The organism is Lentzea sp. NPDC004789, from assembly GCF_053601075.1.
Genome location: NZ_JBSGBE010000012.1, coordinates 56,018 through 167,445 on the forward strand (window position 1 = coordinate 56,018; position 111,428 = coordinate 167,445).

112 protein-coding genes and 1 pseudogene (2 of these 113 running past the window's edge) are annotated in these 111,428 nt (G+C 68.9%); 53 read left to right on the forward strand and 60 right to left on the reverse strand.

Annotated elements, in window-relative coordinates; all coding sequences use genetic code 11:
* Positions 1-1,872, forward strand: the 3' portion of a protein-coding gene (locus tag ACWEIJ_RS25935; protein WP_449839828.1) for a sacsin N-terminal ATP-binding-like domain-containing protein. It extends 903 nt beyond the left edge of the window; the window shows 1,872 of its 2,775 coding nt (coding positions 904-2,775); its start codon lies off the left edge, out of view; its stop codon occupies positions 1,870-1,872.
* On the opposite strand, the gene ACWEIJ_RS25940 is transcribed toward ACWEIJ_RS25935, so the two are convergent.
* The 3 genes from ACWEIJ_RS25940 to ACWEIJ_RS25950 are packed head-to-tail and all read right to left on the reverse strand — an operon-like array spanning position 1,838 to position 5,049.
* Entirely contained in the window at positions 1,838-3,091 is a 1,254-nt protein-coding gene (locus ACWEIJ_RS25940) for an MFS transporter (protein WP_449839829.1), read from the reverse strand. The genes ACWEIJ_RS25935 and ACWEIJ_RS25940 overlap by 35 nt on opposite strands.
* 58 nt (positions 3,092-3,149) lie before the next feature.
* On the reverse strand, positions 3,150-3,575 hold the full coding sequence (locus ACWEIJ_RS25945) for a MarR family winged helix-turn-helix transcriptional regulator (protein WP_449839830.1): 426 nt from the start codon (positions 3,573-3,575) through the stop codon (positions 3,150-3,152).
* A 40-nt stretch (positions 3,576-3,615) separates the two neighbouring features.
* Positions 3,616-5,049 carry an NCS2 family permease gene (locus ACWEIJ_RS25950; protein WP_449839831.1) on the reverse strand — a complete coding sequence of 478 codons (1,434 nt, stop codon included), beginning with the start codon at positions 5,047-5,049 and terminating at the stop codon, positions 3,616-3,618.
* Positions 5,050-5,065: 16 nt separating this feature from the next.
* On the opposite strand from ACWEIJ_RS25950, the gene ACWEIJ_RS25955 reads away from it, so the two are divergent.
* A complete protein-coding gene (locus ACWEIJ_RS25955; protein WP_449839832.1) occupies positions 5,066-5,329 on the forward strand; it encodes a DUF2530 domain-containing protein in 264 nt (87 codons plus the stop codon).
* A 188-nt stretch (positions 5,330-5,517) separates the two neighbouring features.
* On the opposite strand, the gene ACWEIJ_RS25960 is transcribed toward ACWEIJ_RS25955, so the two are convergent.
* Positions 5,518-6,138 (reverse strand): superoxide dismutase, encoded by a 621-nt coding sequence (locus ACWEIJ_RS25960; protein WP_449839833.1) that lies wholly within the window; start codon positions 6,136-6,138, stop codon positions 5,518-5,520.
* A gap of 91 nt (positions 6,139-6,229) precedes the next feature.
* Between ACWEIJ_RS25960 and ACWEIJ_RS25965 the strand changes: the two genes are divergently transcribed.
* From ACWEIJ_RS25965 to ACWEIJ_RS25980, 4 genes are all read left to right on the forward strand, one after another.
* Positions 6,230-7,882, forward strand: coding sequence for an ABC-F family ATP-binding cassette domain-containing protein (locus tag ACWEIJ_RS25965; protein WP_449839834.1), 1,653 nt, complete (start codon positions 6,230-6,232; stop codon positions 7,880-7,882).
* A complete protein-coding gene (locus ACWEIJ_RS25970) occupies positions 7,879-8,289 on the forward strand; it encodes a hypothetical protein (protein ID WP_030467775.1) in 411 nt (136 codons plus the stop codon). Before ACWEIJ_RS25965 ends, ACWEIJ_RS25970 begins: the two co-directional genes overlap by 4 nt.
* Positions 8,290-8,355: 66 nt before the next feature.
* On the forward strand, positions 8,356-9,588 hold the full coding sequence (locus ACWEIJ_RS25975) for a penicillin-binding transpeptidase domain-containing protein (protein ID WP_449839835.1): 1,233 nt from the start codon (positions 8,356-8,358) through the stop codon (positions 9,586-9,588).
* Positions 9,585-10,469 (forward strand): hypothetical protein, encoded by an 885-nt coding sequence (locus ACWEIJ_RS25980; protein WP_449839836.1) that lies wholly within the window; start codon positions 9,585-9,587, stop codon positions 10,467-10,469. The genes ACWEIJ_RS25975 and ACWEIJ_RS25980 overlap by 4 nt, the downstream gene beginning before the upstream one ends.
* A 3-nt stretch (positions 10,470-10,472) precedes the next feature.
* On the opposite strand, the gene ACWEIJ_RS25985 is transcribed toward ACWEIJ_RS25980, so the two are convergent.
* Positions 10,473-11,969 (reverse strand): glutamate--cysteine ligase, encoded by a 1,497-nt coding sequence (locus ACWEIJ_RS25985; RefSeq protein ID WP_449839837.1) that lies wholly within the window; start codon positions 11,967-11,969, stop codon positions 10,473-10,475.
* Positions 11,970-12,178: 209 nt separating this feature from the next.
* On the opposite strand from ACWEIJ_RS25985, the gene ACWEIJ_RS25990 reads away from it, so the two are divergent.
* Positions 12,179-12,970 (forward strand): TrmH family RNA methyltransferase, encoded by a 792-nt coding sequence (locus tag ACWEIJ_RS25990; protein ID WP_449839838.1) that lies wholly within the window; start codon positions 12,179-12,181, stop codon positions 12,968-12,970.
* 5 nt (positions 12,971-12,975) lie between these two features.
* Here the strand turns inward: ACWEIJ_RS25990 and ACWEIJ_RS25995 are convergent, their stop codons facing one another.
* Together ACWEIJ_RS25995 and ACWEIJ_RS26000 are read right to left on the reverse strand one after the other, a co-directional pair.
* Positions 12,976-13,572: a DUF2537 domain-containing protein gene (locus tag ACWEIJ_RS25995; protein WP_449839839.1), complete on the reverse strand. Its 597-nt coding sequence runs from the start codon at positions 13,570-13,572 to the stop codon at positions 12,976-12,978.
* A 51-nt stretch (positions 13,573-13,623) separates the two neighbouring features.
* Positions 13,624-14,037, reverse strand: a complete 414-nt coding sequence (locus ACWEIJ_RS26000) for a MarR family winged helix-turn-helix transcriptional regulator (protein ID WP_449839840.1) — start codon at positions 14,035-14,037, stop codon at positions 13,624-13,626.
* A gap of 91 nt (positions 14,038-14,128) precedes the next feature.
* Between ACWEIJ_RS26000 and ACWEIJ_RS26005 the strand changes: the two genes are divergently transcribed.
* Positions 14,129-14,557, forward strand: a complete 429-nt coding sequence (locus ACWEIJ_RS26005; RefSeq protein ID WP_449839841.1) for an SgcJ/EcaC family oxidoreductase — start codon at positions 14,129-14,131, stop codon at positions 14,555-14,557.
* A 64-nt stretch (positions 14,558-14,621) separates the two neighbouring features.
* Here the strand turns inward: ACWEIJ_RS26005 and ACWEIJ_RS26010 are convergent, their stop codons facing one another.
* On the reverse strand, positions 14,622-16,472 hold the full coding sequence (locus tag ACWEIJ_RS26010) for an ABC transporter ATP-binding protein (RefSeq protein WP_449839842.1): 1,851 nt from the start codon (positions 16,470-16,472) through the stop codon (positions 14,622-14,624).
* Positions 16,469-18,211: an ABC transporter ATP-binding protein gene (locus ACWEIJ_RS26015; RefSeq protein ID WP_449839843.1), complete on the reverse strand. Its 1,743-nt coding sequence runs from the start codon at positions 18,209-18,211 to the stop codon at positions 16,469-16,471. The genes ACWEIJ_RS26010 and ACWEIJ_RS26015 overlap by 4 nt, the downstream gene beginning before the upstream one ends.
* 157 nt (positions 18,212-18,368) lie before the next feature.
* Between ACWEIJ_RS26015 and ACWEIJ_RS26020 the strand changes: the two genes are divergently transcribed.
* A complete protein-coding gene (locus tag ACWEIJ_RS26020; protein ID WP_449839844.1) occupies positions 18,369-18,593 on the forward strand; it encodes a hypothetical protein in 225 nt (74 codons plus the stop codon).
* Here the strand turns inward: ACWEIJ_RS26020 and ACWEIJ_RS26025 are convergent.
* The 11 genes from ACWEIJ_RS26025 to ACWEIJ_RS26075 form a co-directional block, all read right to left on the reverse strand.
* Complete coding sequence (locus ACWEIJ_RS26025; RefSeq protein WP_449839845.1) at positions 18,583-19,002, reverse strand: hypothetical protein; 420 nt, start codon at positions 19,000-19,002, stop codon at positions 18,583-18,585. The two genes, ACWEIJ_RS26020 and ACWEIJ_RS26025, sit on opposite strands and share 11 nt — an antisense overlap.
* Complete coding sequence (locus ACWEIJ_RS26030; protein ID WP_449839846.1) at positions 18,968-19,396, reverse strand: hypothetical protein; 429 nt, start codon at positions 19,394-19,396, stop codon at positions 18,968-18,970. Before ACWEIJ_RS26030 ends, ACWEIJ_RS26025 begins: the two co-directional genes overlap by 35 nt.
* Positions 19,397-19,441: 45 nt before the next feature.
* Complete coding sequence (locus ACWEIJ_RS26035) at positions 19,442-19,849, reverse strand: hypothetical protein (protein WP_449839847.1); 408 nt, start codon at positions 19,847-19,849, stop codon at positions 19,442-19,444.
* Positions 19,846-20,247: a hypothetical protein gene (locus ACWEIJ_RS26040; protein ID WP_449839848.1), complete on the reverse strand. Its 402-nt coding sequence runs from the start codon at positions 20,245-20,247 to the stop codon at positions 19,846-19,848. Before ACWEIJ_RS26040 ends, ACWEIJ_RS26035 begins: the two co-directional genes overlap by 4 nt.
* Positions 20,248-20,265: 18 nt before the next feature.
* Complete coding sequence (locus ACWEIJ_RS26045; protein ID WP_449839849.1) at positions 20,266-20,742, reverse strand: hypothetical protein; 477 nt, start codon at positions 20,740-20,742, stop codon at positions 20,266-20,268.
* Positions 20,743-20,806: 64 nt separating this feature from the next.
* Entirely contained in the window at positions 20,807-21,070 is a 264-nt protein-coding gene (locus tag ACWEIJ_RS26050; RefSeq protein WP_449839850.1) for a hypothetical protein, read from the reverse strand.
* Positions 21,070-21,480 (reverse strand): hypothetical protein, encoded by a 411-nt coding sequence (locus ACWEIJ_RS26055; RefSeq protein WP_449839851.1) that lies wholly within the window; start codon positions 21,478-21,480, stop codon positions 21,070-21,072. The genes ACWEIJ_RS26050 and ACWEIJ_RS26055 overlap by 1 nt, the downstream gene beginning before the upstream one ends.
* Positions 21,481-21,544: 64 nt before the next feature.
* Positions 21,545-21,853, reverse strand: a complete 309-nt coding sequence (locus ACWEIJ_RS26060; protein ID WP_449839852.1) for a hypothetical protein — start codon at positions 21,851-21,853, stop codon at positions 21,545-21,547.
* Positions 21,854-21,893: 40 nt separating this feature from the next.
* Positions 21,894-22,826 (reverse strand): septation protein SepH, encoded by a 933-nt coding sequence (gene sepH, locus ACWEIJ_RS26065; protein WP_449839853.1) that lies wholly within the window; start codon positions 22,824-22,826, stop codon positions 21,894-21,896.
* Positions 22,827-22,927: 101 nt separating this feature from the next.
* Positions 22,928-24,058: a sensor histidine kinase gene (locus tag ACWEIJ_RS26070; protein ID WP_449839854.1), complete on the reverse strand. Its 1,131-nt coding sequence runs from the start codon at positions 24,056-24,058 to the stop codon at positions 22,928-22,930.
* Complete coding sequence (locus ACWEIJ_RS26075; RefSeq protein ID WP_449839855.1) at positions 24,055-24,714, reverse strand: response regulator transcription factor; 660 nt, start codon at positions 24,712-24,714, stop codon at positions 24,055-24,057. The genes ACWEIJ_RS26070 and ACWEIJ_RS26075 overlap by 4 nt, the downstream gene beginning before the upstream one ends.
* Before the next feature lie 89 nt (positions 24,715-24,803).
* Between ACWEIJ_RS26075 and ACWEIJ_RS26080 the strand changes: the two genes are divergently transcribed.
* From ACWEIJ_RS26080 to ACWEIJ_RS26095, 4 genes are read left to right on the forward strand one after another with little or no spacing between them, the layout of a single operon-like run.
* Positions 24,804-25,304, forward strand: coding sequence for a hypothetical protein (locus ACWEIJ_RS26080; protein ID WP_449839856.1), 501 nt, complete (start codon positions 24,804-24,806; stop codon positions 25,302-25,304).
* Between the two features lie 8 nt (positions 25,305-25,312).
* Positions 25,313-26,353, forward strand: coding sequence for a peptidoglycan-binding protein (locus ACWEIJ_RS26085; protein ID WP_449839857.1), 1,041 nt, complete (start codon positions 25,313-25,315; stop codon positions 26,351-26,353).
* On the forward strand, positions 26,350-27,000 hold the full coding sequence (locus tag ACWEIJ_RS26090) for an ABC transporter ATP-binding protein (RefSeq protein ID WP_449839858.1): 651 nt from the start codon (positions 26,350-26,352) through the stop codon (positions 26,998-27,000). The genes ACWEIJ_RS26085 and ACWEIJ_RS26090 overlap by 4 nt, the downstream gene beginning before the upstream one ends.
* A complete protein-coding gene (locus ACWEIJ_RS26095; RefSeq protein WP_449839859.1) occupies positions 27,000-28,142 on the forward strand; it encodes an ABC transporter permease in 1,143 nt (380 codons plus the stop codon). The genes ACWEIJ_RS26090 and ACWEIJ_RS26095 overlap by 1 nt, the downstream gene beginning before the upstream one ends.
* 60 nt (positions 28,143-28,202) lie before the next feature.
* On the opposite strand, the gene serC is transcribed toward ACWEIJ_RS26095, so the two are convergent.
* The 5 genes from serC to ACWEIJ_RS26120 form a co-directional block, all read right to left on the reverse strand.
* Positions 28,203-29,330, reverse strand: coding sequence for a phosphoserine transaminase (serC, locus tag ACWEIJ_RS26100; protein ID WP_449839860.1), 1,128 nt, complete (start codon positions 29,328-29,330; stop codon positions 28,203-28,205).
* A 112-nt stretch (positions 29,331-29,442) separates the two neighbouring features.
* The gene (locus ACWEIJ_RS26105; RefSeq protein WP_449839861.1) at positions 29,443-30,045 is read right to left on the reverse strand and encodes a response regulator; all 603 of its coding nucleotides are present in this window, start codon (positions 30,043-30,045) and stop codon (positions 29,443-29,445) included.
* Complete coding sequence (locus ACWEIJ_RS26110; protein ID WP_449839862.1) at positions 30,042-31,139, reverse strand: sensor histidine kinase; 1,098 nt, start codon at positions 31,137-31,139, stop codon at positions 30,042-30,044. The genes ACWEIJ_RS26105 and ACWEIJ_RS26110 overlap by 4 nt, the downstream gene beginning before the upstream one ends.
* Entirely contained in the window at positions 31,076-31,888 is an 813-nt protein-coding gene (locus tag ACWEIJ_RS26115; protein WP_449839863.1) for an ABC transporter permease, read from the reverse strand. Before ACWEIJ_RS26115 ends, ACWEIJ_RS26110 begins: the two co-directional genes overlap by 64 nt.
* Complete coding sequence (locus tag ACWEIJ_RS26120) at positions 31,885-32,709, reverse strand: ABC transporter ATP-binding protein (RefSeq protein WP_449839864.1); 825 nt, start codon at positions 32,707-32,709, stop codon at positions 31,885-31,887. The genes ACWEIJ_RS26115 and ACWEIJ_RS26120 overlap by 4 nt, the downstream gene beginning before the upstream one ends.
* Positions 32,710-32,898: 189 nt before the next feature.
* Between ACWEIJ_RS26120 and ACWEIJ_RS26125 the strand changes: the two genes are divergently transcribed.
* From ACWEIJ_RS26125 to ACWEIJ_RS26160, 8 genes are all read left to right on the forward strand, one after another.
* On the forward strand, positions 32,899-33,498 hold the full coding sequence (locus ACWEIJ_RS26125) for an urease subunit gamma (RefSeq protein ID WP_449839865.1): 600 nt from the start codon (positions 32,899-32,901) through the stop codon (positions 33,496-33,498).
* Positions 33,495-35,177, forward strand: a complete 1,683-nt coding sequence (locus ACWEIJ_RS26130) for an urease subunit alpha (RefSeq protein WP_449839866.1) — start codon at positions 33,495-33,497, stop codon at positions 35,175-35,177. Before ACWEIJ_RS26125 ends, ACWEIJ_RS26130 begins: the two co-directional genes overlap by 4 nt.
* Positions 35,174-35,785, forward strand: a complete 612-nt coding sequence (locus ACWEIJ_RS26135) for an urease accessory protein UreF (protein ID WP_449840043.1) — start codon at positions 35,174-35,176, stop codon at positions 35,783-35,785. The genes ACWEIJ_RS26130 and ACWEIJ_RS26135 overlap by 4 nt, the downstream gene beginning before the upstream one ends.
* Positions 35,775-36,410: an urease accessory protein UreG gene (gene ureG, locus ACWEIJ_RS26140; RefSeq protein ID WP_449839867.1), complete on the forward strand. Its 636-nt coding sequence runs from the start codon at positions 35,775-35,777 to the stop codon at positions 36,408-36,410. Before ACWEIJ_RS26135 ends, ureG begins: the two co-directional genes overlap by 11 nt.
* Positions 36,389-37,108, forward strand: coding sequence for an urease accessory protein UreD (locus ACWEIJ_RS26145; protein ID WP_449839868.1), 720 nt, complete (start codon positions 36,389-36,391; stop codon positions 37,106-37,108). Before ureG ends, ACWEIJ_RS26145 begins: the two co-directional genes overlap by 22 nt.
* Positions 37,109-37,263: 155 nt before the next feature.
* Positions 37,264-37,920, forward strand: a complete 657-nt coding sequence (gene pdxH, locus ACWEIJ_RS26150) for a pyridoxamine 5'-phosphate oxidase (RefSeq protein ID WP_355448557.1) — start codon at positions 37,264-37,266, stop codon at positions 37,918-37,920.
* 464 nt (positions 37,921-38,384) lie between these two features.
* Positions 38,385-40,319 carry an asparagine synthase (glutamine-hydrolyzing) gene (asnB, locus tag ACWEIJ_RS26155; protein ID WP_449839869.1) on the forward strand — a complete coding sequence of 645 codons (1,935 nt, stop codon included), beginning with the start codon at positions 38,385-38,387 and terminating at the stop codon, positions 40,317-40,319.
* 66 nt (positions 40,320-40,385) lie between these two features.
* On the forward strand, positions 40,386-41,639 hold the full coding sequence (locus ACWEIJ_RS26160) for an MFS transporter (protein ID WP_449839870.1): 1,254 nt from the start codon (positions 40,386-40,388) through the stop codon (positions 41,637-41,639).
* Here the strand turns inward: ACWEIJ_RS26160 and ACWEIJ_RS26165 are convergent.
* Positions 41,623-42,414 (reverse strand): hypothetical protein, encoded by a 792-nt coding sequence (locus ACWEIJ_RS26165; protein WP_449839871.1) that lies wholly within the window; start codon positions 42,412-42,414, stop codon positions 41,623-41,625. The two genes, ACWEIJ_RS26160 and ACWEIJ_RS26165, sit on opposite strands and share 17 nt — an antisense overlap.
* A gap of 72 nt (positions 42,415-42,486) precedes the next feature.
* On the opposite strand from ACWEIJ_RS26165, the gene ACWEIJ_RS26170 reads away from it, so the two are divergent.
* Complete coding sequence (locus ACWEIJ_RS26170; RefSeq protein WP_449839872.1) at positions 42,487-43,860, forward strand: APC family permease; 1,374 nt, start codon at positions 42,487-42,489, stop codon at positions 43,858-43,860.
* Here ACWEIJ_RS26170 and ACWEIJ_RS26175 read toward each other — a convergent pair.
* Together ACWEIJ_RS26175 and ACWEIJ_RS26180 are read right to left on the reverse strand one after the other, a co-directional pair.
* Entirely contained in the window at positions 43,857-44,576 is a 720-nt protein-coding gene (locus ACWEIJ_RS26175) for an AAA family ATPase (protein WP_449839873.1), read from the reverse strand. The two genes, ACWEIJ_RS26170 and ACWEIJ_RS26175, sit on opposite strands and share 4 nt — an antisense overlap.
* Complete coding sequence (locus ACWEIJ_RS26180; RefSeq protein WP_449839874.1) at positions 44,573-45,349, reverse strand: MBL fold metallo-hydrolase; 777 nt, start codon at positions 45,347-45,349, stop codon at positions 44,573-44,575. Before ACWEIJ_RS26180 ends, ACWEIJ_RS26175 begins: the two co-directional genes overlap by 4 nt.
* A gap of 37 nt (positions 45,350-45,386) precedes the next feature.
* Between ACWEIJ_RS26180 and ACWEIJ_RS26185 the strand changes: the two genes are divergently transcribed.
* Together ACWEIJ_RS26185 and ACWEIJ_RS26190 are read left to right on the forward strand one after the other, a co-directional pair.
* Positions 45,387-46,274 (forward strand): aldose 1-epimerase family protein, encoded by an 888-nt coding sequence (locus ACWEIJ_RS26185; protein WP_449839875.1) that lies wholly within the window; start codon positions 45,387-45,389, stop codon positions 46,272-46,274.
* Between the two features lie 34 nt (positions 46,275-46,308).
* On the forward strand, positions 46,309-47,520 hold the full coding sequence (locus ACWEIJ_RS26190; RefSeq protein ID WP_449839876.1) for an amidohydrolase: 1,212 nt from the start codon (positions 46,309-46,311) through the stop codon (positions 47,518-47,520).
* Here the strand turns inward: ACWEIJ_RS26190 and ACWEIJ_RS26195 are convergent.
* Positions 47,517-48,656, reverse strand: coding sequence for an acyl-CoA dehydrogenase family protein (locus tag ACWEIJ_RS26195; protein ID WP_449839877.1), 1,140 nt, complete (start codon positions 48,654-48,656; stop codon positions 47,517-47,519). The genes ACWEIJ_RS26190 and ACWEIJ_RS26195 overlap by 4 nt on opposite strands.
* Before the next feature lie 82 nt (positions 48,657-48,738).
* Here ACWEIJ_RS26195 and ACWEIJ_RS26200 point away from each other — a divergent pair, with 82 nt between their 5' ends.
* The 4 genes from ACWEIJ_RS26200 (at position 48,739) to ACWEIJ_RS26215 (ending at position 53,117) form a co-directional block, all read left to right on the forward strand.
* Entirely contained in the window at positions 48,739-49,323 is a 585-nt protein-coding gene (locus tag ACWEIJ_RS26200) for a TetR/AcrR family transcriptional regulator (RefSeq protein WP_449839878.1), read from the forward strand.
* Positions 49,320-50,264: a carbohydrate kinase family protein gene (locus tag ACWEIJ_RS26205; RefSeq protein WP_449839879.1), complete on the forward strand. Its 945-nt coding sequence runs from the start codon at positions 49,320-49,322 to the stop codon at positions 50,262-50,264. Before ACWEIJ_RS26200 ends, ACWEIJ_RS26205 begins: the two co-directional genes overlap by 4 nt.
* Before the next feature lie 224 nt (positions 50,265-50,488).
* Complete coding sequence (locus ACWEIJ_RS26210) at positions 50,489-51,802, forward strand: citrate synthase (RefSeq protein WP_449839880.1); 1,314 nt, start codon at positions 50,489-50,491, stop codon at positions 51,800-51,802.
* Between the two features lie 70 nt (positions 51,803-51,872).
* A complete protein-coding gene (locus ACWEIJ_RS26215) occupies positions 51,873-53,117 on the forward strand; it encodes a cryptochrome/photolyase family protein (protein ID WP_449839881.1) in 1,245 nt (414 codons plus the stop codon).
* On the opposite strand, the gene ACWEIJ_RS26220 is transcribed toward ACWEIJ_RS26215, so the two are convergent.
* Both ACWEIJ_RS26220 and ACWEIJ_RS26225 read right to left on the reverse strand, forming a co-directional pair.
* Entirely contained in the window at positions 53,107-54,288 is a 1,182-nt protein-coding gene (locus ACWEIJ_RS26220) for an ABC transporter permease (protein ID WP_449839882.1), read from the reverse strand. The genes ACWEIJ_RS26215 and ACWEIJ_RS26220 overlap by 11 nt on opposite strands.
* The gene (locus ACWEIJ_RS26225; protein WP_449839883.1) at positions 54,285-55,193 is read right to left on the reverse strand and encodes an ABC transporter ATP-binding protein; all 909 of its coding nucleotides are present in this window, start codon (positions 55,191-55,193) and stop codon (positions 54,285-54,287) included. The genes ACWEIJ_RS26220 and ACWEIJ_RS26225 overlap by 4 nt, the downstream gene beginning before the upstream one ends.
* A 129-nt stretch (positions 55,194-55,322) precedes the next feature.
* Between ACWEIJ_RS26225 and ACWEIJ_RS26230 the strand changes: the two genes are divergently transcribed.
* Genes ACWEIJ_RS26230 through ACWEIJ_RS26240 form a run of 3 tightly spaced genes read left to right on the forward strand, consistent with a single transcriptional unit; the run spans position 55,323 to position 57,803 of the window.
* Positions 55,323-55,775: a YbaB/EbfC family nucleoid-associated protein gene (locus ACWEIJ_RS26230; RefSeq protein ID WP_449839884.1), complete on the forward strand. Its 453-nt coding sequence runs from the start codon at positions 55,323-55,325 to the stop codon at positions 55,773-55,775.
* Positions 55,776-55,794: 19 nt separating this feature from the next.
* The gene (locus ACWEIJ_RS26235; protein WP_449839885.1) at positions 55,795-56,106 is read left to right on the forward strand and encodes a type VII secretion target; all 312 of its coding nucleotides are present in this window, start codon (positions 55,795-55,797) and stop codon (positions 56,104-56,106) included.
* Positions 56,103-57,803: a WXG100 family type VII secretion target gene (locus tag ACWEIJ_RS26240; RefSeq protein WP_449839886.1), complete on the forward strand. Its 1,701-nt coding sequence runs from the start codon at positions 56,103-56,105 to the stop codon at positions 57,801-57,803. Before ACWEIJ_RS26235 ends, ACWEIJ_RS26240 begins: the two co-directional genes overlap by 4 nt.
* 75 nt (positions 57,804-57,878) lie before the next feature.
* On the opposite strand, the gene ACWEIJ_RS26245 is transcribed toward ACWEIJ_RS26240, so the two are convergent.
* Positions 57,879-59,264: a glycerol-3-phosphate dehydrogenase/oxidase gene (locus ACWEIJ_RS26245; RefSeq protein WP_449839887.1), complete on the reverse strand. Its 1,386-nt coding sequence runs from the start codon at positions 59,262-59,264 to the stop codon at positions 57,879-57,881.
* Entirely contained in the window at positions 59,261-59,836 is a 576-nt protein-coding gene (locus ACWEIJ_RS26250; protein WP_449839888.1) for a TetR/AcrR family transcriptional regulator, read from the reverse strand. The genes ACWEIJ_RS26245 and ACWEIJ_RS26250 overlap by 4 nt, the downstream gene beginning before the upstream one ends.
* Between ACWEIJ_RS26250 and ACWEIJ_RS26255 the strand changes: the two genes are divergently transcribed.
* Positions 59,835-61,397 (forward strand): FAD-binding oxidoreductase, encoded by a 1,563-nt coding sequence (locus ACWEIJ_RS26255; RefSeq protein WP_449839889.1) that lies wholly within the window; start codon positions 59,835-59,837, stop codon positions 61,395-61,397. The genes ACWEIJ_RS26250 and ACWEIJ_RS26255 overlap by 2 nt on opposite strands.
* Positions 61,398-61,455: 58 nt before the next feature.
* Here the strand turns inward: ACWEIJ_RS26255 and ACWEIJ_RS26260 are convergent, their stop codons facing one another.
* From ACWEIJ_RS26260 to ACWEIJ_RS26270, 3 genes are all read right to left on the reverse strand, one after another.
* On the reverse strand, positions 61,456-62,469 hold the full coding sequence (locus ACWEIJ_RS26260) for an NADP-dependent oxidoreductase (RefSeq protein WP_449839890.1): 1,014 nt from the start codon (positions 62,467-62,469) through the stop codon (positions 61,456-61,458).
* A gap of 82 nt (positions 62,470-62,551) precedes the next feature.
* Positions 62,552-63,265: a GNAT family N-acetyltransferase gene (locus tag ACWEIJ_RS26265; protein WP_449839891.1), complete on the reverse strand. Its 714-nt coding sequence runs from the start codon at positions 63,263-63,265 to the stop codon at positions 62,552-62,554.
* A complete protein-coding gene (locus ACWEIJ_RS26270; RefSeq protein WP_449839892.1) occupies positions 63,266-63,724 on the reverse strand; it encodes a hypothetical protein in 459 nt (152 codons plus the stop codon).
* 95 nt (positions 63,725-63,819) lie between these two features.
* Between ACWEIJ_RS26270 and ACWEIJ_RS26275 the strand changes: the two are divergent.
* Positions 63,820-63,957 (forward strand): annotated as a pseudogene (locus ACWEIJ_RS26275) (helix-turn-helix domain-containing protein); the annotation flags it as partial.
* Between the two features lie 18 nt (positions 63,958-63,975).
* The gene (locus tag ACWEIJ_RS26280) at positions 63,976-64,491 is read left to right on the forward strand and encodes a hypothetical protein (protein WP_449840048.1); all 516 of its coding nucleotides are present in this window, start codon (positions 63,976-63,978) and stop codon (positions 64,489-64,491) included.
* 2 nt (positions 64,492-64,493) lie between these two features.
* Here the strand turns inward: ACWEIJ_RS26280 and ACWEIJ_RS26285 are convergent, their stop codons facing one another.
* From ACWEIJ_RS26285 to ACWEIJ_RS26300, 4 genes are all read right to left on the reverse strand, one after another.
* The gene (locus ACWEIJ_RS26285) at positions 64,494-67,313 is read right to left on the reverse strand and encodes an FtsK/SpoIIIE domain-containing protein (protein ID WP_449839893.1); all 2,820 of its coding nucleotides are present in this window, start codon (positions 67,311-67,313) and stop codon (positions 64,494-64,496) included.
* Positions 67,313-67,564, reverse strand: coding sequence for a hypothetical protein (locus ACWEIJ_RS26290; RefSeq protein ID WP_030467714.1), 252 nt, complete (start codon positions 67,562-67,564; stop codon positions 67,313-67,315). The genes ACWEIJ_RS26285 and ACWEIJ_RS26290 overlap by 1 nt, the downstream gene beginning before the upstream one ends.
* Positions 67,564-67,824: a hypothetical protein gene (locus ACWEIJ_RS26295; RefSeq protein WP_030467713.1), complete on the reverse strand. Its 261-nt coding sequence runs from the start codon at positions 67,822-67,824 to the stop codon at positions 67,564-67,566. The genes ACWEIJ_RS26290 and ACWEIJ_RS26295 overlap by 1 nt, the downstream gene beginning before the upstream one ends.
* Before the next feature lie 241 nt (positions 67,825-68,065).
* Positions 68,066-68,497 (reverse strand): hypothetical protein, encoded by a 432-nt coding sequence (locus ACWEIJ_RS26300; RefSeq protein WP_449839894.1) that lies wholly within the window; start codon positions 68,495-68,497, stop codon positions 68,066-68,068.
* 389 nt (positions 68,498-68,886) lie between these two features.
* On the opposite strand from ACWEIJ_RS26300, the gene ACWEIJ_RS26305 reads away from it, so the two are divergent.
* From ACWEIJ_RS26305 to ACWEIJ_RS26320, 4 genes are read left to right on the forward strand one after another with little or no spacing between them, the layout of a single operon-like run.
* Positions 68,887-69,345 (forward strand): hypothetical protein, encoded by a 459-nt coding sequence (locus ACWEIJ_RS26305; protein WP_449839895.1) that lies wholly within the window; start codon positions 68,887-68,889, stop codon positions 69,343-69,345.
* A gap of 3 nt (positions 69,346-69,348) precedes the next feature.
* Positions 69,349-71,535, forward strand: coding sequence for a glycoside hydrolase domain-containing protein (locus tag ACWEIJ_RS26310; protein ID WP_449839896.1), 2,187 nt, complete (start codon positions 69,349-69,351; stop codon positions 71,533-71,535).
* On the forward strand, positions 71,535-71,921 hold the full coding sequence (locus ACWEIJ_RS26315; protein ID WP_449839897.1) for a hypothetical protein: 387 nt from the start codon (positions 71,535-71,537) through the stop codon (positions 71,919-71,921). The genes ACWEIJ_RS26310 and ACWEIJ_RS26315 overlap by 1 nt, the downstream gene beginning before the upstream one ends.
* 22 nt (positions 71,922-71,943) lie before the next feature.
* Complete coding sequence (locus ACWEIJ_RS26320) at positions 71,944-72,543, forward strand: M15 family metallopeptidase (protein ID WP_449839898.1); 600 nt, start codon at positions 71,944-71,946, stop codon at positions 72,541-72,543.
* On the opposite strand, the gene ACWEIJ_RS26325 is transcribed toward ACWEIJ_RS26320, so the two are convergent.
* From ACWEIJ_RS26325 to ACWEIJ_RS26365, 9 genes are all read right to left on the reverse strand, one after another.
* Positions 72,533-73,015, reverse strand: a complete 483-nt coding sequence (locus tag ACWEIJ_RS26325; RefSeq protein WP_449839899.1) for an alpha/beta hydrolase — start codon at positions 73,013-73,015, stop codon at positions 72,533-72,535. The two genes, ACWEIJ_RS26320 and ACWEIJ_RS26325, sit on opposite strands and share 11 nt — an antisense overlap.
* On the reverse strand, positions 73,016-73,603 hold the full coding sequence (locus ACWEIJ_RS26330) for a DUF4232 domain-containing protein (protein WP_449839900.1): 588 nt from the start codon (positions 73,601-73,603) through the stop codon (positions 73,016-73,018).
* Positions 73,604-73,669: 66 nt separating this feature from the next.
* Positions 73,670-74,257, reverse strand: coding sequence for a dihydrofolate reductase family protein (locus ACWEIJ_RS26335; protein WP_449839901.1), 588 nt, complete (start codon positions 74,255-74,257; stop codon positions 73,670-73,672).
* Positions 74,258-74,326: 69 nt separating this feature from the next.
* Positions 74,327-75,190: a gamma-glutamylcyclotransferase family protein gene (locus ACWEIJ_RS26340; protein ID WP_449839902.1), complete on the reverse strand. Its 864-nt coding sequence runs from the start codon at positions 75,188-75,190 to the stop codon at positions 74,327-74,329.
* A gap of 373 nt (positions 75,191-75,563) precedes the next feature.
* Complete coding sequence (locus tag ACWEIJ_RS26345; protein WP_449839903.1) at positions 75,564-76,514, reverse strand: LysR family transcriptional regulator; 951 nt, start codon at positions 76,512-76,514, stop codon at positions 75,564-75,566.
* A gap of 187 nt (positions 76,515-76,701) precedes the next feature.
* Positions 76,702-77,976, reverse strand: coding sequence for a PhzF family phenazine biosynthesis isomerase (locus ACWEIJ_RS26350; RefSeq protein WP_449839904.1), 1,275 nt, complete (start codon positions 77,974-77,976; stop codon positions 76,702-76,704).
* Between the two features lie 15 nt (positions 77,977-77,991).
* Positions 77,992-79,386 (reverse strand): hypothetical protein, encoded by a 1,395-nt coding sequence (locus ACWEIJ_RS26355; RefSeq protein WP_449839905.1) that lies wholly within the window; start codon positions 79,384-79,386, stop codon positions 77,992-77,994.
* Positions 79,383-81,203 carry a dynamin family protein gene (locus tag ACWEIJ_RS26360; protein WP_449839906.1) on the reverse strand — a complete coding sequence of 607 codons (1,821 nt, stop codon included), beginning with the start codon at positions 81,201-81,203 and terminating at the stop codon, positions 79,383-79,385. Before ACWEIJ_RS26360 ends, ACWEIJ_RS26355 begins: the two co-directional genes overlap by 4 nt.
* Positions 81,204-81,391: 188 nt before the next feature.
* Positions 81,392-82,297, reverse strand: a complete 906-nt coding sequence (locus tag ACWEIJ_RS26365) for an IniB N-terminal domain-containing protein (protein WP_449839907.1) — start codon at positions 82,295-82,297, stop codon at positions 81,392-81,394.
* A 217-nt stretch (positions 82,298-82,514) separates the two neighbouring features.
* Between ACWEIJ_RS26365 and ACWEIJ_RS26370 the strand changes: the two genes are divergently transcribed.
* The 3 genes from ACWEIJ_RS26370 to ACWEIJ_RS26380 all read left to right on the forward strand — a co-directional run bounded on the left by ACWEIJ_RS26370 (position 82,515) and on the right by ACWEIJ_RS26380 (position 88,326).
* Positions 82,515-83,723 (forward strand): Hsp70 family protein, encoded by a 1,209-nt coding sequence (locus ACWEIJ_RS26370; protein ID WP_449839908.1) that lies wholly within the window; start codon positions 82,515-82,517, stop codon positions 83,721-83,723.
* Positions 83,724-83,725: 2 nt separating this feature from the next.
* On the forward strand, positions 83,726-86,041 hold the full coding sequence (locus tag ACWEIJ_RS26375; protein WP_449839909.1) for a LuxR C-terminal-related transcriptional regulator: 2,316 nt from the start codon (positions 83,726-83,728) through the stop codon (positions 86,039-86,041).
* Positions 86,042-86,316: 275 nt separating this feature from the next.
* A complete protein-coding gene (locus ACWEIJ_RS26380) occupies positions 86,317-88,326 on the forward strand; it encodes a diguanylate cyclase domain-containing protein (protein WP_449839910.1) in 2,010 nt (669 codons plus the stop codon).
* Here the strand turns inward: ACWEIJ_RS26380 and ACWEIJ_RS26385 are convergent.
* The 4 genes from ACWEIJ_RS26385 to ACWEIJ_RS26400 all read right to left on the reverse strand — a co-directional run bounded on the left by ACWEIJ_RS26385 (position 88,301) and on the right by ACWEIJ_RS26400 (position 94,838).
* Entirely contained in the window at positions 88,301-88,798 is a 498-nt protein-coding gene (locus ACWEIJ_RS26385; RefSeq protein WP_449839911.1) for a DUF2165 domain-containing protein, read from the reverse strand. The genes ACWEIJ_RS26380 and ACWEIJ_RS26385 overlap by 26 nt on opposite strands.
* A 60-nt stretch (positions 88,799-88,858) precedes the next feature.
* The gene (locus tag ACWEIJ_RS26390) at positions 88,859-92,692 is read right to left on the reverse strand and encodes an nSTAND1 domain-containing NTPase (protein WP_449839912.1); all 3,834 of its coding nucleotides are present in this window, start codon (positions 92,690-92,692) and stop codon (positions 88,859-88,861) included.
* Positions 92,693-92,950: 258 nt separating this feature from the next.
* Positions 92,951-93,850 (reverse strand): LCP family protein, encoded by a 900-nt coding sequence (locus ACWEIJ_RS26395; protein ID WP_449839913.1) that lies wholly within the window; start codon positions 93,848-93,850, stop codon positions 92,951-92,953.
* Positions 93,851-93,896: 46 nt separating this feature from the next.
* Positions 93,897-94,838, reverse strand: a complete 942-nt coding sequence (locus ACWEIJ_RS26400) for a nucleoside hydrolase (RefSeq protein WP_449839914.1) — start codon at positions 94,836-94,838, stop codon at positions 93,897-93,899.
* Between the two features lie 28 nt (positions 94,839-94,866).
* Here ACWEIJ_RS26400 and ACWEIJ_RS26405 point away from each other — a divergent pair, with 28 nt between their 5' ends.
* The 3 genes from ACWEIJ_RS26405 (at position 94,867) to ACWEIJ_RS26415 (ending at position 97,172) form a co-directional block, all read left to right on the forward strand.
* Entirely contained in the window at positions 94,867-95,337 is a 471-nt protein-coding gene (locus tag ACWEIJ_RS26405) for an N-acetyltransferase family protein (protein ID WP_449839915.1), read from the forward strand.
* Between the two features lie 74 nt (positions 95,338-95,411).
* A complete protein-coding gene (locus tag ACWEIJ_RS26410) occupies positions 95,412-96,182 on the forward strand; it encodes an isocitrate lyase/PEP mutase family protein (protein ID WP_449839916.1) in 771 nt (256 codons plus the stop codon).
* Positions 96,183-96,206: 24 nt separating this feature from the next.
* Positions 96,207-97,172, forward strand: coding sequence for an RNA polymerase subunit sigma-70 (locus ACWEIJ_RS26415; RefSeq protein WP_449839917.1), 966 nt, complete (start codon positions 96,207-96,209; stop codon positions 97,170-97,172).
* Here ACWEIJ_RS26415 and ACWEIJ_RS26420 read toward each other — a convergent pair.
* Positions 97,135-97,755, reverse strand: a complete 621-nt coding sequence (locus ACWEIJ_RS26420) for a TetR/AcrR family transcriptional regulator (protein ID WP_449839918.1) — start codon at positions 97,753-97,755, stop codon at positions 97,135-97,137. The genes ACWEIJ_RS26415 and ACWEIJ_RS26420 overlap by 38 nt on opposite strands.
* 94 nt (positions 97,756-97,849) lie before the next feature.
* On the opposite strand from ACWEIJ_RS26420, the gene ACWEIJ_RS26425 reads away from it, so the two are divergent.
* A complete protein-coding gene (locus ACWEIJ_RS26425) occupies positions 97,850-98,605 on the forward strand; it encodes an SDR family oxidoreductase (RefSeq protein WP_449839919.1) in 756 nt (251 codons plus the stop codon).
* An 8-nt stretch (positions 98,606-98,613) separates the two neighbouring features.
* Here the strand turns inward: ACWEIJ_RS26425 and ACWEIJ_RS26430 are convergent, their stop codons facing one another.
* Both ACWEIJ_RS26430 and ACWEIJ_RS26435 read right to left on the reverse strand, forming a co-directional pair.
* Entirely contained in the window at positions 98,614-100,050 is a 1,437-nt protein-coding gene (locus ACWEIJ_RS26430) for a purple acid phosphatase family protein (protein WP_449839920.1), read from the reverse strand.
* 11 nt (positions 100,051-100,061) lie between these two features.
* Positions 100,062-101,633: a purple acid phosphatase family protein gene (locus tag ACWEIJ_RS26435; protein ID WP_449839921.1), complete on the reverse strand. Its 1,572-nt coding sequence runs from the start codon at positions 101,631-101,633 to the stop codon at positions 100,062-100,064.
* A gap of 99 nt (positions 101,634-101,732) precedes the next feature.
* Here ACWEIJ_RS26435 and ACWEIJ_RS26440 point away from each other — a divergent pair, with 99 nt between their 5' ends.
* A complete protein-coding gene (locus tag ACWEIJ_RS26440) occupies positions 101,733-102,233 on the forward strand; it encodes a hypothetical protein (RefSeq protein ID WP_449839922.1) in 501 nt (166 codons plus the stop codon).
* 5 nt (positions 102,234-102,238) lie between these two features.
* Here the strand turns inward: ACWEIJ_RS26440 and ACWEIJ_RS26445 are convergent, their stop codons facing one another.
* Together ACWEIJ_RS26445 and ACWEIJ_RS26450 are read right to left on the reverse strand one after the other, a co-directional pair.
* The gene (locus tag ACWEIJ_RS26445) at positions 102,239-102,619 is read right to left on the reverse strand and encodes a VOC family protein (protein WP_449839923.1); all 381 of its coding nucleotides are present in this window, start codon (positions 102,617-102,619) and stop codon (positions 102,239-102,241) included.
* A gap of 9 nt (positions 102,620-102,628) precedes the next feature.
* Entirely contained in the window at positions 102,629-103,012 is a 384-nt protein-coding gene (locus ACWEIJ_RS26450) for a hypothetical protein (RefSeq protein ID WP_449839924.1), read from the reverse strand.
* A gap of 472 nt (positions 103,013-103,484) precedes the next feature.
* On the opposite strand from ACWEIJ_RS26450, the gene ACWEIJ_RS26455 reads away from it, so the two are divergent.
* Positions 103,485-106,577 carry an NB-ARC domain-containing protein gene (locus ACWEIJ_RS26455; RefSeq protein WP_449839925.1) on the forward strand — a complete coding sequence of 1,031 codons (3,093 nt, stop codon included), beginning with the start codon at positions 103,485-103,487 and terminating at the stop codon, positions 106,575-106,577.
* 69 nt (positions 106,578-106,646) lie between these two features.
* Entirely contained in the window at positions 106,647-107,222 is a 576-nt protein-coding gene (locus ACWEIJ_RS26460) for an NUDIX domain-containing protein (protein WP_449839926.1), read from the forward strand.
* Here ACWEIJ_RS26460 and ACWEIJ_RS26465 read toward each other — a convergent pair.
* Both ACWEIJ_RS26465 and ACWEIJ_RS26470 read right to left on the reverse strand, forming a co-directional pair.
* Positions 107,187-108,362: a tetratricopeptide repeat protein gene (locus ACWEIJ_RS26465; RefSeq protein WP_449839927.1), complete on the reverse strand. Its 1,176-nt coding sequence runs from the start codon at positions 108,360-108,362 to the stop codon at positions 107,187-107,189. The genes ACWEIJ_RS26460 and ACWEIJ_RS26465 overlap by 36 nt on opposite strands.
* A 146-nt stretch (positions 108,363-108,508) precedes the next feature.
* A complete protein-coding gene (locus ACWEIJ_RS26470) occupies positions 108,509-108,877 on the reverse strand; it encodes a helix-turn-helix domain-containing protein (RefSeq protein ID WP_089910391.1) in 369 nt (122 codons plus the stop codon).
* A gap of 153 nt (positions 108,878-109,030) precedes the next feature.
* On the opposite strand from ACWEIJ_RS26470, the gene ACWEIJ_RS26475 reads away from it, so the two are divergent.
* The 5 genes in view from ACWEIJ_RS26475 to ACWEIJ_RS26495 are tightly spaced (each overlapping or abutting the next) and all read left to right on the forward strand, a layout consistent with a single transcriptional unit that may run on beyond the window.
* Positions 109,031-109,312 (forward strand): helix-turn-helix domain-containing protein, encoded by a 282-nt coding sequence (locus tag ACWEIJ_RS26475; RefSeq protein WP_346131805.1) that lies wholly within the window; start codon positions 109,031-109,033, stop codon positions 109,310-109,312.
* A complete protein-coding gene (locus ACWEIJ_RS26480) occupies positions 109,309-109,677 on the forward strand; it encodes a WhiB family transcriptional regulator (protein ID WP_449839928.1) in 369 nt (122 codons plus the stop codon). The genes ACWEIJ_RS26475 and ACWEIJ_RS26480 overlap by 4 nt, the downstream gene beginning before the upstream one ends.
* A complete protein-coding gene (locus ACWEIJ_RS26485; protein WP_449839929.1) occupies positions 109,667-109,996 on the forward strand; it encodes a hypothetical protein in 330 nt (109 codons plus the stop codon). Before ACWEIJ_RS26480 ends, ACWEIJ_RS26485 begins: the two co-directional genes overlap by 11 nt.
* Positions 109,993-110,847, forward strand: coding sequence for a hypothetical protein (locus ACWEIJ_RS26490; protein WP_449839930.1), 855 nt, complete (start codon positions 109,993-109,995; stop codon positions 110,845-110,847). The genes ACWEIJ_RS26485 and ACWEIJ_RS26490 overlap by 4 nt, the downstream gene beginning before the upstream one ends.
* A protein-coding gene (locus ACWEIJ_RS26495) for an FtsK/SpoIIIE domain-containing protein (RefSeq protein WP_449839931.1) crosses the window boundary here: on the forward strand, positions 110,844-111,428 show its 5' portion. 1,569 nt of this gene lie beyond the right edge of the window; the window shows 585 of its 2,154 coding nt (coding positions 1-585); its start codon is at positions 110,844-110,846; the stop codon falls past the right edge of the window. The genes ACWEIJ_RS26490 and ACWEIJ_RS26495 overlap by 4 nt, the downstream gene beginning before the upstream one ends.

Consider the following 111,428-nt stretch of genomic DNA (forward strand, 5'->3'; position numbering starts at 1 on the left):
GTGCTGGACGCCGCCGCCGCTCGGTACCCCGCCCTGGTGGAGCGGGTGCCCGCGGTCGAACGGACCGCGCTGGTGCCGCTGCCCGGCTTCCCGTTGTCCGAAGTGGACGACCGGCTGCGCACCGCGGTGATCCGTGAGCTGCGGGCCGCCGCCTGGCTGCCGCTGGCCTCCGGCGAGTGGATCGCGCCGTCCCGGGCTCGGGTGCTGGACGTGGGTTCCGAGGAGCTCGTCGAGCTGGTCGAGGACGCGCTGCCCGGGCTGCTGGACGCCGAGCTGTCCGCGCCCGTGCACGCGAAGGCGTTGGCCGCGCTGGAAGTTCCGCGCGTGTCGACGGCCGAGGTCGTGGCCGCGCTCTCCGGTGTCTCCGGTGATCCCGGTTGGTGGCGGGACGTCTACGCGGCTTTCGAGCCGTTGGCCGAGGTCGATCCGGATGTCCGGGAGGCCCTGCAGTCGCTGCCGGTGCCGTTGGCCGACGGTCGCACGGTGACCGGGCCGCGGACGACGTTGATCGCCGACGAGCCGCTGCCCGGGCTGCGGGTGGTGCACCCGGACGCGGTGCACCCGTTGCTGGTCCGGCTCGGCGCGGTCGAAGCGGGCGCTGCGGAGCTGCTCGCCGATCCTTCGTTGCGCGAGAGCGTGGCGCGGTCGGTGGAGGACGCCGAGGCCGGCCTTGAGGCCGATGACCTGATCGAGACCGTGCTGCGGTTGGTGGACCGGGCCGCGGTGCGTGCGGGTGAGGAGCCCTGGCTGGGGGCGTTGGCGTTGCCCGACGCGGCCGGTGAGTGGCACCGGGCCGATGAGCTGCTGTTGCCCGACTCGCCGCTCGTGGGCGTGGTCGAGGCGGACGCGTTCCCGTTGCTGTCCAAGGAGATCGCCGAGACGTACCCGCGTGCCGCGCTCGTGGCGGTCGGGGTGGTCGACGGGTTCTCGCTGGTGATCGACGACGAGCCGTCCGGGCCGGATCACGACCTGCCGGACGAGTCCGCGTGGTGGTCGTCCGTGCCGGACGAGCCTGCCCGCGTGGTGGCCGTCCGCGACCTGGATCTCGTCGCCGACTGGCCCGCCGCGTTGCGGTTGCTGGCCGCTGATCCGGTCACCTGGCGGGCGGTCACCGAGCCGGACGGGTACACCGGCTGGTGGATCGCCCGGCACGCCTCGCTGGCCGGGAAGGCGCCGCGGGAGTACCGGCTGGCCGACGCCGCGTTGCTGGACGGGCTCTTCGACGTCGTTCCGGAGCTGGAGCTGCCGGAGCACGTGTTGCGGGCCGCCGGCGTCCGGTCGTCGCTGGAGATCTGGGACGACGACGACGCCGAGTTCGTGCTGGAGCGGTTGGGGGATGCCGACCGGGCCATCGCGGATGCCGTGGTGCTGAGGGCGTACGCGGCTCTGCCGGAGGGGGACTTCGCTCCGCCAGAGCGGGTGCGGGTGTTGTCCGGCGAGGTCGTCGTGGCCGATGACGTCGTGGTGCTCGACCATCCCTGGTTGCTCGGGGTGGTGCCGGCTTCACGGGTGTTGCTCGCCGACGGGTCCGAGGAGCTGGCCGACCTGTTGGATCTGGCGCTCGCCTCGGAGGAGTTCGACGGCTCACCGGATCACGTCGGTGAGGTCGTGCGGTGGCACGACCTCGGTGCGGTCCGGATGGCCTGCGAGCTGCTCGAGGTCGCGCTGCCCGATGGCGTGGTCGTGGTGCACGACGAGCTCGTGGTCGACGGGCAGCGCGTCGAGTGGTGGATGGCCGACGGGGTGCCGCACGCCGCGGACACGCCGGAGGGTCTCGCGCGAGCGCTGGCCTGGGTGACGCAGCGGTGGGAGGACCGGCACGCGTTCGCCGCGCTGATCACCGATCCGACGGCTGCAACTCTGCTGGGCTGAGCTCGGTCTGCCTGCGCAGGCGCGGCTTCGCGATGTCGCCGCGCCGCACCAGGATGATCCACGCGGTCACGGTCACCAGCACGGACACGATGCCGCCGACGATGATCGGTGCACGGCCGTTGATCTCGCCCAGCCAGCCCATCAGCGGGCCGCCCACCGGGTTGCCGCCCAGGAACACGAGCATGTAGATGCCCATCACGCGGCCGCGCATCTCGGGTTCCACGGCGAGCTGGATGGTGGCGTTGGCGGTGGTGTTGAACGTCATCATCGCGATGCCCACCGGGATCATCATGAGGCCGCTCAGGAGCATCGTCGGCATCATCCCGGAGACGATCTCCAGCAGGCCGAAGACCACACCGGCGCCGATGAAGACGGACAGGCGCGGGGTCTTGCGGCGTGCTGCCCAGGCCGCGCCCGCGAAGGTGCCCACCGCGATCAGGGTGGAGAGCAGGCCGTAGGCGTCGGCGTCGCCGCCGAAGACGTTGCGGGCCAGGATCGCGAGGGTCATGTAGAAGTTCATGCCGAAGGTGGCGATGAAGAAGACCAGCAGCATCACGGTCAGCAGGTCGGGGCGGTGCCGCACGTACTTCAGGCCGGAGAGCAGCTGACCTTTTTCACGCGGCACGGGTTCCGAGCGCTGCAGCTGGGAGGTGCGCATCAGCCAGATGCCGAGCACCACGCCCACGAAGCTGATGGCGTTGGCCAGGAAGACCCAGCCGGTGCCGATGGCCACGACGGTCACGCCCGCGATGGCAGGGCCGACGATGCGGGCCAGGTTGAACATCATCGAGTTGATCGCCACGGCGTTGGTCAGCGACTCGCGGCCGACCATCTCGACCACGAACGACTGGCGGACCGGGGTTTCCACGGCGGAGAAGCAGCCGAGCAGGAAGCAGAGCACGAAGACGTGCCAGAGCTGCACGACGCCGGTGACGTCCAGCAGGCCCAGCGCCAGGGCGCAGATGCCCAGCGCGGATTCGAGCCACAGCAGGAGTTTGCGCTTGTCGCCGCGGTCGGCCAGCACGCCGCCCCACATGGAGAGCAGCAGCACCGGGAGGAACTGCAGGGAGGCCGCCACGCCCAGGGCCAGCGAGGAGCCGTTGGTGAGCTCCAGGACCAGCCAGTCCTGGGCCACGCGCTGCATCCACACGCCCACCAGCGAGATGATCTGGCCGCTGGCGTAGAGGCGATAGTTGTAGATGGCTAACGATGCGAGCATTCCGGTACGACGAGGTGGCGAAGTGTCTGCTCCACCACCCGCGTAACCGGCCACGTCGTTACTGCCCCGCCATCCTGTCGATGATCTCGGCGGCCTGGGAGAGCAGGGCCCGTTCGTCGGGCTCCAGCTCCGCCAGCCGCTTGTCCAGCCACGCTTCGCGCGCGGTGATCTCGTCTTCCAGGTACGACAAGCCTTCGCCGGTCAGCTCGACGATGGCTTGACGGCCGTCGGTGGGGTGCGGGCTGCGCGTGGCGAAGCCGAACTCCTCCAGGGCGGCGATCACGCGCGTCATCGACGGCGGCTGCACGCCTTCCTTGGCCGCCAGCTCGCCCGGCGTCAGCGGTCCGCACTTGTGCAGTGTCGAGAGCGCGGACACCTGCGTCAGCGACACTGACGAGTTGGTGCGCTGCGCCCGCAGGCGACGGTTGAGGCGGACCACGGCAAGCCTGAGCTTGCTCGCCAGTCCGTGCTGTTCGGTCGCCACGTAGTTAGCATACCTCACGAAATAGTTTCCTGCCGAAAGGTCAGCCGAGCAGGCTCTGGATCGGGCTCATCGCGAAGTAGACGACGAACGCCGCCGCCACGCCCCACATCAACGGGTGGGTGCCGCGCGCCCGGCCGGTCAGGGCCCTCAGCAGCACGTAGCTGATGAAGCCCGCGCCGATGCCGTTCGCGATCGAGTAGGTGAACGGCATGACGACGATCGTGAGGAACGCGGGCAGGGCGACCGTGAAGTCGCTGAAGTCGATCTCGCGGATCTGCATCATCATCAGCGCGCCGACGATCACCAGCGCGGGGGCGGCCGCCTCGATCGGCACGACCTTGTAGAGCGGCGTGAAGAACATCGCCAGCAGGAACAGCACGCCGGTCACGACGTTCGCGAGGCCCGTCCGCGCGCCCTCCGCGATGCCGGACGCCGACTCGATGTAGACGGTGTTCGACGAGCTGGACGCGGCGCCACCGGCCACGGCGCCGAGGCCCTCGACGAGCAGCGCCTTGCCGACGTTGGGCAGCTGGCCGTCCTTGTCGAGGAGGTCGCCTTCCTTGCCGAGGCCGGTCATCGTGCCGACCGCGTCGAAGAAGTCGGTGAGCACCAGGGTGAAGACCAGGAGGGCCGCGGCCAGCGCCGGGAGCCGGGTCCAGGCGCCGAACGACACCTCACCGAGCAGCGACAGGTCCGGCACGCCGAAGACGTGGTCGGGCAGCGCGGGGTAGCCGAGGTTCCAGCCCTTGGCGTTGACGCCCGCGGACGGGCCTGCCTTGACGATGGCTTCGAGGATGATCGCGAAGATCGCCGTGCTGACGATGCCGATGAGGATCGCGCCCTTGACCTTGCGCGCGAACAGCACGCCGGTGACCACGAGTCCGACCACGAACACCAGCGTCGGCCAGCTCGCGATCGACCCGTTGATGCCCAGCCCGACCGGCACCGTGGTGTTCGCGGCGTCCGGCAACCGGCGGACGAACCCGGCGTCGACCAGGCCGATGAAGGTGATGAACAGGCCGATGCCGACCGCGATCGCGGCCTTGAGCTCGTTCGGGACCGCCCTGAACACCGCGGTCCGCACGCCCGTGAGGACCAGCAGGAGGATGATCAGGCCACTGACCAGGATGAGGCCCATCGCCTCCGGCCAGGACACCTTGGCCGCGACCGAGACGGCCACGAACGAGTTGATGCCGAGGCCCGTCGCCAGTGCGAACGGGTAGTTGGCGATCAGTCCGAAGAGGATGGTCATCACGCCCGCCACCAGCGCGGTCACCGCCGCGACCTGGCCGACCGGGAGGATGTTGCCGAGCACGTCCGGGTGCGCGCCCGGTCCCGTCGGCGCGAAGCTGCCGATGATCAGCGGGTTCAGCACCACGATGTAGGCCATCGTGAAGAAGGTGACGACACCGCCGCGCAGTTCCCGGGCCACGGTCGACCCGCGCTCGGAAATCTTGAAGAACCCGTCCAGCATCTGGTCTCCTAACGATGTGTCCGAACGCGACTCCGCCCCACATCCGCCGTCGTTGCCGCACCGGCTGGCCGATCCCGTGCCGGTCGTGGTGGGTGGTACCGCGCTGTGGTTCCTCGGGTTTCTGGTCGTGCTCGTGGTGGACCGCGCCAACAGCACCCTGCTCTGGACGACCTTGTCCGGCGGTCTGCTCGGGATCATCGGCTACGGAGTGTTCTACTGGCAACGCCGGGCCGCGAGGCGAGGATCACGAACTGCGCAGCAGGGTCTCGAAGACGCCTGAGCCGCCGTCGCGAGTGGACTGATCGGGTGACTTCCCAAGCAAGCGAAGTTAGGCTAACCTAAGTCTCGTCGCTTCGTGGTGGGAGCGGCAGTCAGTTCGGGAACGGACGAGGCCCCCGCTCTGGGCAGAGCGGGGGCCTCGTCGTTTTCAGCGGGCGGGCAGCTTTGTCGGAGCACCCACCGCCGAAGTCAGAGCAGCAGGCCGTTCCGGCCTGCCCGGGCCGCCTCGAAGCGCGCGGACACGTCCTCCCAGTTGACGACGTTCCACAGCGCCGAGATGTAGTCGGCCTTCAGGTTGCGGTACTGCAGGTAGTACGCGTGCTCCCAGATGTCGAACGCGAGCAGCGGCGTGGTCGCGATCGACAGGTTCGAGTGGTGGTCCTTGAGCTGCTGCGTGATCAGCTTCTGACCGATCGGCTCCCACGCGAGGATGCCCCAGCCCGAACCCTGGATCGACGACGCGGCCGCGTTGAGCTGCGCGCGGAACCTGTCGAACGAGCCGAAGTGCTCGTCGATGGCCGCCGCGAGCTCGCCGACGGGCTTGTCGCCGCCGTTCGGGCTGAGGTTCTTCCACCACACCTGGTGCAGCGCGTGGCCGGCCAGGTGGAACGCGAGCGTGGTCTCCAGGCCGACGATGCCGCCGAAGTTCTCCTTGTCGCGGGCTTCCTCGATCTGCTCCAGCGTGTCGTTGGCGCCCTTCACGTACGCCGCGTGGTGCTTGCCGTGGTGCAGCTCGTTGATCTCGCCGATGATCGCCGGCTCCAGGTCGCCGTAGTCGTAGTCGAGATCGGGCAGCACGTACTGGGCCATGACGTCTCCCCAATTGCAATAGATTGGTACTTGCAACTTACTAGCAACAAGGTCGAGTAAACCAGTTGCCGGTGGACGTACCGTCGAAAGCGTGTCCGTGCTGACAGCCAGGAACATTTCGCTGTCGTTCGGTCCGAGGACCGTGATCTCGGAGGTTGATCTCGATGTTTCGCCTGGTGACCGCGTCGGTCTGAGCGCTCCCAACGGCGTCGGCAAGTCGACGTTGCTCCGGCTGCTCGCCGGTGAGCTGGCACCGGAGACCGGTTCGGTCTCGTGCACCGGGACGGTCGCGCACCTGACGCAGGAGACCCTCCACGTCGCCGGGGAGTCGCTGCGGGACCACCTCGCGCGCCGCACCGGCGTCGCCCAGGCCGAGGAGTGGCTGCAACGAGCGGCGGAAGCGCTCGGCGAAGGCGGCGGCGAGGACTACCCGGAGGCGCTCGACCACTGGACCGCCATCGGTGCCGGTGACTTCGCCGAACGCGCCGACGCGGTCTGCGAACGCCTCGGGCTCCCGTCGGACCTGCTCGACGGCCGGGCTCCGGACGAACTGTCCGGCGGTCAGCAGGCACGGCTGCGGCTGGCCGCGGTGCTGCTGACCCGTGCCGACGTGCTGCTGCTCGACGAGCCGACGAACGACCTCGACGCGGCCGGGCTCGACCTGCTGGAGTCCCACGTGCAGGGCCATCCGGGCGCCGTCGTGCTGGTGAGCCACGACCGGGAGTTCCTGGCGCGCACCACGACCGCGATCGCCGAGCTCGACGAGTTCACGCACCGGTTGACGGTGTTCGGCGGCGGCTGGGACGTCTACGTCGAGGAGAAGGCGAACGCGGACCGCCGCGCCCAGGAGGAGTACGAGGCGTACGCGGAGAAGCGCGACTCGCTGGTGCAGCGCAGCCGGCAGGTCAAGGAGTGGTCGCGCAAGGGCGTGCGCCGGGCCACGAGTGCCAAGGCGCGCAACGACGAGCCGGACAAGAACCTCCGCGCGGGCCGCGTGCGCGCCGCGGAGAACCTGACGGCCAAAGCGTCCGTTGTGGACCGTCAGCTGGCCCGGCTGGAGGAGGTCGAGGAACCGCGCGAGGCGTGGCAGCTCCGGCTCACCCTGCCGTCGGCGGGGCGGGGCAGCTCGGTGGCGTTCACGTTGCGGCAGGCCGTGGTCAGCCGCGGCGACGTGACGCTCGGGCCGGTCGACCTCGCCATCGGCGCGGGGGAGCGGTGGCGGATCACGGGTCCGAACGGCAGCGGCAAGTCGACGTTGCTCGGTGCCCTGCTCGGCCGCATCCCGCTGGTGTCCGGTGACCGCTCGATCGGGCCGGGGGTGGCGGTCGGCGAGGTCGACCAGCTGCGGGCCGAGTTCGCCTCCGACGCCTCCGCGTTGCGGATCGTGGCCGGTGCGACGGGCCTGCCGGACGTCGAGGTGCGCACGTTGCTCGCGAAGTTCCGGCTGGGCGCGGACAGCGTGCTGCGGCCGGCGCGGGAGCTGTCGCCGGGGGAACGCACCCGCGCGGGCCTCGCGTTGCTGCAGGCTCGCGGCACGACCTGTTTGGTGCTCGACGAACCTACGAACCACTTGGATCTGCCGGCGATCGAACAGCTGGAGCAGGCGCTGGAGTCGTACGGCGGAACGTTGTTGCTGGTCACCCACGATCGGCGGCTCGCATCGGCCGTGCGGGTGGATCGCGAGATCAACGTGCGCGACCTCCTCACGTTCGCTCGTGTCAAGGGTGGAAGATATGAGGCATGACCACCGAGGAGGACTGGCCGGTCGAACAGACCTGGTCGATGCGCAACACCCACTGGCACGCCTATGTGGAGCACACGTCGCTCGATCACGCTTCCCCTCGGCAGGTCCGGCTTGAGCGCACCCCCGAAGAAGTGCTCACCTCGCCCGCGGAGGTCGCGGCCTGGCTGGAGGTCAACCTCCGCAGCGCGACCCGCCCGGAGGAGACCGGCAAGAAGCGGGTGAAGGACGAGCGCGACTTCACCGACTCGAACCGCGTGCACGCGTCGCTGGCCTCGCGCGGCGAGTCGATCTACACGGGCGTGAAGGGCGAGCTGACGCTGGCGGTCGAGGCCGTCACGCCGGACGAGTGCCGGATCTCCCACGACGGTGCGGACGTCGCGCCGTTGAAGGCGGGCCGCCGCCGCTGAACCCGGACCGGCGCCTGGACGGCGTCGCTACATTGATCCCCAGCTGTTTCTTTCTGGGGGATTTCGATGAAGCGTTTCCTGCCCGTTCTGGGCGCGCTGGTTCTGGTGGCCGCGGTTCTCGCGGTAGTGGTGTGGCAACGGTCGGACACGGTGGCCGCGCCGTTGCGCCCGCCCGGTGACGTCGTGCTGCAGTACGCGGACGGCTCACCGCTGTGGCGCTCGGGCGAACCGGAGACACCGCTGGTCAAGCAGGTGACCAAGGAGCTCGCCACGAGCGCGGCCATGACGGTCGGCCGGCTCCGCGAGATCGGCGGCGCGACCGTCGTGACGACGATCGACCCGAAGGCGCAGTCCGGCGCGCTGGAGGTGATCCACACGGCATCGGCCGGTCAGCCCGCGTCGCTGCGGTACTCGATCACCGCCGTGGACCCCGGCACCGGCGCGGTGAAGGCCTACGCGCCGGGCATCGATCCCGCCACCGACTACGCGGGCGGCGTGCTCAAGGAGCCGGGATCGGCGTTCTTCCCGTTCAACGTCGTCGCCGCACTGCAGAACGGCAAGACGCTCGACAGCACGTACGACGGTCGTTCGCCGCGCGTCTTCGGCCAGGCGTCGATCCACGACCAGGCCGGCTGCGGCGAACGCTGCACGGTGCGCGAGGCGCTGCGGAAGTCGGGCTACGTCGTGATGTACGACCTGGTGGCCAACGACGTCGGCATCAAGCCGGTCGTCACCGCCGCGCGCCAGGCCGGCGTGCCGGAGTCGGTGGACGTCGACGGCACCAAGACGAAGCTCCTCGTCGGCGAAGGCGACGGCACCCCGAACGCGAGCGTGTCGCTCGGCGCGAGCGAGGCGCGGATGCGACCGCTCGACCTCGCTGCGGCCTACGCCACGTTCGCCGCGGAAGGCACGCGGCACAACGCGCACTTCGTCACCCGTGTCACCAACGCCGCCGGCGACCTGGTGTACCAGGCGGTGGATCCCGCCAAGCCCGCGTTCGACCAGGATCCGGCGCGCAGCAAGGACATCGCGAACCAGGTCACCGGCGTGCTGCGCGATGCCGGTGTGTGCGGACCGGACGGCGCGTGCCTGAACGGCGAGTGGCGACCCGGCGGGCTGGACCGGGACCAGGTCTCGCACGCGTGGACGGTCGGGTACACGCCGCGGGCTTCGGTCGCCGTGTTCGTCGGTGGCGATCGGCCTGCCGCGCCCGCTCTCGACAAGGAGGGGCGGACGCTCGTGGGGTCCGGGCTGCCCAACGAGATGTGGCGGGCGATGCAGGAGAAGCTCACGCCGTGACGCGGCGTGCGGTGATCCCAGCGCTGGTCCTGGTCGCTCTCGTCGTCGGGTACGTGGTGTGGCAACGGCCGGCCGCACCGGCTCCGAAACCCTTGGTGCCGAAGGAAGTCGTGCTGCAGTACGCGGACGGCTCCAAGATGTGGAGCAGCACCGGCGGGCTGTCGCGGTCCCAGGTCGTGGAGCGGGTGTTCGCCGAGCTGGGCTCGGCGGGACTGTCGTTCGACTCGCTCAAGGGCACCGGCGGTGTGGTCCGCACGACGATCGACGCGCGGGCGCAGAGCGTTGCCGCCGCGGTCCTGGGCCGGTTGGTCGCTCCGCTGCGGAAGGCCGGTGCGTCGGAGACCGGCCCGGCACGCCTGATCGACGCGTCGGTGACGGTGGTCGATCCCGGCTCGGGCGGCGTGCGGGTGTACCTCCCCGGCTTCAGCGCGGACGACGACCTCGCGGGTGGTGCGCGGCAGGAGGAGCCGCCTGCACCACTCGCCGAGCCGTTCGTCCAGGCCGGCGTGTGGGATGTGCTGAAGGCGCGAGCGACACCGCTCGACGTGAGTGCCGCGTACGCGACCCTTGCCGCGAGAGGTGTCCAGCGCGCGCCGCATTTCCTCTCCCGGGTGACCGCTGCGGACGGTTCGTTGCTGTACGAGGCCGCAGATGCCGGCAAGCCCGTGATGGCTGCGGACGCCGTGGACCGCGTGACCGCGTCGTTGAAGCAGCAGGCCGGCTGCGACGGCGTTGCCTGCGTGCCGGACGCGTCGCCGTGGATGGTCGGCTACACGCCGCGGCTCGCGGTCACCGTGCACGTGGAGAAGGCCGGCGCCGAACCCGACGCCGGCCTTCCCGGGGTGGTGTGGCGGGAGTTCCTGACCGAGCTCGCCGGGTGAGGCTCACCCGACGTGCCACGTGTGCACCGGCTCGCCGCCGTGCATCAGCTCCATGTACCGCTTGAGCATGCCGGACAGCGCCGATTCCCGCGACATGCCGCGTTCCTCAAGCAGTGCAACGGTTTCCCGCTGCCACGACGAGCCGGTGCGGCGGGCGAGGCAGCGTTGTTCGATCACGCCGAGGTAGCGTTCGCGGGCCTCGTCGGAGACGCCGCAGTCGCGCAGGCCCTCGTGCGCCATCGGCAGGAGGCGGCGCAGCACCAGTTCGTCCGGCGGGATCCAGCCGATGCCCGGCCAGTACAGCTGGGCGTTCATGCCGTGCCGTGCGCCGGTGTAGAGGTTCTCCTCGGCCGCCTGGAACGACATCTGCGTCCACAGTGGACGTTCCTGGGCGGTGAGGGCGCGCTGGGTGCCGTAGAAGAAGGCGGCGTTGGCCATCGTGTCGAGCACCGTGGGGCCCGCGGGCAGGACGCGGTTCTCCACGCGCAGGTGCGGTACGCCGTCGACCACGTCGTAGACCGGGCGGTTCCAGCGCCAGATCGTGCCGTTGTGCAGGCGCAGTTCGGAAAGACGAGGCGCGCCACCGGCTTCGAGGGTCTCCAGCGGGTCCTCGTCGTCGGTTTCGGGCAGCAGGCTGGGGAAGTAGCGCACGTTCTCCTCGAACAGGTCGAAGATCGACGTGATCCACCGTTCACCGAACCACACGCGCGGGCGGACGCCCTGGTTCTTCAGCTCGTCCGGGCGGGTGTCGGTGGCCTGCTGGAACAACGGGATGCGGGTCTCGTGCCAGAGCGCCTTGCCCAGCAGGAAGGCCGAGTTCGCGGCGATCGCCACCTGCACCCCGGCCAGGCACTGGGCGGCGTTCCAGTGCGCGGCGAAGTGCGTCGGCTCGACCTGCAGGTGCAGCTGCACCGACGTGCAGGCGGCTTCCGGCAGGATCGACTCCGCGTAGGTGAGGAGTTTCTCCGGTCCTCTGCCCGGCATCGCCGGGCCTTCCATGTGCAGCACCATCTCCTCGCCGCGGGCCGCGAAGATGGTGTCGTTGAGGAGTGCGTACCTCGGGCTCTCGGAGAGCCACTTGCGGTCGAAGTGCCGCTCCCGCAACGTGGGCAGCAGGCCGATCATGGCCAGGTTGGCGCCGACGTCGTTGGCCTTGGCGTCCGCGCTGTCGAGCGACGTGCGCAGTTCCTCTTCCAGGCCAAGCATCTCGCCCCCGGCCAGCTCGCGCGGCGGGACGTTGATCTCCAGGTTCTGCTGTCCCAGTTCGAGCGTGTAGGAGGGATCGTCGATCTTCTCGAGCACCTCCGAGTTCGCCATCGCCGGACGCATGGCGTCGTCGACGAGGTTCAGCTCGATCTCCAGTCCCATCTGCCGACGGGGAAAGGAAAACGTGTCTTCTGCGAGCATCGTCGCCAATGCGTCCAGACTGCGCTGCATCTTCGAGCGGTAACGCTGGCGATCATCTCTGGTGAACGTGCGGCTGGACACTTCGCTTCCCATGCCGCTACCCCTTCGCTCGGCGCCGGTGGGCGCGGGCCAGGCGGAACGCCAAACGTGACACAGCGGAAACCTCCTTTACATCGCCCAAATCGGTGCTCTCTGTCACGTGGAGATAACAACCAGCGATCATCCGCTGGTCGGGCGTGTGCGGTTCCGCCCTCCGGACTACCTCGCCTGTTCCACCTCGGGCCGGATGCGAAACTTCCGGCGTGGCGAAGGTGATCGAGATCAACGACCCGGCGGACCCCCGGCTGGACGACTTCCGGGACCTGTCGACGGCCGATCGCAGGCCGGACCGGCCGGGAGGGCGCGGTCTCGTCATCGCCGAGGGCGTCGTGGTGGTCGAACGTCTGCTGGCTTCGCCGTACCCGGTGCGCGGGCTGCTCGGGGTGCGGCGGCGGATCGAGGCGCTCGACCTCTCTGACCTGGACGTTCCCGCCTACGTGACGTCAGCGGAGGTGATGGCGTCGGTCGTGGGGTTCCACCTGAACCGGGGCGTGCTGGCGGCCGCCGACCGCGCTCCCGCCTGGGACCTCGACGACCTGGCCGACCGCTCGCAGCGCCTGGCCGTCCTGGAGGGCGTGGGCGACCACGAGAACCTGGGCTCGATCTTCCGCAACGCCGCGGCACTGGGCGTGGACGGCGTCGTGCTCGGCCCCGGCTGCAGCGATCCGCTGTACCGGCGCAGCGTGCGGGTCTCGATGGGGCACGTGCTGCGCGTGCCGTTCGCTACCACGGATCAGTGGCCCTCGGCGCTGAACCTGTTGCGGCACAAGGGGTTCACAGTTGCCGCTCTCACGCCGCGCGCGTCCGCGCTCCATCTCGCGGACGCGGGCCTGCGCGGGCGGCGCGTGGCGGTGCTGCTGGGCTCTGAAGGGCCTGGGCTCACCGAGGAGGCCATCGCCGCCGCGGACGTGGCGGTGCGCATCCCCATGTCGTCCGGCGTGGACTCGCTGAACGTCGCCACCGCGGGCGCGGTGGCGTTCTACGCCCTGCTCTGAAACCTCTAAAGCAGGGTGAGGATCAGGACGAGCCACGCGACGAGCACGCCGGTGACCACTCCGTAGGCGACCCACCGCCACACCGGCACCCGGCGCCCCAGCCACACGCTGGGCGCGAGACCACCAACCACCAGGACGTTCGCGACGAGCGCGAGCCAGCGGCTGGTCTCACCGAGGCCGAGCGAGAGCGACACCACGGTCACCGTGACGATGGCGGCGGTGATGAAGCTGACCGTCAGTCCCGTTCCCCACGGGGTCGGCTCCTCGGCCGGCTCGGCGGTCTGCACGGGAGCCTTCGCAGGCGAGTCCGGCGCCTCGACGCTGACCAGCTCACCGCTCACCGGGTCGGTGTAGCTGACCGTGGCGTTCATGACCGCCGCGATCCGGCCCGCGAGCTGCTTGCCGCGCCGTGCCACCAACGCGCTGGCGACCCCGTCCGCGGGCGTCTCGGTGCGCACGACCGCGTCGGCGACCTTGGCCCACTCGTGCAGCGCCTCGGCCAGCTCGGCGCCGAGGGGCAGGCTGTGCGGATCGACCTCGCGCTCACCGGACTCGTCGTTGCCGGCGAGCACGGCCCGGCCGTCCCGGACTCGCAACTCCACGAACCCTCCTAAGGTCTTCCGGAGCCTCGTCGCAGAACCTATCGGACATCGTCAGGGCCGTAGTGCCTCCGTTGCCCGTGCGAAGTAGTCGAACAGCGTCCGCCGCTCCTCCTCGCTGTACCCGGCGAAGAGGTCGCCGAGCTTCTCCCTGGCCGGCGCCAGCGCCTCGGCGAGCTGGGTCGGTTCCCCGCTCGGCTCGACGATCACCTTGCGCCGGTCGTCGGGAGACGGTGTCCGCCGCACGAAACCCGCGGCCTCCAGGCGGTCGATCAGGCGTGTCGTCGGGCCGGTGGTCAGTCCCGTCTGCGCGGACAGCTCGCCGGGGGTCATCGGGCCGTTCAGGTCGAGCAGGTTCAGCGCGTACAGGTCCGTGCCGCCCAGGCCGCACGACCGCGCCGCGTGCAGACCGTGCAGCACCATCGCGCCGACGTAACGCCGGTAGACCTCACTCGCGTCTGTTGACATCCACCCACCCCACTCCTAATCTCTTCCTCAACGAAGAGACTTCCTGAAGGAAGAGACTTCTCCGACGAAGAGAATTTAGCAAGGGGGAACCATGAGTGACGAAGCAGGCGTCCGCGCGTTGTTCGCACAGCTCGTCGAGGCGTGGAACCGAGGAGACGGTGCCGCGTATGGCGAGTGCTTCACCGACGACGCCACCTACGTGGCCTGGTTCGGCACGCTCTACCGCACGGGCAGCGACATCGGGCGGTCGCACCAGGTCCTGTTCGACACCTTCCTCAAGGACACGAAGATGACCATCGAGGGCGATGTCGACGTGCGGTTCTACGGCGAGGACACGGCGGTGCTGACGACCCGCGGCGACGTCGGCAAGAAGCCGGGCAAGAGCGCCAAGGTGCAGACGTTCACGCTCGTCCGGCAGCACGGGGCGTGGAAGATCGCGGCGTTCCAGAACACGAAGCGCCACTCGTTGCTGGAGCGGATCTCGTTCCGGTTCCAGCCGGGCATCCGGCCCGCCGCATGAGATCGGATGGTCGTGAGGTCGCGTTCGCGCCAGATCCCCATTGGCGCGAACGCGACCACAAGGCCTAGGCGAGCGAGTCGCGCCAGGCCGTGTGCAGGGCGGCGAACCGCCCGCGCTCACCGATCAGCTCCTCGGGGGAGCCGTCCTCCACCACAATGCCACCATCCAGGACCAGAACGCGGTCCGCGATCAGGACCGTGGACAGGCGGTGGGCGATGATGAACGCCGTGCGGTCGGCCAGCACCGTCTCCAGAGCGGCCTGCACCGCGCGTTCCGTGGGCACGTCCAGCGACGACGTGGCCTCGTCCAGGACCAGCACGGCGGGGTCGGCGAGGAAGGCCCGCGCGAAGGCCACCATCTGGCGCTGGCCGGCCGACAACCTCCCGCCCCGCTTGCGGACGTCCGTGTCGTAGCCGTCCGGGAGCGCCGCGATGAACTCGTGCGCTCCCACCTCGGCGGCCGCGGCCTCGATCTCGGCACGAGTGGCCGACGGACGGCCCAGGGCGATGTTGTCGGCCACCGAGCCGGAGAACAGGAAGTTCTCCTGGGTGACCATCACCACGGCCCGGCGCAGGTCCGCGTCCGCGATCGACCGCAGGTCCACGCCGTCCAGCAGCACCGAGCCCGACGACGGGTCGTAGAACCGGGACACCAGCTTGGCCAATGTGGTCTTGCCGGCGCCGGTCGCGCCGACCAGCGCCACGGTCTGGCCCGCCGGCACGTCCAATGTGAAGCGCGGCAGCACCTGCCGTGACGTCTTCGGGTACTGGAACTCCACCTCCGCGAAGCGGATGGCGCCACGCGCGTGCGGCAGCGCCACCGGCGAGGACGGTTCCGGGACGGACGGTTCCTCCTCCAGGACGCCGGAGATCTTCTCCAGGGCGGCCGTGGCGGAGGAGTAGGAGTTCGCGAACATCGCCAGCTCGTCGAACGGGTCGTAGAACCGGCGCAGGTACACGGTGAACGCGGTCAGCACACCCAGCGCGAGCGTGCCGTCCGCGACCCGATAGGCGCCCCACGCCAGCACGATGGCCAACGACACGTTGCCGATCATGCGGATCGTGGCGACGAACCTGGCCATGACGCCCAGCGCGTCCACGTTCGCGTCGCGGAACTGGCCGTTGAAGGCCTTCATGATCGTCTCGTTGCGGGGCTGGCGGCGGAACGCCTGCACCGCGCGGATGCCGTTCATGGACTCCACGAACTGGACGATGATCTTGGCGATGGCACCGCGGGTGCCCCGGTAGGCCTCCACCGAGCGGCGGCGGAACCAGCGCCAGATGAAGAACAACGGCACGAAGCCCGCCACCACGACGGTCGCCAGCGGCGGGTCCAGCCACAGCAGGATGATCGCGATGCCCGCCACCGACAGCGCCGCGTTGAAGAGGCTGTCCAGCCCCTCCTCGATGAGGTTCTGCAACGCGTCGACGTCGCTGGTCAGGCGCGAGATGACCTTGCCGGACGTGTAGGACTCGTGGAAGCCGACGGACAGGCGCTGCGCGTGCCGGAAGATCCGCCCGCGCAGGTCCAGCAGCAGGTCCTGGCCCACCCGGCCGGAGATCCGCAGGAACGCCCAGCGCAGGAACGTCGTCACGCCCGCGCAGCCCGCGTAGCCGGCCACGCACCACGCCAGCACCGACGCGTCACCGCGCATCGCGGCCGGGATGCCCTTGTCGATCGCGGCGGCGATCAGCAGCGGCAGCGCGAGGTTCGCGAGGTTGCCGCCGAACACCGCCCCGATCGCGAGCGACGCGCGGCCGACGTGCGGCCGCAGCAACGAGCCCAGGAGCCTGCGGGACCTGGCCTGCAGGCGCAGGCCGGTCGAGTACGAGATCTCGTTGATCTCCTCGGCGGCGACGCCGCGCCACTCCTCCTCCGGCTGGACCTGGTGTTGCACCACGGTCTGGTCGCTCACGACGCCACCTCCTCTTCGACGATCTCCTCGGCGTCCGAACTGGACAGCAGACGCCGGTACTCCTCGTTGGTCTCCAACAACATCCGGTGCGAACCGATCGCGGCGATCTTGCCGTCGACCAGCATCGCGACGCGGTCGGCGAGCTGCACCGTGGACGACCGGTGCGCCACCACGAGCGCCGTCACGCCGTGCAGCACCCTGCGCAGCGCGGCCTCCACCTCGGCCTCGGTGTGCACGTCCAGCGCGGACAGCGGGTCGTCCAGCACCAGCACCGCAGGCCTGCCGACGACCGCGCGGGCCAGGGCGAGGCGTTGCCGCTGACCACCGGACAGCGACAGGCCCTGCTCGCCGATGCGGGTCGCGAGACCCCACGGCAGCGCGTCCACGAACTCCTCCGCCCTGGCCACCCGCAACGCCTCGCGCACCGCCTCCTCGGTGACGTCCGGCACGCCCAGGCCGACGTTCTCGGTGACCGAAGCGGAGAACAGCACCGGTTCCTCGAACGCCGTGCCGACCACCGTCCGCAGGTCCTCCAGCGAGAGGTCCCGCACGTCGACGCCGTCGATCGTGATCCGGCCGCCCGTCACGTCGGCCAGCCGCGGCACGAGCGCGGTCAGCGTCGTCTTGCCGGAACCGGTCGCGCCGACCAGCGCCACGGTCTCGCCGGGACGCAGGTCGAGGTCGATGCCGGACAGCACCTCGCGGCCGTCCTCGAACGCGAACCGCACGCCCTCGAAACGAACGTGCCCGCGCAGCGGCGTGGGCAGCGGCGCGGGCGAGGCGGGGCTGGTGATCGTCACGGGGGAGTCGATGACCTCCCAGTAGCGTTCCAGCGCGGCGGCGGTCTGGTTCGTCTCCGCCAGCAGCCAGCCGATGGAGTCGATCGGCCACCGCAGGTACGCGCTCACCGCGACGGCCGCGACCAGCGTGCCGACCGTGATCGAGCCGTTGATGATGCCGATCGCGCCGACGCCGAGCATGCCCGCGATCGAGAGCTCGGGCAGCACGATCAGCACCGACCACAGCGCGGCCAGGATCGAGACCTTGTTGAGCTCGGTCGCCCGCAGCTCACGTGCCTGCGCCAGGAACCGGTTCGTGAGCTCCGGCCCGCGGCCGAACGCCTTGAGCACCCGGATGCCGAGCACCGACTCCTCGACCGTCGTGGTGAGGTCGCCCTCCTGGTCCTGGGCCTTGCGCGCCACGACCTTGAACTTCGCCTCGAAGAGGTACGAGATGACGATCAACGGCATCGCGCCGCACAACGACACGATGAGCAGCCACGGCGAGAGCGTCGCGATGATGCCCAGCCCGATCAGCACGACCAGGCTGTTCACCACCAGGAAGACCATGCCGAACGCGACGAACCGCCGCACGGTCGTGAGGTCGTTGGTGCCGCGCGATAGCAGCTGACCGGACTGCCACCGGTCGTGGAACGCCACGGGCAGCCGCTGCAGGCGCTGGTAGAGGTCGAACCGCATGCGGGCCTCGACCTCGGCCGCCGGTCGCGCGACCACCTTGCGGCGGATGTAGAAGAGCGCGGCCTCGCCGATGCCGAGCACCAGGACGCCGAGGATGAGCCACGGCAGCGCCGCGGTCTGCTTCTGCTGGATCGGACCGTCGACGATGCGCTGGGTCACCAGCGGGATGCCGAGACCGCACAGCATCGCGAGCAGCGTCGCCGAGAGCACGACAGCCATCCGTGCGCGGTGCGGCCGCACGTACGGCCACAGCCTTCGCAAGGTTCGGATCGTCGAGTTGCGTTGATCGCTCACGCGATGAGCCCCCTCCAGGTCGTCTCCAAAGTACGAAGAACGACCGACGCTCAGCATCCGGTTTTTCTCCCCACCGGAGCCTGCTGTCTCGACTTAGGTCGAGGTCAAGGGCACGATGACCACCATGACGCGGTTTCTGCGAACCGAGCAGACGATGGCGTTTCCACACGGACGGCTCATCGCCTCGCGTGACGGTGCGAACTACGTGCTGGCCCCCGACGGCTGGGACCACCTGGCCGGTCCGCGCCCCCGGCACGCGATGCACGTCTCCCGCGAGGAGGCCGAGGACTGGTGCGAACGCGAGGGCTGGGACCTGAACCTGCTGGACGAGGTGCCCGTCATCTCCTGAACGTGACGAGGCCGACCAGTCCGTAGGCGACGGCGGCGAGCAACGCCTCGGCGTGGTGCCGGTTCGCGAACCACCCGAGGACGGGTTCGTGCACCTTGAAGTAGAGCCCGAGCCCCAGCACGACCGGCCCGAGCAGGATGATCGGCCACACCGGCCGCACCCCGAGGACCCACAGCACCGGCCCGGCCACCACCAGCGACGACACCAGCGCGAGCGGCAGCCCGATCAGCACGAGCAGCAGGAACGTCGACATCGACGTGCTGTCGAGCCACGACTTCAGGAAGCCCGACTCGTACGCCCACGTCCACCCGAGCACCAGCCCCGCCCCGACGGCCATCGACAAGATGACCCGGAACAGCAGCCGGCGTCCTGTCCTACCCGTCCTGCCCGCGGTGCTCTGCTCGGTCACGCCGCCCACCGTAACGAGCGGTCACTTCAGCGGCCAGGGCGTACCCGCCGGCGGCCGCCAGCGCGGCCACGAAGATCCCGCTGTCCTCGGGCAGTTCGAGCCGCACGAACTGCAGGATGAACACGCTGATGAGCAGCAGCAGCGCCGCACCCGTCGTCCCACCGCCGGCGGTCGGCCAGGCCGGCGAGTACCGCACGAGCCGAAGCAGCCCCCACCCCACGACCGCCCACACGAGCACCAGCACCGGCATGACCAGCAGGAACAGCGGGAAGATGCACGCCAACCCGCTGTCCGGCCCGTCGAAGTGGCACACGAGCTGACTCGACGGCTCCAACGACCAGAACCACCCGGCCCCGCACAACGCGCCCACCAATGCCGCCGTCGCCGTCCTCATGCGCCCGATCATGGCGGACCGCCGATGCCATCGGCATGAGGAGAACTACTCGGCGTCCGCACCGCCGAACCCGGTGACCGCACCGGCGATCGCGAAGGCCACCGGCGGCACCAGCAGCAACGCTGCCATCAGACCAGAGCTCCAGACGAGCATCATGAGCAGAACGACCAGGCCGATCCCCAGCGCGACCACCGACCACGGGCGCGGCTCGTGCCGCGCCTGCAGCCACCAGCCGTGCAGCACCGCGGTTCCGGCGAGACCGGCCAGGACGACCAGCGGTTGCCACAGCAGTGCGTACGCCGCGAGGCCGTCGCAGTGCTCGCTGAACCTGTCGTACGGCTTCTCGAACCTGCACGAGCCGGTGGAGGACAGGATCATCCAGACCATCGCGGTCGCCACGACACCCAGCGCACCGGCCGCGGCCCCGGTGAAGGCGCGCACGGAGATGTTCATGCCGTCCTCCTCGACGAGCCGGTGAACAACGCGGCGACCGCATAGGCGGCGCACGCGGTGACCAGGTACCCGGTCCGGAGGAAGTCGCGGACCTGCCCCTGCTGCGGGTCGCTCAGGTAGATGACCGCCAGGACCAGCACGAACCACAACCCGCTGCCGATCCCGGCCGCCCGCCACCCGCGCTCCGCCCGCAGGACCCGGTACCCGGCCCAGACCAGCAGGCCGGCGACGAGCATCCAGATCGAGAAGGTCAGCGGGAGGAGCAGCACCGACGACCGGCCGCAGCCGATGCGGCCGGGCTTGAGGTGGCAGTACTTCGGGAGTGCGTCGAGGGTCAGTGCCCATCCGGTGGCGGCGAGGGCTCCGGCGCACACCCCCACCACAGTGCGCAACAACATGCGCCAAGAACTATCCGATCACCGCAGCGGGTGGGCCGATCTGCACGAACTCTCCACAGCACCTTCACCGCGTGAGCGCCCCTTGAACGACGCGGCGGCCCGGTACGCCACGCACGCCGTGATCACGGAGGCCACCATCATGAAGTTGCGGCCGTATTCGTCCGGAAAGGAGTGACCGTCCGGGAGCAGTCCGTCGAGGTACGCCGCCCTGAACCAGGCCACCGGCACGGTCAGCGCGATCCACAGCCCGCTGCCCAGCCCGATCACCCGCCACCGGTGAGGCAGGCGTCCCCGCCGGAAGCCCACGTGGACCAGCACACCGACGACCAGCAGCCAGAACGAGAAGATCGGCGAGAGCAGCAGCGGATCCGAGTCGTCACAGGTGATCGGGCCCGGCTTGTCGTGGCAGTACCACCTGAGCCCGTTGAGGCTCAGCGCGAATCCGACCCCGGCGACGGCCCCGGCGCCCATCCCCACCGCAGTGCGCGACAACATGCGTCAAGAACTACCCGATCAAGCGCGGATCCAGGGCCGATCCGCGCGGATCTCCACAGCACCTTCACCGCGTGAGCCGCGGCCGATCACGGCGGGTCGCCGGTGACCTCACCACCACCTCCGGCCGCCTTCGCAGCATCCAGCGCAGGACGAGCCCCGCCGCGGTCGTCCAGACGACCAGGAACATCGGCAGCGTCCAGGTGATCGTCAACGCGCACGCCGAACTGTCCGCGGTCGCGCACTCGGCCGGTAACAGCGGTCGCCACGTCAGTCGCAGCCCGAGCCCGGCGATCACGCCCGCCACCAGCCCGAGCAGAGCGCGCTTCATCACGCTCGTGGCCGGCCCACGGCCAGTGCGGCCACCGCGTAGGCGGCGCACGCGGTGACCAGGTACCCGGTCCGGAGGAAGTCGTGGACCTCTTCCTGGTACACCTCACCCAGGTGGTAGGCCCTGAGGTAGAGGACCGCCAGGACCAGCACGAACCACAACCCGCTGCCGGCACCGGCCGCCCACCACCCGCGCTCCGCCCGCAGGACCCGATGTCCGGCGTAGACCAGCACGGCGGCCGCGAGCATCCAGAACGAGAAGGTCAGCGGGTAGAGCAAGACCGACGACTGACCGCAGCCGGTGCGGCCGGGCCTGAGGTAGCAGTACCGCGTGAGTCCCTCGAGGGTCAGAGCCCACCCGATGGCGGCGAGGGCTCCGGCGCACGCCCCCACCACAGTGCGCAACAACATGCGCAAGAGTTACCTGATCAGAGCAGCCCGAGGGGGCGATCTCCACCAACTCTCCACATCACCTTCACCGCGTGAGCACGGCGATCAACGCGTACAAGGCCGCGAAGACCGGGAAGGCGAGATACGGCAGGCCGAGCGCGAAGAAGATCATCGCGACGACGGACATCAGCGTCGCGGGCACGGCGACCCATCCCGCTCGCGACACACCCGCCGAACGCAGGGCGAACCACCCCAGAAACGCGGCGACCGCCGTGAAGACCGGCACGGTCTTCACGGCGGCACCGAGGCAGCCCCAGTCCTCGAACGAGCAGACCGCGCCCGAGGCGATGAGCTCGAACACTCCCCACCAGGCCAGCCCGAGGAGTGCACCCACTCCGGCAGCCAGCGCGACACGGCGTCCCACTGGGCGTCAATCAGCGGTTCGACCGCACGCCCAGTAAAACGTCCTCCCACGAAGGGACGATGGGGTGGTTCTTCTTCCCCCGCTTGGGAGGAGGGTCCTTGCGCACCGGCTGTTCCGCCGCGGGCTCCTGCTCCTTCGCGGGAGCAGCAGGTGGCGGGGCGGGCGCGGGCTCCGGTTCCGGCAGCTTCTCCTGGACCGGCTTCTCGGCCACCGCGGGAGCGGGGGCCGGAGGCGGTGCCTGGGCCGGCACCGGCACGGACACCGGCTCCTCGGCAACGGGTGCGGGCAGCACCGGAGTGGCCTCCAGGGCCTGCCGCGCCAGCTGCGTCACCGGCCGCACCGTGCGCAGAGTCCGGTTCGGGTTCGGGTCCATCAGGTCGACCGCGGCGTCGTCCAGCGCCGTCACCGTGCCGCCCTGCGCACCGGGGTGGAACGCCCAGTGCGCCCGGTTGTCCGAACGCCCCGTCTTCCAGTGCAGCTGCACGATCCAACGGCCGTCGTCACCGCGCCACGAGTCCCACGAGGTGTCGGAGAGGTCGTGCCCGCGCAGCCCGAACGAGTGCGCGACGACCTCACCGAGCGTCTGCACGTCGGGGCCGTCCTCGCGGACCGGGTGCGCGCGCTGGGCCAGCTCGGCCGTGCGCGAACGCTCCAGCAGGACCGGGTAGGCGAAGCGCTCGATGCGGTGCGTCGGCATGCCCGCGGCGGCCGCGACCTGCTCGATCGACTCACCGGCGCGGATGCGGGCCTGGATCTCGCGCGGCCGCATCTGGGCCTCGCCCGACTCGATCTGCATCTGGCCCAGGCGGGCCAGATCACCGCGCAGTGCCGCCCGAAGGCGCTCGTCGGCGGGGAGCGTGAAGCGCTCGCCGCGGTTTTCGGGGTCCTCGAGGATGACGGACTTGCCGTCCTCGTCGAGCCCGATGACTCGCAGCGCTCGCATCGTGGCCTCCCTGAATTCGCACCTCGCCAGCAGACAACGTTAGGACAACGAGCCAGCCAGGAGTGGGAGACTCGCCGATATCTCTACGTGATCTTGCCAGTTCACGAGGGCTGTCGCACGCCCGTTTCCGGAAGGTTCACCTGGACCACCAGGCCGCCTCCCCCGTTCGGACGAGCCTTCGCCGACCCCTGATGAGCCCTCGCGACGGACTGCACGATCGACAGACCCAGGCCGGATCCGGTGGTCCCGGTGCGGTCGCGCAGCCGCCGGAACGGTTCGAACAGACCCGGCACGGCCTCCGCCGGCACCGTCGGCCCGGTGTTGGAGACCACGAGCTCCCGATCAAGGCGGACCGACACGGTTCCGCCAGGTTCGTTGTAGAGCAGGGCGTTGCGCAGCAGGTTGCCGACCAGCTGCGCCAGCAGCACGGGATCGCCCTCGACCAGGTACGGCCGCGTCGACACCTCGAAGGTGACCTCCTTCTCGGCCGCCAGTCCCGCACACGACTCGACCTCGTCGTCGATCACCTCGTCCAGCCACACCAGCTCTCGGCTGGCCAGGCCGCGATCACTGCGCGCGAGCAGCAACAACCCGTCGATGAGCTTCTCGCTTCGCTCGTTCGTGTCGAGCAGATGCGCTCCGAGACGGCGCATGTCGTCCGTCGCGTCCGGCGCGGCCAAAGCCACCTCGATCAACGTCCGCTGCACGGCTAGCGGGGTGCGCAGCTCGTGCGAGGCGTTCGCGACGAACCGCTTCTGGCTGTCGAACGACGACGCGAGCCGGTCGAGCATGCCGTCGAACGTGTCCGCGAGCTCCTTCAGCTCGTCCGGCGGGCCCTCCAGCTCGATCCGCTGGTCGAGCCGGGTCGCCTCCAGCCGGTGCGCGGTCGTGGTGATCTCGTGCAGCGGCGCCAGCACCCGTCCGGCCACCACCCAGCCGAGCCACACGGCGAGGATCGCCGCGATCACCAGCGCGATGGCGGACTGCCACAGCAGCCTGCTCAGCACGTCCGACTGGACCTGCTCACCGGTGATGACCATCGTGTCCGCGGGCAGTTCGGTGACCGTCAGCATCTCGCTCGTCGTGTACGGCAGCGCCCGTCCCACGGCGACCCCGCCGACGGCCGGCCGGAACCACTCGGCGAGCAGGAAGTAGTTGAGCCCGATCAGCGCGACGCCCGCGATCAGGAACACCCCGGCGTACCAGGCCGTCAGCCTGGTCCTCAGCTTCACGAGCCGAACCGGTAGCCGGCACCGGGCACCGTCTCGATGACCTGCGGCGTGCCGAGCTTGCGGCGCAGCGTCATCACCGCCACCCGCACCGCGTTGGTGAACGGGTCGGCGTGCTCGTCCCAGGCCTTCTCCAGCAGCTCCTCGGGGCTCACCACGTTGCCCTCCGCCCGCATCAGCACCTCCAGCACGGCGAACTCCTTCGGGGAGAGCGGCAGGAACCTGCCGTTGCGCGACGCCTGGTGCCGCGGCAGGTCCAGCGTCACCCCGGCCCTCATGAGCACCGGCGGCAGGGCGGGACGAGCCCGGCGGCCCAGCGCCTGCACGCGCGCCACCAGCTCGGCGAACGCGAACGGCTTGGTCAGGTAGTCGTCGGCGCCGAGCCCGAGCCCGGCCACCCGGTCGTCGATCTCGGCCGCCGCGGTCAGCATCAGCACCCGTGCCTCGCCGCCGGTCGCGTGCACCGCCTTGCACACCTCGTCGCCGTGCACGAGCGGCAGGTCGCGGTCCAGCACGACGACGTCGTACGCGTGCACTCCCACCCGTTCCAACGCCGCCTCGCCGTCGTAGCAGACGTCGACCGCCATCGAGAACCTGCGCAGTCCCTCGGCGACCGTGTCCGCGAGCAGCTGTTCGTCCTCGACCACCAGCACGCGCATGCCGCCCATTTTCCGCGCGCCACCGATAAGCGCCGGATAAAGGCTTTCGCTTAACGCCCGCGAATGACGGCCTCCGTAGACCTGTTGCCGTGAAATCCACCATCGCAGTGCTGCTGGCCTTGCTCATGGCGCTCACCGCCTGCGGGTCGAAGGAGCAGCCGAACGACGCCAAGAAGGACGACAAGGGCGATCCGATCAAGCTCGCCCAGTGCATGCGGGAGCACGGCATCAACATGCCGGACCCGAAGGAGGGCAGCAACGGCGGCCTCATCATCGAGGCGTCGCCGGGCGACGGCAACGCCGACACCGGTCCCGCGGACATGGACAAGATGAAGGCCGCGCACGAGGCCTGCAAGCAGTACATGGCCAACGGCGGCGAGTTCAAGCCGCCGTCGCCCGAGGAGCAGGACAAGATGCGCCAGCAGGCGAAGTGCATGCGGGACAAGGGTTACAACTGGCCAGACCCGAAGTTCGAGGGCGGCGGCACGGCGGAGACGATGGAGCTGCCGAACCTCGACGACGACAAGGTCAAGCAGGACATGAAGGACTGCGGCCTGCCCGAGATGCAGATGGGCCGTGCGGTCGGATGAAGCGCGGGGTGAACAGGAAGGTCCTCATCGCCGCACTGGTCGCGGCGGTCGTGCTCGGCACCGGTTCGGTCGTGGTGCTCACCCGGATCGCGGCCGACCAGGCGAGCGCCGCGCCGTTGCAGAACGCCCCGGCGAAGACGGCTCAGGTGAAGAAGACGAACCTGGCCGACCAGCAGTCGGTGACCGGCCAGCTCGGCTACGGCGCGGAACGAGGCCTGGCGTCGCGGAAAAGCGGCACCGTCACCGGGCTGCCGAACCAGGGTGCCGTCATCGAGCAGGGCAAACCGGTGTTCTGGGCGGACGCCAAGCCTGTGCCGCTGTTCTACGGCGCGATGCCGCTCTACCGCGATCTGGAAGCGGGCATGTCGAACGGTCCCGACGTCAAGGAGGTCGAGGAGAACCTCGCCGCCCTGGGGTACAAGGACTTCGGCACCCCGGACGAGAAGTTCACCTCGTACACGGCCTCCGCGCTGAAGAAGTGGCAGAAGGCCAACGGCCTGGAGCAGACCGGAAAACTCGGCCAGGGCGACGTGGTCGTGCAGCCGGGCGCGATCCGCGTCTCGTCGGTGACCGGCCAGCTCGGCGCCCCCGCCGGCGGCGACCTCATGAAGGTCACCGGCACCGAACGCGCGGTCACCGTCGAGCTCGACCAGGCCAAGCAGCGGCTCGCCAAGCAGGGGGAGAAGGTCGAGCTGTCGATCCCCGGCGGCAAGCCCGCCACCGGCACGATCACCGGCATCACCCGCACCGCGGGCGACCCGAACCAGGGCCAGAAGCCGAAGATCATCCTGACCATCTCCGTCGACGACCCGAAGGCCGCGGAAGGCCTCGACAGCGCCAACGTCACGGCGCTCTTCACGGTCTCGAAGAAGGAGAACGTGCTGGCGGTCCCGGTAGGCGCGCTGCTGGCGCTGACCGAGGGCGGCTACGGCGTGGTCACCGAGGACGGCAGGACCGTGAAGGTCACCGTCGGGATCTTCGCCAAGGGCCAGGTCGAGGTGCAGGGCGAGGGCCTGCGCGAGGGCATGAAGGTGGTGACCACCGAGTGATCACCGTCGACCACGCGAGCCGCACGTATCCCGGTGGCGTGCAGGCGTTGCGCGACGTCTCCCTGACCGTCGGGGGCGGCGAGATGCTCGCGATCGTGGGCCCGTCCGGCTCGGGCAAGTCGACGCTGCTGCACCTGATGGGCACGCTCGACAAGCCGACGGCCGGCCGCGTCGAGATCGACGGCAACGACGTGTCCTCCTTGTCGGACAACGCCTTGTCCGCGCTGCGGGCACGCACGATCGGGTTCGTGTTCCAGCAGTTCTTCCTCACCGAGGGACTGTCCGCGATCGAGAACGTGGCCTCCGGCCTCGTCTACGCCGGCGTGCCGCGCTCGAAGCGGCGGGCGATGGCGATGTCCGCTTTGGACAGAGTCGGCCTGCTGCACCGCTCGCTGCACAAGCCGCACGAGCTGTCCGGTGGCGAACGTCAGCGGGTCGCGATCGCGCGGGCCGTGGTGAACACGCCCGGCATCCTGCTGGCCGACGAACCCACCGGGAACCTCGACACGCAGAACGGCGCGGGGGTGCTGGAGCTGCTGGAGAGCCTCAACTCCGACGGCACCACGGTCGTGCTGATCACGCACGACCGGGACATCGCCGCGTGGGCACCGCGCCGCGTCGAGGTGCGCGACGGGGTGATCGTGTGATGGACCTGCTGCGCCTCGGGTTCTTCGGCATGCGGACCCGCCCGGTCCGCGCGGTGCTCTCCGCGCTGGGCATCGCGATCGGCATCGCCGCGGTCGTCGCCGTGGTCGGCATCCCGGCCTCCAGCGCGGCGGCGTTGCAGCAGAAGATGTCCAAGCTGGGCACGAACCTCCTGACCGCGGCGCCCGGCCAGGACTTCTTCGGCCAGGACGCGAAGCTGCCGGAGACGGCGGTGCCGATGGCCAAGCGGATCGGCGCGGTGTCGTCGGCCAGCGCCACCGGCAAGATCTCCGCGAACGTCCGCAAGAACGACCTCGTGCCGTCGAGCGACACGCTCGGGCTGCAGGTGCAGGCCGCCGAGCAGGACCTGCTGAAGGTGCTGAACGCCGAGGTCCGCGAGGGCAGGTGGCTCTCGCCGGGCGAGAAGTCGGTGGTGCTCGGGGGCACCGCGGCAGCGCGCCTGGGGGTGAGCAAGGCAGGTGCGCAGCTGTGGATCGACGGCCAGTGGTTCACCGTGGTCGGCATCCTCGGCCCGCTGCCGCTGTCACCGGAGATCGACCGGTCCGCGTTGATCGGCTGGGACGCGGCGAAGGAGGCGTTCGGGTTCGAGGGCAACGCGGACACCGTCTACGTGCGCACGGCCGAGGACCAGGTCGAGAACGTCCGCAAGCTGCTCGGACCGACGCTGAACCCGCAGAAGGCGACCGAGGTCAAGGTGTCCAGGCCGTCGGAGGCGCTGGAGGCCAAGCAGCTGGTGGAGAGCTCCTACAACGCGTTGTTCCTGGGACTGGGCGGGGTCGCGTTGTTGGTGGGGGGCGTCGGCGTGGCGAACACGATGGTGATCTCGGTGCTGGAACGCCGGAGGGAGATCGGTCTGCGGCGGGCGCTCGGGGCGACCCGGCGGCAGATCAGATGGCAGTTCCTCACCGAGTCGGTGTTGCTGTCGGGCCTCGGCGGGCTGGTCGGCGTGATCGTCGGAGTGGCGGTCACGGCCGGATATTCGATCAGCCAGCAGTGGCCGGCGGCACTGCCCTGGCCCGCCCTGCTCGGGGGAGTGGGCGCGGCCGTGGTCATCGGCGCCATCGCCGGCGTTTACCCGGCGGTGCGGGCGGCACGTCAGTCGCCCACGGAAGCACTCGCCTGAGAACGATGAAGGGAACCTTCCTCCACGTGAGGTGGATGAAGGTTCCCTTCATCGTGGAAATCAGAGCTGGCCGACGACCCAGTCGATGGCCTGCGTGAGGATCGTGACGTCGTCCGGCTCGATGGCCGGGAACATCGCGACCCGCAGCTGGTTCTTGCCGAGCTTGCGGTACGGCTCCACGTCGACGATGCCGTTGGCGCGCAACACCTTCGCCACGGTCGCCGCGTCGACGTCGTCGGTGAAGTTGATCGTGCCGACGACCTGCGAGCGGTGCGCGGGGTTCTCGACGTACGGCGTGGTGTAGGCGGTCTTCTCGGCCCAGCTGTACAGACGGCTGCTGGAGTCCTTGGTGCGGCTCACCGCCCAGTCGAGGCCGCCGTTGCCGTTGATCCAGTCGATCTGGTGCGCCAGCAGGAACAGCGTGGCGACCGACGGCGTGTTGTACGTCTGGTCCTTCGTGGAGTTGTCGAGCGCGGTCGGCAGCGACAGGAACTCCGGCACCCAGCGGTCCTTGAGCTCCTCGACGCGGGCCAGCGCGGCGGGCGACATCAGCGCGAGCCACAGGCCGCCGTCGCTCGCGAACGACTTCTGCGGCGCGAAGTAGTAGACGTCGAAGTCCTCGGCCTTCACCGGCAGACCACCGGCACCGGACGTCGCGTCGATCGCGATCAGCGCACCGTCCGAGCCCTCGGGCCGCACGACGGGCATCGCCACACCGGTCGAGGTCTCGTTGTGCGCCCAGCCGACCAGGTCGGCGCCCTCGGCGTAGAAGAGCTCGGGCGCGGTGCCCGGCTCGGCCTTGGTGACCAGCGAGTCCTTCAGGAACGGCGCGGTCTGCGTGACCTTCGCGAACTTGGAGGAGAACTCACCGTTGGTGAAGTGCTGGGCGGTCTCGCGGACCAGGCCGAAGGACGCCGCGTCCCAGAACGCCGTGGTGCCGCCGTTGCCCAGCACGACCTCGTAGCCGTCGGGGAGCTGGAAGAGCTCGCGCAGTCCGGAACGGACCCGGCCGACGAGGTTCTTGACGGGCTTCTGCCGGTGCGAGGTGCCGAGCAGGGCCGCACCTTCGGACGCGAGAGCTGCGACGGCCTCGGGGCGCACCTTGGACGGCCCGCAGCCGAAGCGGCCGTCGGACGGCTTGAGCTCGGCGGGCAGCACCAACGAGGTCGGATCGGCGGTCTGGGTCATGTGGTCACGCCTCCGGGGCGATGGACGATCTGAACGGACCTGACCGGCGCCGTTGCCGGAGTTCACAGTGTTGCAGGCGGGTAGCGGCAAGGTGACAGCCGGGTGTCGTGGGTCACTGCAGCATGCCTCGATCCAGTGCCGTCGTGACCGCGGCGGTGCGGTCGGACACCCCCAGCTTGTTGAACACCCGCAGCAGGTGAGTCTTCACGGTCGCCTCCGAGATGAACAGCGTCCGCCCGATCTCGACGTTCGACAGACCCTTCGCGACCAGCCGCAACACCTCGGCCTCCCGCGCGGACAGCGGCGGCGTGCGGACCTGCCCGACGACCTTCGCGACCATCGACGGCGCCAGCACGGTCTCCCCGCGCGAGGCCGCGCGGATCGCCGCGATGAGGTCCTCGGTGGTGGAGTCCTTCAGCAGGTAGCCGGATGCGCCGGCCTCGACCGCGCGAAGAATGTCCGAATCGGTCTCGTAGGTGGTGAGCACCAGCACGCGCGGCCCGGTTCCGGCGATCTTCGCGGTCGCCGCGACACCGTCCATTTCGGGCATTCGCAGGTCCATCAGCACGACGTCCGGCTTCAGCAGCGCGGCCTTCTCGATCGCCTCCTGGCCCGACCCGGCGTCACCGACGACTTCGAGGTCGTCGGCCACGAGCATGCCCTTCAGGCCCTGACGCACCACCGGGTGGTCGTCCACCAGCAGAATCCTGATCACAGCGGTACCTCCACCAGCACCGACGCACCCTCGTCGCTCGACAGGGAGAGCGTCCCACCCACCTGTTCCAGCCGGGCCCGCATGCCGCGCAGGCCGAAGCCCTCCGGCGCGTCGTCGAACCCGCGGCCGTCGTCGCGCACCTCCAGCGAGACGCCGTCCTGGTCGAACCTCATCACGACGTCGACCCGGGACGCACCGGAGTGCCGTGCCACGTTGGTCAACGCCTCCTGCGCGGTCCGCAGCAGCACCACCTCGACCGAGGTCGTCAACGGCACGGCGTTCCCGATCACCCGGAACGACGAGGGCAGCGAAACTCCGGAAACCAACCGCCGCAAGGCGTCCTCCAACGTGGAACCGTCCAAAGGGGACGGTGCGTTGGAGGCCACCAGGGCGCGAGCCTCGCGGAGGTTCTCCCGCGCGGTCCGCAGCGCCAGCTCCACGTTCGGTTCCGCGCCCTGCAGCAGCGTGATGATCGACGTGAAGCCCTGCGCGAGCGTGTCGTGGATCTCGGCCGACCACCTGGCCCGCTCGGCCTCGATGGTCAGCGCCTCGATCCGGTCCAGCAGCACACCGCGTTGCTTGTTCTGGTGAGTGATCCTGGTGATCGCCCACCCGAACGCCTGGGAGAACCCGATGATCAGCAACGCCGCGGCGAGCGGCAGCGTCGGCCTCAGCCCGGCCGCGTAGGTGAGGATCTGCGGCGTCAGCACGAGCAGCACCACCGGGACGAACGCCCACCACAGCGGCAGCATCATGTAGACCTGGGACACCAGGCCGAACAACGCGAACGTCGCCGAACCGCTGAACCACACCGCTCCGGCGAACAGCACCAGCGACCCGGCCGCGTGGACGAAGCCGCGCCAGTCGTCCCTGTCCTCCTCGATCAGGCGTTTGCCCCAGGTCCAGAACCAGATCATGTTGAGCACCAGCAGACCCGCTGCCGCCAGGCGGTCGGACAGCGGGTTGCCGTCGAACAGGACGATCACCAGGGCGGTGACCTGGGTGATCACGAAGAGCACGTACCAGGTGATCAGCTGGTTTTTGTTGTCCAGCGGAAGGTGCGCGTCACGAGGATCAGCCCCGCCACCGTCCACGCACCGAGCACCAGCGCGATCCTGCCGAGCTCCCATGATCCCGCCGCCTCCATGACCGCGTAGCCGTCGTCCGGCGCGAACACCGAACGGAAACCCTGACACACCCACTTGAGCGGGAAGAGCGACCCCACGGTGCGCAGCGAGTCCGGCAGCGCCGACTGCATGATGAAGACCCCGGACAGGAACTGCAGCACGATGTACGGGAGGTTCAGCACGCCGGACGCGCTTCGGGTCGAGTTGGAGAGCGCGCTGATGGCCACGCCGAGCAGCGAACACGAGACCACACCGAGCAGGAACACCCACGCGAACGTCAGCCACTTGTCCGCCGTCGCGGGCAGCTCGATGTCGAACCGGACGATCGCCACGACGAGCAGCAGGGCCGCCTCGAACAGGCTCGACACGAAGACCAGGACGACCTTGCCGATGAAGTACGACGGCAACGGCATCGGCGTGCCGCGCAGGCGCTTGAGCGTGCCGTCCTCGCGGTCGGCCACGACGCTGACGCCGAGGCCGACGAACGACGTCGAGATGATGCCCGCGCCGATCATGCTGGCCGCGAACATCTGGCCCTCTGCGGGGTTCTTCACGTACACGGTGCCGAGCAGCAGCATCAGGATGCCGGGCAGTGACACCGTGAAGATGAGGAATTCCTTCTGCCGGAAGAACTCCCGCAGCTCGGTCGCACCCCTCGCGAGACCGATCCGAAGGGTTCCGGGGAGTGCAGCCGTTCTGGCTGTCACGGTGGTCATGCGATCAGCTCCAGGTAGACGTCTTCCAGCGACGGACGGGTGACGGTGAGCTCGGCGAGCTCGCCGTGCCGGGCGAGCTCGGCGATCACCTTGGTGGGCTCGTGCGTGCGGACCTCGCGCCGGCCGCGGTCGTCGGTCCAGCGGACGGTGGCCTCGGCGTGCGCGCGGCCGCCCAGGTTCTGCGGCGTGCCCTCGGCGACGATCCGGCCGCCCGCGAGCACGGCCACGCGGTCGGCGAGCGCCTCTGCCTCGTCCAGGTAGTGCGTGGTCAGCAGGATCGTGGTGCCTTCCGCGGCCAGGTTCTTGATCAGGCCCCAGAACTGGCGGCGCGCCTCCGGGTCGAAGCCCGTGGTCGGCTCGTCCAGGAACACGAGCTCGGGGCGGCCGATGATGCCGAGCGCCACGTCGAGCCTGCGCCGCTGACCGCCGGAGAGCGTGCCGGCGCGGGACTTCGCCTTGTCGGCGAGCCCGACCAGCTCGATCACCTCGCCGGGGTCGCGCGGGTCGGCGTAGTACTGGGCGTAGTGCCGCACGGCCTCGTTGACCGTGAGGTTCGCGGCGTCGTTCGCGCTCTGCAGGACGATGCCGAGCCGTGCGCGCCACGTCCGGTCCGCCTTGGCCGGGTCGACGCCGAGCACGCTCACCTCACCGCCGTCGCGGCCGCGGTGCGCCTCCAGGATCTCGACGGTCGTGGTCTTGCCGGCCCCGTTCGGCCCGAGCACCGCGAAGACCTCGCCCCGTGCGACGTCGAGGTCCACCCCTGCCACCGCCTGGTGGCCCTTGTAGGCCTTGGTCAGGCCCCTCACTCGAATCGCGTTCATGGCACAAATCCTGCGGTTTCGAGGGGGCTCGGCGGGACGACCGCACCGCCGACCCCGGTTGTCAACCGGTCGGTGGACACGCGGGGCCCTTCCGTCCTCTCCTGGAGTACGAAAGCTCCCCGCGTACCGATGTGTTTCGGCGACGTTTCCGCACTGCGAGATCTTGCTTTCGCGTGATAGAACGTCCGGGTGCATCTGACGCCGCATGAACGCGACAAGCTCCTCGTGCACGTCGCCGCCGACGTGGCCCGCCGCCGGTTGGAACGCGGGGTGCTGCTGAACTACCCCGAGGCCGTCGCGCTGATCACCGACCACGTGCTGGAGGGCGCGCGGGACGGCCGCACGGTCAGCGAGCTCATGGAGAGCGGCCGCACCGTGCTGGCGCCCGAGCAGGTCATGCGCGGGGTACCGGAGATGATCGACTCGGTGCAGGTCGAGGGCACGTTCCCGGACGGCACCAAGCTCGTCACCGTGCACCACCCGATCGCGCCGTCCGCCGGCCCGGCGCCGGGCGAGGTCGTCGTCGGCTCCGAACCCGTCGAGCTGAACCCCGGCCGGCCGCGCATCACGATGACCGTGGTGAACGTCGGTGACCGGCCCGTCCAGGTCGGGTCGCACTTCCACTTCGCATCGGTCAACACGGGCCTGGAGTTCGACCGGGAGGCCGCGTTCGGCTACCGGCTGGACGTCCCGGCGGGCACGGCGGTGCGGTTCGAGCCCGGCGTCGAGCGCGAGGTCACGCTGGTTCCGTTGGCAGGCTTGAGGATCGTCCGGGGGTTGCAGCGATGATCGACCGCGAGCGCTACGCCGAACTGCTCGGGCCGACCGCGGGCGACCGCATCCGGCTCGCCGACACCGACCTGTTCATCGAGGTCACCGAGGACCGCTCGCGCGGTGCCGGCTCCGGTGACGAGGTGATCTTCGGCGGCGGCAAGGTGATCCGCGAGTCGATGGGGCAGGGGATCGCGACCCGTGCGGAGGGCGCGCCCGACCTGGTCATCACCGGTGCGGTGATCCTCGACCACTGGGGTGTGGTCAAGGCCGACGTCGGCGTGCGGGACGGCCGGATCGTCGCCATCGGCAAGGCGGGCAACCCGGACACCATGGACGGCGTCCACCCCGCGCTGGTGATCGGGCCGTCGACGGAGATCCTGTCCGGCAACGGGAAGATCCTCACCGCGGGCGGCATCGACTGCCACGTGCACTTCATCTGCCCCCAGATCGTCGACGAGGCGCTCGCGTCGGGGCTCACGACGCTGGTCGGCGGCGGCACCGGCCCGGCGGAGGGCACGAAGGCCACCACGGTCACGCCGGGAGCCTGGTACCTCGACCGGATGCTCACGTCGATGGACCACATGCCGATCAACGTCCTGTTGCTGGGCAAGGGGAACACGGTCTCGGAAGAAGGCCTGCGCGAACAGCTCGCCGGCGGCGCCGGCGGGTTCAAGCTGCACGAGGACTGGGGCACCACGCCCGCCGCGATCGACGCGTGCCTGCGCGTCGCGGACGAGTCCGGGGTGCAGGTCGCGATCCACACGGACACGTTGAACGAGGCCGGGTTCCTGGAGTCCACCGTGGACGCCATCGCCGGCCGGTCGATCAACGCCTACCACTCGGAGGGTGCGGGCGGCGGGCACGCGCCGGACATCATCCGCGTGGTCTCGCTGCCGAACGTGCTGCCGTCGTCGACGAACCCGACGCGCCCGCACACCGTCAACACGCTCGAAGAGCACCTCGACATGCTGATGGTCTGCCACCACCTCAACCCGTCGGTGCCGGAGGACCTGGCGTTCGCGGAGTCGCGGATCCGGCCGACCACCATCGCCGCCGAGGACCTGCTGCACGACCTGGGCGCGATCTCGATGATCTCGTCGGACTCGCAGGCGATGGGCCGGGTCGGCGAGGTGATCATCCGGACCTGGCAGACCGCGCACGTGATGCAGTCCCGTCGTTCGATGGACTCGAACCTGCGGGCGCAGCGGTACGTCGCGAAGTACACGATCAACCCCGCGATCGCGCACGGCATCGCGTCCGAGGTCGGCTCGGTCGAGGTCGGCAAGCTCGCCGATCTCGTGTTGTGGGAGCCCAAGTTCTTCGGCGTGCGGCCCTCGGTGGTGCTGAAGGGCGGGTTCATCGCGTGGGGCGCGATGGGTGACGCCAACGCCTCGATCCCGACGCCGCAACCGGTGTGGGCGCGGCCGATGTTCGGTGCGACCGCCGGTGCGGCCTCGTCGGTGTTCTTCGTTGCGCCGGAAGCGATCGAGGCCGGAATCGCCGATCGGTACGCGCGGCGCGTGCGGCCGGTGTCGTCCACGCGATCGGTGACGAAGGCGGACATGATCCTGAACGACGCGATGCCGGACGTGCGCGTCGACCCGGACAGCTTCGCCGTGCACGTCGACGGTTCGCTGGTGGAGCCGTCGCCGGTGGCGGAACTGCCGATGGCGCAGAGGTACTTCCTGTTCTGATGCTGACCGCGCTGATCCTCGCCGACTCCCGCTTCCCCGGCGGCGGCCACGTGCACTCCGGCGGCCTGGAAGAGGCGGCCGCGCGCGGGTTGGTGCGGGACGAGCCGACGCTGGAGTCGTTCCTGCACGGGCGTTTGCACACTGCGGGGTTGCTGGCGGCCGGTTTCGCGGCCGCGGCGGCCCGCGGTGAGGACCTGGCCGTGCTGGACGCGGAACTGGACGCGCGGACGCCGTCGCCCGCCCAGCGGGAGGCGTCGCGGGCGCAGGGACGCGGCATGCTGCGGGCGGCCCGGCGGGCGTGGCCGTCCGCGCGGCTGTCGTCGCTGCCGCCGTCCCCGCATCAGCCGCTGGTGATCGGCGTGCTGGTCGACGAGCCGTACGAAGCGGCTTTGACCTGCGCTTATCTTGCCGTGAGCGGGCCCGCGTCGGCCGCTGTGCGGTTGCTGGGACTGGACCCGTTCGGGGTCAACGCGATCGTGGCTTCGCTTGAAGTCGAGGAAGTCGCCGCGCGGGCGTGCAAGGAACTGCCCGCACTCGGTTCACCTGCCTTGGATCTCCTGGCCGAGGCACATGTTCGTCGCGAAGGGGTGCGTCTCTTTGGGAGCTAACCACGGGCCAGACCCGCACGACCACCACCACGGCGCCGCGCCGCGCATCGGCATCGGCGGCCCGGTGGGCAGCGGCAAGACCGCCCTGACCGCCGCTCTGTGCCGCGCGCTGGGGTCGCAACTGTCGTTGGCGGTCGTCACCAACGACATCTACACGACCGAGGACGCGGACTTCCTGCGGCGGGCGGGCGTGCTCGACCCGGCGCGCATCGAGGCCGTGCAGACCGGTTGCTGCCCGCACACCGCGATCCGCGACGACATCACCGCCAATCTGGACGCCGTCGAGCGCCTTGAGCACCGGTTCACGGACCTGGACCTGGTGATCATCGAAAGCGGCGGCGACAACCTGACCGCGGTGTTCTCCCGCGGCCTCGTCGACAAGCAGATCTTCGTCGTGGACGTGGCCGGCGGCGACAAGGTGCCGCGCAAGGGCGGCCCCGGCGTGACGACCGCGGACCTGCTGGTGATCAACAAGATCGACCTGGCGCCGTTCGTCGGCGCCGACATGGACGTGATGATCTCCGACGCGCACCGGATGCGCGGTGAGCTGCCGGTCATCGCGCAGTCGCTGGTGGAGACGCCCGAGGCGCCCGAGGTCGCCAAGTGGGTGCTGGCGCAGCTGTGAAGGCCTCCGCGCGGTTGGTGGTGGCGTTGGACTCGCACGGCAACAGCGTCGTGCGGGTCCTGCGCTCGCAGTCGCCCCTGACGCTGGTGCCCGCGCGCCGGGTGGGTCCGGTGGCGCTGGTGCACCTCGTCAGCTCCGTGACGTCCCCGCTCGGTGGAGACTCGCTTGAGCTGACCGTCGAAGTGGGCCCTGGAGCCTCACTTGATCTACGCGGAGTGGCCGCGACCCTGATGCTGCCCGGTCCGACCGGTTTGCCGTCTTCTTCCTCCGTGCGGTTCTCGGTGGAGGGCTCCGTCCGGTACCTGCCGGAGCCGACGGTGGTGACCCGGCGCGCCCATCACACGGCGGTGGTGGAGGCCGAATTGGACGGTCACGCAGAGTTGTCGTTGCGGGAGGTGCTGGTGCTCGGCCGCACGGGCGAGACGTCCGGTGTTCTGTCGACGTCAACGCGCGCAACCCGTTGCGGCAAGCCGTTGTTGCACCAACAGCTCGTGGTCGGCTCACCGGCGGTCGACTCGTCCGCCGCGGGACTGGCGGGAAAACGGGTCGTGGGCACGTCGTTGATGTTGGACGCGGTCGATCGCGGCGCGGATGGCGGTGAGTGGTGGAACGTCGTCCCGTTGGCAGCGGGCGGATCTCTCGCTACCGCACTGGGTGATGACGTGGTCACGGTCACACGTGTGCTTGACGCCATCTGACTCGATCACGGTCTCGATCCAGAACAGTTCTTTGTACGGACAGTCACCGTTCAGGTGGTGGTCATCACCACGCAGGCGGTTTCGCCATTCGTGCGCCGTGCGTATGGTCGCGGGTCCAGGGACCACGAGTTCTGCCGCTGCTTGGAGGTTCGCCGATGACGGAGACCACGAACATCGCACTGCCGGCGATGCGCGTGTCGTACGAGCAGGGCTCGCTGAGCGAGTCGGAGCTTTCCGCCACCTGGCACGAACAGCTCCAGCTGTGGCTGGACGAAGCGACCCGTGCCGGCCTGCCCGAGCCCAACGCGATGGTGCTCGCGACCACCGACACCAAGGGCCGCCCGTCCTCACGCACGGTGCTGGCCAAGGGGTTGGACCAGCGAGGCCTGGTGTTCTTCACCAACTACACGTCCAACAAGTCGCACGACCTGATGGCCACCCGGTACGCGTCGGCGACCTTCCCGTGGTTCGCGATGCAGCGCCAGGCGCACGTGCGCGGGACCGTCGAGAAGGTCGGGCCCGTGGAGACCGCCGAGTACTGGAACTCGCGGCCGCGCGGCTCGCAGATCGGTGCCTGGGCGTCGCCGCAGTCTCGCGTGGTGACCGGGCGGTCTACTTTGGATTCCGCGCTGCACAAGATCGAGCGGCAGTTCGCCGACACCGAGAAGATTCCCGTGCCGCCGCACTGGGGTGGGTGGCGGATTCGGCCTGAGGAGGTCGAGTTCTGGCAGGGGCGGCGGGATCGGATGCACGACCGGCTGCGGTTCCGGCTTGGGCGGGACGGGTGGCAGGTGGAGCGAGTAGCTCCGTAGGGCGTTTGTTCGGTTGGGGCGTCTCCGGTGGGCGGGGGCGCCCCGTTTTTTGTTCGTTTTTGACGGGTGTTGGTTGCGTCATCGCCGCTTCGCGACGATTGCGATTGCCCCGATCGCCTTGCGTGCGTGGTTGCGCCGGTTCGGCCGGCGGTCATTACCGCGGCTTCGCGCACGGCCATTGACCGCGCGTATCAACCGGACCCGTGCCCGCCGCCGTCGTGCCTGCCGTGCCCGCCCCCTGGCCTGCCGCCCTCGCACCCCGGACGCGCCTCTCGTTCGCAGTCCGTCCGCCACCGCGCCCGAGCCCGCCGGCCGGTGTGCCGACACGCCGTCCCGAGCGGCGCTGTGGCGGAGTCGGCGGAACCTGACCTGGGGCTCGCGCGTCCTCGGGTTGGGCGGGTGTCCGTTTTGCGCACGGGCATACTGGGATTTCAGCAACGGCTAGCTACGAGGTGCGATTTCACGTGTGCGGAGTGCTCGGACTCATCTGTTCCACCGAAGCCGCCGCGAGCGCCGCGCGGGGGTCTGTGGCCGCTGCACTGCGCTGCCAGCGGCATCGGGGGCCCGACGAGCAGGACACGTGGGCCGATGCCGAGGTGGTCTACGGGTTCAACCGGCTCGGGTTCATCGACCTGGAGCACAGCCACCAGCCGTTGGTGTGGGGGCCGCCGGAGAACCCCACTCGGTACACGTTGAACTTCAACGGCGAGATCTACAACTACAAGGAGCTGCGGGCCGAGCTCGCGATCCGCCACAGCGCGCGCTTCAAGACCGAGGGTGACGGCGAGTCCATCGTCGCCGGGTACCACTACCACGGTGCCGACTGGGTCAAGCGGCTGCGGGGCATGTTCGCGTTCATGATCTGGGACGCGGAGGAGCGGGTCGTCTTCGGTGCGCGGGATCCGTTCGGCATCAAGCCCCTGTTCTGGGCGGCCGGGTCCGGCGGGGTGGCGTTCTCGTCGGAGAAGAAGAGCCTGCTGCAGCTGACCGGGGTGCTCGGGATCAGCCAGGAGCTCGACCAGACCGCGTTGCAGCACTACCTGGTGCTGCAGTACGTGCCGGAGCCCGAGTCCCTGCACAAGGCGATCCGGCGGGTGGAGTCCGGGACGTCGTTCAAGGTCTCGCCCGGCGGGCCGGTGCTGTTCAACCGGTACTTCAAGCCGGTGTTCGCGCCGCGGCCGGTCAACAGCGAGCACGAGGCCGAGGCGTTGCACGAGCGGATCGCCGAGGTCATGCGGGACTCGGTGGCCAAGCACATGATCTCGGACCCGGACGTCACGGTCGGCGCGTTCCTGTCCGGTGGCATCGACTCGACGGCCACGGCGACGCTGGCCAAGCTGCACAACCCCAACCTCATCGCGTTCACCAGCGGGTTCGACCGCGAGGGGTACTCCGAGGTGGACGTGGCCGCGGAGACGGCCGCGGCGATCGGGGTGCGGCACGTGGTGCGGACCGTGTCGCCCGACGAGATGATGGAAGAGCTGCCGCTGATCATCTGGTACCTCGACGACCCGGTGGCGGACCCGGCGTTGGTGCCGTTGTGGTTCATCGCGCGGGAGGCGCGCAAGTACGTCAAGGCCGTGCTGTCCGGCGAGGGTGCGGACGAGCTGTTCGGCGGGTACGTGATCTACCACGAGCCGCTTTCGTTGTCCCCCTTCGAGAAGGTGCCCGGCGGCGTCCGGAAGCTGATGGGCGCGGTGTCGAAGTCCATTCCGGAAGGCGTGCGGGGCAAGGACTTGCTGCGGCGCGGCTCGCTCAGGCTGGAGGAGCGGTACTACGGCAACGCGCGCAACTTCAGCGACGCGCAGGTGCGGGCCGTGTTCCCCGGTTACGTCGAGGGCATCGGCTTCCAGGACGTCACGGCGCCCTGGTACCGCGAGTCGGAGGGCTGGGACCCGGTCGCGCGCATGCAGCACATCGACCTGTTCACCTGGCTGCGCGGCGACATCCTCGTCAAGGCCGACAAGGTGACCATGGCGAACTCGATCGAGCTGCGGGTGCCGTTCCTCGACCCCGAGGTGTTCAAGGTCGCGGCCGAGGTGCCGCTCGACCAGAAGCTCACCGAGGGGACGACCAAGTACGCGCTGCGCAAGGCGTTGGCGAAGATCATTCCGGCGCACGTGCTCAACCGGCCCAAGCTGGGCTTCCCGGTGCCGATCCGGCACTGGCTGCGCGCCGAGATGTACGACTGGACGCGCGGGATCATCGCCGACTCGCAGACCGGGCACCTGCTCGACAAGAACGCGGTGCTGGAGCTGCTCGCCGAGCACAAGTCCGAGCAGTTCGACCGCAGCCGCCAGCTGTGGTCGGTGCTGTGCTTCATGATCTGGCACGGGATCTTCGTCGAGGGCCGGATCAGCCCGAAGGTGCCGGAGCCGGTCTACCCCGTCCGCCTCTGAAGTGGCGTTGGCGACAGAGTCACGTAAAGGACTTGTTAGTTGTCATAAGCTAACGATGTGGCCACTGTGGGGAGAAGCGCGCGCTCGACGTTCGTGATCGACACTCGACCGTTGAAGATCGTCGCGTATCGCCGGTTGTGGCTGTCCACGATCGTCACGGCGGTGGGCTCCCAGCTCACCGCCGTCGCCGTTCCCAAGCAGGTCTACGACCTCACCGGCTCGTCCGCGTGGGTCGGCATCGCCGCGGGTGTCGCGCTCGTCCCGCTGCTGGTCTTCGGGCTGTGGGGCGGTGCCATCGCGGACACGGTCGACCGGCGCAAGCTGCTGCTCGTCACCAACACCGGCATCGCCGTCTCGTCGGTGCTGCTGTGGGCGCAGGCGGCGCTGAACGTCGGCTCGGTGTGGCTGGTGATCGGGCTGCTCGGTCTGCAGCAGGTGTTCTTCGCGGCCAACGCGCCCGCGCGCTCGGCGTCGATCGCGCGGCTGGTGCCGGCCGAGCTGCTGCCCTCGGCGGGCGCCCTGGGCTCGACGGTCATGCAGTTCGGCGCGGTGCTCGGGCCGTTGCTCGCGGGTGCGCTGATGCCGGTGGTCGGGCTGTCGACGCTGTACCTGGTGGACGCGGTCGCGCTCGTCGTGACGCTCTACGCGGTGTGGAAGCTGCCGTCGATGCCCCCGCTCGACGGCGTGGTGCGGCGCGCGGGGCTCAAGGACGTGCTGGCCGGGTTCGTCTACCTGTGGGCGCAGAAGGTGCTGCTGGCGAGCATGTTGCTGGACATCATCGCGATGGTGTTCGGCATGCCGCGGGCGCTGTTCCCGGAGATGGCCCAGCACACGTTCGGCGACCCGCCCGGCGGTGGGTTCGCGCTGGGCGTGCTGTTCGCGGCGATCCCCGTGGGCGCGGTGCTGTGCGGGCTCACGTCCGGCTGGATCTCGAACATCAAGCGGCACGGTGTCGCGGTGACGCTGGCCGTGGCCGGCTGGGGCGTCGCGATCATGGGCTTCGGCCTGGCCGGGTCGCTGTGGGTCGCGGCGGCGTTCCTGGCGCTCGCGGGAGCCGCGGACATGGTGTCGATGGCGTTCCGCGGCGCGATCCTGCAGTCGGCCGCGACCGACGAGATGCGGGGACGCATGCAGGGCGTCTTCATCGTCGTCGTGGCGGGTGGGCCGCGCATCGCGGACCTGTTGCACGGCACCGGTGGCGCGGCGTTCGGCACCGCCGCGGCGGTGACCGCGGGTGGTGTGCTGGTGATCGTCGCGACCGTGACCATGGTGGTGCTGCTGCCCGCGATCTGGCGCTACCGGGTCAGTTCCGCGGGCTGATCTCGTTCGCGGGCGGCTCGGTGATCCGCACGTCGGAGCCCCAGTCGGTGAACAGCGCCTCGTCGACGATCAGCGCGTTCTTGAACTGCGTGGAGAACTTGATGCGCGTCGGCAGTCCGCTGCCGTCCAGCTCGATCTCTCCCACCGCGTTCGTGACGCCCTGGTCGAGGGCGAGCTTGACCTCGTTGCGCAGGTTCTCGTCGGTGAGCGCGTCGTAGGCCTTCTGGTAGTCGACGGCGATCGAGTACCGGGTGCGCTCGCCGGTCTGCGCGACCAGCTTGAGCTCGCCGCCCGCCCGCACCACGGGCAGGTGGTAGGTGGTGAAGACGGCCTGCTGGTAGATGACGTCGTGGAAGCCGAGCAACGTGTTCGTGAGCTCGTCGTCGTCCTTGCGCACCAGCTTGATCCACGACTTGTCCTGCGGCAGCCCGAACACCGGCGGCAGCTTCACGAACGTGCTGTCGGTCGTGGTCGAGACGAACCGCAGCTCCTCGTCCTTGCCGCCGGTCTGCACCGGCCGCTTGGTGGTCGCGTCGATGCTCGGCACGTCGCCCAGACGTACGGAACCGTTGGCGGGAGCCGTGACGCCGCCCGTGGTCGGTGGTGCGATGGTGAAGCGGTAGGTCTTCTTCTCGTTGACCACTTTGGACACCGCGGCCACCAGGCTCTGCACGTCGGAGAACTGCTTCGGCTGGGCCGGCGGCGGTGCCGACGTGCAGGCGGTGAGCGCGGTCAGGGCCATCGCCGCGCCGAGCAGACTTGCGGTGCGTCTCATGGTTACACCATATGGGTGAGGTGATCGCCTGCACCCGTGGGGACTTGGGCAAAACGGGCACAATCCCGGGACATGGCTGAAGCGACTTCACAAACGGAGCAACCTGAGCTGAAACGGGCGATCGGCCCGAAACTCCTGTTGTTCTTCGTCGTCGGCGACATCCTCGGCACCGGTATCTACGCGCTGGTCGGCAGCGTCGCGAAGAACATCGGCGGCGCGCTCTGGCTGCCGTTCGTGCTCGCGTTCGTGGTGGCCTTCCTGACCGCGTTCAGCTATATCGAGCTCGTGGGCAAGTACCCCAGGGCCGCGGGTGCCGCGCTCTACACGAACAGAGCCTTCAAGCTGCAGTTCCTGACCTTCATGGTCGCCTTCGCCGTGATGTGCTCCGGGCTGACCTCCGCCTCCTCGGCCGCGCTCACGTTCGGCAACACCTACCTGCGCCAGCTGCTCGTGGAGTTCTTCGACATCACGGCCTCCAAGGACGCGTTAGTCTGGACGGCGCTGGCGATCGTCTTCGTCGTCGTCCTCGCGCTGGTCAACTTCCGCGGCGTCTCGGAGTCGGTGAAGGCGAACGTCGTGCTGACGTGCATCGAACTGTCCGGCCTGCTCATCGTGATCGCCATCGGCGCGTACGCCGTCGTGGTCGGCGACGGCGACCCGAGCCGTCTCACCCAGGTCGAGGACCCGCGGGGCACGGGCATCGTGATCGCCATCAGCTCGGCGACCGCGCTGGCGTTCTTCGCGATGGTCGGGTTCGAGGACTCGGTGAACATGGCGGAGGAGTGCCACGACCCGACCAGGATCTTCCCCCGCGCGATCCTCATGGGCATGGGCATCGCCGCGCTGATCTACGTCCTCGTGACGACCACGGCGTCGCTGCTGATCCCCGCGGACGAGCTGGCGAAAGCGGAGACGAACGCGTTGCTCAAGGTCGTGTCGGTGGGTGCGCCGGGCTTCCCGCTGTGGGTCTTCGCGCTGATCGGCCTGCTGGCCGTGATCAACTCGGCGCTCATCAACATGCTGATGGCGAGCCGTCTGCTCTACGGCATGGCGAACGAGCGCATCATCCCCAAGTTCTTCAACACCGTGCACCCGTTGCGGCGCACGCCGTGGATCTCCATCGTGTTCACCACGGGGCTCGCGGTGATCCTGGTGTCGACGGGCACCGTGGCGAAGCTGGGCGGCACGACGTCGTTGCTGCTGCTGATCGTCTTCATGATCGTCAACGTCGCGCTCCTGGTGCTGCGCAAGGAGAAGGTGGAGCACCGGCACTTCCGCGCGCCGACGTGGGCACCGGTGCTGGGCGCGCTCTGCTGCGCCTACCTGGTGCTGCCGTGGACGTCCGGACGGCCGTGGAGCGACTACACGACCGCGGGCTGGCTGCTGCTCGCCGGTCTCGTGCTCTGGGGCATCAACCGCCTGGCGCACGGCAGCGGTGGCCGTTAGTCCAGCAGGTGCCTCAGGAACCGGTCGGGCTCGCTCAGGAAGTTCCTGGTGAGCGCGACCGGTTCCGCCGCGTCGTAGGCGACCTCGTCGATGACGCCGTCGGTGATCTCCAGGATCTGCGCGCCCGGTGCCGCGAGCAGGATCGGCGAGTGCGTGGCGATGACGAACTGCGAACCCTCGTCGACGAGCTCCTGCATGCGCCGCAGCACGACCAGGCATCCCCGCACCGACAGCGCGGCCTCCGGCTCGTCCAGGACGTAGAGGCCGCGACCGCCGAACCGGTGTGTCATCAGGTCGATGAAGCTCTCACCGTGCGACCGCTCGTGCAACGACTTCCCGCCGTACGACGCGTGGATCCCGCCGCCGATCCGGTCGATCTCGGTGGCGACGTTGTAGAACGACTCGGCGCGCAGGAAGTAGCCGGTTCTCGGCTTCTTGACGCCCCAGCTCAGGATCAGGTGGTCGCCCAGCGACGACTCGGTGGCCTTCGTCGCGAAGCGGAACGACTGCGAGCCGCCCTCCGCGTTGAACCCGGCCGCCACCGCGATCGCCTCGACGAGCGTCGACTTGCCCGCGCCGTTGTCCCCGACCAGGAACGTGACGGGCCGGCGCAGTTCGAGCGGGTTGCGGACCAGGTGCCGCACGACCGGGAGCGTGAACGGGTACCGGTGGGTGTCCGCGGCCCGGTCGACGCGGATCTGGCGGATGAACGTCACGCGAGCCTGGCGAGCTCGACCGGGTCGTGGGCGCAGAACACCTCGGCCTCGCCGCTCGCCTTGAGCTCCCGCAACCGTTCCACATTGGACAGTCGCTGCTCGCGGATCGTCTCGGTCTGCCTGGCGGTGAGCTTCAGTGCGAAGATGTTGCTCGGCGGCGTCTCGACCTCGCCGCGGTAGAAGTAGGCGTCGCCGGCGTGCAGCAACCAGCCGTCGTCGGACTTCACCGCGATGCCGGTGTGGCCGCGGGTGTGGCCGATGAGCGGCACCATCAGGATGTCGTCGGGCAGGCCCGGGACGTCCTTCACCGCCTCGAACCCGAACCAGTCCTCGCCCTCGGCCTTGTGCGTCTGGAACGTGACGCCCTCGCGCTGCGCCTTCGGGTACCGCGCCCGCTCCTTGGCGTTGCGCGGGTTGGTCGCGCTCTCCAGCTCCGTGTCCAGCACGTGCACCGTGGCGTTCGGGAAGTCCCGCAGCCCGCCCGCGTGGTCCAGGTCGAGGTGGGTGAGCAGGACGTGCCGCACGTCCTCCGCGCCGTAACCGCGCTTCTCGACCTGGAAGATCGCGGTCTCGTTGATGTCGAGCAACGGCTTGAGCAGCGCGCGGCTGAGGCCGTCGATCGTCCCCTTGGGGTTGGTCACCTCGTGCGTGCCGAAGCCGGTGTCGACCAGGACGAGGCCCTGGTCGGTCTCGATCAGCAGGCAGTGCGCCACGATGCCGCCCGCCACCATCGGAGGGCGCATGGTCGCGCAGTTGAGGTGATGAACCTTCATGGGGAATCCTTCCGTTGGCCCCGTAGGCTGCAGCCTCATGTTGGGGATCTCGTACGAGGGTGCCACCGCCGTGATCACGACTGTAGGCGCGGGCCTGCGGTCTTTCGAGGTGGACGGCGTTCCGTATGTGGAGACGTTCGGCGCGGACGAGAAGCCGCCGATGAGCGCCGGTGCGGTGCTGGTGCCGTGGCCGAACCGCACGGCAGGGGCGTCCTGGGTGCTGGACGGGGTGGTCCAGCAGCTGGAGGTGACCGAACCCGCTCGCGGGAACGCCATCCACGGGCTGGTCCGGCGGCGGCCGTGGTCGGTGCTGGAGCACACCGGGTCGTTGGTCTCGCTGCAGACGACCATCGAGCCTCAGCCGGGGTGGCCCGCGGCTTTGTACGTCACCGTGTCGTACGCCCTGGACGACAACGGGCTGACGGTCACGCACGGCGTCAAGAACGTCGGGGACGTCGCCACGCCGTTCGGGGTGGGCACGCACCCGTACCCGCGGGCCGGGAACGCCTCGACCGACTCGTGCACGCTGACGCTGGCGGCGACGACCGTGCTGCCGCTGGACACCGCGCGGATGGTGCCTTCAGGGGCGGCGACGCCGGTGGAGGGGACCGAGCTCGACTTCCGCGAGGGACGGTCGTTGGACGGGGTCCAGCTGGACACGCCGTTCGGCGGCTGCGAGCCCGCCGCGGACGGCCTGGTCCACCACTTCCTGGAGGCCGAGGACGGCGGGGTCGAGGTCTGGGCGGACCCCGCGTTCCGCTGGGTGCAGGTGTACACGCCGGACAACTACCCCGGCCGCGGCCGTGCGGTGGCGATCGAGCCGATGACCTGCCCGCCGGACGCGTTGAACTCCGGCATCGACCTGATCCGGGTGGCTCCAGGTGAGTCGTGGGGCGCCCGGTGGGGGATCAAGCCGCTCTCGTAGCGAAACGCCCGCGCAACCGTTAGCGTTGCTAACCATGAACATCGCGATCACCGGGGGCTACGTCGTGCCCGTCGACGGGGACCCCGTCGAGGGAGGCACTGTCCTGATCCAGGACGGGAAGATCGTCGCGGTTGGCGCCGACGTCGACATCCCGGACGGGATCGAGGTCGTCGACGCGGACGGGGCCTGGGTGCTGCCCGGCTTCGTCGAGGCGCACGGGCACATCGGCGTTCACGAGGAGGCCGAGGGCTGGGCCGGCCAGGACACCAACGAGATGACGGATCCGGTCGGCGCGCGGATGCGGGCGCTGGACGCGATCAACCCCGCCGACCTCGGGTTCGGCGACGCGCTCAGCGGTGGCGTCACCACGGCGGTGATCAAGCCGGGGTCGGGCAACCCGATCGGCGGGCAGACGGTGGCCGTGAAGTGCTGGGGGCGGACCGTCGACGAGATGCTCGTCAAGGAACCGGTCAGCGTGAAGAGCGCGCTGGGCGAGAACCCGAAGCGGGTGTACGGCGAGAAGGGGAAGCTGCCGTCCACGCGGCAAGGGGTCGCCGCGGTCATCCGGGACGAGCTGACCAAGACGCAGGACTACGTGGCCCGCAAGGCCGAGGCGGAGAAGGACGGCAAGCCCTTCGACCGCAACAACACCCAGGAGATCCTGGCGAAGGTGCTCAGCGGTGAGCTGCCGTGGTGCCAGCACGCGCACCGGGCGGACGACATCGCCACGGCGATCAGGTTGTCGGAGGAGTTCGGGTACAAGCTGATCATCAACCACGGCACCGAAGGCCACCTGATCGCGGACCTCATCGCGGAGAAGGGGATCCCGGTCATCATCGGGCCGCTGTTCACCTCGCGGTCCAAAGTGGAGGTTCGCAACCGGGGCCTGCGGAACCCGGGAATCCTGGCGCGGGCCGGGGTGGAGCTCGCGATCACCACGGACCACCCGGTGGTGCCGATCCACTTCCTGGTGCACCAGGCCACGCTGGCGGTGAAGGAAGGCCTCGACCCGGAGGTGGCGATCAGGTCGCTCACGGTCAACCCGGCCAGGATCATGGGCCTGGACGACCGGGTGGGCGCGCTGAAGCCCGGCCTCGACGGCGACGTGGTGATCTGGTCAGGTGACCCGCTGGACGTGATGAGCCGGGCCCTGCACGTGTACGTCGAGGGCCGCGAGGTCTACACGTTCGACGAGCGCAAGGGCGAAGGGGTCGTCGCCGACCCCTTCTACCGCGAACAGGCCTAACGCAGGCCGCGGCCGATCACGAGGCGCTGGATCTGGTTGGTGCCCTCGAAGATCTGCAGGACCTTGGCCTCGCGCATGTAGCGCTCCACCGGGAAGTCGCGGGTGTAGCCCGCGCCGCCGAGCACCTGCACGGCGTCGGTCGTCACCTTCATCGCCGCGTCCGTGGCGACGAGCTTGGCGATCGACGCCTGCTGGCGGAACGGTCGGCCGCGGTCGCGCAGCCGGGCCGCGTGGAGGTACGTGGCGCGGGCCGACTCGACGGCGGCCGCCATGTCGGCGAGCAGGAACTCCAGGCCCTGGAACTCGATGATCGGCCGGCCGAACTGGGTGCGCGTCTTGGCGTAGGCGACGGCTTCGTCCAGTGCTGCCTGGGCCAGCCCGACCGCGCAGGCGGCGATGCCGAGCCGGCCGGAGTCCAAAGCGGACAGTGCGATCTTCAGCCCGTCGCCCTCGTTGCCGATCAGGCGGTCCGCCTCGAAGCGGACGTCGTCGAACTGCAGTTGCGCCGTGATGGAACCGGTCAGGCCCATCTTGCGCTCGGGGGTGTCGGCGGTGAGGCCGCGGGTTTCGCCGGGGGCGAGGAAGCAGGAGATGCCCCGGCCGCCGTCCGGGGACGTGCGGGCCATGAGGGTGTAGAAGTCGGCGGCGCCCGCGTGGGTGATCCACGCCTTGGTGCCGTTCACGACGTACTCGGAGCCCTGGCGCACGGCCCGGGTCGACATGGCCGCCGGGTCGGAACCCGCCTGGACCTCGGACAGGGCGTACCCGCCCAGCAGCTCACCCTCCAGCATCTCCGGCAGCCAGCGGTCCTGCTGCTCGCGGGTGCCGAACGTGGCGAGTCCGTAGCACGACATGACGTGGACGGAGAGTCCCACGGCGACCGTCATCCACGCCGAGGCGACCTCTTCGAGGGCCTGCAGGTACACCTCGTAGGGCTGCGCGCCGCCACCGAACTCCTCGGCGTACGGCAGGCCGAGGAGGCCGGCCCTGCCCAGCAGGCGGAACGTCTCGCGGGGGAACTTCTCGTTCTCCTCGGCGTCCGCGGCGTGGGGCTTCAGCTCGTCCCGCGCGATCTCCCTGACCAGCGCGATCAGGTCTTCGGCCTCTTGGGTGGGGAGCAGCCGCTCGGCGGGCATCGTCGACCTCCGGTGTGTACTGGTAGCTGTACTGTAGGACGTACGGCAGTACACCTGCCAGTAAATGTGGCATGGTCGGCACATGACGCGGGCTCTCACGCAGCGGCAGGCCGAGCTGCTCACCCGGTTGGAGGCGTTGTTCCTCACCGAGGGCTTCGGACATCTCACGCTCGACGACATCGCGGGCAGGCTGCACTGCTCGAAGTCGACGCTCTACGCACTCGCCGGCAGCAAGGAGCAGCTGGCCGTCCGGGTCGTCGGCCGGTACTTCAAGGGGGCGGCCGAGCGCATCGAGAAGCGCATCGCGGGCCTTTCCGACGTGCGCAAACGCATCGGCAGCTACCTCGCGGGCGCGGCGGAGGAGCTGTCCAAGGCCTCGGCGGCGTTCATCGCGGACGTCTCCGACTTCCCGCCCACGCGGGCCACCTACGAGCGCAACGCGCGCGCCGCGGCCGAGCGCATCAAGGCGTTCATCCAGGACGGTGTGCAGACGCACGTGTTCCGGGAGGTGCACGCCGCGCTCTTCGCCGAGATGGCCGGGCTGCTCATCGAGAGCATCCAGACCGGAGTTCTCACGAAACGGGCAGGTGTTTCCGACGCCGAGGCGTTCACCGCACTCGGTGAACTGTTGTTGGATGGGCTTCAGAGAGAACGGAGCCAGAAGTGATCGTGGTTGCTGGTGAGGCACTTGTCGACATGGTGCCGGTGGGGGACGACGAGCTCGCCCCGCTCGCGCCGAAGCTGGGCGGCGGGCCGTACAACGTCGCCGTCGCGCTCGGGCGGCTGGACGTGCCGACGAGCTTCCTGTCGCGGGTGTCGAGCGACCACTTCGGCGAGCAGCTGATCAAGCGGCTGCACGCGTCGAACGTGCGCACCGAGCTGGTCCAGCGCGGGCCGGAGAACACGACCCTGGCCGTCGTCGGGCTCGCCGAGGACGGCAGCGCGCGCTACGCGTTCTACGTCGACGGCACGGCCGACCGGCTCGTCGAGGACCCCGGCCCGTTGCCCGCCGACGTTCAGGCCGTGTCGTTCGGCACGCTGTCGCTCGTCCTGGAGCCCGGTGCTTCGGTCTACGAGAAGGTCCTGCGGCGCGAGAGCAAGCGCTTGCTCACCGCGCTCGACCCCAACATCCGGGCCGGGCTCATCGCCGATCCGGGCGCCTACCGGGCGCGGTTCCGGTCGTGGCTGCCCGACGTCGGCCTGCTGAAGGTGTCGGTGGAGGACGCCCAGTGGCTCGCCGAGGGCAGTGACGATCTTCGGGACGTGATCGAGATCGCAAGGACGTGGATTTCACAGGGCCCTGCCGCGGTCGTGCTCACCAGAGGTGGCGAAGGTCTGTCAGTGATCACCGCCACGGGCCAGGTCGACGTGCCGCCGGTGAAGGTGGACGTGGTCGACACGATCGGGGCGGGCGACACCGTGCAAGGTGCCCTGCTCGCGTGGCTGCACGACCACGACGCGTTGAGCGTCGAGAAGGTGCGCGCACTCGGTGACGAGGAATGGGCCGGCGCATTGACCTTCGCGGGTGCTGCGGCCGCGATCACATGTTCCCGCGCAGGCGCCGAACCCCCCTTTGCGAGCGAACTCACCGCTGCGCTGGGTGGATAAAGCCGGGGAACGGACTACCGTGAGGTAGCCGCGCTAGAAACTGGCATTACGGATGTGATGCCGGTCCCATCTCACAGAATCGGTTCACACCGCTGCTGCGAGGCGGGCCTTCCGCCGACTAGCGTGAGTGAACTTAGAAGACTCAGATCCCAACGGGGTGGTCCGAGACGACGGCAGGCCGTGCGACCTGCCGCCACCCCGTCCGAGCGTTGAGAGGGACTTGAATGCCCGACGCGACGACTGCGCCGAACGACACCCAGACCGTCGCGCTGCGCCACGGGGGCGGAGAGCTCGAGATGAAGGTGGTGCCGGCGACTGAAGGCGCCTCCGGCATCGATCTCGGCAAACTGCTGGCGACGACCGGTCTGGTAACCCTGGACACCGGTTTCGTCAACACGGCCTCCTGCTCTTCCGAGATCACCTACATCGACGGTGACGCCGGCATTCTGCGTTACCGCGGGTACCCGATCGAGCAGCTGGCCCAGCGGTCGAACTTCATCGAGGTCAGCTACCTGCTCATCTACGGCGAGCTGCCCACCCAGGCCCAGCTTGACGACTTCTCGCAGAAGATCAGCAGGCACACCCTGCTGCACGAGGACCTCAAGCGCTTCTTCGACGGCTTCCCGCGTGACGCGCACCCGATGCCGGTGCTGTCCTCCGCGGTGTCGGCCCTGTCGACCTTCTACCAGGACTCGCTGTCGCCGTTCGACGCCAACCAGGTCGAGATCTCCACGATCCGCCTCCTGGCCAAGCTGCCGACGATCGCGGCCTACGCCTACAAGAAGTCGATCGGCCAGCCGTTCCTCTACCCGGACAACTCGCTTGGCCTGGTGGAGAACTTCCTGCGGATGACCTTCGGCTTCCCGGCCGAGGCCTACGACCTCGACCCGGACCTGGTCCGCGCGCTCGACCTGCTGTTCATCCTGCACGCCGACCACGAGCAGAACTGCTCCACGTCGACCGTGCGCCTGGTCGGCTCGTCCGAGGCGAACCTCTTCGCGTCCATCTCCGCGGGCATCAACGCCCTGTTCGGCCCGCTGCACGGCGGCGCGAACAGCGCGGTGCTGGAGATGCTCGAGAAGATCAAGGCCGACGGCGGCGACGTGGCGGCGTTCGTCAACAAGGTCAAGAACAAGGAGGACGGCGTCCGCCTGATGGGCTTCGGCCACCGGGTCTACAAGAACTACGACCCGCGTGCCGCGATCATCAAGAAGACGGCCGACGAGATCCTCGGCAAGCTCGGCGCCGACGACCAGCTGCTCGACATCGCGAAGCAGCTGGAGGAGACGGCCCTCGCGGACGACTACTTCATCTCCCGCAAGCTGTACCCGAACGTGGACTTCTACACGGGTCTGATCTACCGGGCGATGGGCTTCCCGACCAAGTTCTTCACCGTGCTGTTCGCGCTCGGCCGGCTCCCCGGCTGGATCGCGCACTGGCGCGAGATGATCAACGACCCGGCCACGAAGATCGGCCGTCCGCGGCAGATCTACACCGGCCCGGCGGAGCGCGACTTCATCGCGATGGAGAACCGCTGAGCCACACCGCTTCACCCGTGCGGGGCGCGCCTGTCATGCAGGCGCGCCCCGCGCGTTTTAGCGTCGAACGGTGAGTTCCCCGCCCTCGCTCGTCTGGTTCCGCCGGGATTTGCGGACATCCGATCATCCCGCCATTCTCGCGGCCGCGGAAAGGTCGCCTCGCGCGCTCGGATTGTTCGTTCTCGACGACCGGTTGCGGAAACCGTCGGGACAGCCGCGAATCGATTTCCTGCACCGGTGTTTGCACGCATTGAACGACGAGCTCGGCGGCCGGCTGATGGTCGTGCGCGGTGACCCGGTGAAGACGGTTCCGCGCATCGCGCGGGAAATCGGTGCCGGGAGCGTCCACATCTCCGCGGACTGCGCTCCGTACGGGCGGCGTCGCGACGAAGCCGTCGAAGAAGCGTTGGGGGACATCGAACTCGTCCGCTCCGGCTCGCCGTACGCCGTCACCCCCGGCCGGGTGCGCAAACAGGACGGAACGCCGTTCAAGGTCTTCACGCCGTTCCGCAACGCCTGGCTGGAGCACGGCTGGCGCGCTCCTGCGGACACGTCGTCGTCCACTCTGGACTGGGTCGAACCGGACCACAGCGTGAAGATCCCTGCGGTAAAGGAGAAACTCCCGGACGCGCGGAAGCTCTGGGAGCGGTTCCGCGACGAACGCCTGCCGGACTACGACACCACCCGCGACCGTCCCGGCCTCGACGCCACGAGCAGGTTGTCGGCGTTCCTGCGGTTCGGCGTGCTGCACCCCAGGACGTTGCTGCAGGACTGCGACGGCACGTTCCGCAGTGAGCTGGCCTGGCGCGAGTTCTACGCCGACGTCCTGTGGCACCGGCCGGAGACCGCGCGGGAGAACTACGACCGCAGGTTCGACCGGATGAAGCACGACGACGACCGGGAGCTGTTCGAGGCCTGGAAGAACGGCCGCACCGGCTATCCGATCGTCGACGCCGGGATGCGGCAGCTGCTGCAGGAAGGCTTCATGCACAACAGGGTGCGCATGATCGTGGCCAGCTTCCTGGTGAAGGACCTGCACCTGCCGTGGTGGTGGGGAGCACGGCACTTCATGCGGCACCTGATCGACGGCGACCTCGCCTCGAACCAGCACAACTGGCAGTGGGTCGCCGGCTGCGGCACGGACGCCGCGCCCTACTTCCGCGTGTTCAACCCGTTGACGCAGGCCAAGAAGTTCGATCCGGACGGCGCGTACGTCCGCCGGTACGCGCCGGATTCGCACACCCTGGAGCCGATCGTCGACCATGCGGTCGAACGCCAGGTGGCGCTCGACCGCTACCAGGCCATCAGAGCTTGAGGGCTTCGCGGAGCTTGACGCGGGCGCCGGTCCGCAGCACGGCGTTCGCGTAGACCTTGCCGCCCAGCCACGTGATCGCCGCGATGGCCGCCAGCGCGAGCACGACGGCCAGCACGACCTGCCAGGTGGTGGCCACGCCCATCGCCATCCGGCCCGGCATCAGGATCGGCGCGAACGGCGGCAGCAGCGACAGCACGGTCACGGTCGGGCCGGACGGGCTGCCGATCATCAGGTTGATGCCGGCCACGAACGCCACGATGATCGTCATGCTGATCGGCGTCAGCACCGACTGCAGCTCCTCCTGGCGCGACACCAGGGACGCGGCCGCGGCGAACACCGTGGCGTACAGGAAGAACCCGAGCAGGTACCACAGGACGCCGGTCAGCAGCGCCGTGCCGCCCAGAGCGCTCACGTCGACCACGTTGAAGGCGGACGACAGCCCGAGCCCGACCGTGGAGATCACCAGCAGCTGCAGCAGGCCGACCGCGCCGAGGCCGATCACCTTGCCCAGCAACAACTGCCACGGTCTCACCGTCGCGAGCAGGATCTCCACGACCCGGCTGGACTTCTCCTCCACCACGCCCTGGGCGACCATCGTGCCGTAGACGAGCAGCGAGTAGTACAGCAGCGCGGCCACGATCAGCCCGATCGCGAGGCGCTGTCCTCGTTGCGGGTCAACGGGTTCCAGCGCGGTGACGGCGACGCTGACGTTCGCGAGGTTCTGCGCGACCTGCTGCGGTGAGATGCCCGCCTCGGCGAGCTGGGCGACGAGGACCTGCTGGCGCAGCACGTCGTTCAGCACCGTCGTGAGGACCTGGTCGCCGGAGCCCTTGACGATCATCTTCAACGCCGGCGGCGCACCGGTCACCAGGGCGTCCAGCGAGCCGTCGCGGACCTGCTGCTCGGCGTTGGTCATCGTCGTGACGTCCCGCGTCTCCACGTCCACGCCGAACGACCTGGCTTTCTCCCGCAACGGATCGGCGAGCTGGGTCGCCTGGCCGGAGAGCCCGACGACGCTGCGCTGCTGGTCGTCGAACAGCACCGACTGCAGCACCACGTACCCGGCCAGCACGGCGATGATCACCGCGGTGCCGATCAGGAACGACCGGGTGCGCACCTTCGTGACGAACTCGCGCCGGGCCACCAACGAGACCGTTCGGGCCGACGTCATGCGCTCCTCGCCTCGGTGGTCACCACGTTGCGGAACAGCTCCGTCAGCGTCGGGCGCTGGCGCGAGAACTCGTGCACGGGGCCGGCGGCGAGGGCGGTCTGCAGGACTGTCTGGTCGTCGACGCCGTCGGCGAGCTCCAGCACGCAGCGCGTCCCGTTCTTCTCGATCACCCGCACACCGTCCAGCGTGACAGTCCAGTCGGTCGTTGGCGACTCAACGACCAGCCGCGGCACCCCGCCGGAGCGGAGCTCGTCCACCGTTCCGCTCGCGACCATGGAACCCGCGCTCACGATGCCGACCCGGTCGCACAGCCGTTCCACCAGGTCGAGCTGGTGGCTGGAGAACACCACCGGCACCCCGGAGGACGCCTTCTCGCGCAGCACGTGGCTCATCACGTCGACCGCCACGGGGTCCAGGCCGGAGAACGGTTCGTCGAGCACCAGGACGTCCGGCTCGTGCACCAGCGCGGCGGCGAGCTGCACCCGCTGCTGGTTGCCGAGGCTCAGCCGCTGCACCTCGTCCGTGCGGCGGTCGCGCAGGCCGAGGCGGGCGATCCAGTTCTCCGCGCTCGTGTGGGCCTCGTTGGTGCTCATGCCGTGCAGCTCGGCCAGGTACACGAGCTGGTCGAGCACCTTCATGCGCGGGTAGAGACCGCGCTCCTCCGGCATGTAGCCGATCCGACGGCGCGTGTCCAGGTCGACGGCTCTGCCGTTCCACCGCACCTCGCCGGAGTCGGCGGCGAGCACGCCCAGCGCTATTCGCATGGTCGTGGTCTTCCCGGCGCCGTTGCTGCCGACGAACCCGAAGAGCTCGCCCGCGCGCACGTCGAAAGACATGTCCCGCAGGGCGACGACCTCCCCGTAGCGCTTGGAGATCCGGTCGATCTCCAGCACCCCCTCAGGCACGGTGCACCCCTTCGTTAGCCCAGATGGCGGTAATCGGACTCAAAGTATCGGTGGGCAGGGAACGAGTGAAACGATACGGGCGTCTACGGCGAATCGAACGAACGACCAATTCACTCAACGGGGGTGACCATGCAGCCCATTGACCCCGATCAGTGGCTCGCGCAGTACGGGGCGAAGATCGAGCAGGCGAAACAGCAGGCCGAGCAGGCCCGCGACCAGCTCGGCGGTGTGGGCGGGAGCGCCAGCTCGCCGGACGGACTGATCACGGTGACCGTCAACGCCACCGGCGTGCTGACCGATCTGCAGATCAAGCCGGAAGCGCGCGGCATGGACCCCAGCGAGATCGCCTCCGCGGTGCTCACCGCCTCGGCCAAGGCCCAGCGGGACGCCTCCGGCCGCGTCGTCCAGATCATGACGGACTTCGTCGGCGACAGCCCGGCACTGGAGTTCGTGAAGGCGCAGATGCCGAACGGATACGCGGGCGACGGAACCGACGAGGAAGAACCGAAGTCGGAGTTGGAGCGCAAGGACACGCGGCCCGACGACGAGTACTTCACCAACCCGCCCGACGTCATGGCCTGAGTGCAGGAGGGGGTAGGCGATGCAGTCAACACACTTCAACATCGATCTCGATGAGCTGAGATCCCACGCCGCGAACGTGGACCGGCTCATGGACCGGATGCGCAAGGCCACCGAGACGTGCGATCCGGGTGCGCTCACCACCCAGGCCTTCGGCGTCTTCCTCGGGTTCCTGGCCCAGAACATCCTCCAGCAGGCCGGACTGTCGCAGGACGGGCTCGGCAAGGCCGCCAACTCGCTGATGGACATGGGCATCGGGCTCAAGGAGACCATCGAGCAGTACGAGCAGGTCGACCTCGACAACATGTTCGGCTTCAAGGGAGGCCGGGGATGACCGCCCCCTCGTCGCAGGCCAAGGGCACCGACCCGCAGCAGCTGATCAACAACATCTCCAACACCTACTCCTCCATCGAGCGGGGAGACTGGGTCAACGCGGGCCTCGGCATCGCGAACACGGCGATGGACATCGTCGGCATGGCCTCGAACCCGCTGAGCGGCTTCCTCTCCGCCGGCTTCAGCTGGGCCATCCAGCACGTCGACTTCCTGCGCGAGCCGTTCGACGTCCTGCTCGGCAGCCCCGAGTCCATCGCCAAGATGGCGCAGTCGTTCCGCTCGGCGGGCCAGCAGGTGCACGGCATCGCCCAGGAGTACGAGAAGATCTGCGTCACGCAGACCCGCGAGTGGCAGGGCATGGCGGCCGACGGCTACCGCGCCGCGGCCAAGAAGCACGCGGGTGGCATGGAGACGTTGTCCAAGGCCGTCAACGGCATCGCCGGTGCGGTCGAGGGCGCGGGCCAGCTCGTCGGCACCGTCCGCAAGATGATCATGGACATGATCGCCCAGGCCGTGTCCGACATGGTCATGAAGATCATCCAGTGGCTCGCGGCGTCGTTCCTGACGTTCGGCGCGGCCATCGCGGGCGCGATCGCGGACATCGTCACGACCGCGGTCAAGTACGCGAAGAAGCTGGCCGACTTCCTGCAGAAGCTCGTCGGCTCCGTGCAGAAGCTGATGAACCTGGTCAAGCAGGTCTCGCAGATCGCGAAGATCGCCGAGCAGGTCATCGACGCGATCTCCTCGATGGCCCACAAGGGCGCCGGTGGTGGCGGCGGTGGCATCAACCGGCCCACCGCCGGTGGCTTCGACGGCCTCCGCAGCGACCAGCAGAACCAGGCGCACGCCGGTGCCGGTGGCACGTTCACCAGCGGCGCCGGTGGCTACACGCAGGGCCACAACAGCGGTGGCGACGGCCTGACCAACGTCCGTCCCGGCTACAGCGGCGGCAACGCCGACGGGTACCAGGGGCCGTACGGGCAGGGTCCTGGCGTTGGCGCCGGTCCGCCCGTCCGTCCCGTGTACACGCCTCCTGCCGCTCAGCACGGCGGTGCGGGTGGCGGTGGCGGCTACGTCCCGCCCGGCACGGGTACCGGTGTGGGCGCTGGTGCCGGTGCGGGGGCTGGTGCGGGTGCGGGGACTGGTCAGGGGCACGGCCGGTGGGTGCCCGGTCACTGGGAGACCGACACGACCACGACCGCGGGTGGCGTGACCAAGCCTCCGTCGATCGGTGCCACGCCGGTCACGACGAACGCGGACTGGTACCGCCCGCCGACGACGACCGACCACAGTGCGTCCCTGACCGCCGCTGGTGGCGGCGGTGGAGGCGGTGGCGGTGCCATCCCGAAGGGCATGGGCGGCGGTGGTGGCGGCGGCATGCCCGCGGGCCTCGGCGGCCCGGCCGGTGGTGGTGGCGCCGGTGCCACGCAGGCGACGCAGTTCGGCGGCGCGGCCGGTGTCATGGCGGCCGGTGGCGCCGCGGGTCACGGTCCTGCCGGTGGCGCGGCCGGCGCTGCTCCGCGCGGCCCCGGTGGCGGTGCCGGTGGTGCGGGCGGCGGCATGATGGGTGGCGCCCCGATGGGTGGTGCCGGTCACCAGCAGGGCGGCGGCAGCAACGAGCACAAGCGGAAGGTGCGGATCGAGGGCGAGGCGCTGGTCGACCCGCCCAAGGCCGCGAAGCCGGTCATCGGCGAGTGAGCTGAGTCCTTGCGCTCGGGGCGTCTGCGGGTACCACCAACACGAAGGTTGGAGGTACCCGCAGGCGCCCCTTCGTCACACGGCGGCCAGCAGCTTCGCGATCTCCGGTGCGGCCTTCTCCCGGTCCGCCGGCACCAGCCCGATCCGGGTGCGCCGATCGAGGATGTCGTCGGCGTCCAGCGCGCCCTCGTGCTGGATCGCGTGCACGACGTCGGCCTCGGTGACACCCGGCGCGATCGGCGTGGTCGGGTGCGGGCGGTCGTCGACGAGGCGGATGTCCTTGGTGCGGCACGGGAGTTGCGTCAGGCCGGTCGCGTTGACCGCGTCGGCCGCCATCTTGCGGTACGTGGTGAGCTTGCCGCCGACGATCGTGATCACGCCGTTCTGGGCCTTGAGGACGGCGTGGTGGCGGGACAGGTCCGCGGTCTGGCCCTCGGCCTCCAGCAGCGGGCGCAGGCCGGCGTAGCTGCCGATGACGTCGGCCCTGGTCAGGTTTCGTTGCAGGACACCGGAAGCGGTGCTGAGCAGGAAGTCCACATCGGACTCCGGAACCGCGGGCACGTCCGGGATCTCGTCGACCGGCTCGTCGGTGAGGCCGAGGTGCACGCGGCCGTTCGCCTGGGGGAGCAGGAGGGCGTAGCGGTTGCGTTCGCCGGGAACCGGGATCGTCAGCGCGGTGCCCGTGATGCCAACGGTTTTCGCGTCCACGACGAGGTGTGAGCCGCGGGACGGGCGCAGGTGCACCGGTGCCAGCGTGCCGGCCCAGACGCCCGTCGCGTTGATCACCGCACGTGCCCTGACGCTGAACGTGGTGCCGGTCAGGGTGTCCTGTGCTTCGGCGCCATCGCCTTGCAGCGTCAGGACCTTCGCGCGGGTGATGATGCGCGCGCCGTGGCCGGCCGCGGTCCTGGCCAGTGCCACGACCAGGCGGGCGTCGTCGACGAGCTGGCCGTCGTAGTTGAGCAGACCGCCGGTGAGGTTCTCCGGGTTCAGGCCGGGGACCAGCGCCAACGCCTCGTGCCTGGGCACCCGGCGAGGACGCGGCAGCACGCTGGCGGGAGTGCCGGCGCTGATGCGCAACGCGTTGCCCGCCTTGAGGCCGGCCATGACGAAGTGGTTCGCGCCCGCGTGCAACGGGAACAGCATCGGCAGCGTGCGGGTGAGGTGCGGTGCCGTCCTGGTCATCAGGATGCCGCGTTCGACCGCGCTCTCGTGGGCCAGCTTCACGTCGCCCTTCGCGAGGTAGCGCAGGCCGCCGTGGACGAGCTTGCTGGACCAGCGGGACGTCCCGAACGCCAGGTCGTGCGCCTCCAGCAGCACGGTCTTCAGGCCGCGTGACGCCGCGTCGAGCGCGACGCCCGTGCCCGTGACGCCGCCGCCGATCACGAGGACGTCGGCGACTTCCTGCTGTGCGGCTTGGAGGTCAGCCAAGCGGCGGGTGGCGTTCAGGGACGTGTTCACGGTCGCAGAGCTCCGTCCAGCTGCTTGGCCAGCTCGTCCAGCAGCGAGGTGAAGTCGAGCCCGGACGTGGCGGGCTTCGTGGAGAGCACCATCGACTGCGTGGTCAGCAGCACCACGCGGGCCTGCGTCTTGGCGTCACCGAACCGGATCGACCCGTCGAGGTGCCCGGCCTCGATCTGGCCCACCAGGAACTGCTCCACCAGCCGTTGCGTGCTGCCGAGGCGTTCGGTGAGGTACGGCAGCATCAGCTCGGCGTCGAGCTGCAGCACCCGTTGCATGAGCGGGTTGCCTGAGAGCGCCTTGATCGCCTCCACGGCCCTGGTGACCAGCTGCTCGCGGGCGTCGCCGCGACGGGCCGTCTGCTCGACCTGCTCCAGCAGCGCGGCGAACTCCCTGGTCATCAACGCGCGGACGAGGTGGTCGACGTCCGGGTAGCGGCGGTACAGGGTCATGCGGCTCACGCCGGCGCGTTTTGCCACGTCGGTGAGGGTGGTGCGACGCACCCCCACCTCGAGAACACACTCACGGGTCGCGTCGAGCAGCGCGTCGTGAGTGTGACGTTGAGACGTCATGTGTAACACTGTAGCAGTGACCAGGGCCAGATGGACCTCCGAAACCACGCCGTTGCCGCCGCATGCGCTGGCCTGGCTGAGTCAGCGCGTCGGCCTGGGCGAGCCGTTCGCCGAGGTGCCGCTGACGGCACCGGAGTCGGCGCTGTCCGCCGACGCGTTCACCGCGCTGGAAGCCGTCTGCACGGTGTCCACCGACGCGCAGGACCGGCTCGCCCGCACCGGTGGGCTCTCGTACCTGGACCTGCTGCGCCATCGAGGCCACGGCACCCCGGCCGTGCCGGACGCCGTCGTGCAGCCCGCTTCTCCGGACGAGGTCGTCGAGGTCCTGAAGATCTGCGTCGAGCACGACGTCGCCGTCGTCCCGTACGGCGGCGGCACGTCCGTGGTGGGCGGCGTGGAAGCCTTGCGCGGCACCAAGTCCGCCGTCGTGGCGCTTGACCTGGCCGGCCTCGGCTCGTTGGTCTCCGTCGACCCGGTGTCCCGCGTTGCCGTGCTGCAGGCCGGGTTGACCGGGCCCGAGGCGGAACGGTTGCTGGGAGACCACGGGTTCACGCTCGGCCACGTGCCGCAGTCGTTCGAACGGGCCACGATCGGCGGGTTCGCGGCCACGCGGTCCGCCGGCCAGGCCTCCTCCGGCTACGGCCGGTTCTCCGACATGGTCGAGTCGGTCAGGGTGGCCACGCCCGTGGGGGAGTGGGTGGTCGGGACCGCGCCGGCCTCGGCCGCCGGGCCTGACCTCAAGCAGCTGGTGCTGGGCAGTGAAGGGCTCTTCGGGGTGATCACCGAGGTGTCCGTGCGGGTGCGGCCCAAGCCGTACGGGCCGCGGTACGAGGGATTCGTCGTGGACGGCTGGGAGGCCGGGGTCGACCTGGTGCGGACCCTGGCCCAGGACGGGGTGCTCGCCGACGTCACCCGACTGTCCGATGAGGACGAGACCGAGGTGGCGCTGGAGCTGGCGGGGGCCAAGGCGTCGACCGTGAAGAAGTACCTGCGGTTTCGTGGGATCAAGCAGCCGTGCCTGGTGATCCTCGGGTGGGAGCACCGGTCCCGGTCGGCCACCATGAGCGCGTTGAGCGGCAGGAAGGTCGTCCGGCTCGGACGGGCCATGGGAGCCGCCTGGGTGCACGGCCGGTTCAACGGACCGCGGCAGCGGGACGCGTTGCTGGACGCCGGCGTGTGCGTCGAGACGCTGGAGACCGCCACGCACTGGTCCCGGGTGTCCGAGCTGCGGGACGAGGTGCGGTCGGCGCTGGCCAGGGAGCTGGGCGACCCGGTGATCATGTGCCACGTCTCGCACGCCTACGAGACCGGTGCCTCGCTGTACTTCACCGTGCTGGTGCCGCGCGATCTCGAAGATCCGGTGGGCCAGTGGCAACGGGCCAAGGTCGCCGCGTCCGATGCCATCTCGCGGCTCGGCACGATCACCCACCACCACGCGGTCGGCCGCGACCACCAACCCTGGCTCGAACGCGAGATCGGTTCGATCGGCATCGACGTCCTGCGAGCCGTGAAGGCCCAGCTCGACCCCACCGGCATCCTGAACCCCGGCAAGCTGCTTTAGGCACGCGGGGACCTTTCGTACTCTCCGAGAGTACGAAAGGTCCCCGCGTGCGGTCAGCTCAGAACTTCACGAGCATCTTGCCGGTGTTGTCGCCGCGCAGCATGCCCAGGAACGCGGACGGGGCCTGGCGCGCGCCGCCCTCGATCACGGTCTCGGAGTACTTCAGCTGGCCGGAGGCGATCCAGGCGCCGACCTCGGTGACGAACTGCTGCTGCAGGTCCTTGTGGTCGCCGACCAGGAGGCCGCGCAGGGTCAGGCGCTTGGCGATGACCTGGACCAGGTTGCGCGGGGCGGCGGGCGGCTCGGTGTCGTTGTACTGGGCGATGGCGCCGCAGATCGCGACCCGGCCGTGGACGTTCAGCGACGAGATGGCGGCTTCGAGGTGCTCGCCACCGACGTTGTCGAAGTAGACGTCGATGCCGTTGGGGGCCGCCGCGGCGAGCTGCTCGGCGACGGGGCCGTCCTTGTAGTTGAACGCGGCGTCGAAGCCGAGCTCCTCGACCAGGTACTTGACCTTCTCGGGGGAGCCGGCCGAGCCGATGACGCGCGAGGCGCCCTTCAGGCGGGCGATCTGGCCCACGAGCTGGCCCACCGCGCCGGCCGCGCCGGAGACGAAGACGACGTCGCCCTCCTTGAACTCGGCGGTGGCCAGGAGGCCCGCGTAGGCGGTGAGACCCGGCATGCCCAGGACGCCGAGGTAGGCGGAGAGCGGAGCGATCGACGGGTCGACCTTCACCGCGTGGGTGGCGGGGACGACGGCGTACTCGCGCCAGCCCAGGCCGTGCAGGACGCTGTCGCCGACCGCGAGGCCGGAGACGCCCTCGCCGACCGCGACGATCTCGCCGACCGCGCCGCCGTCGAGCGGCTGGCCCACCTGGAACGGCGGGACGTAGGACTTCACGTCGTTCATCCGGCTGCGCATGTACGGGTCGACGCTCATGAACACGTTGCGGACCAGGATCTGGCCCTCAGCGGGGGTGGGGATGTCGACCTCGGCGATCTCGAAGGTGTCTTCCGTCGGCCAGCCGTTGGGGCGGGCGGCGAGCCGGACTTCGAGTGCGGTGCTGGTCATGGTCGAACCATCTCCATCCAAGATTTGCGGATCAGTTATCCGGTTCAACAGCCGTCCGTGGAGGAGTGTTCCGGGTTGTGAGCTAGACCGCAGGAAGAAGAGTGGTGACGTCCCGGTACGCGAAGCCGAGTTTGCGGTAAAGCGCGATGGCCGGGGCGTTGTAGTTCTCCACGAAGAGCGCGCACGTGCCGTAGAGGGTGAGCAGCGAGGACGTGACGAATTGGCAGACGCGCCGGCCCAGGCCCCGGCCCACGTGGGACGGGTGGACGGCCACGCCCATCATGAAGCCGACGTCCGCGGACGACCAGGCTTCGGCGGCGGTGGCCACCAGGGTGTCGCCGACGTGCACGCCCGCCCACCGGCGGACGCCTGTTTCGCCTGGCCAGGCCCACGACTCCGGTAAGGCCGCGCGCAACAGCGCCGGGACACCGTCCGTCGCGGACAGCCACTCGGCGTCGTCCGGGAGGTCCAGGGTGCCCGAGCGGTCCATCCAGCCGAACGGCTTGTCCTCCACCCACGGTGTGGGCATCAGGGCGGCGACCTCGTGGGCCAACGGCCGGTCCAGCAGCGGGCGCAGCTCCACACCGCGGCCGTGGGCGGCCAGCAGGGAGGCGACGCCCTCCGCCGGCCCCGACAGCACCAGCCGGCGGCGACGGGTCAACGCGGGCGCGTGCACGGCCACGGCGCCGCGGTGCTCCCAGGCCGCACCGCCTGCCGACAACGCCTGCGCCGCCCACCTGATCAGCGGGTCGGCGGAGGCGTCCTGGACGTCGGCGGTGGTGCGTAAGCGGCGCACTCAGTCCTTCTGCTTGCGGCGCAACAGGGTTCGCTTGGCCAGCGAGTCCTCCAGCGCCTGGTACGCGAGGTCCATCGCCCGGTTGTACTCGCCCTGCGGACGGGGCGGGACGGACTCGTCGGGCAGCGGCGGCGTGACCATCTGCAGCCAGCGCTCGTTCCAGAGCTGTTCGACGGCCTGCTCCCAGTGCAGGGCCGCGCCCATGCGGACGACCCTCTCGCGGTCGCGGACCTCGGCGATCTCCTGCTGGGTGGCCGCGATCCGCTCGGCGAGCTCGGCGCACCGCACCTCGTCCAGCTTGCGCTGGCGGGCCGCCGCGTCCGTGGCGATGGCGATGATCTCCTTGTAGCGCTCAACGGCGGAAACGTTCTCGGGCAACGTCGTGGGCACCTCGATCACCTCCTCGCTCTGACGCTGCGACGGGACCGACTCGAACATGGTCGTCATCATCGGATTCATCGGAACTCCAGTTTGCGGATACCCACTCTGGCGAGGATGGAAATCTCAGGTGCTCGAAGCTCTGCGGTAAACCGGGTTTTGATACCGTCGAGGGGATGTCGAGCACGCTGGTCAAGCGGGCGTACAAATACCGCTTCTATCCCACGAAGCAGCAGCAGTGAAACCTGCTGCGTACCTTCGGATGTGTACGGCTGGTCTACAACAAGGCACTTGAGGCTCGTGCTCATGCGTGGGCTCGTGAGCAGCGCAAGGTGAGCTACGCACAGACGTCGACGATGCTCACGGCTTGGAAGAAGACCGACGAGCTGGCATTTCTCAACGTGGTGTCGTCGGTACCCCTGCAACAGGCGCTCCGGCACCTCCAGGATGCGTTCGCGAGCTTCTTCGTCAAGCGGGCCAATGCTCCGCGATTCAAATCTCGGAAGAAGTCCCGCGCATCGGCGGAGTACACCAGATCGGCTTTCAGCTGGCGGAGCGGGGAGCTCAAACTCGCCAAGATGGATCAGGCGCTTGCCGTCCGATGGTCGCGTCCCCTGCCTCAGGGCGCCGAACCCGGCACCGTCACGGTGTCGCTCGATCCTGGTTGTGGCACTGCGCACGACCGTGACATCAACGCTGCAAAGAACATCCTGGCCGCCGGGCTGGCGGTTGCTGCCTGTGGAGGCGACGTGAGACCGACCCAGCACGAACCGGGGACGCAGTTGCCTGCGAAGCAGGAAACCCGATCCGCGAGGGCCGGAATCCCCTGCCATCAGGCGCGGGGATGAAGTCAACACGCTTCTCCTGTGTCGAACGGGATGATCACCTGCGGTCGCGAGTGCTCGAACCGGTCGAAGAACAGGCCGCGGCGCGGTCGCGGCGACCAGGCCATGACCTGTTCAGGTCCGAGCGACAGCAGCTCCTTGCCCTGGACGTCGAACGCCACCCAGGCGCCGATGTCGTCGTACACACCCGGCGGGAGGCTCGCCTTGAGCCTCGTGACACCGCGCCACCAGCCCAGCACGTGCGTGCGGTTCTCCGGGCCGTGCTTGAGAACCGTGCGCAGGCTGTCCAACCCGGACGCGCGCGTCGCCGGATCCTTCTGCTCCAGCAACGTGTGCGCCGCGTCGACGCCGTAAAGCACCAGGTAGTGCGGTGACGGCGGCGTGTCGGACGTGCCGGTGTTGATCGACTGCAACCGGGCCGCGGTGCGGTCCAGCAGCTCGCGGATGCCGTCGATGCCGATCATCGAGGCGTCGTGGCCGTCCGTGCTCAGGCGTTTCGCCAGGTGCAACACGGACGGCATGGCCTCGTCGACCAGGCACGCCAGCGTGAACGCGGCCTCGTGCGGCTCGTGCTGCCTGCCCAGCGACGCGGCCGCTCCGCCGAGCACGGCGGCCGCGTCCTGGACCACGGAGCCGATGACCGCGATGTTGCGGCCCGGCGTGCGGGCGAACCGCACCCGTGCCGCGCTGCCCGCGACGTCGATCACCTGTCCCAACAGCACGGTAGGCGATGCGTCGCCCGGCCGCAGTTCGAGGAAGTCCGGGAGCGCGTCGAGAAAGGGCACCTTGCTTCCGTCGAAGAGGCCGGGGGCCTCGCCGGGATCGCGGCGCCACAGCTCGTTCTGCAGGAAGTCCATGGTGCCCTTGGACGTCGAGTCCGGCACGCGGCAGATCTCGTTGCCCGGCTTCACCCCGGACTCGTGGTTGATCACCGCGTGCCAGCGCGGCAGCTCCACCGCGGCGTCGTTCTGCGGCTCGGCCAGCACCCGGCGGGCCTTGGGCAGCGCGATGCGGACGGTGAACTGCTCGAAGATCGCCGACTTGCCCCAGAACCCCTCGATGCCCGAGACGTCCTGCGACGACAGCACCAGGTGGATGCCCTGCGAACGACCGCGCCTGGCCACGTCCTCCAGCAGCTGGGTCGCGGCGGCGGTGACCTGGTCGCGTTCGCCGAAGAGGTACTGGAACTCGTCGATCACCGCGACGATCCGCGGCCACCGGCCGTCCGGGTCCTCGGCGCGCAGGTGTTCGAGCTTGGTGACCTCGTGCTGCTTGGCCGCGTCCGCACGCCGGCGCATCTCGTCGGACAGGAACTTCAGCAGCGCGACACCGAACTCGCGGTCGGTGTTGACGTTCACGCCGACCAGGCGCGCGTGCGGCAGCCACGACGGGTCCTTGCGGCCCGGCGCGAACTGCGCGAACGACACGCCCTCCTTGAAGTCCAGCAGGTACAGCTCCAGCTCGTCCGGCGAGTAGCGCGCGCACAACGAGCCGAGCATCGCGTACAGGAAGTTCGTCTTGCCGGAACCGGACGGTCCGCCGATCAACGCGTGCGGCGAGGTGTCGCCCAGGTGCACGCAGACCGGCTCGCCGTCGTCGAACCCAACGGGCGCAACGACTCCGGCCGCCGAGTTCTCGGTCCACGGCCGTTCGGGCAGCAGGTCGCCGAACGTGCTCATGCGCGTCCGGCGTTCCTCGCGCTTCTCCGCGATGGCGGCACACGCGCGCGGCACGAGCGTCCGCGGCAGAGCGGGATCCAGCGTCACCGTCACGTGCTTGCCGGTCATCGTGCAGAACGCCGTGCCGTCGCCGCGCAACGCCACCGTCTCGACCGGCGAGTTGATCGTGATCGGGATGTCCACGATGAACAGCTGCACGCCGCACGCCAACCCGTTGCGCGCCACGCGTTGCAGCTGCTGCTGGTGCTCTTCCTTCAACGCCTTGCGGTTGCCGAACAGCACGGCGATCCGCCACGGCTCGGTCCTGCGTCCCTCACCGCTGACCGAACGCACGGTCAGGTGCCCGTCGACCAGAACCTTGGTGTGCACCTGGCGGATGTGCTCGGACAGCTCGTCCAGCAGCTCGTGCAACCGCGCCGGATCGTGCACGGTCAGCAGGTTGGCGCGGGTCAACGGGTACAGCCCCGGCAACGACCCGGTCAGCTGCCCGACGTCCCACACGTGCACGTGCACGAGACCCGGCTGGAAATGCGACAGCACCCGCAGCAACAGGTTCTCCACCAGCGTGTCCGCGAGCCCGCGACTGTCCGGAGTGGACGAGATGTGCAGGTGCGCCTGGTCCAGCAGCGGCACGGCCACCGGGAACGGCTGGGCCTCCGGCGCGGACGTCACCACGCCCGTGCCGATCCGCCACAGCTCCGGCACGCCCTCGCTGCCGTCGTGCGTGCCCGGCGTGCCGAGCCACGACTCGTGCGGCCACGACGCCGGTCCGGCGGCCACCGACTTCACCAGCGCGGTCAGCTGGTCGGGGCCCGACGACGTCCACTCGTGGTACGACTGCTGCCAGTCGTGCTTGATCTGGGCGAGCCGTTCCGCGAACTGGGCCATCGAGAGCGGCGCCTGCCGCGGGTTCTGCTCGCGCTTCTCGTCGACCACCAGGAACGGGGTCACGTTCGCGAGCGCGGCATCGCGGATCGCCCTGTCGACGCCCATGCCGCGCACCGTGAACTCGAACATGTCCTTCGCGTGCTCGGTGGCGAGCGCCCGGTGCTCGCGCGCCACGGAGCCCAGCGCGGCCGAGACGGCGCGCTGGAACTCCGCGAAGGCTTCCTCGATCCTCCGTCGACGATCGTCCCGCCTGCTCATCACAGCTCCACGGTGAGTCGTTGGATGCGCTCAAGGGTTCCCACCATCAGTTCCAGCTGATCGGGGAATCTTTCCTTGGCACGCACGAACTCCGGTGGAAGCAGCGACTCGTGGTGGTTCTCGCTCGACTCGGCGAGGATCGCGACGGCCTCGTCGAGGCCCTCCTGCGCGGAACGCACACTGCGGTACGACTCACGCAGGATCTCGCTCGCCTGCTCGAGCGCGGCACGAACCTCGGCGATGGATGCCATCAAAGCCTGCTGTTGATGCCCTCGGCCCCGGAAATGCCCGCGCCGAGGTAGTTCTGCAGCTCGCTCACACCGGACACGACCTGGGCGAACTGGGCGTTCGTCGTCTCGACGTCGGCCTGCACGGAGCCCTGCGTGACCGATGTCAGCAGTTGCTGCGCGTCCTCGGCGAGCTCAGCCGCCTGTTGGAGGGCCGACTGGCTTTGGCTCGCCTTGTCGATCGCCTGGGCAATTGCGGCACGGACCTCTTCGATGCTGGCCATGTCGGCTCCCGAACCCTCCCGGAACAGAGCGGTCGTACAACCACCCTCAGTAGAGATTGTGGCGTGATTTTCACAGTTGAGAGCGAAGATCGGCTAACTGGGTGGATGCCTGAATCCACTCGAACGGGCCTTGCTTTAATGATCAGTTAGGCGCGTTCCCGGCCCCTTGACCAACCGTGTAGTAACCCTCACAAGAGCCGCCTACACCCCGTTGTGGACACCTGCCGACCGGCCGGGTGAATCAAGACGGCCTCACGGGTGACTTGTCACGCGGAGTGCCTGCACCGAACGGGTCATCTCCGGCCCACGCCTCGACCAGGACGCGCTCGGCACCGGGCACCAGTCCGCTGATCAACTCGGGCTCGTCGAGCACCGTCCACGCCGTCGGCGGCTCGCAGGCCACCCGCGGCGTCGGGAACCCGTCACCCAGCCCGCGCACGAACGTGCGAACCGCCCGCGCCAGCGCCGCCGACACGTTGTGGGTGGCCCTCTCCGCGCTCGGCTCGGTGATGACGACGGCCCAGCAGCCGGGCTCCTCGTCCGAGCAGTCGCGGGCGTCCACGACCCGTGCACCGGTACGGCTGATGAGCGCGTCGCACGCGGCACGCGCCTGTTGCTCGTCCGCCGCCTCGACCACCACGGTGATCAGCAGCACGAGGTCGTCTTCGTTCATCGCGGTCCGGATTGTCCCTCAGCCGGGCCGCCTGGGTGGCGTCGGCCTCGTTTGGCCGTTCGGGGGTTGCGGGTGAGCCGAGCGTCTGGCTAGCTTGACGAAGCAACTTCATCGCCCGCCGAGTGGGAACCAGCGGCAGGGCATCTTCTGGGGGGAAGATCGATGAGCGCCGTGAAGCGCCTTTTTTCGCATGCGACCGTGAGCCTGTTCGTCGTCGGATCGACGGCTCCTTCGTCTCGTCGTCTGTTGCCGCGCGCCGCCTGACGCCCGCGTGACTCCCTGACCCGGCCGAGGCCTGCCGTGCCTCGCCGAGTCCCACTGCGCGTTGGGCCGGCTCGTGCTGCCCAACGGGATCTGAACCGAGAACTCGTCTCTGGGGGGACCAAAAAATGAGAGCTCTACGACGTCTCACAGCCGGTGCCGGCGCGGTGCTGGTGGCGGCGGCCATGACGGTGGCGGCGCCGTCCGCGGCGTTCGCGACCAAGGACCAGTGCGCGGGTGGCGCCAACGGGTTCGTGGACATCCCGGACAACCTCTCCGGTGTGATCGCGGACAGGAGGAACAACTCCGTCACCGACCTGTACCTGATGTTCGGCGGGGTGCAGGGCAAGAACCGGGGCTGGGCGTACCTGGGCTCCGCTCCCGGCACCAACTTCGGCGGAGACGGCTACCTCGTGTGGATGGACTGGTCCATCAACGGCGGGAGGACGTGGATGCAGTGCGGCCCGTTCAACACGAGGGCGGGGCTGCACAGCATCACCAGCGCGGCCAAGGACACGGACCCGACGTACAGCTTCAGGGCCGGTGCCCTCGTCAACGGTCAGCTCCTGCTGACGAACTGGATCTGAGCCGTGGTCGACGAGAGAGTGCGGGACGCACAGAAGTTCATCAACTCCTACAACGTCTCCGGCATCCCGAAGCTGGAGGAGGACGGCAAGACCAGCTGGTCGGTCATGTTCGCCCTCACGCGCGCGTTGCAGCACGAGCTGCGCATCACGGCGCTGTCCGACACCTTCGGACCGGGAACTCTCGGTGCGCTGCAACAGAACTACCCGGTGATCGACGGCCGCAACACGCACGCCAACATCAACCGCATCATCGGGCACGGCCTGTACTGCAAGGGATATTCCGCCGGCCTGGTGAACGGCACGTACAACAGCGAGATGTCCGCGTCGGTCACCCAGCTCAAGCGCGACATGGGGGTCGGCGGTGTCTTCACGGGCGACGGCGTGACGCCCAAGGTGTTCAAGGCACTGCTCACCATGGACCCGTACGTCCTGATCGACGGCGGCCGCAGCCAGGTCCGCGCGGTGCAGCAGTGGTTGAACGGCAACTACGTCGGGCGACGCGACTTCTTCATCATCCCGTGCGACGGCTACTTCTCGCGGGACGTGCAGAAGGCGCTGCTGCTGGCCATCCAGTTCCAGATCGGCATGGCGGACGGCGTCGCCAACGGCGTTTTCGGCCCTGGCACCAGGAGCGGCATCAGGAACAACCTGCTCTCGGTCGGCTCGTCCGGCACGTGGGTCTCGCTGTTCACCGCCGCAATGATCTTCAACCAGCGCGACGGCGTGGTGTTCGACAGCGTCTACACCTCCGAGCTCGCCGGCGCGGTGCAGGCGTTCCAGCGGTTCGTCGTGCTGCCGGAGACCGGTCAGGGCGACTTCCAGACGTGGGCCTCGCTGCTGGTCTCCACCGGTGACGAGACCCGCAGGGGCACCGCGCTCGACTGCGTCACGCAGATCACCCCCGCCCGTGCCCAGGCGTTACGCGGCGCCGGGTACCAGGTGGTCGGGCGGTACCTGTCGAACGTGCCGAACACCACGCTCAACAAGATGATCCAGCCGGGCGAGCTGAACACCATCGTGTCCAACGGCCTGCGCGTCTTCCCGATCTACCAGACCTTCGGTGGTGAGGCCGCCTACTTCAACCGCGAGCAGGGCATGGCCGACGCGCACGCGGCCATCTGGTGGGCCAAGTACCACGGTTTCAAGCCGGGCACGCGGATCTACTTCGCCGTCGACTACGACGCGCTCGACTACCAGGTGTCCGACAACATCATCCCGCACTTCCGGGGGATCAAGGAGGTCATCGCCGAGCACGGCGGTGGCTACCAGATCGGCATCTACGGTCCGCGCAACGTGTGCAGCCGGGTGCGCGCCGAGGGACTGACCACGGCGAGCTTCGTCTGCGACATGTCGACCGGGTTCTCCGGCAACCTCGGCTTCCCGATGCCGGTGGACTGGGCGTTCGACCAGATCTCCACGATCAGCGTGGGTTCCGGCGACGGGCTGATCGAGATCGACAACGACATCGCGTCCGGCCGCGACCTGGGACAGGTCAGCTTCAACCCGCCGGAGGCACCGGCCGGTGTGGACCGTCCGTTCGACATGAGCATGCGCAACGCCATGCTGCGCGACGTCCAGACGTACCTCGAGTCGATCGACGTGCCGGAGACCGGTGGCCCCGCCGCGGACGTCCTGTGGCCCAACAGCACCACAGACGCGTTCAACGTCATCATGAAGTACGACGGGCTGATCACCGAGCTGGCGCAGACGCTGCGGATGCGCAAGGCGGCGATCCAGTGCCCGCTGCTGTGGGAGTACCGCAAGTTCAACTCGCTCGACACCGCTGCCGACGCGGCGGTGATCGCCGGCGTCGACGGCGACTGCAGCACCGGTCTCGCGCAGATCTTCGCGTGGGTCGCGATCGACGCGCGGAACCAGTGCATCCGCGACGGCATCATCAACGGCGACATCATGAACAAGGACAACAGCGATCACATCAAGGCCGTCTGGAACAAGCTGCACTACGACCCGATCTACAACGTCAGCACGATCCCGCTGGTCCTCATCGAAGCGGCCCGGCTGATCACGCTGCCCCGTCCGCGCCTCGACTGGTTCGAGTACCAGTACCGGGACACCTTGGCCCGCTACAACGGCACCGGTCCGAAGGCCCAGGAGTACGGTCGGCAGCTGATCGGGTTGTTCCGCGTCTTCGAGAAGTACAACGCACCGATTCGAGGCCAGGCACAGTAGTGGACAGCACCAGCACCGAAGAGTCGCCGCGGTGGAAGTCGGTCGTCGGCTGGACCTGCGCCGTCGTGTTGAACGCCGGAGTGGGTTGCGCGGCGGTGATACCTCTCGCGATGTTCGCCTACGTCCTCATGAACACGGTCGGCGACTGGCTCGGCCTGACCGGCCGCGACACGAAGTTCGGCGGGGACGGCGAGTGGACCGAGGTGACGCTGGCGTCGGTGCTGGTGCTGTTCTGCGTCGGGGTGTACTTCGTCGTCAACAAGGTGGTCGCGCTCCTGCTGCCGAAAACGGCGCGAAGGCTGTTGTGGCTCGTCTCCGCAATCAGCGCCATCACTCCGGTCGTCGTGGTGATGATCGCGCCGCAGGTGTGGACCGCGATCAGCTGAAACCGAAGCTCTGGGGGAAGACATGGAACTCAACAACGCAGTTGCTCGACGAACAGTGCTGCGCGCGGGTGCGGGAGTGGCCGCGGTGGCGACCATCGTGCCGTTGCTGGAGACCGCCGCGGTCGCCGCGCCGGTCCAGCCGAAGGCCCGCGGCGTCGAGCACAGCGCCAACGGCTGGGAAATCGAGAACGGCGTGGACGCCGCCGGCCAGATCTGGACCCGCGAGGTGCAGGGCACGGGGTTGAAGGTGCCGTTGCGCATCGGGCTGGCGCAGGTCGTGCTGCACCACGTGATCCGCCGCTACCACTACAACGTCGACACCCTGCGGCCCGGTGAGGTCGTGGGCTTCCTGCCGCACGACCGCAAGCAGCCCGCCTACCAGAGCAACCACGCCTCCGGTACGGCGATCGACATCCGGCCCGGCTCGTACCCGGTCGGCACGAAGGAGCTGTTCGGCTCGCAGCGGGTGGCGATCCGCTCCATCCTCAACGAGTGCCGCGGGCTCGTGGCGTGGGGTGGCGACTTCGCCGTACCGGACGAGGCGCACTTCCAGATCGCGGTGAAGCCCGGTGACAAGCGGCTCGCGAAGCTCGTGGAGTCGCTCGCCGGGTTCAAGTACTAGGCAGGTCGCGGACAAAGGAAAGAATGCGCGTGACAGCGGTGCCGTCGTCGAGGAGTCCGGGCACGATGAACTCCTCGAAGGCGGTGCCGCGAATCCGGTCCGTCCCGGCGCGGGTGTCCGAAATCGGCACGATCTCGTCGTCCGCGCCGTGCAGCCACAACGTGGGCAGGTCGCCCAGCGCCGGCCCGAAGTTGACCTCGTCCATCAGGCCGGCCAGCTCGTCGGACGCGCCGTCCCACATGCCGAGCACCGGCGACACCAGCACGAGCGCCGCGACCCCCGCGTGCGTCTGCGCGTACCGGACCGCGGCCGGCGCGCCGGTGAAGTGTCCAATGAGGACGACCGGCAGGTCGGCGTCCCGCACCACCGCGGCCACGTCCTCGGTCACCACGGCCGGAACTCCCGTGGTGCGCAAGGCAAAGGCGATGCGCTCGCCGTGGGTCAGCACGGCGAGCCATCCTGGTGCGTCCATCTAGGAAGCGTAGAACGCGCTGATCTCGATCCGGCCGCCGGAACACACCGGCCCGAACGTCCACGGCACGGTCAGCGGCACCGTCTCGTCCGGTGGGATGGCCGCGGCCTTCGACGGCTCGGGCTGGCACGGACCATCGACCGGCTCGTCGCCCGACGGCACGACACCCCAGTGCAGGTTCGCGGAGGCCTTGCCGCCGGGCGCCAGCTTCAGCGCGGCGGGACCCGGATCGGCCTTGCGCTCCAGCTTCGTCGGCAGCGCGCCGGACGCGTTCTCCAGCTGGAAACCGCTGTAGCCGTTCAACGTGCACGGCATGGTGCCGGTGTTCGTGACGATGAACTTGCCGTACCGGTTGCCCGCGCCGGCATCGGTCGGTTCGACCTGGCCCTTCAACGCCGACGAGTCGCAGCGCTTCACGACCGGGACGGCGGCCTCCGAGTCGGCGGGGGCGGCGGTGGAACTGGAGGTCGACGTCGGCGGGGTCGACGTCGGCATCGTCTGGGTGCCGGTGTCCGCGGTTCTGCCGCCGCAGGCCGTCGCGGAAGCAAGCACCAGCAGGCCGCAAGCGATCGTCCACCGTCGAGTCATGGGTGCACCTCCTACCACCGAAGGATGTGCCCAAATATCAACTCGGCCACACAACGTGCCGGTAATTCACTCGATGGGCTGGCGATGAGCCGCCTGCCTGGTCTCGTACCTGGTCAGGAGCACGCCGTCGGGAAAGGTCCTGGTCTCCACCAGAGTCAGGTCCACCCAGTTGTCCAGGGCCGTGAAGAACGGCGTGCCGCCGCCCATCAGGACCGGCGCGGTGACCAGCACGTACTCGTCGATCAGCCCGGCCCTCATCGCCGCCGCGGCGAGAGTGGCGCCCCCGATGTCCATGGGCTCGCCGTCCTCGGCCCTGAGCCGGGCGATCTCGGTGACCGCGTCGCCGGTGACCAGGCGGGCGTTCCAGCCGACCGCGCTGATCGTGGAGGAGAACACCACCTTCGGCATGGCCAGCCAGCGGCGGGCGTACTCGATCTGCGCCGGGGTCACACCGGGCTGCTCGGCGGCGGTCGGCCAGTGGGAGCTCATCGTCTCCCACAGCTTGCGCCCGTACAGCGCCAGGCTCGTCGCCGCGACCCGGTCGGACCACCACCCGAACAGCTCGTCGCTCGGCGCGCTCCGGCTGAGTTCGCCGCCGGGCCCGGCGATGTAGCCGTCCAGCGACACGTTCATGGCAAAGGTCAGTTTCCGCACGCCGTCAGCCTCCCGTGAGTCCTGTGTCAGGCATGCAGACCGGCACGGTGCGGAGAAGTCATCGGTCTTTCAGGACTGGGCAGCCGACCTGATGTCCCAGCCGTCGGGCAGCACCGACATGCCCTTCACCGCCGCGGTCCACAGGTACGTCCAGGCGATCCGGCCGTCCGGCAGCACCACGCGCACGCGCCGGTAGTCGTCGCCCTCGTACTCGTCGAGCATCGGCAGGGCCTCCTCGGGCGACCGCAGCCTCAGCACGAAACCGGGCACGCCCAGGCCGGCGCCGGGACGCAGGGCGGGGTAACCCAGGCCCGTGTCGAACAACGTGCCCGGCAGGTGGGTCTCCTCGGCCTCCACGACGTGCGGCTCCATCAGGTGCCAAGCGTTTGCGCCCGGTTGGAGGGTGCCGTAGACGAACAGCAGCTCGGGCCAGTCGTCGGCCGACGGGTCGCCGTGCACCTCGGTCACGTCCAGTCCGTCGGTCACGGCAGGCCTCCCGCCCAGCACGCGGGCGTGTCGCTGCGAGACGTCCGCGCAACGGACCATACGGCCGTTCACGAGCACGGGCATCCGCTTCTTGGAGCCCGCGGTGTAGGCGAGCACGCTGTCGACGACACCGCCGTTGTAGAGCACCACACGGCCCGTGTGCAGGCGTACGAGGCGATAGCGCAATCCGCGGCCCTCACAGCGGTCCAGCACGCGCAGCTGCTCGGGCGTGGCGAACCAGACGGAGTGCTCCTCGACGTGGCCGGGCTCGGCCGCGAGGGTCGCGGGGCGCTGGCCGTCACGCGCGCGCATGCCCGCGGCCCAGACCGCAGAAAGGCCCTCGCACCGTGCGCGCAGCACGACCGCGGGGCCTTCGAGTCCGAGCTCCTCGCGGAGCCAGGTGACCTTGCTGGGGTTGGCGTTCGAGCCGTAGCCGAGCACCGGCATTCGGGCCGCCAGTGGCGGCTCACCACGGTTCGCCAGCCATTGGTCTAGATCGATGTCCTCCGGCTCAACCCGCCAGCCCGACTCCATCCTGAGGTCCGGTCGCACTGGCCAGCCCGTTTCGTCGACGTGGACGAAACAGTGGTCTGGACGTGTGCCCGGATAGGGCTCCGCCGGATGGCTTTCGTCGGTAAACGGTTGGGCCATTGGTCCATTGTGCCAGGGCGAGGGGCCAGATTGCGCCCCCTGATCGTGACCCATCCGATGTCTAAGCGCAGTTCCTAGGGGGTTAGTGAGATCATTCACTTCGCATTCGAGTGACTGACCCGATGTCTAACTGCCGACACTCCGACGAGTCTCAAGCGTGCAGAGGTCCTCAGTTGAACTCGGGATGCGCCTCCGGGTGCGCGTCCCACCACTTGCGGTACTCCGGATTGCGGTCGAGCACCGACCGGTAGGCGTCGGCGGCGCACGCGAACACCTCGTGCGCGCGCCCCGCCACCGGCGAGTCCCGCCGCGTCGCCACGAAGATGTCGGTCATCAACGGCATCCCGCGCAGCCGCCTGATCACGATGCCGTCCCCGGTGCGGGACGGTGCCGCGGCGAACGACACGCAGCCGCCCGCCACCAGGCCGCGGGCCATGCTCGCCTCACCGGTGTGGTGCGTGAGCCGCGGCACGAACCCCGCGTCCGCGCAGGCCTGGAACATCTGCGTGCGGCTGCCGATGTGCTGCTTGGGCGGGGTCACCCAGTCGCGGTCGGCGAGCTGGGCCAGGTCGATCTCCTCCTGGCCGGCCAGCGGGTCGGACTCCGACAGCGCGACGAACGCCGGTTCGGTCACGAGCTTGCGCAGCTCGATGCCCGCCAGGTCACGCGCCTGCATGCCGTCGAAGAACTCGAACAGCGCCACGTGCACCTGGCCCGCTTCGAGCATGTCCACGATCTCCGACGACGACGGCCGCACCTCCGCGCGCACGTCGGCGTTGAGCTGCCGCAGGTTCTCCACGATCTTCGCGAAGTACAGGATCGGGATGCAGCCCAGGAACAGCGGTCCGCACCGGTCGGTCGCCTTCGTGGTGCTGATCAGCTGGGCCATCTCGTCGAGCACGAGCCGTGCCGTACCGAGCACCCGTCTGCCCAGGTCCGTGGGCTCGCACCCGTTGCGCGACCGGTCGAACAGCTGCCCGCCGACCAGTCTCTCGACGGTGCGCAGCTGGGCGCTGAGCGCGGGTTGGGTCAGTCCGAGCCGCGTCGCGGCCCTCGTCACGCTGCCTTCCTCGGCGATGGTGCGAACCGCGCGGAGGTGGCGGAGCTCCAGCTCGGGCATAAAGACCTTGTATCCCCGTTCTGAATGCGCCGCCACCCTTCGATCGGGCCATAGTGGTGGCAGTCATCCGGCCCGGCGCTTGCGGCAGCGTCCGAGGTCCGGCGCGGGAGGGTGCGCACCCCTTCGGCTCGACGCTGCTGCCGCGCACCCTGCGCTCCGCGGCAGCAGCGTCGAGCCCGGTCCCGGGTCAGGGGATCACGACCGCCGCGCCCGTGACGGTCACCCGGCGGTCCTCGCGCGTGGCGTCGACCTCCAGCCGGGACGGCCTGCCCATGTCCTCGCCCTGGCTGATGACGAACCGTTGCGGCCCTTCGAGGTCGCGCAGGTAGCCACCGAACGCGGCGGCGGCAGCGCCCGTCGCGGCGTCCTCCACCACGCCGCCGACCGGGAACGGGTCGCGGGCGTGCACGAGGTCGGCGGACTCGCGCCAGAACAGGTGCACGGTCGTCAGGTCGTGCGCCAGCATCAGGTCGCGCAACGCGTTGAAGTCGTAGTCGAGGTCCGCGAGCTGTTCGCGGGACTTCAGCGGGATCAGCAGGTGCCGCGCGCCGCCGAAGCCGACGTGCACCGGGCCGTCGCCGATCTCCTGGTACCCCAGCGCTTCCAGCGCCTTGCCGACGAGCTCCGGGTCCGCCTCGGACGTGCTGGTCGGCACGCTGGTCAGGCTGGCGGTGCCGGCCGCGGTCTCGATGGTGATCTCACCGGCCGGCGTGTGGAACGTCAGCGACCCGTCCCCGATCCGCTCCGCCAGCGCGACGGACGTGGCGATGGTCGCGTGGCCGCAGAACGGCACCTCCGCCTCGGGGCTGAAGTACCGGACGTCGAACTCGCGCCCGCCCCGCGGCAGCACGAACGCCGTCTCCGAGTAGCCGACCTTCGCGGCGATGACGCGCATCTCGTCGTCGGACAGGCCGGTCGCGTCGAGCACGACACCGGCCGGGTTGCCGCCCGCCGGGTCCTTCGTGAACGCGCTGTAGCGCAGCACGCCCTGGTCGGTCATGCCCTCTCCCACCGTGTAACCGTGCTGGAGCCTGCCGAACACGTACTTGCTGGTGACGTACTTGAACCCGGCCTTCTCCAGCACGCGTCCGGACGCGACGTTCTCGGCCTGATGGCCCGCGAACACACGGGGTTTGAGGGCGAGTGCCTTGTCCCGCAGCACCACGGCGATCCGGCTGGCGAGGCCGCGGCCCCAGTGGTCGGCGTCGACCCAGTAGCCGATCTCCATCTCGTCGGGACGGCGGACGACCAGCTGCCCGATCCCGACGACGACGCCGTCCTCCACCACCGCGTGCAGGCCGAAACCGTGTTCTTCCCAGTGCCGCAACGCCTGTTCGTGCCGTTCGGCCACGTACTCCGGGGTCCAGGGCTTCCCGTCGCCGACGTACCTCGTCATCCGCGGGTCGGTCGCCCAGCGCAGCAGGTGCTCGAAGTGCTCGTCTGCCCAACGCACGAGTTCCATGCGATCCATGGTGCCTCAGCGCAGTTGCGGGAGTAGCCCCTCGCAGGTGCGGACCACGACCTGCGCGGCCCGGCGCTGGTCGTTCGGCGCGTGCACGTCGGCGGCCTGCGCCTGCCACCGCACCAGCGCGTCGAGCAACGCCTCCCGCTGCTCGCGCGGATCGGCCTCGTAGTCGAAACCCAGGCGCGCCAACGGGGTGGTGCCCTCGGCGCCGACCAGCCGCAACGCCTCGGCCTGCAGCTCGGCCGGCAGTTTCGTGCGTCCGGCCTGCAACGCCGCCACGAGCCGCAGCTCGCGGAAGTCGTGCGCGGAGGCGACGACCCGTTCCAGGTCGGCCATCAGCTTGCGGGCGTTCTGCCGCGGCTCCATCCGGAACAGCACGTCCAGCGCCAGCAACGCCGACCGCGCCTTGAGGATCTCGCGGCGTTCGGTGAAGTGGATCGCGATCGAGTCGCGCAGCTCGCCCAGGCCGCTGCGCTGCACGAGCTGGCCGGTGAGCTTGACCTGCGTGTCGAAGCCCTGCCGGATCAGCGCGGTGATCAGCCGGACGCCGAAGATGCCGAACCGTTCGAGCAACGCCTGCCGCACGGCCGGTTCCATCGCGACCGGGAACTGCTCGCCGACGAACCGGTCCGCCGACAGCAGGTGGTCCTCGAGCTCCTCACGGCCGAGCGAGGCCAGCACGCGCAACGCCGCGAACTCGTCCTCCCGCAAGGTCTTCGCGGCCACGGCCAGCAGCCCGGCGACCGAGACCACGTTCTGGCACAACGGTTGCACGGCCACGTCACGGCGGTAGCGGCGGGCGATCTGCTTGGCCGACGACAGCGCGTCGATCCGCCCGGCGCCGATCTCGTCGGCGCGGGCGAGCACCGCGACCGTGTGCACGTTGGACACCCTGGCGATCGGGTGGTCGTTGGCGGCCTGCAGGAACTTCAGGTCGTCGTCCTGCACGTGCCGCATCAGGTACAGCAACGCGTCCGCCTCGCCCAGCACCTGCTCCGGCGTGGCCTCGGCCGGCGTGTCGATCAGCACGACGTCCCGCAACGTCCGCGCGGGCCACTCGACGACGACGCGGTCGGCGCGGTCGAACTGGCCGATCTCGACGTGGTGCCTGCCGCCCCGCCTGCCCACCGCGACCTCGTGCGGGCGGCCGGGTCCGGAGAACACGTGCGCTCGCGGTTCGGTGCCGTTGCGGTACCAGACGAAGGAGTTCAGCGGCGCGAACTCGTCGCCGATCAGCGCGCTGACCACAGTGGACTTGCCGATGCGGGAACGACCGGCGACGGCCACGCGGACCGGTTCGGTGTAGCGCTCGACGTGGGAGCGCAACCAGCCGGTGGCCCGCGGGCTGTCGCGGTAGACGGCCAGTGCCTCCTGCAGCATCGACCAGACGACGCGGTCCAGGGTCACGCGGAGAGCTCCATCGCCGGACCGCCGAGTGCCTGCACCCGCTTGTAGAGCGTGATCAGCTTGTCCAGCTCCTTGCGGCCCTCCCGCAACCGGCGTTCGCGCTCGGTCTGGTCGTCCTGCACCGCGCGCTTGGCGCTGCGGGCCGACTCCAGCAACGTCTCCTGCAGCTCCTCGGCGAGGGTGCTGAAGTGGTTGCGCAGCGAGCGCTGGATGTGCCGGCCGGCGTCGCGGACGTCCTTGGAGAACTTGATGAAGAAGTCGTCCACGTGCCGTTGCGCGGCGGCCTTCGCGGCGGCCTGGCGGCGCTTCAGCCTCTGGTCGCTTTCGTCCAAAATGGACTTACCGCCGAACAGGGCGCCGGCGCCGAGCGAGACCACGTTGATCAGCGGCAGCCCGGCCAGCGAGGTGACCAGGCCGAACATCAGCACACCGCCGTACGAGCCGCGCAGACCGGTGAAGAGCTTCTGCGGCACGGAGAACGGCTCGATCTTCGGCTTGTCCAGCTTGCCGACCGGCTCCAGCAGGTCGTCCGGCAGCACCGAGCCGGGGATCAGGTCCTCGCGGTAGACCGGGAAGTTCTTGGCGACCTTCGCGGCCACCCACTCCGCGCGTTCCATCAGCCAGGCGAAGTTCGTGGTGGCGGCCTCGTTGAGGTTGTCCTCCAGCCACTGCTCGAACTTGTCCCAGCCGATCGCGGGGTCGGCCTCGTCGTAGGTCTTGTCGACCTCGCGCAGGATCTTGCGGGTGCGGTCGCGCAGGTCGTACTCGACGTCGGAGATCAGGTCGGCCATCTCGTCGTTGAGCACGTTCTGCCAACGGGCGGACCGGCGCCGCAGCTCGTCGACCCGTCGCTGGGCCTCCTGCAGCGTCGAGATGGTGGCGGCCGTGTGCGACGAGTCGTGGGCCGTCAGCTCTTCCCGCAACGGCGTGACGAGCTGGCTGATCGCCGACGAGGCCACGACGGCGACGGCACGACGGGCCAGGAGGTCCGCCGACGCCACGATGTCCCGCTGCACGCAGGCCAGCAGCTCGGGGAAACCGGACTCGGTGTTGAGCCGCTGGTCACCGGTCTTGGCCGCGCGCAGGCGCAGCGCCGACGACACCGGGATGAGCTTGGCCGGAATGCCGGCGCGGGCGAGCAGGGCCTTGTTGCGCTCCACGACCGTGCGCCAGGCCGGCACCAGGTCGATCTTGGTGACGACCACGGTGACGTTCGGGCAGGCCTCCATGACCTTCTTGAGCAGCGCCATCTCCGCCGCCGTGAGCTCACCGGTGGCGTCGGAGACCAGCAGCGCGGCGTCGGCCTGCAGCAGCGTCGCGAACGTGCTGGCGGTGTGCGCGGATCGGGTGTCACCCACGCCGGGGGTGTCGATCAGGACCAGCCCGTTGTCGAGCAACGCGCGCGGGATGCCGATCTCGGCGCGCACGACGTGTTGCGAGCGGGCGGTGGTGACCTGCTTGGTCACCTGCTCGATCGGGACCGCGATGCGCTCGGTCGGCGTGTGGAAGATCGACCCGCGGGCGGAGGCGTTGCGGACCAGCGCGGCCGACGGCGTCTCCGCGTGCTGCACGAACGTGGGCACGGTGGTCGTGATGTCGTCGCCGACCGCGCAGACGGGGGCGTTGAGCAGGGCGTTGACCAGCTGGCTCTTGCCCTGCTTGGACTCGCCGACGACGAGAACGCGCAACTTGGGGTCGAGCTGCTGAGCCCGCTTCTCGCGCAGCCGGGCCTCGAGGTCGGGCCTCCGGTGCGTGACGCAGGCGTCGATCGTGTCGTCGAGCACGTCGAGCCAGGGCGGTGCCATCACCTGACTCATAGTGCCGTGTTCACCCCCTTGGGTGAAAGCCTCGAACGCAAGACCGGTTCCGTTCGGGGGAGACGGGGCTGTTCGCGGCGGGCGGTGATGTTGCTCACCGAGCAAACCGCGATGCCGGTTTTGCCTGGTAGACGCCGAACCGGCCCTGTCCACGTGAGACAGGGCCGGTCCGCGATGGGGAGAGTGGCTCAGCCGAGCAGGCCGTGCAGGTCGAGGTCGCCGACCACCGGCGCGTGGTGCGCGACGTCGGTGACGGTGTTGACCACGTTGCCGACGCCGGCGGTGTGGTCGACCAGGCCGGTCGCGGAGTGGGTCACACCGGTGACGGTGTCGACGGCGCCGGTCGCGGCGTGCGTGGCCTGGCCGACGGTGTCGAGGGTCTGGACGCCGACGTGGCCGTCGGTGATGTGGTTCAGGCCCGAGACGTTGAGGGAGCCGATGCCGGCGTCCCCGCCGCCGAGCACGCCCAGGGTGTCGTGGGTCAGGCCGGTCACGCCGCCGAGGTGGCCGAGCACGCCGTCGACGCCGGGAACGGCGTGACCCGCGGTCGCCAGCGTGCCGTCGACCGTGGAGGTCGCGGTGTCGGCCACGTCGAGGGCGGCACCGGTGACCGGGGACGCCGTGTGGTCGAGGACGGAGGTCACGTCGTTGACCGCGGAGAAGTCGCCGCCGAGGCCCACGTTGGACGAGGTGAGCGCGCCGAGGGTCTTGTTGGCGGCCATCAGGTTGAGGCCGTTGCCGTCGACCGCGAGCACGCCGGCGGACGAGGTGTGCAGGTCGCTGAGGTTCACACCCGACGAGGTCAGCTGAGACGTGACCGCCTGCAGCTGGCTGATGGCGCCGAGCGGGCCCTGCGCGAGGAGAGCGTCCGTGGGCAGCTGGAGGTCGAGACCCTCGACGGTGGGCAGACCGTCGACCGCGGGGACCAGGTCGAGGACCAGCGGGATGACCTCCTGCACGTCCACGGCGGTGATGTCGGCCAGGCCGGCCTGCTCCAGCGTGCCCTGAGCGTCGGCGGCGAAAGCGGCCTTGAGAGCCGGGTCGCTGAGAAGGTTGAGCACGAAGTCGTGGAGCGTGCTGGTCGACTCGATCATCTGAGGGACTCTCCTGTTGAAGCACGTATCAATTGGTGTGTGCCGGAAAGCTATGAGAGCGGGCCCGTCCCCGACATCGGGGATCACTCCCAGTAGATCCCCGTTCCCCAATGGGGTGACGCTCGTTGAGCCCCTAGGGGATTAGGGGCGGTGCTTGAGTGCCTCTTGTTCACCCGTGTAGGTACTGGTCGCTGCTGCGAACAGGTGAGGAAGAGACTTGGCGTACGTACTCGGAGTCGATGTCGGGACCACCCGCACGACTGCTGCCGTGTGCCGCCTCGACGGCGCCAGGGAGGCCGAGATCGCCCTGGTCGTGCCGTCGTTTCTGCAGCTCACGGACGCTGGGACGTTCTCGGTGGGCGAGCTCGGCGCCGTCGGGTGGACGGCCACCGGCTTCGCCCGCAGAGTCGGTGACGCGGTGCCGTTCTCGCTGGGCCCGGAGATCTGCCCGGCCGAGGAGCTCACCGCGTTGCTGATCATGTGGGTGATCGGCGAGGTGGTCGCCCGAGAGGGTGAACAGCCCCGTCACGTGGCCGTCAGTCACCCGGCCGGGTGGGGCCCCTATCGCCGCGGGCAGCTCCACGCCGCGCTGCGGGCGGTCGGTGTGCACGACGTGACGCTCGTGCCGGAACCGCTCGCGGCCGCGGAGAACCACGCCGTGCGCTCGCGCGTGCTGCCGGACTCGTCGTTGGCCGTGTTCTCGCTCGGCAGCCACGCGTTCGCCGCGTCGGTCGTGCGGCGCACGCAGGGCCGCACGTTCGAGCTGGGCAACCACGTCGAGGGCATCGACCACCACACCGGCGCGGACTTCGACGACCTGCTGGCCGCACTGGTGCGCGGCCGGCTCGGCAAGGACGGCGTCGTGTCGGTCGCCGAGTGCGAGGCGGCCAAGCGGGCGTTCGGGCCGTCCGTCGTGATCAGCGGCGTCGAGATCACCCGCGACGAGTTCACCGAGGAGATCCGGCCTTCCGTCGACCACCTGGTGAGCACCTTCGTGCGCGCGCTGGGCGCTGTTCAGCCCGATGCGGTGCTGCTCGTCGGCGGCGGCTGCCGGATGCCGATGATCGGCGACGCGCTGTCGGCCGCGGTCGACTGCCGCGTGCTGGCCGAGGCGGCGCCGGAGCTCTCGGTCGCGAAGGGCGCCGCCGTGGCCGCACGGCTGGTCGTCGTGGGTCCAGAAGCCGAGCCCGAACCGTTCGACACCTCCGTGCTGGTCCACACCCGCGAGGCGTCGTTGCGGTTCCCGGTCGGCGAGATCGCCGGTCCGGAGGACGACGAGTTCACCGCGCCGCCGCCCCGCCCGCCGGTGGACGTGTCCCCGCTGGACCTGCCGCCGCCTCGGGTGAAGCGCATGGCGAGCGCGTTGAAGCCCGTCGGGCGGCGGTCCGACAAGTCCCGCAAATTCGACGATGAGGATGGCCGTTGAGCGTGACCACGCGAGCCAGGTTGGTGCTGGACGCTTCCGTGCGAGGTGTGCTCGACCGGATCAACGACGCCGCTGAGGGCACCCGCCTGCGCGTGGTCGTCGCGGCGCCTGGTGGTCACGGCAAGACGGCCGTGCTGGAGGAGATCACCAACTCCGCGGTGCGCGTGGTCGACGACGCGCACCTGCTGGACGACGCCTCCCTGCGCGCCCTGGCCGCGGAACCGCTGCTGGTGCTGGCGTACCGGCCCTGGCCCCGGCGTTCGGTGCTGGCCGAGCTGACCCGTGGCGCGGTGGTCGTGCCGCTGGCGCCGTTCTCCCGCGAGCAGGTCCGCGAGTTCCTGCGCGCGCCCAAGCCCGTGGTGGACTTCGTCTTCGCGCAGACCGGTGGCGTGCCGGCGTTCGTCGAACGGCTCGGGGCGGCGTCCGAGGTGTCGGCCGAGGTGCTGTCGGCGTTCCGGGCGGACCTCGACTGGCTGGACGCGGACCTGCAGAAGTTCCTGCTGGCCGCCGAAGCCGGCGCGGCACAGCGGCTGGATCTCCTGTCGGCCTTGCTGGACAAGGACTTCGACGAGGTCAGCGACATCATCGAGGCCGCGCGGGCCACCGGGATGCTGGCCGAGGACGGCACCCTGCTGCCGTTGGCGCATCGGGCGGTCGGGGCGCTGACGCGTGCCGAGCGGCGGATCGCGGTGCGGCAGAAGCTGGCGCAGCTGCAGCTCGAACGCGGTGGCCCGGTCCTGGAGCTGGTGCGGCCGTTGCTGGACAGCGGCATCGGCGGACCGGTCTTCGCCGCTGCCGCGCGTGAGGCGCTCGCCTCCGATCCCGCGCTCGCCGCCCGGTTGTTCGCGGCTTCCACCGGCGGTGGGGCGCCCTCCGCCGAGACCGCCGCCTCCTGGGCCACGGCCGCCGCGATGTCCGGGGACCTGGACGCGGCCCTGCGCCTGGCCGACCAGGTGATCAGCGCTCCCGACTCGTCGTACCGGCGCACGGCAGCCGAGGTCGCGGCCGTCGCCTTGGCGCACCGGGGCCAGCTGGCCAGGAGCACCGAGCTGTTCCGGTGGGCCGCCACGCCGTACGCGGCCGCGTTCGCCGGGATCGGGCTGATCGGCACCGGGCACCGGTTCGACGAGGCCCCGCCGCAGCCGCCGACGATGCTCGGCGGGGCGGCTTCCCTGATGCTGCAAGGAGTCCGGCAGTCGGTCTCCGGCGCCGAGACCGCCGCACTGTCCACTTTGGTGCGCGCCTCGTCGATGCTCGAACCCGCCGGCGGTGCGGTGCTGCTGCCGGACAGCCCTGCCGCGCTGGCGGCCTTGGTGGCCGTGCACTGCGGCGAGCCCAACGTCGCCGAGTCGGTGCTGGACCGGGCGGTCGAGTCCGCGACCGGTGGTGTGCTGATGTCGGTGCGGCACCGGCTGCTGCAGTCCTGGCTGCACATGTTGCGGGGCAACCTGGCGGTCGCCCGCGAAGGCCTGATGTCGGTGCGCGGAGCGTTCGAGCCGCGCGACTGGATCTTCGCGGTGGCGCTGGAGGTCGGGGTGGCTCGGCGCAACAGCGACCTGGCCACCCTGCGGCGCACGTGGGAGCAGGCCTGCGAGGCCGTGCTCCGGCATCCGGTCGACCTGTTCTCGTTGCTGCCGTTGGGAGAGTTCGCCGCGGCCGCGGCCCGGTTGCGGGACCAGGACCGGCTGGCGCCGCACTTGCGGCAGGCCCTGGGGTTGTTGAAGTCGCTGGGGAATCCGCCGTTGTGGACCACCCAGCTGCACTGGAGCCTGCTGCACGCGGCGATCATCGACGAGAACACCGCCGCGGCCGAGGAACACGCGGCCGCCTTGGCGGTGAACCGGGAGCACTCGCGGTACTGCGGCATCGTCTCGGTCGCCGCCGAGTGCTGGCTCGACGTGGTGGCCGGGAAGGTCGATCCGGACCGGGTCGAGGTGGCTGCCCGCAGCCTGCACGCCGTCGGGCTGTGGTGGGACGCGGCTCGGCTGGCCGGGCAGGCGGCCATCCGGACGGCTGATCGGCAGGCGATGGTCCGGCTGCTCGACTGCGCCCGGTTGTTGCAGGGGCGGCCGGTTTCCGCCCGGCGCGCCGGGGAGAGCGAGCCGGTGGGCGTGGCCGAGGACGCCGGGAAGCTGAGCGACCGCGAGCGGGAGGTGGCCCGGCTGGTCCTGGAGGGGATGACCTACAAGCAGGTCGGGGACCGGTTGTTCATCTCGGCCAAGACCGTCGAGCACCACATGGCCCGGATGCGGCAGCGGCTGGGGAGCACTTCCCGGTCGGATCTGCTGGCTCAGTTGCGGCACATCGTCGGGGCATAGGGCGCGAGCGAGCCGCCCGCCGCACCGAACCCGCCGGTGGGCGCCTGTGCCCCGATCGAAGGCATCTGCGGTGCGCCTTCTCGTGGGAAAATTGCTCCGATTGAGCGAGTAAAGGTTGTGACGCCGCGAGATCGCGGTACGCCCGTTGGGGCGAAGGGCCCCGCCCATCGGGACGGTGTGGTTTGCTGGCGGTAGGCTTCCGCACCGTTGCTCGCCGAGCAGGTCTTAGGTGGATCGATTTGCCGAGCCAGGACGACGCGAGACCGTCACGTCCGATGGGGCGTGACGAACTGGCGCGCGACTGGGCGATCAAGGTCAGTCGTACTGCGTACGTACCGCTGTCGGCGGCGAAGCTGACCGAAGAGCTGCGTGAGCTGTTGAACCTGGTGGCCGAGGCGCTGGCCCAGGACCCGGCCGCGGCCGGTCAGGTGGGGACCAGGCTGGTCGAGATCCACTGCGTCGGTGCGGAGAGCCTGCGGAAGTCGGTCGAGATCCTGGCCGACTTCGTGGCGCAGGAGGGGGCCGACGCGCATCGGGCGGCGCTGGTCATCGGCGCGGTGTCGGCGGCGTACACCGGGGCCATTCAGGCGTTCGTGCTGGAGCAGCAGGAGAGCGTCAGTCAGGCGCTGCTGCGGGCGAACCGCGCGGTGCAGCTGGATCTGCAGGCCAGCGAGGAGCGGTTCGAGGACATCTTCGCGCACTCGTCCACCGGTATCGCGATGGTGAGTCTGGACGGGGAGCTGGAGCGGGCCAACGCGGCACTGTGCACCATCCTCCGCCGGGACGACGTTGCCGGGATGACGCTCACGGATCTCATCGCTCCCGCGGATCTGCCGCTCGTCAACGACGCGCTGGCGGGCCTGAAGTACGGGCGGATGCGGCGGGTCGAGGAGCGGCCCCGGTTGATCGACCGGGACGGTGAGCACTTCCGGGTGTTGCTCGCGGCCACGGTGCAGAAGGACGCGGAGGACAACCCGAAGCACTTCGTCGTGATGATCGACGACGACAGCCAGCTGACGTTGCTCGGCGGGCGGTTGCAGTACCAGTCGTTGCACGACGCGCTGACCGGGCTGCCGAACCGGCAGTACCTGACGACGCGGCTGGAGTCGTTGCTGCACAGCGACATCGAGCACGGCGTGACGCTGTACCACCTCGACCTGGACGCGTTCGCGGTGATCACGGACGGCCTCGGGCGCGAGATCGGTGACAAGGTGCTGAAGCTCGTGGCCGAGCGGCTGTCGGCGGTCTTCTCCAGTGAGAAGGCCATGGTCGCGCGCCTTGAGGGTGACGAGTTCGCGGTGCTCGTGGAGAACGGGCCCGACACGCCGGACGTCGACACGACGATTCGGATGATCGAGCACGAACTGGCCGAACCGGTCTACTTCGGTGATCACGGGGTGGCGGTGTCTGCGACCATCGGGGTGTTGCCGCGGCTGACTCCCGGCGAACACCCGGCCGAGGTGCTCAGGGCGTCGGACATGACGCTTCGGCGGGCCAAGCGAAGTGGGCGGCGGCAGTGGGGGCTGCACGACGCCACGCAGGACAAGCGGGAGCAGGAGGAGTTCGCGCTCGCCGCGGTCATGCCGGGGGCCTGGGAGAGCGGCGAGATCGACGTCGTGTTCAACCCCGTGATGAAGCTCGACGGGTCGGGGCGGATCTGCGTCGAGGCCGAGCTGAACTGGCGGCACCGGGACGTCGGGCTGATCCCGCACGAGAAGTGCGTGTCGATGGCCGAGCACACCGGGTTGATGCTGCCGCTCGGCGAGTGGATGTTGCGCCGGGCTGCCGAGGCGGCCCGCGGGCACGACGAGATTCTGGCGGTGTGCCTGACCGCGGGCATGGCCAACAGCCCGGACCTGGTGCGGGACGTGCGGCGGGTGCTGGCGGACACCGGGCTGCCGGCCGCGCGGTTGTTGCTGGGCTTTCCGGTGCACGTGCTCGCGTCGGAGGACAGCGAGGCCGCCGACAACCTGGACCTGTTGTCGGACATGGGGCTTCACATCGGGGCGCGGGACTTCACCGGGTCCACGGCGGAGATCGAGCTGGTGCGCGAGCTCGGGGTGACGGCCGTGCGGGTGAAGGGGCGTGCTCAGAAGCCCGATGAGCTGGTGTCACACGTGCTCAGCGACCTCGTCGTGTTCGTGCACGAGGCCGGTGGGCTCGTGGTGGTCGACACGATCGAGGACGCTGAGCAGCTGGACTGGTGGACTGAACTCGGCGCCGACGCCGGGGTCGGGCCGGTGTTCTGCGTTGAGCCGACTACGCAGTGGCCCGACGCGGGTTGAGGTGCACGAGGATCAGCGCGAAGCCCGCGATGGTCACCATGCGCAGGGCGGCGGTGATGCCGTTCCAGTCCTTCGACTGCCACATCGCGAACCACTCACCGCCGACGGTGATGAAGCCGCCGAGGAACAACGCCACGATCATCAGCAGACCGGCGGAGGCGAACCTGCGCGCGCTGTCCTCCCGGTCGCGGAGGTACGCGATGGTGCCCGCGGTCAGCAGGACCGCGGAGACGGCCTCCCACGCGATGATCGCGACGTAGACGATCGTGACGACGGCGGGACTGGTGATCGCCCGCCACTTCAGTTCCTTGCCGAACGTCGTGTCCATGGCGAGGACGTGTTTCACGAAGGCCTCGTTGGTGCCGTAGTCCGTGACGTTCCCGAGCACCACGAGAAGCATGTTGAGCGCGATGAACCCCACGGTCACCGCGACAACCGCGCGCAAGCTGCCGACCCGAGCAAGAAGACGCATGGCGCGGACAGTAACCGATGGGGTGCAGCCGGTGAGCCCCTTCTCTCCACTTGAGAATGATCAGCGTTGCGCGCACGGGTCCTGGAACGTCACCTGCGGCATGCGCTCCGCCCACAGCTCAGGTGTGAGCACACCTCGGGTGGCGTTGCAGATCCGGTCGACCTGGTGGCCGACGTCGAGGTCCCACAACCGCACGACCCCGTCGGCGTTGCCGGTGGCGAGCACCCGGCCCTGCGGCGCGAACTGGACGAACGGTTCGGCCGCCCAGTCGCCGGTGATCTGCTGGCCCAGGTCGGCGGGCTCGGCCGGGTCGGTGATGTCCCACAGCCGGAACGTCCGGTCCGCGCTGCTGGTCGCGAGCAACCGGCCGTCCGCGCTGATCGAGAGCGTGCTGATCGTCCCGGTGTGCCCGTGCAGCTCGCTGATCTGCACCGGGTGCTCCAGGTCGCGCACGTCGAAGAAGCGGATCACCCTGTTCTGCCCGGCGATGATCAGCGTCTTGCCGTCCGGGGTGAAGGTCGCCCGGTTCACGATCTGCGGGTCGTCGATCGGCTTGCCGAGCAGCCTCGGCTTCGCCGGATCGCTCACGTCCCACAGGCGGACCGTCCGGTCGCTGCTCGCGGTGGCGAGCGTGCGGCCGTCCGGACTGAACTCCGCGTCGTTGACGTAGCCGTCGTGGCCGGTCAGCGGCTCGCCGATCGGCACCGGCCGGGCGGGGTCGCGCACGTCCCAGAACCGCACCGACTCGTCGTCGTGGCTGGTCAGGAGCACCTGGCCGTCCTGGCGGAACAGCACCACCGCCGCGAACCGGTTCGGCAGCACGAGCGGTTGGCCCAGCGGTCGCGCGTGCGCGGGGTCGGCGATGTCCCACAGCCGCACGGTTCTGTCACCGGCCGCCGTGGCGAGCACCTTGCCGTCCGGCCGGAACGCCGGTGTGCTGATGGTGCGCTCGTGTCCGAGCAGCGGTGGCCCGATCTGCTTCGGGTGACCCAGGTCCGACACGTCCCACAGCCGCACGGTCTTGTCGCTCGAACCGGTGGCGATGAGCTTGCCGTCCGCGCTGAACGCGGGCGTCGGCACGTGCAGGCTGTGGCCGAGCAGCACTGAGCGCGGCAGTGACCACAGCTGTACGGCGTTCTCCAGCGAACCGGTCGCGAGAGCGCTCCCGTCCGGGCTGAAGCCGATCGCGAAGAGGTTGGCGCCGCGTGCCGAGAGCGGCCGGCCGAGCAGGCTCGGTGCCGCCGGGTTGCTGAGGTTCCACAGCCGCACGGTGGCGTCGGCCGAACCCGAGGCGAGCACGAGACCGTCCGGGCTGAACTTCACCGACCACACCGGACCGGTGTGGCCGCCGAGCGGCTGGCCCACCGGGTTCTGCGTGGCGGGGTCCCACAACCGCACGATCTTGTCGTCGGCGCCGCTCGCGAGCAGCTTGCCGTCCGGGCTGAACGCCACGGTGTGGATGCCGGCGGTGTGGCCGGTCATCGGCTTGCCGATCCTCGTCCTGGTGGCGACGTCCCACAGCCGGATCGTCTGGTCGTCCCCGGTGGTGGCGAGGGTCTTGCCGTCCGGGCTGAACGCGAGGGAGCGGACCGCGGCGGTGTGCTCGCGCAGCGGTTCGCCGGAGGGTTTGGGGTTCGCCGGGTCCCGGACGTCCCACAGCCTGGCCGACTTGTCCTCGTTCGCCGCCGCGAGCAGCGTGCCGTCGGGGCTGAACTCCAGCAGGTAGGTGGGGCCGTTGCCGGTCTCGAGCGTCTTGATCGCCTTGGGCGAGCTCGGGTCGGTGACGTCCCAGAACCGGATCGTCGCGTCCTGTCCCGTGGTCGCGAGGACCTTGCCGTTGGGGGAGAAGACCGCGGAGCTCAGCCAGTCCCGGTGGCCGGTGATGACCGCGACCTGCTTGGGACGGCTGCGGTCGCGGACGTCCCAGAGGCGCGCGGTGCGGTCGTAGCTCGCCGTGGCCAGCAGGCTGCCGTCCGGGCTGAACGTCGTCAGGTAGACCGCGCCGGTGTGACCGGCGAGCGGGGTGGCCAGCGGGAGCTGCTGGCTGGCGAGCAGCTTGGCGTTCACGGCCTCGTCGTCCGGGCGCATGCGGTGCGCGACCGCCAGGAACTGCGCCGACAGCGACGGGTCGGACGTGGTGAGCCGGTCGGCCTCCGCGACGACCTGGCGGTACTGGGCGTCGTTGCGCTGCTGCACGGCGATCACCGCCGCGCCCGCCGCGATCAGCGCGAACACCGAGACCAGGGCGACCGCGCTGCGGCGCAGCCAGACGCTCTTTCGGTGCTGGCGCTCCGACGCCCGCACGAACTCCTTCGCGACCGCGGTGACGTTCTGCTGTTGCTGCCGCGCGCCTTCCAGCCGTGCGCCGCGGTAGAGCAACGACGAGTCGCGCTCGGTCGCCGCCCACGTCGTGGCGTCCTCCTCCAGCTTCTGCCGGGCGAGGTTGCCCGCGCGGTCCTCGTCGATCCAGCTGCGCAGCCGCGGCCACGCCTGCAGCAACGCCTCGTGCGTGATCTCGACGCTGCCGGAGTCGACGGTGACCAGGCGGGCGCGGGTGAGGACTTCGAGCGCGCGTTCGGTGGCGGGGAGGTTCTGGCTGGCCTCCAGCAGGTTGTGGCGGCTGGACCGGCGGCGGGTGTCCTGGGTGTCGTCACCGACCCGGACCAGGCGCAGGAGCAGCTGCCGTGCGGCGGCCTTGCCCGGCTCGTCGAGGTCGGCCCAGGCGCGTTCGGCCGTGGCGGCGACGGCGCCCTGGATGCCGCCGGCCGCGCGGTAGCCCGCGATGGTCAGCCGGCCCGCCTGCCTGCGCTGCCAGGTGACCAGCAGGGCGTGGCTGAGCAGCGGGAGCGCACCCGCGTCGTAGGCGTCCTTGCCGCGGCGGTTGTGGGTGCCCAGGTCGCGCAGCATCAGCTCGACCAGGCCCGCTTCGAGCTGCAGGCCCGCGGCCTTGGCCGGGTTCGTCACGGCGTCGCGCAGCTCGGCCGCCGTCATCGCGCCGAGCACCATCTGCCGGTTCTGCAGCGCCTCGGCGAGCTCGGGGAAGTCGAGGCAGCGGGCGTAGAAGTCGGCCCGCACGCCCAGCAGGACCGGCGTCTTCTCCGCCGCCGCGTGCAGGGCCTGCACGAAGATCCGCAGCCGGTTCTCGTCGCCGCCGAGCGTGAACGCCTCCTCGAACTGGTCGACGATCACCACCCGCTCGCCCACCGCGAGCTGCACCTCCTGCGCGAACTCGACGAGCGCCTCCGAGTCGGCGGCGGCCTCCAGCACGGGGATCAGGTCCGGCACCTGCAGCGCCAGCTCCTTCAACGGGTCCGTGCCGGGAGAAATGATGATGGCGTCTTTGCCGATGCGGGGAAGAACACCCGCCTTCATCAAACTCGACTTGCCGGCCCCGGACGCGCCGACGAGCATCGTGATGCCGTTCTCGTCGATTCTGGAGAGAAGGGCGTTCGTCGCCCTTTCCCGGCCGAAGAACCAATTCGCGTCCTGTGGCCCGAATGCGCTCAGGCCCATGTACGGGCAGACCGCGCTGTCCTCCTGGGGAGGCGTTTCCCGGTCGGCGACCGCGTCGGTGACCGGGCTCGCGAGCGCCTCCTCCCAGAGGGTGCGCCACGCGTCGAGGTCGTACAGACCGTCGATCACCGGTTGGGGCTTCCGCTTGCGCGCCTCGCCGACGAGGATCTCGAGGACGGCGCTCAGCCCGCTGAACCGGGCGGGCACGTTGCGCCCCCGCCGCCAGTCGCTGACGCGCTGGGCCGGTACGCGGACCGGTCTGCCCTGTTCGTCCGTACGGCGGGCGCGGGCGACCGACTCCGTGACTCGCTTCAGCGGTGGGTCACCTGCCTCCGCGTAGAGCAGCGCGAAGCGCTCCGCGAAGACGCCACGGGGTCCCAAGGGGCCTCCACCTCGTCCGGACCGGAAAACTACGACCGCCCGTCTGAGCTGCGGTGCACGCACCGGACGGGCCGTCCGCAGCCCACCCTAACGAGGTGGTCTGACAGCCTCGACTCCACGTCCTTTCACGAGACCGGGAGACCGTCACAGTGGTAGTGGCCAACTGGGGTGAAGCTTCCACGGCTGAGGAGTGTTGGGGGTCTCCTCAGCCGTGGCCGTCGCCGTCGCCGAGCGAGTGGCAGGGCGCGGCCTGCTAGGTCAGGCGGTCTTCCACAGCGCGTCCGCCTCCGGTTGCTTGGGCTGGACGCGGTTCGGGTCGGGCAGGTACGTCTCGGTCGGCAGCGTCACGTAGGTGATGCTCTCCGGTTTCAACGCGGTGAGCTTTCCCGCGAGGTCGGACAATTTCGCGATCGACCCGATCTCCTCGTCCGTCACGATCGACCTCGTGAGGATGTCCGCGAGCTGGAACGTTTTCTGCGGGCTCGCCAGCCAATTCTCGTTGGCCAGTTTCTCGCTCAACGCGCGCATGAACAGCTGCTGGTTCTTGATTCGGTTGAGGTCACTTCCGTCACCGATGCTGTAGCGCGTCCGGACGAATGCGAGAGCCTGCGTTCCGTCGAGCTCGACCGGTCCGGCCGGGACGTGCAGCCCGCTCTTCTCGTCGTCGATCGGCTCCGGCACGGTGAGGTCGATGCCGCCGAGCCGGTCGATGACGTCGCGGAAGCCGTTGAAGTCGATCTGGACGAAGTGGTCGATCCGGATGCCGCTCATCTGCTCGACCGTGGCCACCGTGCACGCCGCGCCGCCCGTGGCGAAGGCGCTGTTGAACATGGCGATGGCCGCGGGCGGGTTGGTCCCGCACCGCGGCCTGGGCACCATCGTGTCGCGCGGGATGCTGACGACGCGCGCCTGGTCGCCCGCGGCGTTGAGCTGCACGACCATGGCGGTGTCGGACCGCCCGTCGTCCTTGCCGATCAGCAGGAGGTTGAGCGGGCGGCCGGGCGTCGACGGAGGTCTGGGGTGGGTGATCTCCTTGGCGAGATCGACGGTCTTGAGATTGCTCTCCAGCCGCCAGTAGGAACCCCCGACCACGACGCCCGCCGCGACGGCCACGGCGGCCCCCGAGACCGCGAGCCATCGTTTCAAGTGGACGTTCATACCCCCGACGGTCCCGGCCGTTTGTCCGGATCGCGTCGGTGGTTCGTCATGGTTGTGTCACAGCGTGCCTCAGCTGGGCGAGGAACAGGTCGCTGTCGGCCGTGACGGCGTACCTGGCCTTGGTGCGTTCGGTCGCGATGTCCCGGCCGAAAGGGCTGCCCTCCGCGAGGAACCGCTGGTCGGCGACCAGCGCGCCGCGGGTGTAGCGGCCGGTGAGCTCGATCGCGAACCGGTCCTCGACGTAGGTGGCGAGGTCCGGCTGGAGCATGATCGCCGCGGCGAGCGGGTCGTGCGGGACGAACCCGGCCTTGCCCAGGAAGCTCTCGTAGAAGTCCGCGTAGAACCGGAGGAACCGCCGCGCGTAGTTGTCGTGCGGGAGCGCTTCCAGCCACTCGCCCGGTGCGTGGCTGGCCATCGTGACGTCCAGTCCGACGATCGTGAGGTCCGTGAAGCCCGCCTGGAGCACGAGGTCGGCGGCCTCGGGGTCGTGCCAGAAGTTGGCCTCGGCGTAGCTCGTGATGTTGCCGGGCACGTTGAGCGCGCCGCCCATCACCACGACCTTGTCGAGCAGCTCCGGCAGGCGTGGCTCGATCTGCAACGCCAGTGCGACGTTGGTGAGCGGGCCTATGGCCAGCAGGCTGAGCTGTCCGGGTTCCTCGCGCGCCATGTTCGCCAGCTGCTCGGCCGCGCTCTGCGGCACGTGCGTGGTCGTGGGGTCGTCTCCCGCGTGCCCGCCGAGCCCGTCCTGACCATGCACGCCCTCCGCGGTCATGAGCGGCTGCGCGAGCGGTCTGGCCGCGCCCATGGCCACGGGGACCTGCAGGTTCAGTCGTTCGACGAGCCTGAGCGCGTTGGCCGTGGCGACCTCGACCGGCACGTTGCCGTGCACCGTGCCGATGGCGGCTATTTCGGTGTCCGGGTGCGCGCGGAGGTAGTACAAAGCAAGGGCGTCATCGATGCCGGGGTCCGCGTCGACGATGATCCGCATGCACCCGATCATGCCATTGGGGGATGACATGACAATCCGTCCCGCAGTTCTCCCCGACGCCGCCGCAGTGGCGTCCGTGCACGTCCGGTCCTGGCAGAGCGCCTACCGCGGCGTGATCCCGGACGAGGTGCTCGACAACCTCTCCGTGGACGGCCGCACGGCCATGTGGGAACGCCTCATCCCGGACGGCGGCGTCTGGGTGGCGCTGGTGGACGACGTCGTGGTCGGTTTCGCCTCGGCCGGCCCGTCCCGGGACGACGACGCGCCCTTCGAGCTGTACTCGATCTACTTCCTGCCGTCCGCGTGGGGGAGCGGCCTGGCCGAGTCGTTGGCGCGCGCCGCCCTCGGCGACGAGCCGGACGTGATCGTGTGGGTGCTGGAGGACAACAAGCGGGCTCGCCGCTTCTACGAGCGCCTCGGCTTCACCGCGGACGGCGTCTCGAAGACGCAGACCGAGGGCGACGCCGTCCTGATCGAGCTCCGGTACCGCCGCCGCTAGACCGATTCCTCCTGCCTCCCGGCGAGGTCTACGTCTTCGTGAACGTGCGTCATTCCCGCATGAGGGGTGGTTCGATGTCCGATCTGAAGACGCAGGCCGATCTGCTGCGCAGGCTTCACCACGGGCCGATGCTCGTGCTGCCGAACGCATGGGACGAGGCCAGCGCGGTGCAGGTCGCCGAGGCCGGGTTCCCGGTGGTCGCGACCTCCAGCGCCGCCGTGGCGGAGGTGCTCGGCTTCGGCGACGGGGAGAAGGCGCCGTGGCGGGAGATGTTCGCGGCCGCCGCCCGGATCGCGGCCGCGGTGCCCGTTCCGGTGACCGTGGACGCGGAGGCGGGTTACGGCCTGGAGCCGCACCGGTTGGTGGAGGCGCTGGTGGACGCAGGTGTCGTCGGCTGCAACATCGAGGACACCGATCACCGTGCCGGAGGTCTCGTGGACGCCGAGGCGCAGGCCGAGCGGTTCGCGCAGGTGCGGGCGGCCGCGGACGAGGCAGGGGTGCCGATCGTCGTCAACGCGCGGATCGACGTCTTCCTGCCGTCGAGCGGGATCCGTGACCCGCTGGCCGAGGCGGTCCGGCGCGCCCGCCGCTACCTGGAGGCGGGCGCGGACTGCGTCTACCCGATCGGTGCCGGCGACGACCTGCGGCGACTCGTCGGTGAGGTGCCCGGGCCGGTCAACGGCAACACCACCGACTCGCTGGACCTGGCCGCGCTGGCGGCGCTGGGGGTGGCACGGGTGTCGTACGGCCCTCGCTTCTACCGGCAGGGGCCTGACGGCTTCCGCGCCGCGCTCGCGAAGTTGTGGACCGATTCCTCTTCATTGCGCGCGGAGTCCAACCCGTAGTCAGATTCGACGGAGGAGCGTGCCGTGTCCGCAGAGGCGATCTCGCCGATCAACAGCTGGCCAGCCGAGTTCGACCGGTTGCGGCCCGGCCTGGTCGCGCACTGCTACCGGATGACCGGCTCGCGCTCCGACGCCGAGGACGTCGTCCAGGAGACGTACCTGCGCGCCATGCGTGCGATGCCGGGCTTCGAGGCGCGCTCGTCGTTGAAGACGTGGCTCTACCGGATCGCGACCAACACCTGCATCACGGCGCTGAACCACCGCAGCCGGCGCGTGCTGCCCGCCGGGCTGGGGGCCCCGTCGAGCGATCCGGACGCCCACGTCTTCAGCGACGAGTCCGTCCCGTGGCTCGAACCGCTCCCCGACGCCCTGCTCGGCGATCCGGGTGAGGTGGTCGTGCAACGCGAGTCGGTGCGCCTCGCGTTGATCGCGGCGCTGCAGCACCTGCCGGTGCGGCAACGCGCGGCGCTGCTGTTGCGGGAGGTGCTCTCCTGGTCGGCCGCGGAGATCGCGGAGACGCTCGGCGTCAGCGTTCCGGCGGTGAAGAGCCTCCTGCAGCGGGCCCGCAAACGGCTCGACGAGGAGGACCTGCACGTGCCGGCTCCGCCGCCGGTGGAGCTGGAGCGCGCACTGCTGGAGCGCTACATCGCGGCGTTCGAGGCCGCGGACGTCGCCGCCATCCGTGCCGTCATCCACGACGACTTCCGGCTCGAAGCCGTGCCGCACCCCGTCTGGTTCCAGGGCGTCGGGGTGTGCCTGCCGTTCCTGGCGCGCCGTGCCTTCGGCGCCGCGGGGCTCGTCCGGCTGGTGCCGACCCGCTGCAACGGCCAGCCGGCCGCGGCGAGCTACCGGCGTGGCGCGTCCGGCGACCTGCTGGCCGACGGCCTGTTCGTGCTGGAGGTCGACGGCGACCGCTTCTCCCGGGCGGTCAAGTTCGACGACCCCGCCGCGGTCATCGCCGCCGGCCTGCCCGCCCGGCTGGTGGCGTGACCGCTTCGCGGCGATCTTCGTGGTGGTCGAGGATCGCCGTCACCAAGGGCCGCGTGCTGGCCGGCGGCCCGTCCGCGCCCATGGCCTGCGCGGTGCTGTTCGTGCCTTCCCAGATGATCGACAACTGGTCGGCGAGCACCTCGGGCTCCGCCACCCCCAGTCGCGCGGCCAGTTCGCCGAACCGCTCGCGCACCCACCTCTTGGCGCCGACCGCGCTCCGGTGAGCGGGCAGCTCCTCGTCGGGGAACTCGGCGAGCGTCATCATGCAGACGCATCCCCGGAACACCTCGGGCCTGATGTCCTCGGCGAGCGCGTCGAACATGGCGAGGATGCCCGCGCGTGCGTCGGAACCGGCCTTCGCGACGGCGGCGTCGAAGCGCGCTTCGGCCTGTTCTCTCGACCGCGCGACGTAAGCCGCGACGAGGTCGTCCTTCGTGGCGAACGCGCGGTAGAGCACGTTGGGTGAGACCCCGGCCTCCGCCGCGATCTTGTCGACGCCGGTGGCGCGGATGCCGCGCCAGTAGAACAGGCGGCTGGCGACGTCGAGGACGAGCTCCCTGGTCTCGGCCGCCGTCCGGCGCATCTCGGTTTCTCCTCTTGCTCGTGGCCCGTGCCGCACGCTAGCGTACCCGTGTTGTAAGGGAACGTTCCCTTACAAAGTCGACTGTGGGGATGAGATGAACAAGACAGCACTGGTGACCGGGTCCTCGCGCGGCATCGGCCGGGCGATCGCCGAACGCCTGGCCGCGGACGGCGCGCACGTGGCCGTGCACTACGGCAGCAACAAGCAGGCGGCGCTGGAAACCGTCGCCGCCATCGAGGCGGCCGGCGGCCGGGCGTTCCCGGTGGAGGCCGACCTGTCCCGGCCGGACGGCGTCGACCTGCTGATCGACGGCCTGACCGAGGGCCTCGCCGGTCGGCCGTTGGACGTGCTGGTGAACAACGCCGCGGTGTTCGGCCCCGGTGTCGACGCGACGCCGGACGAGTTCGACCGCGTCTTCCACGTGAACGTGCGCGCGCCGTTCTTCATCATCCAAAAAGCACTGCCGCTGCTGCGTGAGGGCAGCCGGATCATCAACATCTCGTCGGGCGTCACCTGGTTCGCGATCCCGGAGGCGGTCTACGCCATGACGAAGGGCGCGCTGAACGCGTTGGGCCGCTCGCTGGCGAACACCTTGGGGGACAGGGGAATCACGGTGAACACCGTCTCACCGGGCATCACCCGCAGCGACATGAACACCTGGCTCGACGACGTGCCGGGCGCCGCGGAGGGCGTCGCGAAGATCGTCGCGCTCGGCCGGATCGGTGACGCGGCCGACATCGCCGACGCGGTCGCGTTCTTCACGACGCCGGACAGCAGGTGGGTCACCGGACAGGTGCTGGAGGTCAACGGCGGCCTCTACCTGGGGCCGCGGGAGCCCCTGCACCACTGACTCCGCGGCTAGCGCTGGATGGTGATCTCGTCGATCAGCACCCCGTCCTCGTCGAGGGCGCGCACCTTCATCCTGGCCGGCGTGCCGTTGGTCTTCGGGGTGACGTCGACGGCCGTGATGCCGTAGCCGCGGTAGCGCACCCGCGACCAGGTGACCTTGGTGTCCGTGAAGCTCGCGCTGTTCTTCTTGTAGCACCGCATGGTGGCGTCGCCGGGGTTCTCGTGGTCCAAATAGGACTCCGGCGCGTCCTTGCAGAACTTGTCGAGCGCCTGGCCGCCGGCTCCCGCGGTGATGTACGTGGTGCCGTCCTTGGCGGGGTCGACCGTGCTTCCCGGCTTCCTGGGCGTGCCTTTGCCCGCCTTGATCGGATCGGTGCGCTCGTAGACGCGGTTGTGCGCGTTGAGCACGAGGTCGACCTGGTACCTGTCGAACACCGGCGCCCACTTCTGCTGGGCGACGCTCTCCGCCCCGCCGCCGTCGGACGTCGAGTACGTGGCGTGGTGCAGGTAGACGACGATGAAGTCGATCGACGGGTCCTTGCGGAACTTCGCGAGCTGGCCGTTCAGCCAGGTGAGCTGCTTTCCCCTGGTGTGGTCGAGGTTCGCGGTGTTGCGGTTGCAGATGTCGTTGCCGTCCAGGCTGACCAGGCCGACGTTCTGGTACCGCCACGCGTAGATGCCGGTCGAGCCGCTCCAGGCGTTGTCCGGCATGGTGAACCGCGCCCTGACGCCGCCGTAGCCGTTGGGGGAGTACCACTCCTCCATCTCGCGGTTGCCGAGGGTGATCATCCACGGCACGTTCTTCGCGAGGAACTCGTTCTGCGCGAACAGCGAGTTCCACCTGGCGGCGTCGTACTTGTCCGTGGTGGGATGCCCGCCCTCGACGTTGGGCGTGCCGTGGTGGATGGCGTAGCTGAGGTTGCCGAGCGCGAGGTGGAACGCGGGACCCTGGTCCGCGGCGAGACTGGTGAGCTTGCGCGCGTTGTAGCCGTACCCCTGATCCCCGAACGCGGTGAACGTGAACGGCGTGCTCGTGGTCGACGCGGTGCGGAACTGCGCGACCTCGCCGAGGTGGTAGTTGTCGTGTCCCACAACGTAGAAGTACGTCGTGTCCGGCGTCAGCCCGTCGAGCTCGACGTGCAGGTAGTACTGGTACATCGGGTCCGGCCCGTGCGGCGGGAAGCTGTGATCCCCTTCCTGCCAGCCGATTTCGCTCCTGAGCGTGCGCACCTCCGCGGCGATCGGTGCCCCGAACTCACCCGCCGCGGTGGCGATCCGCACGTACGGCCTGCCGACCTTCTCCAGCTGCTGCCAGGAGATCACCACCTGCGTGGCGGGGTTGGCACCGAACGCGAGGTGCCGCCCGACCGGTCGTGCCTTCCGCCCGTCCGGCGCCGCCGCGGCCGTGAGGACCTTGAACAGCGCCCGTCGTGAGGTCTCAGTCATGGCAGGGCCTTTCAGCTGCGGCGGATGGTGAGCTCGTCGATCAGCGCACCCGTCTCGGTGAGCGCGCGGACCTTCATCTCGGCTGGTGCACCTGTGGTTTTCGGTTTGACGTCAACGACAACGAGCCCGTATCCCCGGAACCGCACCCTCGACCAGGTGACCTTGACCAGCTTCTCCTCGCCGTCCTCTTGGTCGACCCGCATGGTCGCCGTGGCGTCCTTGACGTTGCCGTAGTAGGAATCGCCGACCTTGGCGTCCGCCCAGCTGTTGATGCTCTCGCCACCACCACCCGCCGTGATGTAGGTGGTGCCGTCCCTGACGGGGTTGACGGTGCTGCGGATGTCCGCCTTCCTGGTGCCCTTGCCGGCCCGGATCGGATCCGTGCGCTCGTAGACGTGATTGTGCCCGTTGAGCACCAGATCCACCTGGTACTGGTCGAACAAGGGCGCCCACCGCTTCTGCGCGCCGACCTCGGCCCCGTTGTTCCCGGACGTCGAGTACGTGCACTGGTGGCAGTAGACGACGATGAAGTCGACCTTCGGGTCGTTGCGGAACTTCTCCAGCTGCGCCTTGAGCCAGACCTGCTGCCTGCCCTCGGTGTAGTCGAGGTTGGCGTCGCTGTTGTAGCAGATGTCGTTGCCGTCCAAGCTGATGAGCCCGACGTTGAGGTACCGCCACGAGTAGATGCAGGTCGACCCGTCCCAGGCGTTGTCGGGCATCGTGAACCGGGCCCGCATCCCGCCGTACCCGTGCCGGTCGTACCAGCTCTCCATCTCGTGGTTGCCCAACGCCACCATCCACGGAATCTCCGCGGCCACCAACTCGTTCTGCGCGAAGAACGAGTCCCACTTCCGCGCGTCGTAGACGTCCGTCGCGGGCCGCCCGCCCTCCCCGTCGTTGGCGTAGCTCATGTCCCCCATGGCGAGGTGGAACTGCGGCGCCAGATCCGCAATGAGACTGTTGGTGGCCAACGCGTTGTAGCCGACCCCTTGGTCCCCGAACGCCGTGAAGCTGAACGGTTTGCCGGTGGTGGGTGCCGTCCTGAACGTGGCCGGCTCCACCGGCTCACACCCTTGATGCCCGACCACGTAGTAGTACGTCGTGTCCGGCACCAGATCGTCGAGCCGCACGTGCAGGTAGTACTGCGTGACGGCCTTCCCGAGGTGCGGCGAAACCGTGAAGAGCGCACCCTTCTCCTGCCAGGCCAGGTCACTGACCAAGGCCCGCACCTCGGCCTCGATCGCCTCCCCGTACTCCCCGGCCTTCGTCCCGACCCGCAGACAGGGCTTTTCGACCCTGCCCGGCACCTGCCACGACACCACGACCTGCCGCGACGGATCCTGCCCGAACGCGAGATGCCGCCCGAACGGCCGGACCGCCGCCCCGACGTTCTCACCCCTGAGCAACACCTCAGGCGCTCTGAACCGCAAGGACGCCGCAGTCACCAACCCGGTGACCAGCACCGCCCCGCCGGCACCGACCCGGAAGAGCCCCCGCCGCGAGTACCGCCGCGCGGCATCCTCGTAGAGCTCCTGAAGACGTGGACCGTTCGCCTGTGACCTGCGCCGCGGAGGCTCACTCATGCCCGCAAATTAGGAAACCTTCTTTCCTTAAGTCAATGACCGTTGGGGCACAACAACACCCGCACGCAACTTCTGCCGGGACTTCTGCCGGTTCCTATCATGAGCACTCCGCCGACCAGGAGAGCCGCCATGGCGTTCCGCCGCAGCCTCGAATCCCGCGAGGCCGACATAGCCCGCCAGGTGTTCGGCGACGCCCTGGACATCAGCGCCCTGCGCCTGGCGGAAGGCGGCCTGCTGGGCAGCTTCGGCGTGGCCCGCACCCTGCCGAGGCTCGTCACGTTCCCCAAGGGTGTCCTGACCACACCACAACACCAGGCGAACTACGAGCGCTGGCTCGTCCACGAACTCACGCACGCCTACCAGTACCAACACGGCCACAGCGTCCTCAGCCTGCTACCCACCGCCATGGCCGGCTTCTTCTCGAAGGGCCTCTACGACTACGGCGGCGCGGCCGGGCTGCACGGAAAGACGTTCGCCGACTTCAACACCGAACAGCAGGCCAACATCGTGGCCGACTACTACTACCTCAGCACCTACGAACCGCACCGCGACCTTTCCGCGTACGAGCCGTACATCGCCCACGTGCGGTCAGGGGCCTGAGCGCGTCACGGCCACGCCCGAGCCAACCGCAGAAACGTCTCGCGGTCGCTGTGCACGGGCACCACGCAGAGCAGATGCCCGCCGGGCGCACGCAGCGTGTGACACTCCAGCCACCGCGAAACCGGCTCCGCCCCCAACGCCGTCAGCCGGGCGACCTCCGCCGCCACGTCATCGGTCTCGATGTCGACGTGATAGCGCGGAGCGTCGTCGACCGCCTGAACGTCGACGGTCAAGCCGGGCACGGCGCCGTCCAGTGCCGTGAACTGCTCCTCGCCCTCCACGGAACGCGCCGGCACACCCAGTGCGGCGGACCAGAAGCCCGCGGCCGCACCGGCTTGCGCGACAGGCGTGTCGATGAAGATCCCGAACAGCCGACTGTGGTGCACGCCCCGAGCCTATCCGCGATCGATCACCCGGCGAGGCGGCGTCCGACCTGCCCGCGGGTCGGCTCGGTACTCGTCCACGAGGCGGAAGAACAGTTCGAGGGGGTCCTCGGGCCCGGCGTTCTGCTCGATGGCGTGCGCCCAGCCGCAGGACATGCCCCACCCGAACCGGGCGGCAAGCCAGTCGTTGAAGGCGCCGTGGGCTCCGAACGGGAACTGTTCGCCGATGCCGTGGACTTCCAGCGCCATGCCGTAGCCCCGGAGCGTGGTCTCCAGCTCGGGCAGCCGGCCTTCGCGGATCCACATGCCTGGGCGGAGCCGGATCTCCTGGAGCAGGCCGTAGACGTCAGCGTGCTCGGAAAGCGGATTGGGCCTCGGTCGATCGCCTGCGGGCATGGCCGAAGTCTAAGGCGGCGCGGCTGATCAAAAGATCAAGCTCCGACCGCGTTGCCGCTGGTCAGAGCTTGATTTCACCCGGCGAAAGGTGGTGCCCCAGGCAGGATTCGAACCTGCGACACACGGTTTAGGAATGTGCTTTTCGGGCCGGGAGTGCTGATCTACCTGCGGGTTTACCGTCACAAACGCTCGCACCATGTGCCGTCTGGTCTCGGTTTGGCCACAGTTCGCACCACGACCCGCACCATGCGCCAGGACCCTCGCCTCCAGCGGGCGTGAGGCAGACCGAGCCGCAGCGCTTCCTGCACAGTAGTTGGAGCGACGTCTCTCTGCTAGAACAAAGGAAACGTTTGGTGGTGTTGACTCGATCAATCTTGAGTACAGAGGCGCCAGATTGAGACTTGACGAGGTGCGGCGCAGAGTCCGGGACGGGTCCTCGTCACGGTTCTGCTGGTGTTAAGGAGTCAGGATAATGACGTCGGAGCCTCCACCGACAGAGATCCTGCTGAGCGATCTCCTGGCCACGCAGCAGACACAACCGATCAGGCCGCCCACTGCCACGCCTAGGTTGCTACCGTTTGAAGAATTGTCACCTTATGTATTTGAGCGACTCGTAGCAGAGGTCGTTCTGAAGGTTGAAGGCCTCGATGACGTTAGAGTCCATGGACGCTCCGGGCAAAACCAAGGTGGCATCGACCTAGTCGGTTGGCTTGACGACGAGACCCGCGTATATCAGGTTCGCCGCATCAAGAAGCTGACTGCGGCGAAGCTTGTACGTGCTGTGCGAGACTATGCTGGACCTGTTAGAACAAGCTCCAATAGGAAGGAATGGACGAAGCGGCGATTCAATGCCGACCGTTTTGTGCTTGCTACTGGCTGTGAAGTCGACGATACGGCTGTAGATGAAGCCCTCGGTCAAATTAAGGAGGATTACAAAGGTGATCTACGCATTGAACTATACGATGCATTTCGCCTATCTAGGATGCTTCGGGATTACCCAAGGATTGTAGCCGGGATTTTTGGGGCAGACTGGGCAAAGGTCTACTGCGGAGATGGCTTAGCGGCTCTGAGTGCTGCACCCGAGGTGGTGAGGCCGCGCATTACATTGGTGCCGCAGTACGGGCACGAAGTCGTGAACCGTCCTGATTTGCTAGTGCCACTGGTTGGGGAACTCTGTCGTGAGGCGGAGGAAGCGCAAGCTGCAGTAGATTGCATTGATCAGGAAGATGACGAAGAAGACGACGATCATCTAGTGTCAGTTTCGGGCCTCCAGGGCGCAGGAGGTTTCGGTAAGACTACTCTGGCAAAGCAAATCGGCCGTGATACGAGAATAAAGAGGAGCTTTCCGGACGGCGTTCTGTGGATCACTATTGGTGAGCATGTCGGTGGCGCCGAACTTGCTAGCCGGATTAACGATCTCGCTTTGCAGGTCACGGGTGAGCGGCGCGACTTTGTGGATCCGTACCAAGCGGGCGCCCATCTTGGGCGCGTATTGTCAGGCGGCTGCTGGCTCCTTGTTGTGGATGATGTATGGCACTACGAGCAACTGACACCATTTCTGCACGGCGCTCGCCGATGTGTTCGCCTCGTAACGACTCGTAAGGCTCATGCGCTGCCAACATGGGCGAATGTCATCCGTGTGCCTCCAATGCGCACCGCCCAGTCGCGCAACGTCCTGATGGGCGGACTACCGAACTCCACTGTAGGTGTGTCTAGTCTTTTGCGCGTCGCTGATGGGTGGCCCATCCTTTTGAATCTCATGAATCGATGTATCAAGCGCTACATGCGGCACGGCATGTCAATGGATGCTTCTGTCGAGCGCATGAAGGCAAGCCTTGCGTTGCATGGTCCAGCCAGTTTTGATATTAATGGTGTCCGCCAGCGGGAAGCGGCAGTTTCGGCCACCGTAGAAGTGAGTTTGCTTGAGCTTGCTGAGAACAGTCCGGTTGCATTGGATTGTTATCTAGCGCTTGCAATTTTTCCTGAGGATCTTGATGTTTCGCTCGAAGTGCTTCAAGGGTATTGGGATCGCATCCAGGGCGTGAGAGTTGACGCACTGGCGCTTTGTATGGATTTTGATGATCTGTCGCTCGTCCAAAGTTTTGACGCAACGTCGCAGACTGTACGCCTGCATGACATTATTCGCCTATACATAAGGCATCGAGACGGTGTCGATATAGCGGGTCTTAATCGAGATTTCCTTGATTCGTGCAGGCCTGTCCTGCGGGACGTCGATAAGGAATCCGGGGTTGCGCCGTGGTGGACGCAAGAACGATGCGGCAAGTACTTGCAGCATCAGCTCGGATTTCATCTAGCTGAAGCTGGGCTGTGGGACGAGCTGGATGCTGTCACTCAGCACGAGCAGTGGCTATTGACAATCATGTCCAGATGGTCGGCCGCGGTTGCAATATCTCATCTCGAATACTCAACTTCCGTTGAATCGGCCAACCTGAAACGCATAATTGATGAGGCATCGACTGCTTTGGCTGATCTGCCGGACGTGAAGATGATTGCCCCTACTCTCCTCTCGTACTTGGAGAATGCCGATAGTGCAATGAAGCAGGTCTCCCGCCTGAAGACTTTGTTGGACGGAGTTCCGTATCTTGGCTTTGCGTCCCATGTCGTAAATAGTTCTGAATTTGAATCCATTGGCCCAGATTCACTGCCGGCTGCTGGAACGGTTTACGAGCGTGACTTCGTTGTCGGAAAGATTCAGGCCTTGCCGGCAATGTATGGGCGCATCCAGTCAATTTCGCCTGCCGGGCGCTCATTTGTTTGCATGACCGACCGCGGGATGGTGTGTATCTTCGATCCGAGAACTGGCGGAGTTCAGATTCTGTCTTCTCGTGCGAACTGGCTAAGCTCATACTGTATCGCAGGCGTGGAACCTTTAGTCGTTACCGGCGGATATGACGGCTGTGTGACGGTCTGGCGTAATGGTGTTCCTGTGGCCCGCTGGAAGGCCCACAGGCACGGCGTATCGACAATCGCGGCGACACATGATGGATGCCGTATTTTTTCGGCAAGTGTGGATGGGTCGGTAACCGCTTGGTCCGCAGCTGGTGAGCGTATGTGCTCTATACAGGATGCTAATTGGCTTCCTGTAAGACGTATGATTGTAAGCCCAGATGATAGTTGGATTGCTATGTCTGGGCCGAATCGGGCATTCAATGTGTCGATGGCCGATGGATCAGATTCGTTCGATGCACTGTCGGCGGGAGCGGTGAAGTTGTTGACGGTTGATCAAACCGGGAATCGTGCGTTCCTAGCCCTTGATGGTGGCCAAATGGTCTACTTTGATTTGATCAGTCGAACGTTGCGGTCAATTGGCGGTAGCGGCGCGAGTGTATCTGTAATGAAGTTCAGTCCTGACGGTAGATATGTCGCGGCTCTTGACACTCGCAGACATATCTGCATATGGGATTCTCATGTCTTGAAGCGTGTCGCAGGGATTGGTATCGCCAGACCTTTTTACAGCCTGGACTGGGTAAGCGATTCCAGTGCGCTGCTTATTTCTAGCGATACCATGGGCTTGCGTAGATTCGAGCTTCGAAATTTTGACTAACGCATGTCGCGGACGCAGTCAACTCGTATGGGTCGCGTTCCGCAGCTCTAGTGTCGTAGCATCGGTGGCGTGACGGAGCACCCTGAGGAGCTTAGGTGGAAAGTCCACGGCAAGAGGACGGTTTATGACAATCGATGGGTTAAAGTCGACCTGGTAGACGTAGAGCCTCCGGACGGAAGCCGATTTGAGCATCATGTTGTCAGGCTTGATCATGTAGCAGTTGCCCTGCTGGTAAATGAACACGACGAGGTATTGACCCTCTGGCGGTACCGGTTCGCGGTTGATCAGTGGGGGTATGAACTCATCGGTGGACTGGTTGAGGAGGGTGAAGCGCCTTCGGCGACTGCCGCTCGTGAGGCTGAGGAAGAAACTGGCTGGCGACCGATCGGCGAGCCCGAGCACATCGGCACTTTCCAGCCGCTGCCGGGAATCATTGATGCCCCAGTCGATGCTTATGTCTGGCATTCGGCAACCAAGGTCGGTGAGCCGACTGACGGCGAGGAAGCCGCCCGGATCGAGTGGATCTCCATAGATCGAGTCCTCGACTTGGTGCGGCGGGGGGAGGTTCTCGGCTCGGGCGCGATCGTGCCTCTCCTCTACTACCTGGCGTCACGCGCTGTCGGAACGTCCTCGGGGGACCGGTAGCTCTAGGTTCGCGAGACGTCGTTGCTGGCGATCGGACTTGATGCGGGACGCAAGCTGTCGTGCCTTGCGCGCGTAGTCGAGCGCTCCGCGGCTGTCGCCAGCAGCGGCGTACGCGAAGGCGAGATCTACGTACAGGTTGGTCTGACCGCGCACGGCGTTGAGTCCGGGTGTGGCGAGATCTCGAACGGCTGCTTCGAGTTGGTTGATGGCGTCCTGGTCGCCCAACCGCAAGAGCGAGCTGCCGCGCCAGCGCACGAGTTGTCCTTCGTTGAGGAGTAGGAAGGGCATCTCGGGATTGACCGGGTTCGTTGGCAGCAAAGAGCTTGCGTCGTCGAACGCACGCAACGCCGCGTCCCGTTGGCCATCGGCGGCGAGCCCTTCGCCGTGTGCTGCGGCGAGCCACGATCGCAGCAACGACGGCGCGCGGTTCTCTGCGACGTACCGCGCGTACTCCAGCAGTTCGACGGCCTCGGCCGGCTGCCCGATGTCGAGCAGGATCACCGCTTGCTGTGCGGCAGCGTGCGCCAGCAACTGAGGTGAATCAGCTTCTCTCGCTGAGACTTTCGCGTCCTCGTGGTACTGCCACGCCTGAAGTTGCGAACCCCTATCCAGCGCGGTCCAACCGGCGAGCGTTCGCGCATCTGTGAGGATTGCGGCGAGCCGTTCGCGGTGACGTGAACTCACGCTGAACGTACGGTACTCCTCGATCTGGCGTACCAGGCTGTTCAACTGGTCCAGCACCACCACGGCGCCGAATTTGTGGTCAGAGCTGCGCAGGTCGTTGACCTGTCGCTGAAACATGTCGAGCGTTCCGCGGTCGATGCTGCGCGCGACGATCAGCCGTTCGCGCAGCTCTTCAGCGCTCTGGTTCTCGACCTCGGGTGGGAACCCAAGCTCTTCGTTGGTTCGTCCGTAGAACTCTCGGAACAACCGTTGATATCCGGGGTCGGTCACCTCTACGTGGCCGTTCTCCCAACGCGACATCATGATGAGCATTGATTGCTCTGTCGCGTGGGGAGCGCCGATCTGCGGCCCCCGTGTCAGGAAGAACCTGACCACCTGCGCCTGCGTGTGGCCAAGCTCCTGACGGACCCCTTGCAGCCTCGATCGAGGCTGGTCATCACGCTTCCTTGTCGCCACGTCTCCCCGTTCCCCAACGGTTGTGACCTGCGGACCTAACTCCACCTAACACGCGGCGTGATAGCCGCTGACAATTATTTCGACCCCCTCTCCGGATGTCTGCTGTTCACATGACAGCGACACCGAAAGCAACAAGCGAACGAAAGCTAGTCCTTTCGACGGCTCCCATCGTCGAGGCGGCTAGCGAGCGTTCCGACCTGAGCGCGAAGGCCGCGCAGTTCTCGAATAATCGTGTTGAGCAGCGGAACAAGGGGATTGTCAGCCGTGAGGGCCGGCGGTTCGGGTGGCGTCTTTCCTTGCAGCACCGAAATGAGGTGCTGGGGGTGCCAGTCGAGCGCAATCGACAGCGCTTCGAGCGTCCGCGGATTGCGCCGCCGTTGGATCTTTCCCTGTTGCATCTCGCGAACGATCGCGAGCGACACCCCGGATCTCTCCGCCAGTTCCTTCTGCTTCAAAGCCAGCTCTGCCGCGCGGGCGTTCATTGCCTCCGCGACTGCCGACCAATCCTCTGCCACGTACGCCTCCGTGCTCCGCCTCAGCGCCGACGTTAGCGCGCGCATGTGCCCTGAAACGGGGTTAGCGCTGACATCGGCGGTGAATCGCCATTAATCAACGCCAACGTCAGCGCCTTCGGAGAAGAAATCAGTCTTTCGAAAGGTATTCAGCTGATGACTACGTCAGGCACGGCGGGGAGCAACCCGCCGATCTTCTACACAGTCGCCGAAGCCGCGCGCATCCTGCGTGTGGACGTGGCGACGATCTACCGGGCGATCCGAGAGGACGCGTTCCCGGCGGTGCGGCTGCGCACTCGCTACGTGATCCCTTCTCGTGCGGTCGAGGAGATCGTTCGACAGGCGTCGGAGTCCGGAAGCGTCGTGGACGTTGCCCGGATGACCGCTGAGCGCCGGTCCGCCCGTGAGTTCGAGCGGAAGTCCGGGGGTGCGTGGTGAACCCGGAGAACTACTACGAGGTGATCGCGGCCGAGCTCGACCGCTACGCCAAGGTCCCGGACGACGTGCTGATGGAGATCGTCACCCGTGACGGCACGTGCATGTGGTTGTGGGCCAACGAGGAGGACGGCCCGGAGTGGCAGGGCGAGGAGATCACGGATCGGGAGTTGGCGGCTCGTCTGTGCGAGCCGTGCCCGGTGCGGCGGCTCTGCCTTGAGTGGGAGCTGCGCCTTGCTGGTGAGCACCAGTTCGGAGTGTGCGGCGGACTGACTGGAGAGGACCGACGCGCGCTCTACCTCGTGTGGCGTGCCCGTCGCGACCGGATGAACGAGGACCAGGACGGAGGGCAGTTCCGTGACGTTTAACGTGACACCGACGCAACTGCTCGCCGCTCTGGGCGTGGCCGTGGTGCTGCTGTGGATCTGGCGAGCCAGTGCCCGTAGGGCGAAGGCTGCCGCAAACGCAGCGCGAACGGGTGCTCGGTTGCTCTCGCTGACCGGGCGGGTGCTGGTGATGGCTGGCGTCATCGTCGGAGTTCAGTGGGTGGTGATCACGCACCGGGGCGACACCGTGTTGTTGCTCGTGGTGCTGGGGCTGCCCGCGCTGTTCGCCGCGTACACGCTGACCCGTGCACTCACGATCACGTCTTACGACAGTCCGCGCAGTAAGGGTGATCGGCGATGAACGCGATCATTCGGGTTCGGGAAGGGGTAGCCGCCTTCGGGCGGCTGCCCGCCGCCCCGGCAGCGCAGCAGCTCGCGGCCGACGCTGCGGAGGCGGCAGAGCTGAGGGCCTACGCGACGCACCCGGACGTGGTCGCGCTTCGCGTCGAGCGGGTCCGCGCTGAGGTCGACCGGCTGTGCTGGGTAGGGATCGTGCTCGGTCTCGGCTTCACGATGACCAACGTCCAGAGCTTCGCGGCAGCGGGCACGCCGGCATGGTCGCTGCCGTGGCTCGCAGCGTGGTTGCTCGATCCCACGGTGTCGCTGGTGCTGTTGGCGATCCTGCGGGCTGAGCAGGTGACCGCGCGGTACCAGGTGCGCACAGGTGCGTGGACGCGTCGGGCGAAGTGGTTCACGCTCGCGGCCACGTACGTGATGAACACCTGGCATTCGTGGGCGGAAGGGTCCGTGTCGGGGGTGGTGCTGCACTCGGTTCCGCCTCTCGTGGTGTTCGTCGCTGCGGAGGCCGTGACGGACCTGCGAGACAAGCTCACGGAAGCGGTCACGGCCGCGTTCACCGAAGCGCAGCGCCGCGCGGCACCGGTCGTATCGGCGAGCGTGCCGAAGACGACCACTACCGAGCGTCCGGCAGTGGAACGTAAGCAGCGCAACAGGAGTCGGCCCAAGCGACGAGTGACGTTCGAGGACTACCTAGCGGCTGCACGCGAAGCGTGGACACCTGAGGTCATGGTCAGTCCCGCATGGGTGCGTGAGGTCACCAGGTGCTCGCGTGGCCTGTCGTCACGGCTCGCCGCAACGCTCGCGGCCGAACTCCGGACCGCGACCACATCGGACGGAGGTGATCCGCGGTGACCGAGCAGGACCGAGAGTTGGCCAACGTGGAGGCCTCCCTGCCGGTGCGGGCGGTGCTCGAAGGCGAGTTCGTGAACGACGTCTCGCCGGTTGAGCGGACGCCGTGGCGTCGGCGGGTCGTGAACTGGTGGCGGCGTTCACCGCGTGTGCCGCTATGGGCGAAGGACAGGGTTCACGCGGTGCAGGCCGTGAAGGATCTCGTGGTGGCCGTGCTGCGTTCACCGTTCCGGTTCGTGGGCGCGGTGGTGCGTGGCCTGGTGGTCGCGGTGCGGTGGTGGCGTTCATGGGTGACCGTGCGGGACTACCGGGAGGCGGCCGAGCAGTCGGAGAAGCTTGCGGACAAGTTCACCGACATCCGGGAGTTGACGTTGTTCCGGTGGAAGGTCACCGGGGCAACGGTGGTCACGGTGGCGGTCGTGGTCGCGATGCTCGACCTCGTGTACGGGCACCGGGTGCTGTGGATCGTGGGTGGCGTCGCGTCGGTGGCGTTGGCGATCCTCGGTCGCCGGAAGGACGGCAGCCCTGGGCGTAAGGCGGTGCTTGCCGGACCGCGCACGCTGACGTGGACGATGGATCCTCAG

Coding starts and splice junctions, on each gene's coding strand:
- ACWEIJ_RS25940 (WP_449839829.1), bottom strand. CDS start 3,091: ATGCTCGCATCGTTAGCCATCTACAACTATCGCCTCTACGCCAGCGGC.
- ACWEIJ_RS25950 (WP_449839831.1), bottom strand. CDS start 5,049: ATGCTGGACGGGTTCTTCAAGATTTCCGAGCGCGGGTCGACCGTGGCC.
- ACWEIJ_RS25960 (WP_449839833.1), bottom strand. CDS start 6,138: ATGGCCCAGTACGTGCTGCCCGATCTCGACTACGACTACGGCGACCTG.
- ACWEIJ_RS25970 (WP_030467775.1), top strand. CDS start 7,879: ATGACCACCGAGGAGGACTGGCCGGTCGAACAGACCTGGTCGATGCGC.
- ACWEIJ_RS25975 (WP_449839835.1), top strand. CDS start 8,356: ATGAAGCGTTTCCTGCCCGTTCTGGGCGCGCTGGTTCTGGTGGCCGCG.
- ACWEIJ_RS25985 (WP_449839837.1), bottom strand. CDS start 11,969: ATGGGAAGCGAAGTGTCCAGCCGCACGTTCACCAGAGATGATCGCCAG.
- ACWEIJ_RS26000 (WP_449839840.1), bottom strand. CDS start 14,037: ATGTCAACAGACGCGAGTGAGGTCTACCGGCGTTACGTCGGCGCGATG.
- ACWEIJ_RS26005 (WP_449839841.1), top strand. CDS start 14,129: ATGAGTGACGAAGCAGGCGTCCGCGCGTTGTTCGCACAGCTCGTCGAG.
- ACWEIJ_RS26020 (WP_449839844.1), top strand. CDS start 18,369: ATGACGCGGTTTCTGCGAACCGAGCAGACGATGGCGTTTCCACACGGA.
- ACWEIJ_RS26030 (WP_449839846.1), bottom strand. CDS start 19,396: ATGAGGACGGCGACGGCGGCATTGGTGGGCGCGTTGTGCGGGGCCGGG.
- ACWEIJ_RS26035 (WP_449839847.1), bottom strand. CDS start 19,849: ATGAACATCTCCGTGCGCGCCTTCACCGGGGCCGCGGCCGGTGCGCTG.
- ACWEIJ_RS26040 (WP_449839848.1), bottom strand. CDS start 20,247: ATGTTGTTGCGCACTGTGGTGGGGGTGTGCGCCGGAGCCCTCGCCGCC.
- ACWEIJ_RS26045 (WP_449839849.1), bottom strand. CDS start 20,742: ATGTTGTCGCGCACTGCGGTGGGGATGGGCGCCGGGGCCGTCGCCGGG.
- ACWEIJ_RS26050 (WP_449839850.1), bottom strand. CDS start 21,070: ATGAAGCGCGCTCTGCTCGGGCTGGTGGCGGGCGTGATCGCCGGGCTC.
- ACWEIJ_RS26055 (WP_449839851.1), bottom strand. CDS start 21,480: ATGTTGTTGCGCACTGTGGTGGGGGCGTGCGCCGGAGCCCTCGCCGCC.
- sepH (WP_449839853.1), bottom strand. CDS start 22,826: ATGCGAGCGCTGCGAGTCATCGGGCTCGACGAGGACGGCAAGTCCGTC.
- ACWEIJ_RS26075 (WP_449839855.1), bottom strand. CDS start 24,714: ATGCGCGTGCTGGTGGTCGAGGACGAACAGCTGCTCGCGGACACGGTC.
- ACWEIJ_RS26095 (WP_449839859.1), top strand. CDS start 27,000: ATGGACCTGCTGCGCCTCGGGTTCTTCGGCATGCGGACCCGCCCGGTC.
- serC (WP_449839860.1), bottom strand. CDS start 29,330: ATGACCCAGACCGCCGATCCGACCTCGTTGGTGCTGCCCGCCGAGCTC.
- ACWEIJ_RS26115 (WP_449839863.1), bottom strand. CDS start 31,888: ATGACCACCGTGACAGCCAGAACGGCTGCACTCCCCGGAACCCTTCGG.
- ACWEIJ_RS26120 (WP_449839864.1), bottom strand. CDS start 32,709: ATGAACGCGATTCGAGTGAGGGGCCTGACCAAGGCCTACAAGGGCCAC.
- ACWEIJ_RS26130 (WP_449839866.1), top strand. CDS start 33,495: ATGATCGACCGCGAGCGCTACGCCGAACTGCTCGGGCCGACCGCGGGC.
- pdxH (WP_355448557.1), top strand. CDS start 37,264: ATGACGGAGACCACGAACATCGCACTGCCGGCGATGCGCGTGTCGTAC.
- ACWEIJ_RS26165 (WP_449839871.1), bottom strand. CDS start 42,414: ATGAGACGCACCGCAAGTCTGCTCGGCGCGGCGATGGCCCTGACCGCG.
- ACWEIJ_RS26170 (WP_449839872.1), top strand. CDS start 42,487: ATGGCTGAAGCGACTTCACAAACGGAGCAACCTGAGCTGAAACGGGCG.
- ACWEIJ_RS26180 (WP_449839874.1), bottom strand. CDS start 45,349: ATGAAGGTTCATCACCTCAACTGCGCGACCATGCGCCCTCCGATGGTG.
- ACWEIJ_RS26185 (WP_449839875.1), top strand. CDS start 45,387: ATGTTGGGGATCTCGTACGAGGGTGCCACCGCCGTGATCACGACTGTA.
- ACWEIJ_RS26190 (WP_449839876.1), top strand. CDS start 46,309: ATGAACATCGCGATCACCGGGGGCTACGTCGTGCCCGTCGACGGGGAC.
- ACWEIJ_RS26195 (WP_449839877.1), bottom strand. CDS start 48,656: ATGCCCGCCGAGCGGCTGCTCCCCACCCAAGAGGCCGAAGACCTGATC.
- ACWEIJ_RS26200 (WP_449839878.1), top strand. CDS start 48,739: ATGACGCGGGCTCTCACGCAGCGGCAGGCCGAGCTGCTCACCCGGTTG.
- ACWEIJ_RS26210 (WP_449839880.1), top strand. CDS start 50,489: ATGCCCGACGCGACGACTGCGCCGAACGACACCCAGACCGTCGCGCTG.
- ACWEIJ_RS26220 (WP_449839882.1), bottom strand. CDS start 54,288: ATGACGTCGGCCCGAACGGTCTCGTTGGTGGCCCGGCGCGAGTTCGTC.
- ACWEIJ_RS26230 (WP_449839884.1), top strand. CDS start 55,323: ATGCAGCCCATTGACCCCGATCAGTGGCTCGCGCAGTACGGGGCGAAG.
- ACWEIJ_RS26235 (WP_449839885.1), top strand. CDS start 55,795: ATGCAGTCAACACACTTCAACATCGATCTCGATGAGCTGAGATCCCAC.
- ACWEIJ_RS26240 (WP_449839886.1), top strand. CDS start 56,103: ATGACCGCCCCCTCGTCGCAGGCCAAGGGCACCGACCCGCAGCAGCTG.
- ACWEIJ_RS26255 (WP_449839889.1), top strand. CDS start 59,835: ATGTGTAACACTGTAGCAGTGACCAGGGCCAGATGGACCTCCGAAACC.
- ACWEIJ_RS26250 (WP_449839888.1), bottom strand. CDS start 59,836: ATGACGTCTCAACGTCACACTCACGACGCGCTGCTCGACGCGACCCGT.
- ACWEIJ_RS26260 (WP_449839890.1), bottom strand. CDS start 62,469: ATGACCAGCACCGCACTCGAAGTCCGGCTCGCCGCCCGCCCCAACGGC.
- ACWEIJ_RS26270 (WP_449839892.1), bottom strand. CDS start 63,724: ATGAATCCGATGATGACGACCATGTTCGAGTCGGTCCCGTCGCAGCGT.
- ACWEIJ_RS26285 (WP_449839893.1), bottom strand. CDS start 67,313: ATGAGCAGGCGGGACGATCGTCGACGGAGGATCGAGGAAGCCTTCGCG.
- ACWEIJ_RS26290 (WP_030467714.1), bottom strand. CDS start 67,564: ATGGCATCCATCGCCGAGGTTCGTGCCGCGCTCGAGCAGGCGAGCGAG.
- ACWEIJ_RS26295 (WP_030467713.1), bottom strand. CDS start 67,824: ATGGCCAGCATCGAAGAGGTCCGTGCCGCAATTGCCCAGGCGATCGAC.
- ACWEIJ_RS26300 (WP_449839894.1), bottom strand. CDS start 68,497: ATGAACGAAGACGACCTCGTGCTGCTGATCACCGTGGTGGTCGAGGCG.
- ACWEIJ_RS26305 (WP_449839895.1), top strand. CDS start 68,887: ATGAGAGCTCTACGACGTCTCACAGCCGGTGCCGGCGCGGTGCTGGTG.
- ACWEIJ_RS26320 (WP_449839898.1), top strand. CDS start 71,944: ATGGAACTCAACAACGCAGTTGCTCGACGAACAGTGCTGCGCGCGGGT.
- ACWEIJ_RS26325 (WP_449839899.1), bottom strand. CDS start 73,015: ATGGACGCACCAGGATGGCTCGCCGTGCTGACCCACGGCGAGCGCATC.
- ACWEIJ_RS26330 (WP_449839900.1), bottom strand. CDS start 73,603: ATGACTCGACGGTGGACGATCGCTTGCGGCCTGCTGGTGCTTGCTTCC.
- ACWEIJ_RS26340 (WP_449839902.1), bottom strand. CDS start 75,190: ATGCCGGTGCTCGGCTACGGCTCGAACGCCAACCCCAGCAAGGTCACC.
- ACWEIJ_RS26345 (WP_449839903.1), bottom strand. CDS start 76,514: ATGCCCGAGCTGGAGCTCCGCCACCTCCGCGCGGTTCGCACCATCGCC.
- ACWEIJ_RS26350 (WP_449839904.1), bottom strand. CDS start 77,976: ATGGAACTCGTGCGTTGGGCAGACGAGCACTTCGAGCACCTGCTGCGC.
- ACWEIJ_RS26360 (WP_449839906.1), bottom strand. CDS start 81,203: ATGAGTCAGGTGATGGCACCGCCCTGGCTCGACGTGCTCGACGACACG.
- ACWEIJ_RS26365 (WP_449839907.1), bottom strand. CDS start 82,297: ATGATCGAGTCGACCAGCACGCTCCACGACTTCGTGCTCAACCTTCTC.
- ACWEIJ_RS26380 (WP_449839910.1), top strand. CDS start 86,317: ATGGGGCGTGACGAACTGGCGCGCGACTGGGCGATCAAGGTCAGTCGT.
- ACWEIJ_RS26385 (WP_449839911.1), bottom strand. CDS start 88,798: ATGCGTCTTCTTGCTCGGGTCGGCAGCTTGCGCGCGGTTGTCGCGGTG.
- ACWEIJ_RS26395 (WP_449839913.1), bottom strand. CDS start 93,850: ATGAACGTCCACTTGAAACGATGGCTCGCGGTCTCGGGGGCCGCCGTG.
- ACWEIJ_RS26400 (WP_449839914.1), bottom strand. CDS start 94,838: ATGCGGATCATCGTCGACGCGGACCCCGGCATCGATGACGCCCTTGCT.
- ACWEIJ_RS26405 (WP_449839915.1), top strand. CDS start 94,867: ATGACAATCCGTCCCGCAGTTCTCCCCGACGCCGCCGCAGTGGCGTCC.
- ACWEIJ_RS26410 (WP_449839916.1), top strand. CDS start 95,412: ATGTCCGATCTGAAGACGCAGGCCGATCTGCTGCGCAGGCTTCACCAC.
- ACWEIJ_RS26420 (WP_449839918.1), bottom strand. CDS start 97,755: ATGCGCCGGACGGCGGCCGAGACCAGGGAGCTCGTCCTCGACGTCGCC.
- ACWEIJ_RS26425 (WP_449839919.1), top strand. CDS start 97,850: ATGAACAAGACAGCACTGGTGACCGGGTCCTCGCGCGGCATCGGCCGG.
- ACWEIJ_RS26430 (WP_449839920.1), bottom strand. CDS start 100,050: ATGACTGAGACCTCACGACGGGCGCTGTTCAAGGTCCTCACGGCCGCG.
- ACWEIJ_RS26435 (WP_449839921.1), bottom strand. CDS start 101,633: ATGAGTGAGCCTCCGCGGCGCAGGTCACAGGCGAACGGTCCACGTCTT.
- ACWEIJ_RS26440 (WP_449839922.1), top strand. CDS start 101,733: ATGAGCACTCCGCCGACCAGGAGAGCCGCCATGGCGTTCCGCCGCAGC.
- ACWEIJ_RS26450 (WP_449839924.1), bottom strand. CDS start 103,012: ATGCCCGCAGGCGATCGACCGAGGCCCAATCCGCTTTCCGAGCACGCT.
- ACWEIJ_RS26455 (WP_449839925.1), top strand. CDS start 103,485: ATGACGTCGGAGCCTCCACCGACAGAGATCCTGCTGAGCGATCTCCTG.
- ACWEIJ_RS26475 (WP_346131805.1), top strand. CDS start 109,031: ATGACTACGTCAGGCACGGCGGGGAGCAACCCGCCGATCTTCTACACA.
- ACWEIJ_RS26490 (WP_449839930.1), top strand. CDS start 109,993: ATGAACGCGATCATTCGGGTTCGGGAAGGGGTAGCCGCCTTCGGGCGG.